Below are 115,343 nucleotides of genomic sequence, written 5' to 3'. Positions count from 1 at the left end.
ATCGGTCGGGTAACGGTGAGTCTTACCCGGGCGGCCTTTCCGGAAGCCAGTGTACCCCTCACCCAGCGAGCAGACGAATGGGTAGATTTTTATCCCTGCGCCAACCAGCCGGGTGCCGGTACCAGCCCCGACGAGCGAATGCACTGGATTCAGCTTATGGTGCAGGACACCGGAATTGGTATTCAGCCGCAGAAGCTGCCTTATATCTTTGACCGGTTCTACGAACTCAGCCCCGCCCTGCTACGGCCGGGTGTGGCGCTGGTACCGCCCAGTACCGGCATTGGCCTTTCACTGGTAAAGGAACTTGTGGAACTGATGAGGGGTACTATTAGCGTTAGCAGCGCCGTTGGGCAGGGCACCCGGTTCACCGTAGAACTGCCCCTGCTGCCAATCGGGAGCGATGAACCACCGGTAACGTATATACCAGCTCCGTCGCTATCGGTGCCGGTCTGGACAGATCCTCCAGCCAAAACCCGACGGATTCCTATTCAACAGGTCTCCTCCCTGAGCCCAACGCCCGCGAACGAGGCCGACCAGCTACCACTTGTGCTGGTTTTAGAAGACAATGCCGAGCTTTGCCAGTTCCTGGCCGAAGAACTGGCCGAACAGTACCGGGTACTAACCGCAGCCGACGGACGCGAAGGATGGGCTATTACCGAACGTGAACTGCCGGATGTGGTCATCTCCGATGTTATGATGCCCAATATGAATGGATACCAGTTCACGCACCAGCTCAAGACCACCCCGGCCACTGATCATATAGCCGTTATTCTGCTGACCGCCCGGGCGACCCAGCCCGGACTTATTGAGGGTTTACAGCAGGGAGCCGATGAGTACATTGCCAAGCCATTCCACCTCGACGAGCTTCACCTGCGGCTCCGTAATCTGCTGACTCGCCGGCAAAAACTCCGCGAATGTTACCAGCAGCAGCTAGCCCGGCCCGGCAGTCCGCTGGCGTCTGAAACCCTGCAGGATCGCTGGCTGAAATTGCTTTACGACGTTATGGAGCAGCACCTGGACGATTCAACATTCGGCGTTGAGCAGTTGGCCGATCACCTGGCCGTCAGCCGCCGAACGCTGCACCGCAAAGTACAAAGCCTGACCCATCTTTCACCCAACGAGCTCATTCGCCAGTACCGCCTGCGCCGGGCCGCGGAATTGCTCCGAACCGGGCTCAGCGTGTCCGACACCGCCTACCAGGTTGGTTTTGAGGCTCCTTCCTACTTCAGCCAGTGTTTTAAAGAAGTGTTTCAGGTGACGCCCAGCGAGTACCCCGGAATTGCATTCCGGGAGTCCTGACCCAGCCCCAGGCGTACCCCGGAATTGCATTCCGGAAGTTGTACACCGAAATTCCATTACGGTTCGGCTTCAGCCGGCGCCAGTGCTGTCGGCTCAACGCCCGGAGTGGAACTCCGGGGTACATAAACCGGAATTACATTCCGGGATACGCCTGGGTCAGCAACCAGCCGGCGAGTTCCTTGCCGGCATTGAAATTTTCGTAAACGGCCGGTATTTTGCGGCCGTCGGTGTACTCGTTGTAGAGCCAGGGGTCACCCACGGCGAAGACAGTGCCCTTGCCGACTTTGGCTACGGCCATAATAACGTCATTGCCGTTTGCTACCGTCGCCTTTGCGGGCGATTTGACCTCCAGTGCGGCTAACTCTTTGATATAAACGGTTTTGGTGGTTTTAAAAATGGGATTATTTGCCGGAATAAGCACTTTTCCCTGCTCATAGTGATTACCCTGTACCATGTTCACGTTCTTATCGGTAAACCGGATGCCGAACGCCTGCGCCAGCTGGTTGAAGTGTTTAATTTCGCAGTTGGCGGTATCGTTCGCCATCAGCACCAGTACGCCACCGGCTTTCACCCAATCGGTGATGGCCTGAATGTCGGCGGTCTGAATATAGTTTGGTTTAGCGGAGGGCCGCCCCGCGGTTTCCTTGGGGGTATCGGGATCTACGATGATGTATACGTCGACACCTTTCAGTGATTCGGCGGTTGGAGCGGTCGGAATGGCTTTGGTGGTAGCGCCGAGTTCGCGGAAGGTGTTGCCCCACAACCAGAAACCGGAGTGCATCCGATCCTCCCAGGTGTAGTGGAACCGCTCCGTCTCACCGGTCGGGCCTTTGCGGTACTCGTTGTTGAAGTAGTAGTCCAGCCCCACGCGTTTCCCTTTTCCCAGGCCCAGTTCCGGAGCCATTTCAATCTCGATGCTGGCCATAATAAAAGGCCCTACGCCCTTCAGGTCGTTTTTGCGGATGGGTTCGCTCAGGTAGTACTCGTAGCTGCCGTCGCGGTACGGGGTGCCACCCAGGCCACCCACGCTTACCGTTTTGTTGAGGCTGATGGTGCCGTCAGACTCTTCCTGAATGAAGTTCTTCAGAATGCCCTGGTAGCCTTTCTGCGCGGCCGCCCCGTACGACTGATCGACATACCCCATGCGGGCCGCTTTAGCCAAACCATAAACAAACATGCTGGAAGCCGACGCTTCGAGGTAGTTGCCCTGGCGGCCACCCTGGTCGACCATCTGCCACCACGCCCCCGACTTCGGGTCCTGGTATGTCACCAGCACCGGGGCCAGTCGCTGCACGTATTTCACCAGATTGGCCCGCTCCGGATGCGATTGGGGAAAATAGTCCAGCACATCCACCAGCGCCATGATGTACCAACCCAGCGCCCGGCCCCAGAAATGCGGAGACTGGCCGGTTTTCGGATTGGCCCATTTCTGCTCCCGGCTTTCGTCGTAGCCGTGGTAAAGCAGGCCCGTCTTCGGGTCAATCAGGTGTTTTTCGATCAGGGCAAACTGTTTGGCAATGTCGTTGAAGTTCTGCGGCTCGTTGAAAACGGCACTGTATTCGGTATAGAACGGCTGGGCCATGTACAGGCCATCGAGCCACATCTGGTAGGGGTATCGTTTTTTGTGCCAGAACCCGCCCTCTTTCGTGCGCGGGTGTTCGGCCAGTTGCTTTCGCAGGAGTTGGGCCGCTTTCTGGTATTTTTCCCGGCCCGGCTGCGACTGCTGCGCCAGCATCAGCAGCACCCGACCGGTGGTCACGTTGTCGATGTTGAAGTCCTCCAGTTTGTAGGTACGGATGCTGCCGTCTGCGTTGACAAACTGGTTAATGTCTTTGACGATATAATCGAAGTATCGGGCATTGCCGGTGCGGTACCATACCCGTTCCAGCGCTTTCAGCATCAGGCCCTGCTCGTAATCCCAGCGCGAGGTCTTGTTGTTACCAACCAGAATAGAGTCCTTATGCCAGGTCATGAACGAATCGGCCATGCGCTGCGACCAGGGCACTTGCTGAGCAAGCATATTGCCACTGACCAGCAGCAGAAAAAGCAGAACGCGGATTATCATATTACTTCTTGGTTAGTACGTTGGAAAGAACTTTTTCGCCAAACTCCACCTCCTTCTTTGCCTTTGTACCATCGGTGTTCACCAGCCGGATGGCTTTGGAGCGGTCGCCGGAGATCTTCAGCAGCACATCGGCACCGGGCTTGTAGGTAATGCCGTCCAGCGTGATGTTTTTGCTGTTCTGCACCTTCATCACCGTGTTCTCCTTCGTCAGCAGCGTTACGTTTTTCAGCCGGATGTTATCGGCTTCGACACAGACCAGACCGGCGTTGGCTACCAGCGTCGCGTTTTCAATCTCAATATTCTTGATGGCCATCTCCGGCAGGCCCCGGATCAGGATACCCGTTTCGGCGCCCTGACAAACCACGTTGCGGATGTGGAAATCGCGGAACTGCGGAGTACCTTCGTTCAGAGGCTGCGCAGCAATAGTCGGCAGTTCGTTGCTTTCACCGGCCTGCGGTACCGGATCTTTGGCGGCATAGTACATGTCGAACAGGATAGCCTCGCCCGGAATGTTGGTCATGTTGATGTCCGAGACGTAGATCTTCTCGACCACACCACCCCGGCCCCGCGCCGTTTTGAAACGCAGGCCCACGTCGGTGCCCAGGAAATTACAGTTGGAGACGAACAGGTTGCGCACCCCGCCCGACATCTCGCTGCCGATGACAAAACCGCCATGGGCGTGAAATACGGTATTGTTGCGCACAATGAAGTTTTCGGTGGGCACCCCGCGCTTACGGCCTTCTTCGTCGCGACCGGATTTGATGCAGATGCCGTCGTCGCCCACATCCAGCGTGCAGCCTTCAATCAGCCCGTTGCGGCAGGACTCGACGTCGACGCCGTCGCCATTCTGGGCGTACCAGGGGTTGCGGACGGTCAGGTTACGGAGCGTAATATGCTCGCACAGCAGCGGATGCAGACACCAGGCCGGGGAGTTCTGGAAGGTAGCTTCTTCCAGTAACACCCGCTTACACCGGGTCAGCACCACCATATTCGGACGCAGGAATTCTTTGATGTCTGCCGTATTTTGCAGGGTGTACCCTTCAGCCACTACGCCTGGGCGTTTCGCGGTGGCGCCTTTCAGCGCCCGCTCGTTGGGGTACCAGGTATTCTTCTCGGCATCCAGCACACCCCCTGCTTTTACGAGCGTGGTCCACTGCGAAGCCGTCAGTTTGCTTTTCTTCACCGGCCGCCAAACCTCCCCGGCACCGTCAAATACCCCTTTACCGGTGATGGCAATGTTTTCCAGATCGGTACCCGAAATCGGCGACTGCGCCCGGATGGCATCAACGCCCTCCCAATTGGTCTGCACCAGCGGGTAATCGGCCGTGTTGCGGCTGAACTGCACCAGCGCTCCCTCCTGCACGTGCAGATTAACGTTGCTTTTCAGCACAATGGGGCCGGTCAGCCAGAAGCCTTTCGGCACCAGCACGGTACCGCCACCGGCGCGGCTGCACTGCTCAATTGCCTGGTTAATGGCCTGCGTGTTCAGCGTGACGCCATCGGCCACGGCACCATAACGAACAATATTAAAGGTATCTTTCCGGAAAGCCGGAGCCATCACGTTCGGGAGTTCGTAGGCGTATTTGCCGGGGTAGGGCGACTGCTTCAGGAAATTGGACAAGGGGCTAATAGTCCGCAGGTCTTCGGCCACCAGACCGGCCATCAGGGCAGCGCCGTAGGGTGAGAAATGGGTATTATCTTCTTTGGCGTCCGGGAATTTCGAATAAATCTTGCCCGGAAAATTCATGAACAGGTACTTTGAGCCATCGATGCCATGCTGCACAATCACCTCCCGGCTCCGGGCGTGCAGGTCGATCAGAGGGATTCGGTACTGCTTCGCTACCGCTTTAACCACGCTGGGGTACTCGCCGTGCTGGTCGACAAACTGCCCGCTCTCGTCGAACTTCCGGCGCATCACCGGCGTCAGCAGCAGCGGGTTAGCCCCTTTGGCCCGGATCTCTTCGATATACCGCACCAGATTTTTGCGGTAGTCGGTTTGCGGAGCCGCGTAGCGGGTGGTATCATCCTGCTTCTGGTCGTTGTGGCCGAACTGGATAAACACCCAGTCACCTGGCCGAAGCTGGTCGTATACTTTCTTCCAGTGGCCCAGCGTCCGGAAGCTTTTGGTGCTGCGACCATTGACGGCATGGTTCTGGACCTCCACCGCTTCGTTGACGAACTGCGGGAACACCATGCCCCAGCCGGTTTCGGGCGCGTCGAACGGCAGCTTATTAGCCATGGTGGAATCGCCAATGAGGAAGATACGCAGTTTGGTTTCTGCCGGCCGGAAGGCCATCAGCACCAATAGAAGACTAAGTCGGAGGATAGGTTTCATGCCTGTCAGAAGGGTTTGCCAGGGTAAAGTTGGCCCTAAAACAGCACGAAACGGAGGAAGGCTTTGACTATTTTTACGCAATCGTTACCGGGAACGTTGCCGGAAACAACCTTTTGGCACAACGTATCTGCCTGCATTTGTAAAAATGGGCAAATTCGCTTATCCGTCGAAATATTGTAGATTCGGCCCCACCAAATGAAAAAGATGTGGCGTGAGCATGACGTATGAAAGTTGGTTCCTGCTGTTTATGGGCATGATGACGGCCATGTGGCTGTTCAACATGGTGCAGTGGTTTTTCTACCGGGACCGAATCCATAGTTTATACAGTATCTACATGCTGATCTGGATCGGCTATTTCAGCCTGCGCCGGCCATCCGGCGAGACGGCCGGTCTTTCGGAAGCCGCCTTTTATTTCTTCCGGGTTGTCACGTCAATGGTGGCCTTTTTTGTCTACTACGATTTTGCCAATGTTTTTCTGAACATGCGGGAAAACCACCCGAAGTTGCTGAGACTATTTCGTATTGTTCAGGGTATATACATTGTGTACTGGTTGGGTGAGGTGGTGATCTGCTTCATGACGGATTACTGGCAACGGCCAATCCATGTCATCATTAATTCTGTAGTTCGGGTAGCGAGCATCATCATTGCCGGGTACGTGATAGCGGTCATTTTTAAGCGTCGGGATACGGTAGCCCGCCTGTTCATCACCGGTACGCTCCTGCTCTTGATTGGCGGCATTTTAGCATTGGTGCTCGGCTTTATGTTTACAACCACAGCTCAGGTGAGTATGTGGCGGGCGTCGCAGACCTATTTGCAGATAGGTATTGTGCTGGAGCTGATTTTTTTCTCCTTTGGATTAACCTACCGGCACCGGCAGGAAGCCGTCAATAAAGCCCTGGTCGAACAGACGCTGGAACGCGAGCGGGAGCAGCATCAGCGGGAGCAACTGGAATCCGAACTAGCCGTTCAAAAACTCCGGCAGGAAATGAATGAAGTCCGGATGCGGGCCCTGCAATCGCAGATCAGTCCGCACTTTCTGTTCAACAGTCTCAACTCCCTGTCGTCGCTGATTGCCGATGAGCCCCGGAAAGCCGAGCAGTTCGTCGATGAGATGTCGACTGTTTACCGGTACCTGCTCCAGACCAGCGAACGCGAACTGACCACGCTGGCGACGGAGATCAAGTTTATCACCTCGTATTACCACCTGCTCAAAACGCGCTACGGACAGGGCTTCGATCTGACTATTAACATTCTGAACCGGTGTACAGATTACCTGCTGCCCCCGCTGACCCTGCAATTGCTGGTCGAAAACGCCGTGAAGCACAATGTGGTATCGGCCGATCACCCGCTGCACATCTGTATTTATACCAACAGCGACAATTATACGCTGATCGTCAGCAATAACCTGCAACGGCGGTCCAGAAGTGGCGTAGCCTCTACCCAGAAAGGATTGCTCAACATTACGGCAAAATACAAACTTCTGAATCAACCCGACATTCAGATTATAGAGACCGATGAAGCCTTTACAGTTGTAGTGCCACTGATTACGCCCGAAACCATACCCAGACAACCGCTACCGGAATAGATAACTCACTTAATCCCTGAATGTCTTATGAAACGTCTTTTTGCCTTATCCATATTGTTTCTGGCTGCGGCCGCCCCAGGGTATGCAACCGCTACTCCACCCATCAAAGCCGTGAAAGTGGCGCTTAAAAAAAATAACGGCAGCTATCAGCTCTTCCGCGACGGCAAGCCGTACTACATCAAAGGCGCCGGCGGCAGCCGCTACCTGGACCGGCTGGCAGCCTACGGCGGAAACTCCATACGCACCTGGAGCACACAGAACGGACAGGCGGTTCTGGATGAAGCGCATCAGTACGGGCTCACCGTTACCATGGGTCTGAACGTGGCCCGCGAACGGCACGGTTTTGATTACAACAACGCCGAAGCGGTCGCGAAACAACTTCAGTCGTTACGGCAGGAGGTACTCAAATACAAAGATCACCCGGCCCTGCTGATCTGGGGGATCGGCAACGAATTAAACCTCCAGTATACTAACCCAAAGGTCTGGGATGCCGTAAACGCCATCGCCAACATGATTCATGAGGTAGACCCGAACCATCCGGTCACCACCATGCTGGCGGGCATCAACCAGAAAGAAGTCGACTACATCAAGGCCAGATGTCCCGACCTGGATTTGTTATCCATTAATACCTACGGCGGCTTACCCCAACTGCCGAAGCGGGTGCGCGACCTGGGCTGGAATGGCGCGTATATGGTCACGGAATGGGGACCGACCGGCCATTGGGAAGGGCCACAAACGGCCTGGAAAGCCTCCATCGAAGAAACCAGCAGTGCCAAAGCAGCCGTGTACAAGAGCCGCTACGAAGCCTCGATGGGCAAGGATACCGAGCACTGCCTCGGCTCATACGTGTTTCTGTGGGGGCAGAAGCAGGAACGCACCCCCACCTGGTATGGCGTGTTTACCGAAGCCGGGGAAGAGTCGGAGGTGGTGGATGTGATGCAGTACCTCTGGACCGGCCAATGGCCGAAAAACCGCGCTCCGCACCTGGAATCGATGCTGGTCGACGGCAAAAATGCCCTGTCCAACATTTACCTGCAACCCGGCACGACCTACACCGCTCTGGCGACCGTCACCGACCCCGATAACGACCAGCTCACCTACCGCTGGGAACTGCTGCCCGAAAGCACCGACCTGAAAGAAGGGGGTGACCGCGAAAACAGGCCGGAAACCATGCAGGGGCTGCTCGCCACCGCAAACGGCGGCCAGATTACACTGAAGACACCGGACCAAGAGGGAGCCTACCGGCTGTTTGTGTACGTCACCGACGGCCACAACAACGTAGCCACCGCCAACACGCCTTTTTACGTAAAGAAATAAACCATCGTATAGCGGTACCGTTTAGGTTTTAGGGACAAAGCCCAAACGGTACCGCTATGGAAACAATCTCCGCCAAAACCGATCAAAACCGGGAACAGTCTTACGCCTTAACGAGTGCCAAAGACCTCGACCCGCTGCTGGAACGCATCGGCGACGCCCGTTGTGTGCTGCTGGGCGAGGCTTCGCAAGGTACCCACGAATACTAGATGGAGACGCTGAACCGGCTGCTTTAGTTTCACGACCCCAAAACAAAAGCCATCGTCTGGGAACACAACACCCATACGCCCGCTACACCGATATGAAGCAGAGCAGCATGATCAACATCGGCCAGCCGGCGCGGGAGCAGTATTCCGGTTTACTACTCCTTCGCCCGCTCGTACTGAACGGGCCATTTGATGTCATCGCCTAACGTTTTGGCGGCATGCAGCGGGAAATAAGGGTCGCGGAGGAACTCGCGGGCCAGCAAGACCAGATCGGCCTGACCGCCGGCGATGATGGCTTCGGCCTGTTCGGCGGTGCGGATGAGGCCCACGGCACCGGTCAGGATACCCGCTTCGTTTTTGATGCGTTCGGCAAAGGGTACCTGGTAGCCTGGCTCCACCGGAATCTTTACGCGGGGTACGTTGCCGCCCGTGGAGCAGTCGATCAGGTCGACGCCTTTGGTTTTCAGGATGGCGGAGAGCGCAACGGAATCGTCGGCGGTCCAGCCGCCCTCGGTCCAGTCGGTGGCGGAAATGCGCACGAACAGGGGGTAGCCTTGGGGTATAATGGAGCGAATAGCTTCGGTAATCTCCAGCACCAGTCGGATGCGGTTTTCAAAGGTGCCGCCGTACTCATCCGTCCGCTGGTTGCTCATCGGCGACAAAAACTGATGCAGCAGGTAACCATGCGCTGCGTGCAGTTCGATCACCTTAAAACCGGCCTCCAGCGCCCGATGCGTAGCGGCCATAAAGTCAGCCTTTATTTTTTGGATACCGGCCTGGTCCAGCGCCAGGGGCGGTGTGTCGGTTTCCCAAAAAGGGATGGCGCTGGGGCCAACGGTTTGCCAGCCACGCGGTTCGGTGGGCGGTATCTGACGGCCTCCTTCCCACGGCCGGTGTACACTGGCTTTGCGTCCGGCATGGGCGAGTTGAACACCCGGCACACTCCCGTTAGCCTCAATAAACGAGGTGATGCGTTTCAGCATGGGCAGGTGCTCATCTTTCCAGATACCGAGGTCATCGGGCGAGATGCGTCCCTCCGGCGATACGGCCATAGCTTCGGTAAAAACAAGACCGGCACCGCCCACGGCGCGGCTGCCCAGATGCACCAGGTGCCAGTCGTTGGCAAAGCCATCGTTGCTGGAATACTGGCACATGGGCGAAACGGTAATTCTGTTTTTTAGCTGGATGTCACGGATAGTGAGCGTACTGAACAAATAACTCATACGTAGTTAGTGAATGGATAACTCCCCATCTAACCGCTAAAATGAGCATACGGTTCAGCAGGTATCCGGTCTATTTCACCCGCTCCGCCCAGGCATCCATCTTGCGCTCCAGCACATCCAGCGGCATACAGCCATCTTTCAGGAACTCATCGTGAAAAGCAGCCAGACTGAACTTATTGCCGAGTTGCTGCTCATATTTGCTCCGTAACTCCCGGATTTTCAAGGCACCAATCTTGTACGACAATGCCTGACCGGGAATGGCCATGTAGCGCTCAATCTCGGCCGTGGCACCGTCTTCCGAAATGGGCTCGTTGTCCATCATGTATTTAATGGCCTGCTCCCGCGTCATTTTTTTAGCATGGAGCCCCACATCTACCACCAGCCGCACGGCCCGGTGCATTTCGTCGCCCAGCGCGCCCATGTACTGGTAGGGATCGGTGTAGAGGCCCAGTTCTATACCCAGTGATTCGCAGTACAGCGCCCAGCCTTCGCCGTAGGCACCGTACCAGCTAAAGCGCTGGAACTTGGGCAGATTGGTATTTTCCTGTTGTAGGGAGATCTGATAGTGGTGACCCGGAATGGCCTCGTGCAGAAACAGCGATTCCATGCCGGAAGTAATGTTGAACTTGGCAGCATCCGGAATGGGGACGTAAAAGATGCCCGGCCGGCTGCCATCCGCCGAGCCCTGGTTGTACTCTGCACTGGCCGAAGCCTCCCGGAATTTCTCCGTCTGCCGGATTTCAAACGGTGTCTTCGGCGTTTTGGTAAACATTGTCTTCAGGTTCGGCTCGATCTTCGCCTGAATCGACCGGAAGGCGTCCAGCACATCCTCCGGGGTTTTGTACGGGTAAAATTTCGGATCGTTCTTAAGGTGGGTAAAGAATTCGTCCAGCGTGCCGGTAAAGCCAACCTGCTGCTTTACCTTCTCCATTTCGCTGCGGATACGCGCCACTTCCGTTAAACCGGTCTGGTAAATTTCCTCCGGTGTTTTGTCGGTGGTGGTCCAGGTCTTCACCAGGTAGGTATACAAGGCCGATCCCTGCGGCACCATGTCGATACCCGATGAGGCACGGGCTTTGGGCAGGTACTCATTCTTCAGGAAATCACTGAGTTTGCGGTACGTGGGTACAATGTCTTCCTGAATGGCCTTTTTGTAAGCGGCCGTCAGCCTGTTCTTCTCTTCGGGGCTAAAATCGGCCGGCATCGTTTTAATAGGTCCGTAGAACAGACTTTGGACGGGTTCGTTGACGACCAGTTCATTCATCTGCGGAATCATCTTAACCACCAGGCTGGCCGGCAGCACCAGGTTGGTCGCCAGGCCCTGCCGCATGTTGGCAATAGCGGTATCACCCCAGGCCTTGAACGCCGACACCCGCTTCAGCCAGTCCTCATAGTCCTTCACGGTTTTAAACGGCTGCGCCCCCGCTCCGCTGCCCAACTGCCCGAACGTGAGCGGCAGACCCCAGAACTGCTGAAACGGAATATACTCCTGGTGGAACTTAAGCCCCTCCAGTTGCACCTCCATCTCCCGCTTGAAAATGTCGTAGGAAACCTTGTCCTCGTCCGATAGCCTCTCCCGGTCGAACGTCTGCAACTGCTGTAGGTTATTGGTAAAGAACTGCCGGGTATTGGCGATAAACTCCGCCGAAATATCATTCGGCAACTGGTCGTTGTAGCGGTTATCGCCCTGGGTAGTAGCCTCCAGGGGAAAAAGCTTCAGGCGCTCCTCGAAATAGGTATCGAAGAATGCAGCCAGCTCAGGATTGCGTTCGGTGGGTTGGTTGGTGCAGGAGGTATACATCATCAGCGATACCAGTAAAGAAATGGCCAGAATCAATCGGTGCATAAACAGAGCGGTGTCGGTTGGTAAACGTGCCTTAAAATTACGGGAAAGAGCAATACAACAAAAGAGCAATACAACAAGTGACAGTACCCCGGATTGTAAATCCGGCTGGCGGGAGTAGTACAACCGGATTTACAATCCGGGATACATACAATAACTATGCCTATAAAAAAGCCCTGCCGGCGGATGCCGGCAGGGCTTTTTACGGTGGAGACGGAGAGATTCGAACTCTCGTCCAGTCAAGGAAACCGACGTGCTTTCTACATGCGTAGACCCGCTTGTGATTGTCGGGAATCGGCCAGGTGTGGGTCATACCGTGCCTCATCCGTAGGTGTTAGGGTCTCGCCCGGTATCAACACCATTAACCGAGCCAGCGCTGCGTGTCTGTGCCTCCTGATCCGGCCGGCAGCACGTAGGCCGGGGAGACAATGGCTATGCTATCCTATCAGGATTAGGCAGCCATGGCGTAGTTATACTCGCCAGTTATGGTTCGACGGTTTGTTATACAGGAAATACCATCAACTCCCGGCATGCTTACACGCAATCTCAACAAGCTGTCAATTCCGGTCGTCCCCAGATTTGGTGCCGATTGGGCGTATACGAACGGCAAAGGTATTAATTCTTTGCCGTTAAATAACAGTAAAACGAGGCATTTTTGTTCCCTGCTCTGTTACATTACCTCGGCGCGGTCCAGATTGCGGATGTCTTTCAGGTATTCGGTCGGCAGCAGAGCCCGCTGCACTACCGAGCGCAGCCCCAGCCGGTTCAATCCCTTATACAACCACATGGTAGAGGCCAGTAGCGGCTTGGGCGGCAGGTCGAGCAGACGATGTACCCGCTCCGGCACCAGCAGCGATTGGGCCTGTATCAGTAAGCCAAACCGCCAGGCTCCCAATTCTTCGCGATAGCGCTCAAAAAGCCGTTTGGTGTAAATGCTATAGGCCAGGTCGCGCCGGATGTGGTTCCGACGGTCAGTTAACCAGTCAGCATACGTCGGGGGCAGGTCAGGAATTTGCAGCCCTTCGCCCACCTGCCGGAATACCTGAAAAATCTCTTCCTTCTCCGCCGGCGTCAGCGGCCGGTGCAGCAGTTGATAGGCTCGCTCCGAATAATCGATCAGCATATACAGCACGTCGCGGTAGGCCCAGTCGGGAATTCGCTGCCCCCGGTTCTTCTCGACACCCCCGTGGATGGCATGAATCCGCCGGATAGCCCGTTCGGCTCCCTCTTTATCCGAGAAAACAATTTCCTGGGCGTACTGAACGGTTGAGAACAAACGACCGATGGGGTCGGCCGGTAGTTTCCCCGTAAAAAACAACCAGTCTACCGCCCGGTTCAGCGCAAACTCACCGGCCGAACCGGCAAAAATCAGCAGAATAACGTCGGCATCTCCCCATATGCTCTTGACGATGGATTCGGGTCGAACAAAGTGCTGCATAGTTTAGGTGTGGATAATATTACTTCTATAAACCAAATCGATAAAACAGCAGATGAAGCGGGGAAATTCCGGCCGGAGGGTCGGATTGCCGCCTGCAGAAATAATAAATTTTTGAGGAGTCAGTGTGCATTTCGTGAGGAATGGTCTTTCGGAATGACCGTTGGTTTAAAATTGATACCGAAATTCAGGATACATTTTGGTTAGAACGGATTTTGCATTATTTTCATATGACTCCAACTTGAAAATTATGCAAAAACTTGTCTTGATTGCCTTCTGTTTTGTAGCCGTATCCACCTACGCCCAGCAGGTCATTACCGGCCGCGTAACCGACCGGCAGGGTGAACTACTGGTGGGCGCTACCGTGGTCGAAAAAGAGACCAACAACGGCACAACTACCAATGCCGCCGGTCAGTACCAGATTACAACCCGCTCGACCAATCCGGTGCTGGTCTTTTCCTACGTTGGATTCCAGCGTCTCGAAATTCCGGTGAACGGACAGACCACCCTGAATGCTACCCTGGAGGAAGCCAATACGCTGACGCAGGTAAACGTGGTAGGTTCGCGCAACCTGAACCGCTCCGTAACGGATTCGCCCTCTCCTATCGACCTCATCGATATTCGGGAGGTAACGGCCAAGACCGGGCAACTGGATCTGAACCAGCTCCTCCAGTTTGTCGCGCCCTCGTTCAACTCCAACCGCCAGACGGGTTCCGACGGTGCCGACCACGTGGACCCCGCTACGCTGCGCGGCCTTGGTCCTGACCAGACCCTGGTGCTGATCAACGGCAAACGGCGGCACCAGTCGTCGCTGGTCAACCTGTTCGGTAGCCGGGGCCGGGGCAATACGGGCACCGACCTCAATGCTATTCCGGCAGCCGCCATCGAGCGCATCGAAATCCTGCGCGACGGTGCGTCGGCGCAGTACGGCTCCGACGCCATTGCCGGCGTTATCAACATCGTGCTGAAACAAACCGTCAATGAGTTTACCGGCAACGTTAACTACGGTATGTTCCAGGCCAAATACCGGTTCGACGATAAGGCGTTCGATGGGGCCAATGTAAATGTGAATGCCAACTACGGGCTGCGCATCGGTCAGGACGGTTTCGTAAACCTCACCGCCGATTACAACTTCCGGGACCACACGCAGCGGGCCAACGTAGCCAGTGATATTGCCCGCCGGCAGTACGGTGATCCCAAAATTCAGAACACCTCGCTCTACGCTAATTCTGCCATTCCGCTGAGCACCAACGCCCAGATTTACGCCTTTGGGGGCCTTAATTTCCGAAAAGGTGACGCCTACGCCTGGACCCGCTTCGCCGACAGCGAGCGGAACATACCGGTCATTTACCCCAACGGCTTCGACCCGATTATTGCCAGTAACATCGTTGACGGTTCGTTTGCCGCCGGTATTCGCAGTACCTGGAAGGGCTGGAACGTAGACCTGGGTAATGTGTTCGGCAGCAACCGCTTTCAGTATACGGTCAACAACACGCTGAACACCTCGCTGGGCGTAAACTCCCCGAGGTCGTTTGACGCGGGCGGGTTTCAGTTGCAGCAGAATGTAACGGGCCTGCATTTTACCCGCAACTTCCAGCAAACGCTACAGGGCCTCAATATTGCTTTTGGCAGCGAATTCCGGGCGGAGCGGTACCTGATCTTTGCCGGTGAAGAAGGCTCTTACCGGAATTACGACCCCACGAAGCCGGGCGGCTCCCAGGGCTTTCCGGGTTTTCAGCCGGCGGATGTCATCAACAAAGGCCGCACCAACCTGGGTATTTATCTGGATACCGAAGCCGATATTACCCGGGCGTTTATGCTGGGAGCCGCCGTACGGTTTGAAAACTACAGCGACTTTGGCAGCACGCTGAACGGCAAACTCTCGACCCGGCTCCGGCTGAACAACAATTTCACGGTACGGGCTACGGCCAGCACCGGATTTCGGGCTCCCTCGCTGGCCCAGATCTATTTTAACTCTACATTCACCAACTTCGTGAATGGGCAGCCGGTAGAGGTGCTGCTGGCGCGGAACAACAGCGCCGTGACGCAGAAACTCGGTATACCGGCCCTGAAACAGGAAACCTCGCAAAACCTCAGCCTGGGTTTCACCGGTCGGCTGGCGTCCAACTTTACCCTTACGGTGGATGGCTACCTGGTGAAAATAAAAGACCGGGTGGTGCTGACGGGAGCCTTCACCAACGACGACCCCGATATTGGAGCCGATCTTCGGGCCCTGCGCGTTGGTCAGGCTCAGTTTTTCACCAACGCCATCTCAACCACCACGCGGGGTCTGGATGTGATACTGGCGCATAGTGCCGCCCTCGGCCGGGGCCGGCTCAACACCACACTGGCGGCTAATTTTAACCGGCTGACTGTGGATGCCGTAACGACCAATAACCGGCTGCGCGGCAAGGAAGATACGTATTTTGACGAGCGTGAACGTAGGTTTGTCCAAGCCTCCGCCCCACCCTCCAAGATCAACCTGACGCTTGATTACGGTATCGACCGGTGGACGATCGTCGCCCGTGCCATTCGCTTTGGCCAGGTAGAGCTGGCCAATTACAACGTATATGAGGGCGATCCGTCGCTCTCATACCTGGATGTGTACGCACCCCGCATCACCACCGATCTGTCGGTCGGCTACCGGCTAACCAACCAGGTGCGGCTCACGCTGGGCGGCACCAACATCTTCAACGCCTACCCGAACCTCCACGACCCCACCCTCACCGAATCAGGCGGAGCCTGGGACCCGGTGCAGATGGGCAGCAACGGGGCGTTCTGGTACGCCCGGCTGAATCTGCGGTTTTAAATTATACCCGACCGTCTCTCCGGCGCATTGGCCCGGCTGAATGATTTACTACTGGTCGCCACCGCTCCGACAGATTGGAGCGGTGGCGACCGGATAAGTCGCTTTTTTACAATCAAACCTCCCTTCGCTTTCCCTCCTTTGTACCTAAACCCCCGGGGTTGATCCGGTAATAAACTAACCCTTGTCTGGTGTATATGCGACTGCTACCTGTAAATATGTTTCTGAAAGTCGTTGCCGTACAGGTTACGGCAGCTTTCACCAACTGCTTCGGTCAACAGAATGGACCCTATACTGCATCCTTTATTGGAACAATGGGCGTAGATACAGTTCTGGTAGAGACGTATACGATGATTCACAACCACTTATACGGCAAAGCCTTTGTGCGGGTGCCGGAAGACTACATTGCTCAGTTTAGTGTTCACTTTTATCCGGACGGAAGCATCCGCGAGTTCAATGTGGCAGCCATGGACCCGCTGAATAGCTCTGTTCCGTTTCGGGCGGCTTCCGGGGCCTTTGAATACCGGCTGACCATGAACTGCCAGCACGATACCTGTACCTATTTTAATGCCGAAAAGGGTCAACCTGCCGAGACCATCTTCAAACATGCCGCTCCCGGAATGAACTTTGTTGGCGGATGGGTACCCTTTATATCACTGATGGAGTGGAACTGCGTGCAACTGGCCCGGTCAGGTAAACAAGCCTTACCCCTACACATGATCAACCACCGCTTCAGAGCCTATGAAATCAGTGCCCGCTATGGTGGAAAAGACTCGGTCTTGTTTGGCGGTCCGTTTATTGAGTATACCAGAATAAAGGTGGATGAGCAAGGTAGAATCCTCCGCACCAACGGTTTAGGTACACCCTGGAACTACATTGTTACCAAACATGAACCCATCGACATTGAACAGATCGCCAAACGAATGACCAAAACCAGGGGCATTGGCTTTCCGTCGCCCGAGGAGCGGGTACAATTTGTGGTGCAAAACACTACCCTGGACGTGCAATACGGAAGACCTTATAAGCGGGGAAGACAAATTTTCGGTGGGGTAGTACCGTATGACTCTGTCTGGCGAACCGGTGCCGGTGGGGCCACGATCCTGACGTTGGAGAACCCCATCCGGATTGGAAAAACACATATCCCCAAAGGGCAGTACAGTCTCTACACCATACCCAGGCAAAACCAGTGGATACTGATCTTCAACAAGGACGTGCTGCGGTGGCCTACCGATCCCAATCGGGCAGCGGATTATGTGTCAGTAGTCATACCGGTTCAAAAAGTAAAAGAAGTGGCCGAACAGTTCACCATCAACATTGAGCCAACGCAAACCGGTGGTGTGCTGCAATTCCGATGGGACGATGTAATGGCCTACACAGAATTTAGCCTGGTTAAGCACTAAGGGTACTGCCGGAAGGGGAACAGGAGCTATTTACAGGTTTTACAGCTACAGGTGTTCAATCGGCAAAACATTACAAGTTGACTTAAGCATCGCTTCAGCCAACAGAGCGAAGAGTAAACAGAACAGCCTCCCATCGATGGGAGGCTGTTCTGTTTACTGGTAAAGACGGTCTTCCCTATTTAGCCGTAAACGGGTCCAGGAACAGGTACCGGCTGCGGTTCTGCTCAGGCTGGGCACCAGTATTCACATCAATGTGCATTACCTGCACCGTGTTACCGGCGTTGGCAGCCGGCCAGTTAGGTAAGCCGGCACCATTGGGGTTGCCCGTTTTGATAAAATTGGCGAAATAGTTCTGCATCACCTCCGACACCTTGTAGTCTTCCGGCGTCCAGGCATATACCTTGTTGCTTCCCAGATTACCCATGGCATATTCAATCTCGGCCGAATGCACTGCCCCGCGAGCCGGTGGTGCTTTAGGAGCCGACGGATCAGCATTTCGCACAACACCACCCGCCAGACCGGGCGTAGCATTGCCCATTTCGGGAACCATCGCCGGGCGCGGCCGCGTGTAGAAGTAACGGTAAACCGGCTTACCACTGGTCTGGCCGTGCAGATCCGCCCACTTCCAGGTGCTGAAGCCGATGAAGCGGTCGCCGGCCAGCGCCGTTGCCGATTGCAGAACCTCTTCCGGCGTATTACCGGGGTACAACCTCAGCACCTCGGCTGCTTTGTCACCATACAGTTTTTGCACGGCTTTTGCGTAGTTCTCCGGCGTTGGCGGGTCCTGTCCAAGAATAGCCCGGCCATTCATCTCTTCGGAGTTCCAGCCGACCAGCAGCGGAACGCGGGCCTGCTCGCCGTTGGCAAAAATAGTAACGCCCGGTTTGGGCAGGAAATAACCATCCACGTTGATACCAAAACGCGGAGTTCCCTGTTGGGCAGTGGCTTCCAGCAGTTTCTCAGCCGGTATAGCCCGTAACTCGGTCAATGCTTTGGCACCCACCTGATTGGCAAACTTCACGCCTGACTCCTCGGCTTCGGCCAGCGTAACGGGGGTTAGCGTACCCAGGATAGAGCCACTCTCGCCGATAGCGCCGGCAATCAGGTTTTTCGACAAGGGAGACGCCATCTGCGCACTCACCGAGGTGGACCCGGCTGACTCACCAGCAATTGTTACGCGCTTAGGATCACCCCCAAAAGCGGCAATGTTCTGCTGTACCCAGCGCAGCGCGGCACTCTGATCCAGCAGGCCGTAGTTACCCGACGCTTTGTTCGGCGATTCTTTGGTCAGCTCGGGATGCGCCATAAAGCCAAATACGTTGAGCCGGTAATTGACCGTTACGGCCACCACGCCTTTGCGGGCCATGCTTTCGCCATCGTAACGCGGTTCGGAACCGTCGCCGGCGATGTAGCCACCGCCGTAGAAGTACACTAATACCGGCAGCTTTTCGCCGGCAGCGTTAGCGGGCGTCCAGACGTTCAGGTACAGGCAATCCTCACTCATGCCGTTGGAGCGGAAGTTCATGTCGCCGAAAACGGCCCGTTGCATCGCCCGAGGCCCAAATTGCTTCGCCGGCCGCACACCAGTCCAGTTTTTAACCGGCTGCGGTTCGCGCCAGCGCAGCTCACCCACCGGCGGCTGGCCAAACGGGATGCCTTTGAAGGAACGAACGCCACTGGTTTCCAGCGTTCCTTCTACCTCACCGTTAACGGTTTTGGCCCGAGGGGCAGACTGGGCCATGAGAGCCGGCGGAGCCTGAACGGCCGCCACCAGCAGGAGACTAAACAGAATTTTCATGGGTTAGGGATAAACTATTGATTATTGTCTCATTTTGTTACAATAATAACTATTTACCGGCTGACAGCCAAAATAATGCCCGGGTTAAAGCCTTCTAGCCTTACAGTATAACCCTACAAATTTTCAATCACATGGCGGTAGCCCCGGCCAACGGGGATTGACACACCATTTACCTCCACATAATCGGCAGTGTACGAATCAATCCTGCTGATGGATACGATAAACGACCGGTGAATCCGTCTGAAGCCATTAACCGGCAACAACGCTTCAATTTCGTGCGTACTCAATTTAGGCAGGTATGTGGCTTTGGTCGTAACAACCTTAATGTATTCCCGCTGGCTTTCGATATACAGGATATCGGAGAATAGCACCTTCACCTTTTTCTTCTGCACCGTCAGAAACAGATAGTCCTTTGCCCCCTGACTGGTGGCTGTTTTTGGGGACTCCTGCTCGGCTTTTCTAACCTTATTGACGGCAATCAGAAAGCGCTCAAATTCAAAAGGTTTTAACAGGTAATCGGTTACATTCAGATCGAAGCCTTCTACGGCGTATTGGTGGTAAGCCGTGGTAATGATAACGCCTGGCGGGTGGGTCAGCGTTTTCAGAAACGCCATCCCTTTCAGTTTGGGCAGGTGAATATCCAGAAACATCAGATCCACCGCGTGATTCCGAAGGTAATCGGTGGCCAGAATCGCGTCCTTAAACGTTCCCTGAAGCTCCAGAAAGGGCACCTGCGCGATATAGTCTACCAACACCTTTACGGCTAAGGGCTCGTCTTCAATGATAATGCAGGTTAATTTAGACATGGCTCGCCAGATTGATTTTTAACGTAGCGCTAAACACCGATTCGCCCTGCTGCACCCACAGACTGTAGTCGGTATAGAGTAATTCCAGTTGTCGTCTGAGGTTCGACAGGCCAATATTCTCTTTTACCTCCCGTTCCTCCGGAAAAGCATCCGTCGAGTTCTTTACGATGAACGTCAGTTTCCGCTGGTTAACAGACAAATGAATATCGACAAATGGCTGATAGCGCGTTTCCGACACGCCATGTTTAAAGGCATTTTCTACCAGGGGAATCAGCAGCAGGGGCGGTAAGGCCTGTTTCATATCCTCAACATCGTAGTTAAAGTTAACGCGCAACGATTCATCGTATCGCAACTGCTCCAGGGCAATATAGTCGCCGATGATCTTTAGTTCCTGCTCAATGGCTACATACGCCCCGCTGGTTTCGTACAGCATGTAGCGTAATATCTTCGACAGCCGTAGAATGGATTCTGGTGCCAGATCAGACTTGATTCTGGCCAGTGAATAGATGTTGTTTAAGGTGTTAAATAAGAAGTGAGGATTGGTCTGGGACTTAAGGTAGTTTAATTCGGCCGCCTGTTTTTCGATTCGCAGTTGCTGCGCCGTCTGTTTGAGCTTAGTATAGCCGAAAATAAGCCGGAAAGCACCGAAAAAGAAAATAGAGCCCGCACTATAGCTCATCTGGGACTCTACCCCTGTATCTGTAGAATGAAACGTTACCAGTGGCGTATAGATATGTAACGCAATGCCAATAAGCCGCCAGGCGTATAAGCCAAACGAGTACAACATCAGGTGCACCCAGAGCAGGAAAAGGCCCAGCAAAAGGCGTTTCCAGGTAAACCGGATAAACGGCAGGGTGTATTCAAACAGTATGAAATTAAGCACCAGCACATACGCCCACCGCCAGATGTTGTTCCAGACTCTGGGGTAGAACGTATCGGGATGACTGACCAGATCGCCAAACAGCCACAGCAGTAGAAAAGCGGCTCCGACCCGGCTGTAGAAGGTAAACTGTTCTTTTGTTACGGATACGTTCATGCTGCTAATTACGAGATAATCGGCAGAAAAGTAGTTTACCAGTCTTTGCCGTCTACAAAAGAACCTTTTGGGTCAATGAACGGCTCTTATCACCTTAAATCCGTCGTTTGTTTACCCTAACCTGCTGTCTGTTGGCGACAGCTTTTCTGGCTTTTTTGATAGGGATACCTTCAGCAAAAAATCGCAGTGTATTATGAAAAAGAGCTTACTGACCCTCACAACTGTCTTGTGCATGGCCGCTCACCTGGTGGCTCAGGTGGAACCAACGGCCGGTACCTGGAAAACCTGGTTCATCCCATCGGGCAAAGCCTACCGCTTACCCCAGCCAGCCTCCTATAAGCAGGAAGTTGCGCAGGTACTGGCGGCCCAGCAGAACCTGGACGCAGCCGCCCGGCAGCAGATTCAGTTCTGGAACGCCGGTGCCCCCGTCTACCGCTGGAACGACATGATTGGTAAATTATGGATGACCGACACTAGTACCAACGGCGTGCTGTCGAACATGCTGCTGAACGTTGCTACCTACGATGCCACTATTGCTGCCTGGGATACCAAGTATGCGTATAACCGCCCCCGTCCGTATGTGGCCGATAGCCGGATCAAGGTACTGGGTCCGAAACCGGATAGCCCATCGTATCCCTGTGAAGTCTCCGTAGCGGCTGGTGTGGCGTCTACCATTATCGCTCATTTCTACCCGCACCTGGCCGATTCGGTCAATCGAATGGCGCAGCGAGCCATGGCCTCACGGGTTGCCGCCGGCATGGCTTTTCCGAGTGATACCCTCGCTGGTTTTGAGCTGGGCAGGCGCATTGCCGAAGCTGAACTGGCACATACCAGCAACTACGTATACAAAAAGCCCTGGGATGGTAAGCGGCCCGCCGGCCCCGGCATCTGGACCGGTAAAAAGCCGATGTTCCCAACGGGTGGGCAGAACAAAACCGTCGTGCTTACCAGCGCCAGCCAGTTTCGGCCCGGCCCACCGCCCGATTTCGCCAAAGACATGGCAGATTTAAAAGCATTTAAGCAGACATTCCGCTCAAAAGCCAATGCGTTTTATTATGCCAGCCAGTTCTCGTCGGATGACCTGCTGCATAAGAAACTATTTGAGCAGAACCTGCACCTGAACGCTCCGCGTGCCGCCCGGATCTATGCAGCCGTGGCGGTTGCCTATTACGATACGTTTGTCGCCTGCTGGGATGCCAAGTACGCGTACTGGGGTATCCGCCCGGATCAATACGACCCCACCTACCAGCCGCTTGTACCCACGCCACCCTTCCCCGGCTACCCCTCGGGTCATGCGGCCCTGAGTGGTATGGTGGGTGAGCTGTTCTCCTATTTCTTTCCGGCCGACCGGGCTCAGTTCCAGAAAATAGCCAGGGATGGGGCCGAATCACGCTTTCAGGCTGGTATTCACTTCCGCACCGATAACGAAGTTGGGCTGGATTTGGGTCGAAAAGTTGCAGGCGCGGTTATTCAGCGCCTGATGGCCGACGGTACTGGTGAAGATTTAACCATAGCCAGACGCAAATAAATACCGGTAATTACTAAACGCTACATTTCTTCCCGATAACGAACGCTCACCAATCTGGCCAAAGAAGCTTGCCCCCGGCGATGTCTAAGGAAGTCGTATGGATGAACTCGTACACTGGATACAAAGTAACCGGTTCAGCGCTCACCAGAAGATTTTATTGACTAACAGTAGCATCGAATCCAATTTTTACGCACCTTTGCGCAGTCTATAATTAGTCTAAATAAGAACGCTTGTTAGCCGGTTAAAAACGATTAGTAGTTACTACCATGCAACAAATCCGATCCCTGTCCTGCTCATCGGCAATTTTCAGCCTTGTCATCATACTCTCGCTGACCTTTTTCACCTTATCCGGCTACGCCAAACCTGTGTTTTCGGATACCACCCGCACCTTTGCCGTACCCACGCTGAGCCGCACCCCGGCCGGTAACGTTGCCTTGTCGTGGACCGAAAAAGATAAGCAGGGCACGGTCTATTTTTACTGGGCGGAGTCGGCCGATAACGGTGCCACGTTCGGCGACAAGAAACTGATTTTTGCCTCGCCGGGCCTTGGCAGCTCGCGGCTGATGCGCCCGAAACTGCTGTTCCGAAAAGGGGGCCAGCCGGTGGCGGTATTTGCCCTGCAGGGTTCGGAGGTAGCAAAGGCGGCCATGAACAGCCAGGCCGATGCCGGTCATCACCACCACGAGGGAGCCGCCACGGCCCCGTCGAAAGAAGGCAACCGGGGTGGCCGTCCGTCCGATCTGCAGATTGTTTACTGCACCTCTACTGATGGTGGTACAACCTGGAGCATTCCCGCACCGGTACACCAAGATAAAACCGCTCAGCTGGTGCGGGGCTTCTTCGACGCCATTGTGCTGGCCAACGGTGAGGTGGGCGTAGCGTACCTGAACGATATTCCGGGCAAGCCGCACGAGCGCGACCTGCGTTTTGTAACCACCACCAGCGGAAAATTCGGGGCCGAAAAAGTGCTTGACCCTTTTGTGTGCGACTGCTGCAACATAAGCCTGCTGGTCGATGCTTCGGGAACGCTGCACATGTACTACCGCGAAAACCAGGACAATATCCGCGATATTGCCCACCTGCACTCAACCGACAACGGACAGACCTTTTCGAAAGCGGCCATCCTCTCGCCCGACAACTGGAAAGTCAACGGTTGCCCGCATTCCGGGCCAACGTCTGCCATCGGAGCCGGCACGAATCTGGTTGCCTGGTATTCCGGCACCACCGATGCGCCGGGCATCCGGGTAGCCAATCAGCAGGGGAAGCGCCTGTTTGTGGTTGATGCCCCAACGGCCCGTAATCCTTACCTGAGCCCGGCCCCGAACGCAGCCGTGCTGGTTTGGGAGCAAAGCCAGGTGGCCGAATCCGGAACATCGTCGGTTATTGCCTACCGCACCATTCGGTCCGACAAGCCCGCGCCGGTTCAGTTTGTAAAAAACGCCCGCAATGCGACCAACGCCACCAGCCTGGTGAGCCAGGGTAAGTTGCTGGTGGCCTATGAAGTGCGGAACCCGAATAACCGGAACGGCATTGAAGTTGCCCTGGCAGAGCTGTAAAACAGACCGCCTGCGAGGCAAAAGCGCCCGACAGCCTGGAGCTATCGGGCGCTTTTGTTTTCTACCCGATTACAGAAAACCGGGCGTTGCGCTGTAGCGGATCAATTGTCGGCAACCGGAAAATAAAGCGAAAACGTAGCGCCTTCGCCTTCCCGGCTATGGGCGGTAACCGCCCCCTGGTGGTTGTCCATCACCCGGCGCACGATGGCCAGGCCAATACCCGATCCGCTGTACGAACTGCTGCGGCCGTGCAGCCGTTCAAACGCTTCAAAGATCTTTTCGGCATATTCTTCATTAAAGCCGATGCCGTTATCCACAACCGAGATCTGCCAGTACTGCCGGCCGGGCCGACCGGGTACAGTCACCCGCGCCGGCATCTGTTGCCGGCTGATGCGTTCGCTCAACACCCGAATGTAAGGCTTTCGGGCCGGGCTGGTAAACTTCAGCGCGTTGGACAACAGGTTCTGAAACACCTGCCGCAGTTGCGCCGGATCACCCGACAGAATCGGCATGGTGCCTATGTCTATCTCGGCCTCCCGCTCCTGAACGGCCATTTCCAGATCCACCAGTACGTCACCGATCAGGCGGCCCACATCGACCGGCTGCCAGGTTAGGGTACCCACGTTCGACAGGCGCGAGTACACCAGTATATCACGAATCAAGGTCTGCATCCGTCCCGCAGCCGTTTGCATCCGGCGCAGCAGTTCGGTTCCCGGACCAATTTGTGCGCTGTACTGCGTAAGCAGTATATCGCTGAACGACTGTATCTTTCGGAGTGGCTCCTGCAGGTCATGCGAGGCTACATAGGCAAACTGGTTCAGGCTGGCGTTTGATTCGCGAAGCTGCCGTTCGAGCTGCTTGCTCTCGGTAACGTTCATAAAGGTAATCACCACCTTATCCGGCGACTGCTGCACGGCGGAAACCTCAAACCAGCCTTCAAACCCATTCACGTCGGTGTAGTGCAACGTACCCTGCTGCGGAACACCGGTATCGGTGGCCGTGGCGTAGAGTTCAAAAAAACCATTGTCCAGATTTCCGGGAAACACCGCCAGCAGAGTGCGGCCTTCGAGCTGATCGGGCGTTGTAAACAAACTGCGTTCTACCGACCGGTTGGCTTTGTCCATCATAAAATCAATGATCCGCCCCGATTCGTCCCGAACGGCGGTCATTGCCAGAATGCTGCTGATGGATGCATCCAGAATTGCCTGCAACTGCTCGGCCTGCCGGCTAAACGCCAACTGGTTTTCTTTGATTGCGGTTATATCGTGGAAGGAGATAATAACGCCGTCCCGGTACTTTACCACGCGCAGGTCAAACCAGCCGTTCACGCGGTCGGAATGATACGCCAGTTCGGGCAGGCGTACCGGTTCGCCGGTGTCCAGCACATGCCGGAGCTGATTCAGCAGATCGGTGCTTTCGGCCGGGGAGAATACGGCCCCAAAGTCGGCACCTTCGATCTCCGCCTGCTTCCGGCTCAGCAGCCGGGCACAGGCCGGGTTAACCATTGCAAAGCGGAACCCCTGAAACTGACCCTGTTTGTCGCGCACGGCTTCCAGAAGTGCCACGCCCGACTGGGTTTCGTTGGTAATCGTCGTGAGCAGATTGGTTGATTCCTGGGCACGGGCTTCGGCCCGTTTGCGGTCGCTGATGTCCAGGAAGGTGAACACAAAGCCGTCCTGCTGCCGAACGCCGGTGACGTCGAACCAGCTATCCAGGCCATCAGCCTGGTAGTGGGTTTCAAAATGCTGGGGCTGCCCGGTTTCTGCCAGTTCCACATAGCGGTCGAACAGGCCCATCTCCCGGTTGGCGGGGAAGAGGGTCAGGATCCGTTGCCCTATGAGTTGGTTCTCCGACCGGCCGATTAGCCGGCAAGCTACCTGATTGGCGGATAAAAACTCAAAATCAATGATTTGCCCGTCGCTGTTCCGGACAGAGCGGTACGAAACAATGCCGGCCTGGGCTCCGTTCAGCACGGCGAGCAGGGTGCTGTTGGCCTGCTGCAACGCCTGTTCACTCCGCTTTTGCTGCGTAATGTCGATAAAGGAACTGATAAACCCATCTTCGTGCCGGGTAGCGGTCACCGAAAAGTAGCGATCATTAAAAAACTGTTCGGAGGTAACGGGAGCGCCCCCCTGCTCAACCAGCCGGACATACTGCTCAAATAGACCGGGTTCGCGGAACGATGGATTAAGCGCTGACAGGGTATGCTGAAAGTCATCGGGCGTCAGGCCGGTGATAGCCAGCGCCATGCTATTATAGTACCTGAATCGAAAATCGATAATCGCCCCGTCGGCTGCGCTCCGAATCGCTTCGGTGACAACGACGCCATACGGAGCATTGTCCAGAATGACCCCCATCAGTGTGGGCGAAACGGGTTGAAGCGGAGAAAATGTTGAATCCATACGATAAAGCGTTCCGGACGCGGCCGGCGCTTATATACTAAGCGAGTTCGCCAATTTACACAGGAATGAGTCCAGGGGCAATCGAGCATTCGTTTTCCTATTCTGAGGCCCGCCTGAGGCAGTATATAACGGCTGTATTACGTTTTTTTTCATTTCCTTTTCCGAAACTGGGCGATTGAATAACTTGCCGGCCGATCATTCATTCTGCATGACAAAGCACTTAATCATTCTCAGTATGCTGCTTACGGGCCTGGCCACCGGAGAATCTCAGGCTCAGGAGGCCCTTTTACTAACCAATTACACCTTTACCGACCAGAGCCCGGCCATCGGGAAGGTTGTACCGGCCAAGCCGGCTGCGCAACCAGGCAAACTAAAGCTCACCGGGCCGTCGGCCAAACTGTTTACCCTGGACGCTCAGCACCAACTGCAGTTCCGAAAGGTGCCTGCCCGTCCCGAAATCTGGTACGACCTGAGTCTGGAATGGCAGACACCGGCCGGCAAACAAAGCCAGACGTTCCGGGTGGTGAAGGATCAGTTTATTCGCAACAAAGTGATTGCCCACCGGGGAGCCTGGAAGCATACCGACGCTCCGCAAAACTCCCTTGCCTCGCTCCGGCAGGCCATTCAACTGGGCTGTATGGGGAGCGAGTTCGACGTGCATATGTCGGCCGACTCAGTGCTGTTTGTCAACCATGATCCGGCTTACCAGGGAACATTCATCGAGAAAACGAACGCGAACGAATTATCGCGGCTCACCCTTACGAACGGCGAGAACCTGCCTACCCTGGAGGCCTACCTGCAGGAAGGCATGAAGCAAAACCGGACCCGGCTGATTCTGGAGATCAAGACCTCGGTGATCAGCAAAGAGCGGTCGCTGGCTTTGACCTGACGTGTAATAGAGCTGGTGCGCCGGCAGAAAGCCCAGGCCTGGGTCGAGTACATCGCCTTCGACTACGATGTCTGCAAGCAGGTGAAAGCCCTGGACCCGTACGCCAAAGTTGCCTACCTGAGCAGCGACAAAGCACCCGAGGTACTCGCCCAGGATGGGCTGGACGGGCTGGATTACCACGTCTCGGTGCTGAAAAAGAACGAGGCCTGGCTGACGGAAGCCCGGCAAAAGCAGCTCTCCGTCAACGTCTGGACGGTAAACGACCCGGTCGCCATGGACTGGTTCCTGAGCCACAACGTCGACTTTATCACCACCGACGAGCCGGAAGTACTGCTGGGCAAGGTGGCCAACTAAAGCTGACCACCTTCGGAAGCCCTTTACTCAGACCATCTCCGCCGGTACTGATTTATGCCGGCGGAGGGTTTTATACACGCCATCCCAAAGCGTAATGCGTTTCTGGAGCGAGGTCACCACAGCCTGTTCGGCCTCCTGCCAGCGCGCGTCGTCGGTGCCGCAGAGATCGGCGGTCATTTGCAGCGCCAGGTGACTGTGGTGGTCGCCATCCACCTCAATATGCCGCTCCAGGTAATACTTAAACACAGAGATCTGCGCCGGCAGCCGCTGATCGACATCGTTGATGATGGACAGAAACATACCCGGAATCAGGTCTTCGCGCCCGAAGGTGAAGATAGCCGCCTGAACATAGTCCTTCTGACTGCCAATCACCTCAAACGTAAAATCGACAAACTGCCGGGCTTCGGCAGGCACGCCGGCCTCGACAAACGCCTGTTGCCGGTCGACGCCCCGTTGCAGAGCCATAATAAACCGGTCGATCTGGGTTGTGTCGGCTCCACTCTGCTGCATGGCATCGAGATACAGTTCAAAATGGCTTTTCCGGTTGCCGTTCTGGTCTATATCCGACTCTTCGCCAATAACAATTTCGTTGATCAGGTAGCGGGTATCGGCCGAACCCTTCGGAAACCAGGGAATTGAGGTACACGTCAGGTTGTTCTGCAAGGCCTTCAGCAGCGACATAAAGTCCCAAACGGCAAATACATGATACTGCATAAACACCTTCAGGTCGTCGAGGTTATTGATGACCGAGTAAACATTGTGGTGAATAATAGCCTGCCGCAGGGGTTCAATCGTCTGCCTGATTTTTTCAATCCGTTCGTTCATGGGGATAAAGCAATCGTGATGGTTTACGTACGGGTAACGGACTGTTCCGGTTTTCTGTTTAGCGGCATTACGGGCCTAGTGGACTACTGCACCACAAACGTATAACCATCTTCGAAGCCGGAGAGGTCGGTCTTGAGCCGGTGCGAGGTAACCTGTAGTTGCTCGCCACTGCGCCGGACGGTCAGGTAATGAAAATGAGGCTTGTATTCGGTGGCTTCATCGGCGAGCCGGCCCGGCGACGTACTCAGGGGCTGCGTGAGTCCTCCTCCGCCCCCAATCACCAGAAAATCCTTGCCGTCTACTTTAAACCGCTCAAAGGCGTGGGCGTGGCCGGTGATAAACAGCTTTGCTTTTCTGGACTTCAGGTATAAGGGTACAAAGCGCTGCTGCACGTTTTTCGACGAACTCACAATGCGGCTGTTGGTATACGGCGCGTGATGGCAGGTCACGATGATGGATTTGATGGCGGGGTCATTGTCCAGCGTGGTCAGCGCCGTGCCGTACCAGACCTGCTGCTGCGCCTGATCGGTAGGTGACAGCACATTGAAATTCGAGTTCAGCATAATTACCGCTACCGAATCGGTTACGTGCGTGTAGCCCGTCGGCGTATGCTCGGGAAAACGGCGCTGAAAATTACGCATACCCCGATTGGGGCGACCCATTACATCATGGTTTCCCAGCAGGGCATGTACATCAATGCTTTCTTTGCGGCATTCGGCCAGAAACTGATCGATCATCAGCCAGGTACCTGCCTTATAGCCCAGGGCCACAATATCGCCGAGCCAATACAGGGTTTTGGGTTTTCGGGCCACCAGGTCCGTAAATATAGCCGCCGTCGCTCTGGCGTTGTTATTTCTGCGTAAAAAAACCGCTTCAATCCACATGGGTGCCTGGGTATCAGCAATAAATGCCATCTCCGCACCCGTACTGTCTGTCTGCATAGTCAATCCATATAGCGGCATCAGACTGGTTTGAAAGGCAACCAGCAAACAGCTTATCCATAGGTTTTTCAACGTTCAGTAAGATGTTGGTTGTCCTTTTTATAACCAATGCCACCGGTAAAGTGATTTGAGTTTTCATCAGTTTAACTGCTTTTCGGCTCGTTGGTCTTTCCGGAATCCCACTTTTCGAGCGAGTTACCGCCACCGGTACGCTCGCCAGACCAGTTGCAGTTCCAGCGCAAAGTTGGTGTCGTTGGTCTGGGTGGCATCATGCCATTTCAGTTCGACGGCTACGCCCAGGCTCCGGCTGATGGGCTGCGTAAACTGGCCGGCCACCATCCAGCCCAGACTCACCGCATTGGTCCGCACCGCGTCGCCGTACCGCAGTGTGGAGTTGAGCACATAAGCCCCGGTGCCGCCAAACAGGGCAATGCGCCGGGTAACAGGCATCGAATACACCAGCAGCACCGGTATGGCCGAAACATACACCCTGGCGGGCCGGGCATCGGCCAGTGCCGAGTAGGCGTACATGGTTGTCCAGCCGCTTTCGATGCCTATCCGCAGCCGGTGGTCGGGATGCCACATCAGCCGGACGGTGGCCGGTACACCCAGCCGGCTGGTACGTACCTGCTGAAGGCCGTCGGCCACCTGGATTGGTGCCGAATAAACCGACAGCCCGGAACCGGCATACACCACCAGGGCAAAACGCTCCGTCTGCGGACTGTCTGACCGAATGGTATCGGGTTTGGGCAACACCTGTGCCCAGGCACCCGTGACGGCAGTCAGGCCGATCAGCAAGGCCCCCGTCAGCCACCCTGTTTTGATTTTCCGTATACGCATACAATTACTGACCTGCATAGTGATAGAAAGCTATTACCGACGGATAGTTGCTCAGGATCCCGTCGAAGCGGCCCTGGTTCATGTATTGTTCAATATAGACGGGGTCGTCCAGCGTCCAGGTAAACACCCGCCGACCTTCGGCCTGTAGGGCCTGTATGGTCTCGGTTTGCTGCCCCAGCGTCCAGCGGGGTGCCCAGACGCTGGCGTCGACGCGCCGGACGGTTTCCACCGTCAGTTCACATAGCGCGGGGGCAGAGGGGTCGGCCAGTTGCTCATACTGCTGAACCGACTGCTCATCGGGCAGGCCAATCAGAATATCCAGTTTACGGCCCATAGCAGCCGCTTTTTGCCGGTAGGCCTGTTGTATATCACGCACTGTTTCCATGCCGCCCTGGTATTTGGTATCCAGCCAAACCAGCTGAAGGGGCGTTTGGGTCAGCACCGTTTCCAGCACCTCGGTCAGGGTCGGAATGCGCTCGCCGTGCATGAGCTGCACCATGGTTGTCAGTTGCTGATAGGTGTAATCGCCGACGGTACCGACGAGGCCGCTCTTTTTGAGCAGCCGGAGATTCAACTGCTCGTCATGGTACAGCACCGGCACACCATCTTTGGTAAACCGGATGTCAATTTCGATACCGGTAGCGCCCAGCCGTGATGCCAGCCGGATCATCTCTACCGAATTTTCGGAAGCGGGCAGCAGGTCGGATGTCCGCCCCCCACCCCGGTGCGCCAGGATAGCAAAGGGCCTGGTATTCAGCGGTCGCTGGTAGGTAAACGTAACCGAAAAGACAGGCTCGGCATCGCCGTAGCTGTAGGTACCCTGCAGGGTAATGGGCAGCAGACCGGTAACCGGCTCACCGGATACTAACCGGCTGCCCCCCTGTTCGGCCGGAATGGTAAAGCGGGCGGTACCGGTATCGGTATTCAGCAGTTTCCGCCAGTAGCCTTCAAATAGCAGCGTGTTGCCTACCCGCCGGCCTTCCAGCACAAAAAAGACCGCTTCCCGGCCGGTGAACACCGACAGATAGTGCGTTGTGTCGCGCCCCTGAATCAGGTACGTCCATTTCAGGGCCACCTGCCCGCCAACGAGGTTTGCGCCATCGCTGACCGCGTACACGCCCTCAACGGCCCTTAACAGCGGAGCCGGGAGCGGTCTGGCTTCGGGGCTGCTAAATGCCGGGCTCCGGAGCGCGGGCACCGGCACCATCTTCTCGTAATCAGTCTGGCAGCCCAGCAGCCAGCCGGTCAGCAGGATATAGCCGGTCAGCAGGGTATATCGGCGTACGCTCATAGATAAAAACCGATAAACAGTTCCGGATAAAAAAGCCGCCGGTCGAACGTGGGAAACAGCGCCCAGAACTGCCAGTTGAAGTTGGTATACAGCGCCCGGAAGCCCAGCAGCACATGTTTGCGGCCGTAAAACGGCTGCTCCATAGCCATGGTTACGCCGGCTCCCTCAAGTTGCATTGCATTGGTTTTGGTAGCCACCTGACCCACCTTCGAGAAGTTGTAAAGGTTCAGAATGACCTCGGCTTTGAGGGTGAGCAGCAGTTGGGGATCGACCTGATACCCGAGCGAGACGGTAGGATAATTGAGCAGTCCAAAACCCTGGCTGTTGAACTGACTCGACCGAAGTATCCCCCCCCATAGCCCGAAGTCATCTCCGATAGACAGGCTGATTCGCTCACTAACGGGTCGGGCGTACCGGGGCCCGATACTCAGGTGATTCTGGAGGCCCTGTGCCGTGAGCCGGGCAGAGAGGTAGATGTGTTTCGACAGGCCCCGTAGTACGGTCAGGTCTGAGCGGGGAACGGTCACCTGGAATTCTTCGGTAACGGCGCGGGGCGGCACGGTAAAGGCCAGGCCTAAGGAACCCATCCACCGCTTTTTGCCGAGCGGGTACGGGAAATACACAAAGGGCATATCGGGTCGGGCCATGATGGTGCGGGGTAGCCGGGGCCGGTGGCGCTGGGCCTGAACCGATACACCGGTGGCTACCATCAGCAAAAAGACCAGGAAGACAGACAGCCTAAAAAACAGACGATACAGTGGCATGGGGGTTAGTTCATAACGTGAGTTTGCCTTGGCTACCGTAGAACCACCTGACTGCCTTAAATGTTAATACGTTCCGGTAAACCTTATCGAAGGCCTGGAAAAACAAAGCCTCCAAACGGCCGGTTTGTCTGTTAATCATTCAGGTTTACCCATGCGCCAACCGACACTATTCTTTCTGATCCTGCTAATGCTCCTAAACGCGGCCTGTCTGCGGAACCGGCCGGAGGGCGCCCCCACCACCGTAGAAACGGCCAATGGCACCCTTACCCTACCACCGGCCAGCGAAACCAAATTCTCGTTCCGGTTCAGCAAAGCCATCGGCTGGCCCGACAACCAGCACCCTACTACCCTAGCCGGTTTTGAGGTGACCGAATACGCCCGCGACCTCCGCAGCCCCCGCTGGATCTACGTGGCCCCCAACGGCGACGTATTTGTGGCGGAGGCTAATACCGAGCCAACGGGTTTTAAGAAAATTCTTTATTCGATTGTGGGCCAGACGCGGTCGCAACCGTCGGGCGAGAGCGCCAATCGCATCACCCTGTTCCGGGACACTAACGGAGACGGGCAACCCGACCTGCGGGAAGTCTTTCTGAATGGGCTGAACCAGCCCTTTGGCATGGCGGTACTGGGTAATTCGTTTTACGTGGCCAATACCGACGGTCTGCTCCAGTTTCCCTACCAGCCGGGTCAGACCAGGATCACCGCTCCGGGCAAAAAGATACTGGAGCTACCCGCCGGCGGCTACAACAACCACTGGACACGTAACCTGCTGGCACACCCCGACGGCACAAAGCTCTACATCTCCGTCGGCTCGGCCAGTAACGTCGGTGAGCACGGCATGGACTATGAGGTCCGGCGGGCCGCCATTCTGGAAATCAACCCCGACGGCTCCGGCGAACGCATCTACGCCGGCGGCCTGCGCAACCCGGTCGGTATGGCCTGGCAACCGGGCACCCATGAACTATGGACGGCGGTGAATGAACGGGACGAACTGGGCGATGACCTGGTGCCGGACTACCTGACGAGCGTGAAAGAGGGGGCCTTCTACGGCTGGCCTTATGCCTATTTTGGGCAACACGAAGACCCCCGACGTAAGGGCGAACGCCCGGACCTGGTGGCCAAAGCGGTGGTACCCGATGTTCCGCTGGGTGCACATACAGCGTCGCTGGGCCTGACGTTTTACGACAAAACGGCTTTCCCGGCCAACTACCACAACGGCGCATTTGTGGGCCAGCACGGCTCCTGGAATCGCTCGTCGTTTGCGGGGTATAAGGTAGTGTTTGTTCCGTTTCAGAACGGCAAACCCGCTGGGCGCCCCGAAGACTTCCTGACCGGCTTTATAGCCGACCCTGGGGGTGAGAGCCGGGAGGTTTACGGCAGGCCGGTGGGTGTAGCCGTGTTGCCGGATGGCTCGCTATTGGTGGCCGACGATGCCGGGCAGCGTATCTGGCGGGTCCGGGCAAAATAAAACCCACCAGCAACGCTTTCTGCGCCGGCTGGTGGGTCACTCCATCTATCCCTGCCTCTACGCGGCCGTGGTAGCCTGCTGCATACCGGTCACCGCCGAGATATACAGCCACTTGAATTTCACGCTGAAGTTGACAATGTCGCTGGTTGCCTGGAGCATCAGGTAATTCTGCTTGTCGTCTATTTTGATATTGATGCGCTCAGAAGGGCCAAAAACGGTCAGCCCGGTGCTTAACACGCCCACCAGCCGCAGGGTAACCTGTACGGTATTATACTCCCGGTCGGCCCATTTGCCGGGCGGGTTCCGGGGATAGTTCGGCAGGTTTACCGTCAGCAATACGTCGGTGTATTCATTGAATACGTAAGCCACCTTCTGCAGGGTAACGCCCTCCAGCGACGGAGTCTCTTCCCTGAACACATCTCGCACGGCTTCCGGATTCTTCGCTAATTGGTGCCACATAGCTTCGCTACTTTATTGTTACAAACTTGTATTGTCTTGTTTATTAATCGCTTACAACAGAAAATGTTGCAGCCGGGTCCTGCCCGAAAAAATAGCAGCAGTTTGATTGACAAGCTGTTTTCCGAAAAACGAAGGCCTTTCGGCAGAAATCAGCTATCCGGTTAAAGGTCAAATCCGGTGTAGAGGATCTGATTTTGCCAACGATAACTGTAGTTTCCCATGAAATTTTTTTTCGTTTTTTTACTGATTTTTGCCGTAGCTTACTAGTCGGGAAGTACAGAATCACGAATACACCCTCGTGCCCGGCTGCCCCTGACCGCTCACCGCCTTGGAACCTGCCCCCCTCCTCGAAGCCCTGCAACAGGGCGACAACGCTGCCTTTGGCCTGCTGTACGAGCAAACCAACCGACGGGTGTATAATACCGCCCTGGGCTACGTGCGCAACCGCGAAGATGCCGAAGACATTACGCAGGAGGTCTACGTAGAGGTCTTCCGGTCGGTGCGGAGTTTTACCGGCGAATCCAGCCTGACCACCTGGCTGTACCGCATTACGGTAAACAAATCACTCGATTTTCTGAAACGGCGGCAACGAAAAAAGCGCTTTGCGGTGCTGACCAGCCTGTTTACGGCCAGTCCTGGCGGGGAACAGCTCCAGCCGGCCACTTTTTTCCACCCCGGTATTGCCCTCGAACAGCAGGAAAACGCCGACATCCTGTTCCGGGCTATCGACAAACTGCCCGACAAACAAAAAACGGCCTACCTGCTGACCCGCGTAGAAGGATTGAGCCATATCGAAACGGCCGGGGTGCTGAACACGAGCGTAGGGGCGGTGGAGTCGCTGCTGAGCCGGGCGACCGATAATTTAAGGAAACACCTGGCCGGCTATTACAAAAAATTCATTGAGCCGTAGGAATGACCGACGGCCGTCGTCTAAGCCGATATGAAACCCGATCAGGAAACGTGGATCAACACCGTATTGAGCAGCCTGGACGACCTGGAGCGCACCAGCCCCAATCCGTTTTTGCTCGCTAAAATTCGCCACAAACTGGCGGCAGATAACGGTATGGTACTGGTGCCGAAGCGCACGGTATGGCTGGCGGCTGCCACCTTTGCGTTGCTGACTTTATTGAACTGGAGCCTGCTCAACCGGCCTGCCACCGCTTCGGCTACAACTACGCAAGCATCCATAAAGGCTTTTGTCGAGGATATGCAGCTCTACCCGACTGTACCCCAGCTCTACGATACATGGAACGGACCAAACTACTGACCTTTGCCGTTATCGGGCTGCTGCTGCTGAACCTGTTTACGGTAGGATATCTGGTTCTGCGGCCGGGTCCACCTCCGCACCCCGATCGACCACCGGGTCCACCGGACGAAGGACCCGGACCCGCCAACCTGATTATCGACCGTTTGAGGCTGAACCCGGAGCAGACGCGGCACTACCGCCAATTGGTCGACCAGCATCGCCGGCAAACCCACCGGCTGAACAACGACCTGATTCAGACCTACGGAGCATATTACCAGTTACTGGCAGCACCGCAGCCCGACACCCTGCAGGCGGCCGCCCTCCTCCGGCAGCTTGCCGATCAGAACCGGGCGCTGGCTCAACTCAACTACAGCCATTTTGCCCAGATCAAAGCCCTCTGCCGGCCCGATCAACAAGCTGCTTTTGATTCGTTGCTCCGCCACATTACCGCCTTTTTCGGGCGCGGGCCACGCCCACCCGAACCACCACCTGAAGGCTTTTAGGCCATAGCTGGGCTTTTTTCATACGTGGCCGTAGGAATTCCTTCTCAACCGCGTCTAACCACCAAAATCACCTATGTATGAACCGAATTCCTTTTTTTCACGTCCTTAGTCCCCTCACACTTTTGCTGGGGCTTACGTTTATCATCGCCTGCCGGAATTCAACCGATCCGGTATCGCCCACGACCAACACAACCGCCGGCACCACCGCTACCGTTGGCGCGGGCGTACCGGATGTGTACCGGAAGCTCTACGGAGTCTCGGAGATTTACCTGGAAGGCACCAATGTGGTGATTAAAGCCAAAGGCCTGCCCGACCATAAAAGCCCGTATTATAAAGGCACCAGTTGGGAAAGCACGCTGTACGTAAATGATACGCGCTCCGGTTTCAGCGCCAACCCGCACCGCATTGCCGGCCAGAACTACACCTTCAAAATTCCGCTGAACCCGCAGGAAGATGCCGCCCACGCCGAAACACCCCTGGGCCCTATCGGTATTTCGCTCAATGGCGTTCCGTTTTTCAACCAGTACGCGGCCGGCCGCGCTCCGCTGACTATGGAAATTTATGGGTTCGATCTGTACGGCGGCCACCCGGCACCGATGAACAACTACCATTACCATGTGGAGCCTGCCTACCTCACCGAGAAGAAAGGCCAGGAGGCCCTGCTGGGTTTTCTGCTGGATGGCTTTCCGGTATACGGCCCCGTTGAAAACGGGAAGCTGGTGACCAACAAAGACCTGGACAAATACCACGGCCACATGGGTAAAACCGCCGATTACCCCAACGGCATTTACCACTACCACGTCACGGCCGAAGACCCATACATCAACGGCAGCGGATTTTATGGCAAAGCAGGCACCCTTTCGCAGTAAGACCTGGCTGCTGCTTGCTGCGCTGGCCGTGGGGCAAACCGCTTGCCGGCAAGCGACCGGCGAAACCGATACAACGATCCCAAACCGGTTGGTATCGGCCGAACAGCCCGGCTGGCAGCGGCAAAACGGGCTGGTATGGTTCAACAATGAGCCCTTCAGCGGCCGGCAGTATGCGCTTTATGCCAATGGTGATACGGTCTTTGTGGGCGCCTTCCGGCAGGGTAAGGCGGAGGGCATTCACCGGCAGTGGTACGAAAACCGGCAACCGAGAGAGGTTCGGCGGTACGTCAACGGCGCTCAGGAAGGTGAGCAGCGCGGCTGGTACGAAGACGGAAAACCAGCCTTTGTGTATCACTTCCGCCACGATGTGTACGAGGGTACCGCCACCCAATGGTTTCCCAACGGCCACCTGGCGCAAATCTTCACCTACCGCGACGGCCGGGAAGACGGCCGGCAGCAACTATGGTACGAAGACGGTACACTTCGGGCCAATTATGTGGCCCGCAACGGCCGTCACTACGGATTAACCGGGGTAAAAAACTGCGTCAATGTCTGGGATTCGATTCAGGTGGCTCACTAAGCCGGTTTTGGTTGTTTGGCTAACAGGTGGGCTGGTGGGCTGCGGCACCACCACAAGCCCAACCCAAACCGCGTTACGGTCGGCAGAAACAGGCACGGCCGGCGCGGAAACGGTGCCGTACTACAACACGCCCGATTTTACGCCCATCTGGCTCACCGACTCCGCCGAGGTCAATCACCAAATCACCCACCGCATCGCCGATTTTTCGTTTCGTGACCAGACCAATGCGCCGGTTACGCCGGAGACCTTGCGGGGTAAAATTTACGTGGCTAACTTTTTCTTCACCAGTTGCCCCAGCATCTGCCCTAAAATGACCAGCCTGCTGAAAGCCGTGCAGGACACCTTCCGCCAGGAGCCGGCGGTGGCCCTGGTATCCTTCAGCGTCACGCCCTGGATTGATTCGGTGCCGAGGCTGCGGCAATACGCCGACCGAAACGGCATGATCGACCAAAAATGGCACCTGCTCACGGGCGACAAAAGCGCGATCTACACCCTGGCCCGGCGCTCGTACTTTGCCGAAGAAGCCCTGGGTTTTACCAAAGACTCCACCGAGTTTCTGCATACCGAACACCTGATCCTCGTCGACCCGAACCGCCGAATCCGGGGCATCTATAACGGCACCATACTGCTGGAGATCGACAAGCTCATCGCCGACATCCGTACCCTCCTGCACCAGGCAAACTGACGGTCACAGAAAAGCCGCCGGTCCAGCACTACGGCTGACCCGGCGGCTCCCCTAATGAACCAATTAACTAATCAACCCCTCAACCAACTACACATTCGACTCTTCCACTGGGCGCTCCTCCGTACGGGGCGCCTGCCCGTTGGCCGGAACGATGGTGGGTTGTACCTCTTCTTCGTACATCGTATCCGGCTTGCGGTAGCGCGACATAAACGAGTACATAGCCGGAATGACGTAAAGCGTCAGGATCAGCGAGAACATGATACCGCCCACGATCACGATACCCAGCGGAATCCGGCTTTTGGCGGCTGCTCCTAAACCCAGCGCAATCGGCAGGGCACCGAAGGCCGTAACCAGGCTGGTCATCAGGATCGGGCGCAGCCGCAGGGCCGAAGCCTCCACCACCGCTTCGATCTTGTTTAGCCCTTCTTTCCGCTTCTCGTTGGCAAACTCCACGATCAGGATACCGTTCTTGGTTACCAGACCGATAAGCATGATGATACCGATCTGCGAGAAAATGTTCAGCGTCTGGTTAAAAAGCCACAGCGAGAACACCGCCCCGGCAATGGCCAGCGGCACCGTCAGCATGATGATCAGCGGATCGGTGAAGCTCTCGAACTGAGCCGCCAGAATCAGGTAGATCAGCACCAGCGCCAGCACAAAGGCAAAGAGCGTATTGGACGAACTCTCGGCATAGTCACGCGAGGGCCCCGACAGAGCGGTCTGGAAGGTATCGTCCAGCGTCCGGGCGGCAATGGCCCGCATAGCCTCTACCCCGTCGCCGATGGTCTTGCCCGGTGCCAGACCAGCCGATACCGTAGCCGACTTAAACCGGTTGAAGTGGTAGACCTGCGGTGGCCCCGATACCTCCTGCATATTCACCAGGTTGTCGAGCTGCACCAGACGGCCGGTGTTGCTGCGGACATAGAACGACTGGAGGTCGAGGGGTTCGTCGCGGCTTTCGCGGTCGACCTGCCCGATGACCTGGTACTGTTTTCCGTTCATCAGGAAGTACGCCAGCCGGCGGTTACTGAGGGCCATTTGCAGCGTCTGCGCCACATCCTGCACCGATACGCCGAGGTTGGTCGCCTTTTCGCGGTCAATGGTGATGTTCAGCTCCGGTTTGTTGAACTTCAGGTCTGTGTCGACGCCCTGGAAGGTAGGATCTTTCTGGGCTTCTTCCATAAACTTGGGCAGGCGCTCCTGCAGTTTCTGGAAGTTCAGGTTCTGGATCACAAACTGCACCGGCAAACCGCCACCCCTGCCCACCTGAATGGTCTGCTCCTGCGTCGGCAGCATCCGGGCTTCGCTGAACTTCTTCAGGTTTTTGTTCAGGTAATCGACAATATCCTGCTGCGAGCGGGTGCGGTCTTTGGCGTCTTTCAGGTTTATAAATACAAAACCGCTGTTGACGGCTCCCCCACCGCCACCGCCACCGCCAATTACATTGAACGTCAGCGTTGCTTCGGGTATCGAATCGAGAATAAACTGGTTTACCCGGCTCGAAATGCGGCTCATGGCTTCAAAACTGGTGCCTTCCGGGGCTGTGATCGGAATCCGGATGCGCCCCCGGTCTTCCAGCGGTGCCAGCTCCGACTTCAGGTTGGTACCGATGAAGTAGATCAAGGCCAGACAGGCCGCAATAATACCGAACGCCCACCGGCGCTGCCGCATAAAGCCGCTCAGCGACGAGCGGTATGCGTTGTCCATCCACTGGAAGAACGGCTCGGTTTTCTCGTAGAACCAGGAATGCTGATGATGGTGTACTCCGTCTTTCCGCTTGCGGGTCAGCTTAACACTCAATACCGGCGTCAGCGTCAGCGATACGAAGGCTGAAATTAATACGGCACCGGCTACCACAATCCCGAATTCCCGGAACAACCGGCCCACAAAACCTTCGAGGAAGATGATCGGCAGGAATACGATGGCCAGCGTGACCGAGGTAGCAATCACCGCAAAGAAAATCTCTTCAGAGCCTTCTTTAGCCGCCTTGCGCGGGTCCATACCGTCTTCGATGCGTTTGTAGATGTTTTCGGTCACCACAATACCGTCATCGACCACCAGACCCGTCGCCAGAACAATCCCCAGGAGGGTAAGGACGTTGATACTAAAGTCGGCGACATACATAATAAAGAACGCCCCGATCAGCGATACCGGAATATCGATCAGCGGGCGTACCGAGATCAGCCAGTCGCGGAAGAACAGGTAAATCACCAGCACCACCAGCACAAAGGCGATAATCAGGGTCTCGACCACCTCCTCAATGGACATCCGGATAAACTTACTGCGGTCGGTACCCACGTCCAGCACGATATCCGGCGGCAGTTCCCGCTTGATGTCTTCGAGCCGCTTGTAAAACTCATCGGCAATATCGACGTAATTGGCACCGGGCTGCGGCACCAGTACCATGATGACCCCCTGTGCGTTGTTCTGCCGGGCCGAGGTTTCTTCGTTCTCCGGCCCCAGCACGGCATAGCCCACATCGCGGAAGCGGATGATCTGGTTGTTGGTCTGCTGGATAATCAGGTTGCTGAAATCTTCTTCGGTTTTGAGCCGGCCGATGGCTTTTACGGTCAGCTCCGTACTGTTGCCGTAGATCTTACCCCCCGGCAGCTCCACGTTCTGGCGACTCAGGGCATTCTGGATATCCTGGGCCGTCAGCTTGTAGGCCGACAGTTTCAGCGGGTCGATCCAGAGCCGCATGGCGTAGCGCTTCAGACCGAAGATATTCACCTGGCTTACGCCGGGAATGGTCTGCAGCCGCTCCTGAAGGACGTTTTCGGCATAGTCCGACAACTGCATCGGGTTGCGGGTGGTACTCTGCACCGGCATAAAGATGATGGGGTCCGAGTTGGCATCGGCCTTGGTCACCACCGGCGGGGCATCAATATCCTGCGGGAGTTGCCGCTGCGCCTGCGACACTTTGTCGCGCACATCATTGGCGGCCCGTTCCAGGTCAGCACCGAGTTCAAACTCAACGGTGATGTTACTCGACCCCAGCGAGCTCTGGGACGAAATATTACGAATCCCCTCGATGCTGTTCAGCGACTTTTCGAGCGGTTCGGTAATCTGCGATTCGATAATATCGGGATTGGCCCCCGCATACGATGTCCGCACCGAGATAATCGGCGGGTCGATGGCCGGGTATTCACGCACTCCCAGGAAGGTGTAGCCGATGACACCGAACAAGACGATGACGATCGACATCACCATGGCCATCACCGGCCGGCGTAAACTAAGCGATGGTAGACTCATAGAGTTATCGGTCGTTAAGGGCTGTAGTAGCGGCTGTACTGGTCTTCATACTCTCTCCGCCCGGCGTAGTACCCGGCGCACCGGAGCCCTGCGTTGCCTCGGGCAGTTTATCGATCCTGGCCACTTTAACCGGTGCTTCGGGGCGCAGGAAGTTCAGCCCCGTAATGGCTACGGTATCGCCCTGCTGCAGGCCCGACAGGATCTGGATGGTGTTGGTGGTCCGGATACCCGTTACCACCTCCCGGTAATCGGCCTTGCCGTCGCGGACAACCACCACCTGCTTACCCCGCGCCTGCGGAATCACGGCCTGTGTAGGCACTACCAGCGTGCGGTCGGTGGCAATAACCAGGTTAACTTTGGCAAAAGTGCCGGGCCGCAGCGCCGTAGAGGTATTGCTGACCCGTGCGCGGACACGCAGGTTGCGGGTTTCTTCTTCCACCCCCGGTTCTACGGCGTATACCTGCCCTCTGAACGTATCCAGCGACCCATCGACGGTAAAGCTGACGGAGCTACCCATTTTTACATTGGGGCCGTATTTTTCCGGAACGGAGAAATCCAGTTTCAGGGAGCTGGTCTGCTGTAGCCGGGCAATCAGCGTATTGGGGGTTACATACGCACCGGGGCTGACATTCCGCAGGCCGATATAGCCCGAAAAAGGAGCCCGGATCTCGGTCCGGCGCAGTTGCGCTTTTACCAGTTCAATATCAGCCAGGGCGCTCTTCAGGTTGGTTGTCACAATATCATACTCCTGCTGACTGATACCGCCCCGCTGCAGCAACTGGCGGTTGCGGTCTTCGGTGCGCCGGGCGTTCTCTTCCTGCACCTGTAGCTTCTGGAGTTGGGCCCGCAGGTCGGCATCGTAGAGTTTAATCAGCAGGGCCCCTTTGGCCACGGGTTTCCCTTCCTGAATATTGAGTTGGGTAATCCGACCGGATACTTCGGGGTAGATATCGACCTGCTCGGCAGCCAGCAGGCTACCGCTGGCGACTACTTCTTCCGAAATAGTGCGGGGCACCACAATAAAGGCGTTGATGTTGACGGGACCGCCACCGGCACCGCCTAACCCGCCCCGGCCACCACCGGGCCCGCCCCCACCTCCGCGACCGCCACCCTGGGCCGCTGGTTCTTTTTGTCCGGGTTTAAGCACTTTGTTGTACACGATAAGGCTGCCAAGTACCAGCACCACCAAACCGATCGCTATCCATCTTTTCACAGGTATGGGAAAATCTAAATGAAGCACTATTGCACTATCCTGATAAGGACAGGCATAAGCAATAACTACTGATTTTGTCCAATTATTGCAACAAACTATTTTCAGCAAATGTTCGGTAAGCACCGGCGGCCCTTACCGGCCACAGATGGTTTTGTAATCACAATACTCACAGGTTTTCAAATTCTGGGTCTTTTCGAAGGCTTTTGTGCCGTCGAGCATATCCGTAATTAATTTGCGCAGCATCTCCTCCGACTCGGCAATGTACTGCTCCGGCGTTTCGTCCCGGCCAAACTGCACCGTATTGGTAATCAACCCGTCTTTAATTCGCCGGAACGAGTAAAAGCCGGCTTCGACGGGCTTGCCGGAGACTTCTTTTCTACGACCTTCGTTTTTCAGCAACAGGTATTTGTACAGCCAGAGCTGCCGCATCTTCTCCCAGTTGGAATCGGTCTCCACCAGCAGCCTATCTTTTAAGTCCGTAATCGCCTTTCCGTTTTCGGACGGTAACTTCACGCTACCGGTTTTATAATCAATAATCTGTATTTTATCCGGGTACTCTTCAATCCGGTCAATTTTTCCGGCCAGTTTCACCCGGAGCGTCTCACCATCTACGGGTACATCCAGGTAGGTATGGTACATCTCTTCGGTTGCCAGTACCTTCAGGCCGTGCAGTTCGCTCTGCTTGCGCTGAAAGTCGAGCATCAGCCGCCGGGCCGTCTGGTACAGCAGCAGGTTCATGCCCGATTCGGCCAGGCGTCCCTTCATTACTTTGGAAAACTGCTGGTCCAGCACCTCCAGTATAACGGCTTCCGTAACCGGCCGGTCTTTCATCCGGTATTCCTGGTCCAGGGTTTCCAGCGTTTCGTGCAGCCAGCTACCGAATTCGGCCGCGCCCATGCGCTCCTCCACATCTTCTTCCTCGCTGATTTCGACCAGGCGGCTGAAATAAAACCGCATGGAGCAACTGATGTACTGGTTCAGCGCCGTCGGGAACAACCCTTTATCGTCGTCGGACAGCATCTTTTTGAGCTGTGCCCGGATGGTGTCGGTCTTCGGCACCATCAGGTCGGCTACCTTCAGCGATTGGCCGGTTTTGCCGAAACGCACCGCCGGTTTTGTGAGGGTAATGCGTCCCTGCGCGGCCGGCACCAGTTCGTACTCCAGTTGCCGCACAAACCGGCTGGGTTCGCCCTTGCTGTTGCCGTAGGCATCGGTGGAGGTGGTGTACAGCAGCACCACCTCTTTGGCCCGCTGCAGCAGCCGGTAAAAATGGTAGGCCATTACGGCTTCCTGCTCGCGGTAGGTCGGCAGATTCAGGTCTTTGCTGATGTCGAACGGAATGAGCGAGTTCAGCCGCCGGGGCTGGGGAAATACGCCCTCATTGACCGACAGCACAATAACCCGCTCGAAATCCAGGGCGCGGGTTTCGAGCATACCCATCACCTGCAGGTTGCTGTTGCCCTCGCTGGTAAACGGGATGCTGGTTTGCCGGATGAGTTCGTTCAGGAACTGCCGGAAGCTGCGCACCGTCACGGGGGTGGCTCCCTCCCGCCCGGCCTGCCGGTCCAGCGTAGTTTCGAGTTGCTGCAGCAAGGTGTAAAACAGGTACAGGTATTCGATTTCGATGGCGTCCTGACTATCCCGGTACACGTCGCGCAGCAAATCGATCAGTTCGTACATGGCCCGGATGGCAACCTGCGGCTTATCGGCCGGCCAGCGGGTAAACAGCGCCTTGAACAACGGATCGCCCTGCCCCAGCTCCAGCATCTCTTTCTCGTTGAGATACACCCACTGGCGCTTGATGATCGCTTCGTTCACCCAGCTCAGCAACGGCTTGGGCAGTTCGTTTTCCACATCGGGCGACATCAGTTGGTGAATGCGCTCGTACTGCCGGATAAAGGGGTGGTTGAGCAGCTTGACAATATGGCGGTGGTGGAAACGCGGCACCCGGATGTCCCGGCCGTCGCGGGTGCGGAACTCGGCCACCGTCCGCTGCAGCTCAAACCAGGCATCGATCAGGGTAAAGAGCAGCGAATTCCGCAGCGACAGGCCCATGGTCACGTTCAGGTTTTTGACCGAAGTATCCAGCGAATACAGCACCGGCACCAGCAGCGTTTCGTCGGCGAGGACGATGGCCGTGCGGAGGGCAGGGGTGGCGGGGAATGGCAGGGATTGTTTTTTGCTGCTGCCATCCATGCCCCCCATGCCATCCCCGCCACCCATGCCACCCCTAGTCCAGTCTGCATACACCTGCCCGGCCACTTTGGCCTGCATACTGGCGTTGGGAACGCCCACCACCCGGATGTGTTTAGGGGTTCCGGTGAGGTCGTTGCCGGTCCAGTTCCAGGGGCCGCTCCAGCCTTCGTTCCGGTATTTACGCAGGAAGTAACCAGCCTCCTGGCCTATGTCGCGAAGGTAATAGTCGTCGGCATCCCAGAGCACCTCCGCTTTTTTGGCCTCGGTCAGCACCTTCATGATGCGCTCCTCCGACTGGCTCAGGGCGTTAAACCCGACAAAATAAACTTTCTCGTACAGCAGATTATCCCGCACCAGCGTATCTACGCCTTCGGCCAGTTTGCGGTACGCCATGCCCCGGTAGGCCAGCCCCTGCTCGGTAAGTCGCCTGCGCAGGGCATAATACGCGGTTTGGAGATTTTCGAACAGCTTAAAGTACCGTTGCGTACCGGGGGTTTCGGTCAGGGGTTTGGCACCGGCCGGCAGCTCCAGGTTCCAGCGTTCCAGGGCCTGGGCCGCCGTGAGGTAGCTGAACAGGGCGCTGGGTTTGACCAGGTACTGATCCATGCGGTCGAAATCGGCGAGCAGCACGGAGGCCCAGCCGATAAACTGCTCAAACTCCAGTTTCTCGTCTATTTCCTGAAAAACGGTGTAGAGCTCAAACACCAGACTCACCGGGTCGATGAGTTGCACGCCGGCCGCCTGGGTAATAAAGTCATCGACGGCCAGCGTATGCGGAGCCAGAAAAGGCAGATCAGTTTGTTCGGCGAGGTGTTGCTGAAAAACGCTTACGGCCCGGCGCGTGGGCAGAATCACCCAGATGTCGTCCTGCCGGGGGCCGTGTTGTTCATAAATGTGTTGAGCCGCTTTTTCGAGGAAAGTCATACGACAAAAGTCGGCAAGCCGGCGTCGATAAGCAATAGACAGCAGGGATTTAAAATGTAAGGCGGCTGTCTGTTTCGTTCCTGTAAATAGTCTTAAAAAACAGGATCTCAGCGCAGACCATTTGCCCGAACAATGGGTGCTACCGGGTTTAATGATGACGAAGGCGAGATTGAAATGAATTTAACGGCCAGTAGTCACCAATGATCTTTTGACCGCTCTTTTTAGTCCGCATTTTTGGCGCAGAAAAGCGAATGCGCCATCACAAACAGTACAGCCGGCTAAAGACCGTTACGAAACCATTGTTGGCCAGGCAAAAGCCTTAAAAGGAGCATCGGGGCTTGCCCAAATGTTCTTTCACAACCTCCTCAACAAAGTAGCGGCCGGCGAATGAACAGCAGATCGGCAATATCCCGGTACTCGTAGCCTGACCACCAACCGTACTCAACGCGCGGCTGTAGATCACCACCCGGCCACGACCGTCCGGATGAAGCAAGCCCTGTTGGGATCAGCGGTACGAAGCCCTGCTGCAAAACCGGCCGGAGTTGTTCCGGCGGGTGCAGCTCTCCCACATTGCTTCTTTTCCGGGCATGACGGCTCAGGCCATGAGTATGGCGCGGGCCAGGCGCCGGTAAACCTGGAGGAAAAACGTAAAGGAGCGGGATCAATCAACCCCTGAAAAAATGATGCGCTGACCTCTTGCGCGGTATGTAAGTTGGGGTTATATTGCCGCTATAATGCCGGCTTTTTAGTGGGCCCTCGTTCTTTTCCATGCTGTTTATGTTCCGAAAACGACATAAAATTTCCAAGCGATCATGGTACTTTTCTACTATTTTTCATCAATTGGCACCTGATTATCAGCGCTTTACAAAATTAGCCCTCAGAGTACCACTTCCAGCAGAACAAGGATTAAGACACGTCTTGCCGATTTTATCCGTACCGTTGATGTTACTCAGAGTACCACTTCCAGCAGAACAAGGATTAAGACTGTCACGGTGTTGGCATCAGTCACCGTGGTGAGTGGTTCATCTCAGAGTACCACTTCCAGCAGAACAAGGATTAAGACGTCTGTGCCGTCGATTGCATAGACGAACATACGCTTCTCAGAGTACCACTTCCAGCAGAACAAGGATTAAGACCGGAAATACTTGCGCAAATAAAATGCCTTAGCCATCTCAGAGTACCACTTCCAGCAGAACAAGGATTAAGACCAATGGCCAAGTGCCTCGACAAATCCACAAAGCTGTCTCAGAGTACCACTTCCAGCAGAACAAGGATTAAGACCCGCTGGTTAATTCGCCAAAGACAGTGTTTTTGGTCTCAGAGTACCACTTCCAGCAGAACAAGGATTAAGACCAAAAAACGAACGAATTCCTGAACTTTTTGTTAAACTCAGAGTACCACTTCCAGCAGAACAAGGATTAAGACACCTTCCAACCAGCCGCCTTACTGCGTTGTGTTGCAGCACTCAGAGTACCACTTCCAGCAGAACAAGGATTAAGACAACTGGCCAAATACTGTATCCTTCGTGGTCTTATTTCTCAGAGTACCACTTCCAGCAGAACAAGGATTAAGACTTACCTTTCTGCGTAGGAGTGCTGTTTTTAGCTACTGCTCAGAGTACCACTTCCAGCAGAACAAGGATTAAGACATCGAGGTCAAACTCGATGAGTTGATTTGCCTCCACTCAGAGTACCACTTCCAGCAGAACAAGGATTAAGACGATAACTTGATTCTCCGCCAACTTCTTCTCAGCACTCTCAGAGTACCACTTCCAGCAGAACAAGGATTAAGACGAGTACAAATACTCCATTAACGAATACATAAGTCGGTCTCAGAGTACCACTTCCAGCAGAACAAGGATTAAGACAGTACTAAGAGTTTTCCGAGGAACTCAAATTCCTCGTCTCAGAGTACCACTTCCAGCAGAACAAGGATTAAGACCGGACACCCGTCATGGGTGTCTCCCTGACCTCCCACCTCAGAGTACCACTTCCAGCAGAACAAGGATTAAGACCTCTGCCGAATTCCCTTTCGGCAAAGACATATAATACCTCAGAGTACCACTTCCAGCAGAACAAGGATTAAGACAATATTTCCGTTTCGCTACTATTGAAAATTTGCATAACTCTCAGAGTACCACTTCCAGCAGAACAAGGATTAAGACCAATCATCGATTGACAACTCATCGTCCTGCAACGCTCAGAGTACCACTTCCAGCAGAACAAGGATTAAGACTCGTCCTGCAACGCCGTTTGCACGGCATCGCTAAACTCAGAGTACCACTTCCAGCAGAACAAGGATTAAGACAATTGATTATTTCTTTAAAAGCTTGAAAATAATACTCAGAGTACCACTTCCAGCAGAACAAGGATTAAGACCAGAGTCCCGGCGACGCAGGAGCCGCTGTTTATTTCTCAGAGTACCACTTCCAGCAGAACAAGGATTAAGACCTGAATTAATACCGGCAGAAACAAGAGCGAAAGCGCTCAGAGTACCACTTCCAGCAGAACAAGGATTAAGACCTTCACTGTATCGATCCCTTGTTCCAGAGATCAGCACTCAGAGTACCACTTCCAGCAGAACAAGGATTAAGACCAAACCGAACCCTTATTTTGTCGGGAGTACCGGTATACTCAGAGTACCACTTCCAGCAGAACAAGGATTAAGACCCTTTAATATAGCGGCCTCAGTCGCGTTGAATCTCAGAGTACCACTTCCAGCAGAACAAGGATTAAGACAACTATACTGGTTGTTTAACCGTACCACTACGGTTAACTCAGAGTACCACTTCCAGCAGAACAAGGATTAAGACTGCTTCTGCAAGCTTAGAGCTTACAGGATACCGAGATTTCTCAGAGTACCACTTCCAGCAGAACAAGGATTAAGACTTTCTGTGAGAACGTCTTAATCGTTATGTTGTACCCCTCAGAGTACCACTTCCAGCAGAACAAGGATTAAGACCCACGTTTTTTTGAAATACCAAGCTAAACGGGTAACACTCAGAGTACCACTTCCAGCAGAACAAGGATTAAGACAGTGTCATAATAGAACTGGTAGGCAAGGACAAGTCTCTCAGAGTACCACTTCCAGCAGAACAAGGATTAAGACCGTAATAACAAGCCTGTAAAACAATCTCACTAAACAATCTCAGAGTACCACTTCCAGCAGAACAAGGATTAAGACGTTTAAAAATAAAATACCCTACTAGCGCAATAATCAATACTCAGAGTACCACTTCCAGCAGAACAAGGATTAAGACGCTTTTACGTGCTACTGTGAATTTCATGAGTTCGTAAACTCAGAGTACCACTTCCAGCAGAACAAGGATTAAGACAAACCATAGGTTTGCAGATAGTATAAAGACCATTCCTCAGAGTACCACTTCCAGCAGAACAAGGATTAAGACCCAACAACCTTTGTCGTTCTGGCATCTACCCAAGCCTCAGAGTACCACTTCCAGCAGAACAAGGATTAAGACAATACAATCGCGGTTTCTCCACACGTAGATATTAATCCTCAGAGTACCACTTCCAGCAGAACAAGGATTAAGACCCACTGCTGTGGGTTCAACGGTACAACCGTACCTTTAGCTCAGAGTACCACTTCCAGCAGAACAAGGATTAAGACCACCTTTGGCAATTAGATCGGTTACCTTAAGAAAGGCTCAGAGTACCACTTCCAGCAGAACAAGGATTAAGACTTTTATACTTCTGGTATTATAGTCTAATACTATGGTCTCAGAGTACCACTTCCAGCAGAACAAGGATTAAGACCGGCTAAGTACTGGCGGTAGGTGTTGTATTGATTAGACCTCAGAGTACCACTTCCAGCAGAACAAGGATTAAGACCTTGTTCGCTTAATCCGTATGACTGGCAAAGGAAAGTCTCAGAGTACCACTTCCAGCAGAACAAGGATTAAGACTATAATTTATTTTATTGATTTATTAAAAATATCAATTCTCAGAGTACCACTTCCAGCAGAACAAGGATTAAGACCTGCGGCATGGAGAGGTAGTACGTGCTGGTCGAAGTTCTCAGAGTACCACTTCCAGCAGAACAAGGATTAAGACTTCCGGCAGCTTTTCGGAAGGAGCATTTTTCAACTAGCCTCAGAGTACCACTTCCAGCAGAACAAGGATTAAGACGGATTTACGGGCTACCTTAAATTTCATGTTCTACACTCAGAGTACCACTTCCAGCAGAACAAGGATTAAGACTTTTTGGCTCTCTTAGGGCTAAATAAGGGTTTTACCCTTTCTCAGAGTACCACTTCCAGCAGAACAAGGATTAAGACTACGTCACGCCTGCCGTCAAGTTGCCGAATACGGTCTCAGAGTACCACTTCCAGCAGAACAAGGATTAAGACTCTGATAGTCGGGGTTTTGATAGGCTCCTGTCTGGCCTCAGAGTACCACTTCCAGCAGAACAAGGATTAAGACTTAAATACATGAGTAAACATATAGCCGTTAATCAAAAAATAATCTCAGAGTACCACTTCCAGCAGAACAAGGATTAAGACAACGGCCGGGCACACACCCGACGACAGCAGGGACTCAGAGTACCACTTCCAGCAGAACAAGGATTAAGACCGAAACGAAAAGGCCACTTGCTAGCGATGTAGCAAGTGGCCTTTTTCATTTACGGTATCTATAGCCTACCTGACAATCAAAGCCCCAATCGGTACCGGTTGAGAAACCGAAGGGAATGATTCTCCGGAGCTTATTCGCCAGACAGCTTCCGCATTCCGGCCCGCCGGATTGCGGAAAACAGCTCGTCAATCATAGGTAATCAGCCTTTTACGTAGGCCAGTTTCTCCGACACTTTTCCATCCCGAACTTTGAAAATATCTACTCCTCTTAAATGCCAGGGTTTTCCTTCTTTTGTCTTGCGATAGGTCCACCTGACAACGCAACGATCACCCGTAGCAACAATCTCCTCTGCCTCAAAAAATGCGTCAGGATTAGCGGCAAAGAATTTTTCCCAATAGGCTCTGACCGCCAGCGCACCCACCAAACGGGTACCATCTGGTGCTGGATTCGTATTTTCAAAAATACAGTCTTCGGTCATAGCATTCATTACCGCATCTACATCATGCTTGTTGAATGCCGCATTGAACCGATCAACGGCAGCACGTGTACGGTTTGTCGTACTATTTTCTGCTTCAGTTATCATACTTGATTGTTTTTCCTTTTTGCGGAGATTCGTTGTACATGACGTCAACAGGACTGACACCAATAGCAGAGGCAGGAGCGTTTGCTTCATCGTATGTACCGGTTAATGTTCCAAACGGCATTCTTATCCTGATTGCAATACTATAGCGAACGGCCCGCAACCGCCGGCTCGCCGGAGCGGTAGCCTGCCGGAGCGGCCTGGACGTAGTCACCTGTCAAATATAACGTTAATACGCTGATAAACAAGAATAAAGATACTTATTTCGGCACCGCAGCTTCTGCCCGCCGGGGTTTGGCCTCGCTGCCGGCCAGGAGGCCGCCATCAATGGTTAGTTCAATGCCGGTGACGTACTTGCTCTCGTCGCCGGCCAGGTAGAGGGCGGCCCAGGCTACGTCCATCGGTTCGCCAAAATGGCCCAGGGGAATACCCGCTTCAATGTCGGCAATCAGGGTCTGCCGTTCGGCACCGGTACCCAGCATGGCATCCCACATGGGGGTTATGATGGCTGCGGGGTGGATGCTGTTGCACCGGATTCGGCACACACCACCGTCCGGAAATCGGTACTGTCGATATAGGGTTTATTGAACCAGATGCCCAGTTCCAGCGCCACCGGTGCGGTAAAGGCCACCACCAGCCCAATAGTAGTTGCAGCGCACCGGAGGAGCCGGTTTGTAGGGGTAATTGTTGCTGTCGAATGAGCCGGCATACAGATTCTCATGCGGCTGCATGGCCGGGAAGACCTCGTATATAGCCAGTTCCTGCATGTAGGCTGTGAGGAAAGAAATTTAAAACAGGCTAGGGCAGGTAGTGCTGCACCAGTTCGGTCCACTCGTCGGCCAGACTGCCGTCGAACACCGGGGCACCGGCGCGTCGGTACCAGTAGCCGGCATTCCACTGGTCGCCTTCTTTCCGATGCAGATAGGCATGAAGCCGGTCATACTCCCGAACGCCCTCCCGGCTCTGGGCGGTTTCGTGGGCGCGGTCCCAGTCGCCCCGGCCATCATACCAAAGGGCGTTCAGGATTGGGTGCAGACCGGCCGGCGGCTGAGCGTCTGCCAGCGAGGCCGTAAATTGATCGAGTGTCATAGGGTTTACGCGGCTATTGATTCAGACAAACATAGGTCTTTTCGGTCACCCTGCTCTTCATCGGCGTGCTGATCGGGAAAGCCCGGCACAGCTTTTCACCCCGGGGTATTCAGGCCGGAAAATGGGCGGTTGGTCTGGCCATTGTGGTTATCTTTATCGCCATTCTCACCATGATCCTCATCAACGCCCACGAAGAGTTACCGGGCGCACAGCGCCGGTTCGAGTAGGCCCGGCTTACTTCAGAAACACTTCGTCATTGTCCGTCAGAAACATCCGCGTGCTCTGGATGTACGTGCCGCCATTGGGTGCCTTATACTTCAGGTCGACGTAAAACGCCTTATACCCCGATTTGGGGAAAGGCTCTACCAGCTCAACCGCCGGCTGGTTTTTAGCGCCGAGACTGCGACTTTCCCATTTCTCATCCTGAAATATCCGGTCGTCGGAATCCGCCGACCAGACAACAGCCTCTTCCAGCAGTTCGGGGGTGGTTTTCACCGTAAGCTTTACGCCCTCGCGGGTCTGGCTGACCGTCCACTGGCAAACCGGATAGGTCTGCTTCAGCAGGGTGGTTCCGAAGAATGCGCTCAGCCCTTCGAGAGCCTGCCGCTTATCGCCCAGACCGTGGCCGGCATTGGGTACGTAGTGAATCAGGTTCCGGCCCGGTATATCGTCGTAATAGTGCTTGATAGCGTCGACGGTCCAGTACTCGTCGTTGGTGCCCATGAAAATCATTTTGGGCTGGGTCAGCTTTTTCCGGTACGAGTACGGGTCGATCATCTGGGTGATGGCCCGGCCACCCGGTGAGGTCATGGCTTCCGTCAGGCCCAGGTCTACATAATCCTGAATCTGCTCGCTGTATTTGTTCCAGGAGTCGATCTGGTATTTCAGGTTTTTGGGCATGTTCAGAATATCGATCACCATGGGCGCAATAGCCACCGCCCGGTTGTCTACGGCACCCGTCAGCCAGGTGGTCCAGCCGCGCTTGGAGGCTCCGGACACCACAAAGCGGTTGACGGTATGGTTCAGATTCTGCCGGGCAAAGGCCTGCACGGCATCCATGCCGCGCATGGCGCTTTTCACCATCGGAAACAGCAGCGGCCAGGTATAGTCGTTGTCTTTCTGAAAATTGTGCAGGGTGTACGAAATCAGAGCGTCTTCGGTCAGGTTGTTAAAGAAGGGCTGGTTGGGGGTCTGCCGCAGCACGGCTACAATGGCTTTGTTTCTGGCGGCTACCAGGCCAAATGCAAGGGCATCGCCCTTGTTAGTGCTCCAGTTGGGCTGTTCGTCTTTGTTAGACCCGCCGGTGATAAACAGCAGGGCACCGTCGTGGTTGTTTTCTTTCGGGACCAGCACCGTCAACTGGTGACGCCAGGTAAAGTCCCGCCATTTCTGCGAGGTCAGCAGCAGGTTATACGCCGTTACCTCGCCCACCTCGAAGGAGTCTTTCAGCTCCCACCGGAACGACTTATCCCCGTTGTTGAGGTAGCTTTCCAGCGCATTGGCCGGGTTTATATCATCCCGGTGTGGCTTGTCAAATCCGAAAAAGAACAATGTCGTACAGACGACGGTCAATAGCAATGCGTTTCTGGTCATGGGTTTCAGGAATTAGGGTTAGAGAACGGAGAACAGGCAGCCGCTCCGTTATTTAGCGGCCTGTACCGGTTTAGGACGCTCAGCCAGCCACTTCAGCACGGCATCGATATAGATCTCACCGGTCATTTCGCCGAGGCTGGTCTGGCTGATGTAATCATACCGTTTGAAGCTGTTAAAATCAACTTTTGTCAGCATATAACCAAAAGCATCGTTGGTCAGGCCGAACAGGAAGGGGTATTTTGTCGGCATGTGCCGCTTCACGTAGTACCCGATATTAGGCAGGGCCTCGCCCGGAATGGTCAGCACCTGCGCCGGACCGATGGTCAGCAGATTGAGCTGCGCGGCCACCTTACCGGAAGGGCTCAGCTTGTAGTTCAGGGGCGATTTTTTGATGATATACCGCATCATCTCCGAATCAACAGGAAATTCAACGGTGCGGGCCGCACAGGAGAGCGCCGGATTTTCCAGTACGTCGGCGGTACTGACAATACGCAGCGCTTCATCGGCCAGCAGTTCACCAATCCGGATGCACTCTTCCCAGGTATTAGCCTCCTTACCGTTGTCGCGCCGGACGTCGGCCGTGACCATGCCGCCCTGCGCACCGTTCATGAACATGGCCATGCCCCCGGCTTTAGCTTCGATGCGGTCGTACAGGGGGCCGCACAGGTCCGGGCTCAATATACCCTTATCGGCCCCCAGCACTTCCGGATGAATGGCGTAGTTGACAAGGGTTGCAATGGGTTTCCCCTTGTTTTTGCCGCTGGTTCCAATGGCCTGAATAACCCCGCAGCGGGGATCATAAAGCTGTTCTGCATAGTAGTTGTAGGCAATTCTGCCGTTGGCCTCCCCAACGGCAATCTTCAGCGAGGCCGGTTCCAGTTTGCTCACAGCCTCATTCACCGCATCGGCAATCAGTTTGACGCAGTTGTCCAGATAGTTCAGATCAGCCAGCGAGTTACCGTTCCGGTCGGGAAAGCCATAGGCATCCGGCGCACTATGGGTGTGGGTAGCGCCGATCAGGATGTTTTCCGGCGGGATGCCTTTGATGAGCGCCCGCGACTTGTTGCCCAGTGCAGACGGCCAGCCAATATTGTCTATGCTGACGATAGCCAGGCGCGTCGACCCCTGTTCCAGCACCAGTGCCCGGGCAAACAGATCGCCTTTCTTTTCGGTCGTTTTTCGGGGGGCACCTATACCGCCCGATACCGGCAGCAGCGGGTCTGGTGTAATCACACGCATGGCCGCCCCCACCCGGAGTGCCTGGGCAAAGCCGCTGCCCATTACAACCAGCAGTATCAGGAGTTGGAGGATAAGTATCTTTTTCAGCTTCATATCGGTTTTGTTCGGGAGGAAAGGAATAGCGCGTAAAGGAAGAAAGGGCGACAGGAAAAAGCAAGCCGGCACTCCCCTATTTTCGCCCTACTGCTCCCCAACCCTTTCACCTTTTTCCCAGCCATTATATCCTGACGACCCGGTTACGTGACGTACCGAATAAGGCTTACCGATTGAAAAACAGACAAACCGACGAACAGCAGACCCATGAACCGGTCGAACCGGTGCTGCTGCGTGATCAGGAGGTAGCGGAGGGGCCGGCCGGCTCTGACAAAGACCCACAAACCGGCCATTGTTCCGATAGAAATGCCGATGACATAGACGAGAATGGGCGTCTGACCGGCCAGGCTCACCCAGCCTTTCTGCGACAGCAGCGTGGTGTATACGATCCAGAACGGGAACGCAACCACATTGAGCAAGCTCAGAACCGTGCCCAGGTAAAAGCTATTGAGGTGCCGGTCGTTGCCGTACCTCGCCTGCGTAGGTAGTAAACGCCCATGCCGAGCAGCACGGCAACCGACACAAAATCGGTGGCTATTTTAAGCGCCATAAACGCCAGCAGGGCCTGCGAAAGCAGTACGGCCAGGTAGCTGTACACCCATTCCACCAGTGCGCAGGCCAGCGCAAACCAAAACGCCGACCGGATGCCCTGCCGGATACTGACCCGGACAATGGTCAGGTTGAGCACACCCAGCGGCAGCGTACCCAGAAAGCTGACCAGCAGACCAACCCCGAAATTAAGCCAGAGTAGATGCATATGCCGGTTCGGATTTTTTATGGGTTTGCGCCTTCCGGTACAGCCGAATGGCTTCTTTCAACCCTGGGTACGGGGTGCCGAGCCGGTGATTTTCCCGGCTGATTTCATACAATACCCGCCAGTGGTGAAACAGCACCCGGTAGGCTTCCAGCAGCGAAAAGCCGGGCTGGTAAATATGGGCGGGCTCGGCCCCGGCCCCGTTCAGCTCCAGAATCCGGATGCCGCGCCCTGCGTATAAATCGGCCAGGCTGCGGCACCGCAGATCGTACCGGCCGTAGTAAAAGCCGTCGATGGATTGGCTGATGCGGGCGAAAACGGCCGTCAGTTGCTCATTGATGAGGTGGTTGCCGTTCAGGAATTTGGTACCCCGGCTGTGGTTGCCAATCGGCACCAGCTCCCGTTTCTGCCCCGCCGGAATTAGCTGGTGCAGGTCGGCCCGGTATTGCGCCTGCAACCGGGGCAGTTGCAGCCGCGCCCGCTCGTTTTGCAGAATCAGGTCCAGCAGCGTAGACCGCCCGTCGCCGGTAACCGACAAAAACTCTTTGCGGACAATGGAAGAAATGACGCCGGTGGCCTGACCAGGGTAGCGGTAATAGAATACGCCCAGTTCGAGCGGGCTGTCGACATACTCCTGTACCAGGCAATCGGCCTGATTACGTTGCCAATAGGCCTGTAGGTCATGCGGTGAGGTAATTTTCTCGACACCCCTCCCCCGTTCGCCTACATTGGGTTTGATGATGATGGGGAAGGTAATGCCGGCCAGCAGCATTGTATCCTGAATATCCTGCAAAGACGCTGACTGCTGGATGAAGCCCGTCAGGGGTTTGTAGGCGTCATCAATTTTGTTCAGAATATCAATCTTCGATTCGCCCAGCATACCGCCGGTTTCGATGGCCGGGTTAGACGCGGTGAAGAAGAACAGCGACCGGGCTTTGAGCGACAGCCACAGCCAGTAAAACACAATGGGGAAGTACACCACCCAAAACGGCCAGTATTCCCAGTGCCGGAGCCGGATGAAGAACGGACTGGAGAACCACGACAACCCCTTCGAGGTAGGCACTCCTGCATTCAGGTCCGGCAGCGGCAGCCCCTTCTGCTCAGTTGTCATGGATACGTTCATGGTAATAGTTGGCAATGAGTTGGTGGGTGAAGGAAGGGGCCGAAAAGTCTTCGTAGAACAGCTCGGTACCGTACGACAGGTTGAGGACGCTGGTCAGGCTGACGGTCCGGATGCGGTTGTCGCGGTTCATGAACAGTCCATTTTCCGGATCGCCCGCCCCGGCCGTTTTGTGGAAATTGCGGATGGCTCCGAGGGAATAGGTCGTCCGGGTCTGGAGCCACGCCCGGAACCAGGCTTCGCGCCGGGCGACCACGTCGGCGGAGTATAGCGTCGCCGACGACCAGATATGGGCCTGCGCCGGGTCGGGTTCGGTATAGTGCAGCCTGGCTCCATCCCAGCGCAGTTCAACCAGTAGCCCGGCCTCCACAACCAGCAGCGTAAAGGGCTCGATGCCGGTGAAAGCGTAATCTTCCAGAAACTCGTACAGCGAGGTATACTGAAAGAAATCCAGCACCACCAGCCCCCGGCTGTGCCGGTACGGCGGCTGGGGCACATGCGCCCGAAACGCGCCGTTGAGCAGGCAGAGCGTACTCCGGCCCGACGCGGCAATCCAGGTACCCCGCCCCTGCGGGTCCTGGGGGAAGCACACCTCCCGGCCCCCGATTCGTTCCGTACGGGGCGAAGCAGCCGAAGGCCGGCTTACCTGTTCGTCCCGGCTGGAGGTCAGCATAAAGCCATTATCAGACAGAGGCAGATACGTGACGGTACACATAGGGCAGCAGTTTATCAGGGATGACCAGTTCAAATTGGGTGCCAGGGGATGATTGAGTGGATGGGTGAATGGGTGATTGAGCGAAAATGGCGTTTTCAAGCATTTTAACCTGTTTTCACTCATTCACTCAATCACCCATTCACTCAATGCTCTGTCCCGACATATCCGGAAAGCACCGAAATCTCCGGAATCAGTTCGGCCGGCGGATGCCGAGTTTTTTCATGCGGGATTCGAGGGTGGTGGGGATGATGTCCAGGATGCGGGCGGCTCCGTTGTCACCACTGACTTTCCAGTGCGTCATTTCCAGGACAGACAGGATGTGGTTGCGTTCGCATTCTTCGAGCGTCAGCGGACTTACTTTTTTGGTCAGCAGACTCCGACGGTTCAGCGATGCACTGCCGGGCCAGTCGCCGAGTTCCAGTTTGCGGCCGGTCGAAATAATCAGCGAGCGCTCGATGATGTTTTCGAGTTCGCGGATGTTGCCGGGCCAGTTATACGCCATCAGGGCGTTGATGACCTCCTGCGGAATGAGGTCTATTTTCCGGCCGATGCTGGGGCCGTGCTTGTCGCAGAAATGGCGCACCAGTACCGGAATGTCTTCCTTCCGTTCGCGCAGCGGAGGGCTCTGGATGGGGAATACGTTCAGCCGGTAATACAAATCTTCGCGGAATTTTCCGTCTGCTATTTCCTGCTCCAGGTCGCGGTTGGTAGCGGCAATGATGCGGACGTTTACCTTCAGCGTTTTGGTGCTGCCCAGCCGTTCAAATTCGCCTTCCTGCAATACCCGCAGCAGTTTGGCCTGTAACTCCAGCGGCATCTCGCCGATTTCGTCCAGGAACAGCGTACCGCCATCTGCCAGCTCGAACCGACCTATCTTCTGCCCCGCAGCGCCGGTAAACGCGCCCTTCTCGTGGCCGAACAGTTCGCTTTCAATCAGCGTGGCCGGCAGGGCCGCGCAGTTGATTTTGACCAGCGGCCGGTTTTTGCGGCTGCTCAGGTTATGCACCGCCCGCGCCAGCAGCTCCTTGCCGGTACCCGACTCGCCCAGGATGAGTACCGAGGTCTGGGTCGGTGCTACCTGCTCCACCTTGCTCAGCACTTTCCGGAACAACTTGCTCTGCGTCACAATCTCCTCAAAGTTGCTGGTCTGCCGGATTTCCTCACGCAGGTAGTGGTTCTCGGCCTGGAGCTTGTTTTTCAACTCCTCCACCTCTTTCAGCGCTTTGGACAGGGCTTCGGTCCGTTCGGCTACGCGCTGCTCCAGCAGTTGATTGGCCTGTTGCAGCTCCTGCCGCAGGTTGCGCAGGGTCAGGTGCGTATTGATGCGCGACAGCACCTCCTGCAACTGAAACGGCTTGGTGATGTAATCCACCGCGCCCATGTTGAAGCCGTTGACCTTATCAATCGTCTCCGCCAGCGCCGTCATGAAAATAACGGGAATTTCTTTGGTGACGGGGTCGTGTTTCAGTCGGCGACAAGTCTCGAAACCATCCATGCCCGGCATCATCACATCGAGCAGCACCAGGTCCGGACGGGCGTATTTGATTTGTTCGATGGCGCTCTTGCCGTCGCGCTCCACCAGCACCTTGTAGCCGCTGTGGCTTAACGTTTCGAATAATATGCCAATGTTGTTCGGCGTGTCATCCACAATCAGAATGCTGGCCAGCGCCGGTTCGGTTTTCGTACTCATGGGGTTTCCAGACAGGATTTAAGGTACTCCCTGATTTTTTTCGTGTTAAATTCTTCCGACAGTTTTCGCAACTCCCGGACAAATTTCCGGTAGGCCGGTCCCTCCCGTTCCAATGCGTTGAGGGTATCCAGAATGCCCCGGATATCGCCAATCATGGCCAGGTCGTTCAGGGCTTCGATGGCACTGGCCGGGGGCAGGGTATCTTCCTGGACCGAATGCCCGTACCCGTCTCCGTCAAGGGCCGGTACCGTTGCCCGGCTAACCGGCGGGGCATAGCACCAGGTCAGATTCAGGTGTTCCCCAATTTTGTGCAGCAGTTCGCTCACCTCCACCGGTTTGGACACAAAGTCGTCGAAACCCGCCCGGAAGCTGCGTCGCTGGTTCTGCTCAAACACATTGGCCGACAGCGCGATGATTTTTACCGGGGCCAGCGCCGGGTCTTTGCGCATCTGCCGAATGGCCTCAAACCCGTTGACATGGGGCATCACCAAATCCATCAGCACCAGGTCGGGAGCCGATTGCCGGATTTGCTGCAGGGCCTCCTGTCCGTCGGCGGCTTCGGCCAGTGTAAAGCCCACCGACGCCAGCAAATCGGCCAGAACCAGGCGGTTTTCGGCTTTATCGTCCACAATGAGAATCGACCGGCGGTCGCCGGCATAGCCGGTAATGGTCTGTTCAGTTTTGCCGTTGGGCAGTGCCTGGATGGCCGTCATGGGCAGGCTAATCGAGAATGTACTGCCGGTTCCGGGCTTGCTGTCGACGGTAAGTGTGCCGCCCATCAGGGTCACCAGTTTGTCGGCAATGGCGAGGCCCAGCCCGATGCCTTCGACAAACTGCTTGGGTTGCCGAATCTGGTGGAACGGCAGAAAGATTTCGGCCAGCCGTTCGGGTGGAATGCCGATGCCCGTATCCGCTACCCGAAACTCCACCTGGTACAGTTCGGTACTGGTTTCGTGGCTGGTTACGGTGAACGAAATCTGCCCCTGTTCCGTGAATTTAACGGCATTGTTCAGCAGGTTGTTTAGTACCTGGATTAGTCGTTTTTCGTCGCCCAGCGCCATCGCCGGCAGGGTACCCTGCCGGCGGTAGGTGAACGCCAGCCCTTTTTCATCGGCCCTGGCCCGGAATACGTTGGCGATATTGGCCAGCGTGTCGGGCAGGCTGAACGCCGTTACCTGAATATCGAGCTTCTGCGCTTCGATTTTAGAAATATCCAGCACCTCGTTGATGAGCGTCAGCAGGTGTTCGCCACTTTTGCGGATGACATTCACTCCTTTTTGCTGGCTTTCGGTCAGCGACGGGTCGCGCTGCAAAATTTGCGCGAAGCCGAGAATGCCGTTCAGCGGGGTGCGCAGCTCATGGCTCATGCTGGCCAGAAACTCGCTTTTGGCCTGGTTGGCGGCCTCGGCAGCTTCTTTGGCGGCATTCAGCTTCACGGCCTGCTCCATCAGTTCTTCTTTCTGCCGCACCACCTGCGTGGTGCGGGCCCGCACCAGGTTTTCCAGCTTCTCCTTTTCGTCGACCAGCCGGCGGGTGTAGTATGTCACCAGGCCGTAGATGCCAAACCCCGCCAGCAGCACATACAGCCCGTAGGCCCAGCCGGTGCGGTACCAGGGCGGCAGGATGGTAAACGTAAAAGTACTCTCGCGGCTAAGCTGGCGGTACGGGTCGCGGGCCCGCACGTGAAAGGTATACTGACCGGGTGGCAGGTTGGTGTACTCCTTTTTGGTTTCACGCGTCCACTTCGACCAAACCGAATCATCGGGCATCAGGCCGTTGCCGTCCAGTTTGTACTGAAACTCATTGCCGCCCTCGCCCACATAACTCGTAGCGGCAAACCGAAACGCCAGCGTCCGGTAGCGGAAGGGCAGCTCGTACCGGCGGCTCTGACCAGCCGACGACTCACCCCCCACGTAGAGCAGCGAATCGACGGCGGGCAGGCGCACCTCCCGCACCAGCGCCGAAAACGCCGGGGGAGTGGCCATCCGGGTGCCGTCGTACCGGTACAACCCCTCGTCGTTCCCAATCCAGACAATGCCGTTATCTTCGGGGTACACGGCAAAGCCCCCGCGCTGAATAGGCATCAGGCTCAGCGTATCCCACTGCACCCGCCCGTTACGCAGGGGGCGGACAATGCCCAGCGGATTAGAAAACCAGAACGTATGCCGGCGGTCTTCTGCAAAATACGGGGAGCTGCGGTCAGGTGCGCGAAAGTCAAAGCCAGGGCGCACCGTTTCCACAAAGCGGTCGGCGGCCGGTTCGTAGCGGTACAGATGATTTTTAGACACGAAGAACGGGCCTTCGGAGGCTGGAAAAACATAATTCCAGTCGAGCTGCCGAACGCCCTGCGTCGGGCCATATTTCCGAACGGGGGCCGTGGTGCGCACGCCGTCAGAAAAATCAATGCGGTAATACCCCTCCAGGTGCGTACCGACCCAGACGGTATTCGTCGGGTATTCGACAATCGACCAGCACTCTCCCGTGATGGCCGGTATGCGGCCTATACTGCGCCAGCGGCCCTGCCTTTGCCGGAGCAACTCAAAGCCGTCGAACATGGCCACCATCAGCGCCGTCGAGTCAGCCTGAGGCCGGGTCAGGGCGTAGGCATTGCCGCCGGAAACGGGGATTACCTCCTGCACCTGCTGGTTCCCGACGCGGAAAATAACGCCCATGCCGCCCACCAGCAGGGCATCGCCCCAGGGCAACAGATCCCAGCAGGGGCGGTCGATGCCGGGTATCATCACAAAACTCCCCCGGCGTTTATCGAGGTAGTATAAGCCGATATTTGTAGCGATGTATAACAGCCCCTGGTGGCGGATTATTTTCCAGACGGTAGCTTTGACGTTCAGGCTGGCGTCGAACCGCGTTACCGGAATATTCACCTCCACTTTCGCCAGACCACTGCCCAGCCCTGCCCATAGCGTGTGCTGCCGGTCGACAAACAGGCAGTGAACCGTATTTTTCCGCAGCCCGGTCTGCTCGTCGATACGGTGCAGCAACTGCCCGTCGGCATTAACCAGGCACATTCCCCCGCGCAGGGTTGCGAGTGCGTAGCGGTACTGTCGCGAAATGGGGTCAGGCACTACAATGGCCGTATACACTTTGTTCTGCCGTAACCAGTCGTTCAGGCCGGTGGGAAACACGGTTATCCGTGCCGAACTCGTGCCCCCCCGCCGGCCCGGCAAAAACGGAGCATCGTAGAGGTAAAGTCCATCCTGAAACGTTACGACAAGCAGCCGCCCATCCGGATACGGCAGCATAGACTGAATGCGCAGATCGGCAAAGCGCTCTCCCTGCGGAACAAGAGCCAGGGCTTCCGTTTCGGGGGTGTTCCCGCTCAGCCGCAGCAGGCCCACGCCCTCTTCCCGCACAAACAGCGTATTATGTGCATAATGCGCCAGGTGGAAGGTTCCGCCGGTTTTCCAGACCCGCAGCGGCTCCCCCGGCCGGTAGCGGTAAATAGCCTTGAACGTGCAGAAATACACGCCGGTCGGGGTGCAGTACAACCGCCAGACCGTGGCAATGGGCCGCTCATCGGCGGGCAGTTGAGCGGCCAGCGACACAAACTCTTTCTGCCCCGCCTTCCCATTCTGTAGATACCCGAAATCGTTATGCGTACCGGCGTAAATAGTGCCGATGGAGTCGACCCCCAGCGACCGGACGGTAATACCGGGCACGGCAATCAGCCGCCAGTCGCTGCCGTCGTATTCCAGAATGCCGTTGTGGTTGCCGATGTACAGGATACCCCGGTGGTCCTGCGTCATGGCCCAGTTCTCGGGATGCGATTTATATTCCTTGGGGCTGTAGTTCTGGATGAACGGAATGCCGGTTTCCTGCCCATATGCCGGCCGGGCTACCCAAACACTCAGGAAGAGGAAGACGAGTACCCGGTTGTAGTGCTTCTTCATGTTAGTTGGCTCCGGAAGGGGACTGGCTGGACAGGCAGTTCTTGAGGTACTCGCGCATGGTTTTCATATCAAACTGCCCCGCCAGGCCCCGAACGGTCGACACAAACGTCGGGAAGCGCTCCGGATCCAAGGAGTTCAGCCGGTTAAGTACTCCCTGAATATCGCCGAGCAGCGCCGTCGAATACAATTCCTCGACCTGAGCGGCCGGTGGGCAAAGCACGTCCGTACCCGGTGACCCGGGTGCGGGTTTCCAGAGGGTATTTTCCGGGGATGCATACCCGTTGCCGGGCCGGGAGGTATACGTCCAGGTCAGCCCGAGGTGCTGCCGGATGCCGTCGAGCAGATGGTCGAGATGAACGGGTTTCGACAGAAAGGCATCGCAGCCCGCGTCGAGGCTCAGTTGTTCGCTGTTGTCGAGGATACTGGCCGACACGGCGATGATTTTGACATTGGTGGAGCGACGCAGCTTTTTGAGCTTCCGCACGGCTTCAAACCCGTTCAGGTAGGGCATCACCAGGTCCATCAGAATCAAATCCGGCCGGGTCTCCTGCGCCTTCGTGACCGCTTCGGCCCCGTTGCCGGCCTCGACGGTAGAGAACCCCAGCGAGTTGAGCAGGCTGGTCAGCACCGACCGGTTTTCCCAATGGTCGTCGGCAATCAGAATGGTACGCCGGAGGCCTTCGTAGCCGATGACGGTCCGGTGCAGCGCGGGAACCGACACAGACGGCACCAGTGACCGGACCGCCGGCAACGCCAGCCGCAGGGTAAACCGGCTGCCTTTGCCGGGCGTACTGGTTACGGTTAGCTCTCCGCCCAGCAGCCGGACCAGTTTGTCGGTGATAGTCAGGCCCAGGCCGGTGCCTTCCGCAAAATAGCCGGGGTCACGCACCTGCTGAAACGGCAGGAAAATAGCGTCCAGCTTATCGGCCGGAATGCCGATACCGGTATCGTCAATCTGAAACGAAATCCACTCCGGGGTATCGGCTTCGTACCCCACTTTCAACGTAATGCCTCCTTTTTCGGTAAACTTCACGGCATTGCCCAGCAGATTGAGCAGGATTTGCCGGAGCTTCCGCTCGTCGCCGAGCACCAGCGGGGGCAGTTCGGCCAAATGCTGGCAGAAGAAGCTCAGGTTCTTCTGCTCGGCCTTCACCCGAATCAGGTTCGAGATGTTCTGGAGCAGATCGGCCAGGCTGAACGGCTTCCGGTCTACCTCCAGTTTGCGGGCTTCAATCTTGGCTAAATCCAGCACATCGTTGATGAGCACCAGCAGGTTTTCGGCGCAGTTATGAATGATGTTGATGCCCTTTACCTGCTGCCCGGTCAGGGACTCATCCCGGCGGAACAACTGCGTGTACCCCAGAATGCCGTTCAGCGGGGTGCGCAGCTCATGGCTCATGTTGGCCAGAAACTCGCTCTTGGCCCGGTTGGCAGCTTCTGCGGCTTCTTTCGCCTGCTGCAACTCCTGCGTCCGCTCCACCACGGTCGTTTCCAGTTGCTCCTGCGTCTGACGGAGCCGATCTTCGGCCACCTTCCGCTGGATTTCGGCCCCGGACCGGGCGGCAAAAATCTTGAGGATGCAGGTATACTTCTGCTGGTTCAGCATGGGCCGCCGGTCGCAGATGGCGATGTGGCCAATCACCTCCCCGGCTTTGTCGTAAATGGGCACCCCCAGGTACGATTCAATACCGACATCCCTGGCAAAGTTCAGTTCGACATCGTAGGGATAATAGAAATCGCGGCCCTGCATCACAATACTACACGGCGTACCTTCCAAATCATACTCCACATTCTCCAGGATGGTGGTTGCTTCGGCGTAGGCCAGTGTGCGGACCCGCGTTTTCTCCACGTTGGCGCACTCGGTGACCAGCGCAAAGCGGACGTTCAGCGTGACGGTGATGTTACGAACCAGCGACTGAAAGAAGTCCATACCCGTGTCGCCGGCGGTGGCTTCGGAAATGAGCCGCAGCGTTTCGTCGAGCTGACTGCGTTCGGTAATGTCGCGGACAAAGCAGCAGAGGTATTCGTCACCCTCAAAAGCAATGAAATTCAGGCCGATTTCGCCCGGCAGTTCGGTGCCGTCCGGCCGGCGCAGATGGGATTCAAACCGGATGGTGCTGGTCTGCCTCAGTTCCTGCCACAGGTGGGTGTAACGTGCCGGTGTACAGTCGACGCAGAAGTCGGAAAAATGCAGCGTCGCGAATGCAGCCAGGGGATAGTCCAGCAGGTGCGCGGCTGCCCGGTTGGCACGGTACACCCGGCCGTTGCGGTCCAGCAGCAAAATAGCTTCCTGGGCGTTCTCGACGGTGAAATGCGACAACCGGAGTATTCGTGCGTGCGTGTTCTGTTCAGATAGCATACCGGAACCGGTAAAAGGGATTGCAACAGATATATCAAGATTCATTCCTGTTTTACGAACAGGCGCAGGAGCAGCTAAAAACGGCCTGTAGACAGTGATAACCCTTATTTTCGGACGGGTTACGCCGACGGCCGCCGACAAAAGACCGGCACAGGTCACGACATTTCGTGAGCACTACGAAATATCGTAATTTTTTCGGTTCACCACACGGGGTTTCAATCAGGAAAAAACCACGGTTTTGCCACTGGTAAGGCGTTTTTGGGAAAGATGGGCCGGCATGGCACAACGTTTGGCTTGTTGTGGGCAACAACCAAAACGGAATCAATCATGACCTTTCTTCATCGCCCCGCCGGAAAACTGACCGCAGGCGTCGCCGTAGTCATCCTGATTAACATCCTGATTGCGGTAAGCTGCCAGGCTCAGTCCGACGTACCTACGCGGCAAAAGCATTTCAACGTCGAGAAAGGCCTGGCCATTCAGGGCTACGACCCGGTGGCGTACTTCGTCAGCAACAAAGCCGTGAAGGGGCTGCCGCAGCACGCGCTGACCTACAAAAACATTACCTACCGCTTTGCCAGCCAGGCCAACCTGGACGCTTTTCAGAAATCACCCGACAAGTACGAACCCACCTACGGCGGCTGGTGTGCCTACGCCATGGGCGCTACCGGCGAGAAGGTGGAGATTGACCCGGAAACGTTTAAGATTAAAGACGGCAAACTCTACCTGTTCTACCACTCGACGTTCAACAACACGCTCCCAAAGTGGAACCGCGACGAAGCCAATCTGCAAAAGAAAGCCGACGTAAACTGGAGCAAAGCCGTTGCCAGCAAATAATTCAATTTCGGATTGGGGATTTGGGACGGTTCGCCGTTGGGATTGCGGATTTTGAGAGGGCATCACTTCGTTGGTTCTTCGTTGCGACTGACCAACCGGAAGTTTGCAAGTCTGAATACGACATCTAAATTACTGACTTAGAATAATCTTACAGGCGGATATTTTCCGCATAAACAACCTTCACCATGAAACTACAGGACGTATCGGCCGAGATTTTCGGGCAGTTAATCGGCATGACGGAGAAACTCACCAACGAGGAGTACACCCGGCCGCTGGAGTTGCTGTTTCACAATTCCATAGGCAAGCACATGCGGCACATCATCGAGTTTTACGACCTGGTGCTGAGCGGCCTGCACACCGGCCAGTTGAACTACGACCGGCGCAACCGCGATCTGGCGCTGGAAACCGACACCCAATCGGCCATTGCCAAACTCCGGGCGATGTCGGTGCTGGTAGAAGCCACTCCGCACGACCAGGTATTGACCATGGAAGCCTCGTACTCCCCCGATGCCGAAACGGACGTGTCGCTGTCGACCACCTTCTACCGGGAGTTGCTGTACAACATTGAGCACGCCATTCACCACATGGCCATTATCCGGATTGGCCTGGAAGCCGAGTTCTCACACCTCACGCTGCCGCCCAATTTCGGCGTCGCCTACTCAACCGTCCAGTACCAGAACCGCAAGGGGTAAGACAAAAATGATATAACCGCACCATTCACAACTGTTAACGTGATAGCAGCTTCTGGTGGGGAGCTGCTTTTTTGTTAGTCTCCTACCTGCCTTACTGCTCCACTGTATGGAACTCCACCTTACTCTACCGGTTCCTTATATATATACAGCACTTCGTTTAGAATTTTAGGTCTGATGTGTTTACTCAATCCGTTTTTAGTTACAATTTCAATTTTTTCATCCTCAAAAAGGCCTTCAACTATATCGTATACAGCCATAAAGTTTTCAAAGTTTTCCTTGTCAGGCTCAAAATCTATCAATATATCAATATCGCTTTTTCTCGACTGATTGTCATACAAATACGAGCCGAAAAGACCAATAGTAGAAACGCCAAATTTGGACAGTTCTGGTTTATACGCTCGCAGTGTTGATAATATATTTTCCTTTGTCGTCATTTGGCCGAAAAACACAAATAAATATTTTGAGAGTTTGTGTGAGAAAATTTACCTTCAACGGAGCAGGTATTGCCGATGGTGGGGAATTAGAATTCCGTCCGCCGGAACTGCTGCCCGGCATTTTGATAAAGTTAAATATTAAGAACTGAAGCTGGGCTTTATTCGTCGAGCCGCGAACCACAGCACAGCAGAATTACCGCTGCTGATTGTTATTCCGTCAAGCCCTGCTTGCACAAAACCCCATGTTGGTGGCAGCCCTTCACGTTTAAAGCTGCTCGGCAACGCAGTTTACCTTTTCAAGAACTGTTTTGCTTTAGTCAATTCAGACCTGTTTGAAGTTCCTTTGCCTGCAACATTCAACAATTGTTGGAAATAGAATTTACTTTTTTGCGTGTTACCGCTTTTTTGTGCTGCCAAACCTGCTCCATAAATTGCATTAAACCGGTTTGGATGTTTTTTTAAATCTGCCTCATAAGCTTCTAAAGCTTTCATTGGCATATTCAGTTGCAACAACATATCTCCAAATAATTCTCTTGCCGGAATAACTTCACCTGGTGTTACAGGATGTTTTTCGGTTTTATCTTCCATGTCTGCAGCAAGTTGCATAAGCTTTAGTGCTTTACTACTCTTTCCTTCTTTCAACCGTATCCATGCTTCAGAAGTTTTTATTTGTATGGCTACCTGATTGGCTTTATAAATGTCTTTTTGAGTCATTAAAGTATCATGAATACGGTTAAGGGCTTTTAGTTCATCATTTGCCGAAATGAGATTATTAGTATGAACAGAACCTACTAAACGGGTAAAGTGAACAATGGCTTCCTGCCATGGAAATTTCTTCCATGGAACAGCTGAAGTTACTTCAAGATTTGCAGCTTCCTGCCACATTTTATTTTCCAACACAAAACGGGATGGTATTGCAGCGAAAGCATAGGCAACCTTAAAATTCAATGGAGAAACTTCCTTTATTGTTTTTAAGTAATCCCATTGTTGTTTTGCAGAATCATTTTCACCTTTTTGCAGGTAGGCATAACTAAGATAATCCAATCCATGGAGTTCTTCATCCCAATGACCTTTGATACCTGCTGCCTGGGCATAGCATTGCGCAGATGATACAGAAACGCTATTTGAATGAATGCATTCATCCCATAGTCCTAGCCTTGTAAAAATATGTGATGGCATATGCAAAGCATGCGCTGATGAAGGAGCAACAGAAGCATATTTTCTTGCAGCAGGCAAACCAAGTTCCGCAAGTTCAGGATAATCGTAAGTATGTATGAGATAATGTGCAATTCCGGGATGATTGGGTTGTCCCGGATAAAGCGCATTTAAAATGTCGCCTGCTTTTTTTTGTTTTCTGAACGATTTATCCATTGGGTCAGCAGCGGCATTAAGTGATAAAGCATAAAAAACAGAAGCCTCTTTATCGTCAGGATAATTTTTGTAAACGGTTTCCATGCCTTTTTCAAAATTGAGGCAACGGGTTTTATGGTCAGTCTTTCCCCAATTTTTATAAAAAGCAGCAATCGCATTAATATAGGCAGCTTCTCTTTTTGATTTTTTTAGTGATTGGGCTATTTGGATTGCTTTCGCACCCTTTTGCAGTTCACTTTCTGTAGGCGGTGTCCAAAGCGGATGGAAATTAGACATGGCTACTCCCCAATAGGCAATTGCACAAGCGGGTTCTTTGTCAATCACTTTTGCGAAAGCTTTTTCTGCTTCATCATATTCAAACGAATGAAGCAACTTTACAGCAAGAGTAAAATCTTCCTTTACATTTTCGCCTGACGAAGTTTCAAATTCCATCGTTCCGAATTGCTTATCCAGAGCACCACATGAAATAACTTCTCCTCTTTTAAGTTTTATTTCATTGATTAACTCTTTTGAAGGACTTGCATCTTTTTGCTTGCAAGAATGAAGCAAAAGCAGCAAAATGAAAATTGGAAATAAGAATATCTTTTTCATTGAAAAGAGTTTAAGTACTTCTCGACACTTTAGTAAGTTTGCGTCTGGGTTGCCACCAACGGTTCTCAGCTATACGCAGGCAGGGATTTTTACCACTAAACTACCTACGAAGAACTGAACTTTAATTTTACTACTTTCCTGTCCAACGAAGCACAAAACCCCTGCTTGCGTATAGGTGATGTTACCGCCTAGTGCTTTTTTATTCAGGTTTATATGGTCCGAGAAATTTGTCTCCATTGAAATGCACTAAATGGTCAGGATTGTCGGCTATCCATACTTCTGTTTCCCAAGCAATATCTGTCATAAATTGCCTAAACTTTGGTCTATTCAAAAATGCTGTCACATAAACAATGTCAGCTTTGCAGTCCTTAGTAAGTTTTTGAAGTTGGATTAACCTAAGTTCACTTATCGGACCCGAGGAGTGAACTGCTTCAATCAAATAGAGCCAATTCTTTTTCTTTGAATAGGCAATTACATCTGGCAATTCTTCGTGTGAAATCTCAAAGAAATTCAGTTCTTCAAGTTTATCTTTTTCAAGATAAAGATATTTGTCAGATGTGTCTCCTACATAAAGCACTTCCGCACCGTGTCCATATCTTGGCAAAAAGTCTTCTATAATTGCTTTTTGTAAGTCGTTATGTTCTCCTGCCGAAAAAGTCAGTTCACCACCTGATGGAAGTGTAACATTAACTTTTGCGATTTCTCTTTCTCTTTTCAGTTTTTTTCTTAACGGCTCAATATTCTTTAATTTTTCAGACACCATTTTCTCCCAATCTTTTGAGCCATAATTTCTTATAAGTTCAGCGTAAGTTGGATTGATTGAGTAGCCACGTGTTGAATCGTTAGTCGCTGAATTTGGGCTTGATTGCAAGACTACTTCTGCAACTGTTAGTAGTTTTAGGTCTTTTCTCCGAATATCATCATAAGAGCCTGAACTAATATTTTCTCCAAAATGGTTGTTCACGTAAATGATAATATCTCTTGTTTTGAGAGCGTAACCACTATTCAAGTCTTTTGCCTTTTTGAAGTCTGCAATCTTTTTAATGTCGCCACTTGCTAAAAATGCAATTACCATTCTTTCCAATCTTCTTGGCGTGGCATCTAAAGGAATCCCAAAAGTGTCAAGGATGTAAAGCGTGGTATTTATCAGTTCCTGAACCTGTGGTGCTTTTTCGCTAAATGTTTTTGAATTATCGGGACTGATATACTGCTTCATTCTCAAATAATTTTAATTGTTCGTTTTCTGTGATTACATAATGATTTTCTACTTCGTCCATCAAGTATCTTTTGATATTTAAAGCCAAATGATAGGCAAAATTTGGTGCAACAGCGTTGCCAATTTGATTGTATTGATGAGTTTCTGTACCTGAAAACTCAAACCAATCGGGAAAACTTTGAAGTCTTGCAGCTTCACGAACCGTAATTCTGCGTCTGCGTCCGTCTTTTAATCTCACTCGGTGCATATCTCCCGTTGCACCTGCTAAATTCCTGCAAGTCAAAGTTCTTGCTGGTCTGTCTAAGTATAAATCTCTTGGGTTGATACATTTTGAGGCTTTTTCATAATTAGCAACGTATCTGTCCATAGATTCTGTGAAAAACTTAGAGTCTTCATTATATTGAAATGCAAGTTCTCCTAATGCTTGACCTGCTGTTACCTTTCGGTTTACCTTTCTTGGAAGATTGATTTTTTGCTTTGAGCCTATAACAATAACTCGTTCTCTGTTTTGTGGAACTTCATAGTTTACTGCGTTTAAAAGGGCATAATTTATGTAATAACCTAAACTTTCAAGTTCTTCAATCACTTCTTTTAAATACCATTTATTTTTGTAAAGCATTCCCCGAACATTTTCAAAAAGCAACACTTCTGGGTCAAGCTGTCTTATTGCTGACAGAAAAATCGGAAATCCGTCTCTTGAATCTTTTAAGCCAAGTTGTTTTCCGCCAACACTAAATGGTTGGCAAGGTGGGCCACCAATCACAATATCAGCTTTCGGGTAAATTGTTTCAACTGTTAACTTTTCATTGAAGCACTCTCCAATTAAGTTTTTGTTGTATGTATTGGTTGCTTGTTCGTCCATTTCATAGCCAATAGTTTTAAATCCATTAGCTTCAAAACCAAGGGAAAGTCCACCGCAACCTGCAAAAAGGTCAACCACTGTTTTATTCAAATCAGTGTCAATCCAAGGTTTCAGTTTTTTATTTATTTCTTCCCAATATTCCATTCTTCAAAGTTACGAATTTTTGTTGTGTTTACGGTTTCTTAGCATTGGCGGTAACTCGTAAATATGCGAAAGTTTTGTCGTACTTTTTGTATTTATTTGCACTTTGCCAAGAAAGCATAGTACTTCTGATGTCGTATTTATCCAAAAAGCCTACTCTGCCGAAAAATTATTTCAGAGGGTAAGTTACTCCTATTTCAGGTTCAACGAGTCAAAGAGGGCCTTAGCTCTGTGTAATTTTAGGTCGCTCATTTACGGATTACCACCTCAGTTTTGATGCTGTCCGTCCCTACGGTCGTTGTAGCCAAGTAACTACTGAACGAGCTTAATGTCTGTGTATCAGCCTGTTTAACACAAAATTGTATTAGCTGCTGTTTTCTTGTGTTATTCATTTGAAGTATCGTTTGACGCTATGTCAGCAACTAAATACAAACCAGCATAGGTGATTCCTTAATCTTTGGTCATCAAGAACAAGTTCACGAATAGCATCCGGAAGCTGGTCCCGCTGCCGTTGACATTCTGATCGTCCCATGCTCTCCTGCTCATGTTCGTCAACGGACGCCCGTACCGCTCTGATGGCGTAGGCAGCCGCACCCAGTTCATGAGCCGCCACGTGAGCTACCGCCACGGCTTGTCCCGCTGCCAGGGCGGCAAACCGGGCAGCATCAGGCATTCCCCTGGCCGCAGCATTGGCCGCAAAAGCTCCCTGGTGGGCTCTGGCATAGGAGCAAACCGCCTGTCACCGACTGGTTTTAGTCACCGCCACCTCAAAATCTGCAGGTGTCACGATTTGGGTTTTCTTGAAAGGGTTCAATACCAGCAAATCTTTGTCTCCCGTAACCAAATAGTCTGCTTTAGCCGTTTCAGCCAAATCAAGCAGGAAATTGTCTTTAGGGTCTCTGCTCAATTGATTTTTGTTGGCCGGTTGATAAATTTGCCCAACTGTCCGTAGAAACGTAAAGAGCTCCTCCACCTTTTGTGCGGGAAAATGCTTCCTAAGTTTTGGCCTCTCTGCCACTAGTTGCAGTTCCAGTAAGAGTTGCTCAGATAGTACAATGACAATTTGTTGAGCAGCAATCAGGTCTTTGATGGTTTGCAGCCGTTTACCAATCAGAAAGCTAATCCAGATGTTTTTGTCGAAAATGACCTTACTGCTTTTTCGACCGCTCATAAAGTTCTTGTCGTACAGCCTCCACTTCCTCGTCGATGAGTTCTTGGGAGAGTTCGTCGGTCCTAAACGATTGAAGAATTTGGGAAAGCCTGGTTCCAATCGCTTCTTTTTCCAACTCCCTGGTTAGCCGGATTTTTTGCGCGGTTGGGAGTTGCCTTACCAACTCCATAATCTGCCGGAATGTGAGTGATATGTTAAGGTCTGCTTTCATGATTGTTTACTTGCCCCAATATACAAAAACCAATGTAAGATTCAGTTGGTTTGACGCCGGCCAACAGGGCAGCGAGCCAAACCTCTTTCGTGAATATCCCGCCATTTCAGGATTGACAACGTATCACTCACCTACCCTACAACCCATTAACTAATCACTAATCAACCAATTAACCACTCAGCCATCCCCGGCATTGGATTTGAAAACAGCTTGGCACACCAAAAACAAAACGTCAACACCATATTTTCTACACTGCACAATGCCCATGCTTTGGCAGGGACCGGCACCGCGCAGGCTTGGCTACGGACCATCCTGCACGTGTACCTGCTGAGCCTCGCTGCGCTGCTGACGGGCTCTCACGCCTACGCCCAGCCGGACAATTTTCTCAACCTGAACGCCGATGGCGTGATTCTGGACGGCTACGACCCGGTTGCGTTCTTTACGGACAACAAACCGGTGAAAGGCAGCGCCGATATTCAAACCAAACACAAGGGCGCTATCTACTACTTTGCCTCCGCCGACCATAAAAAACTGTTCGAGAGTAACCCGGACAAGTACGAGCCGCAGTTCGGCGGGTACTGCGCCTACGCCGTGTCGCTGGGCCGCACGGCACCCATTGATGTGAACACGTTCAGCATCGTGAACGATCGGCTGGTGATTCAGCATAATCAGAAGGCGGTTAACGGCTGGAACAAAGACGTACAGGGCAACCTGGTGAAAGCCGATAAATACTGGCCGCTGGTGGTGAAGAACCACGGCAAACAGATTCGCACCGACGAAGAGGCCCAGTACCTGGAGAACGTCAACGGCGACGGTGTTATCCTGAGCGGCTATGACCCGGTGGCGTATTTCACCGACAACAAGCCGGTGATGGGCAGCCCCGACTACCAGTCGCGCTACGACGGCGCTACCTACTACTTTGCCTCCGCCGAGCACAAGAACCTGTTCGACGCCGAGCCGGCCAAATACCAGCCGCAATACGGCGGCTACTGCGCCTATGCCGTGAGCGTGAACAAGCTGCGGCCCATCGACCCGACCATCTTCCAGTTTGTCGACGGCCGTCTGCTGCTGCAACACACCAAAGAAGCCTACGACCTCTTCAACAAAGACACCGACGGCAACACCCGCAAAGCCGATACCAACTGGCCGGGTCTGGTCAAAAAGCGGGCCGGTAAGCAGAAAGGCTACGATGCCCCCGCCAAATAATCGTCACCACGAGCAGGGATTCCCGTGGATGTCCCTGCCCATAACCTTCCTCTTTTTAAACCATATCATACCATGAATGCATTCATCAAACTTGTTACGATTTCACTCATCGCCGGACTGTCGTTTTCGGCGCAGGCCCAGGTAGCAACCACCAAAGTGCTGACGCTGGATGCCGCCAAAAAGATTGCCGCTACCGCCCGTCAGTTCGCCGTTACCGCCAAAGCACCCGGCGGCTCCATCGCCATCGTAGATGCCGGCGGAGAACTGATTTACCTCGAACGGCTGGATAACACCTTTGCCGCATCGGCCCTGATTGCTTACGATAAGGCACATACGTCGGCGATGTTCAAAACGCCCTCGCGCAAACTGGAAGAGTCTATCGTCGGCGGCCGGACGCCCCTGATTACGGTGGGTTATACCATGCTCATTGGTGGCGTACCCATTACCCTCGACGGTGTGGTGGTGGGAGCCATCGGCGTCAGTGGCTCGGCCAGTGCGCAGCAGGATGAAGAAATTGCGCTGGCGGGTGCAAAGACCACGTTTAACCAGTAACCACCGGCGATGATGATGACCTTTTCTACACTACGAGACGTCCTCGTCCTGGTCAGCCTGGTGGCGACTTTTCGACCGGTGCTGTACGCGCAGGAATCGGTAGAGCTGGCGGTGGGTAAGCCGGATGCGGTGGTCAATCTGGCCACGCACGAGGGCACGAAGCTGGTCAACGGTACCTGGCGCTACAGCGATGTAAGGCTGACCGAGGTTGATTTCCGCGCACCCGGTGCCGACCTGAAGCCGTCGGGGCCTTCCATCAAAACGAACGACTACCTGCCGAAAGCGGGTGGCCTCCACTTCGATGATTCGCAATGGGAAGTGCTGGACCCCACCACCCTCGACCATCGGCGGTCGACCGGGCGGCTGGCGTTCAACTGGTACCGGATTAATGTGACCATTCCCGCCAGAATCGGTAGCTTCGACCCGACGGGTTCCACCGTTGTATTCGAGATTGTGCTGGACGATTACGCCGAGGTTTGGGTGAACGGGACACTGCCGAAAACCTACGGGCAGTCGGGCGGTACGGTCGTGAAGGGCTATAACGCCCGCAATCGGGTGGTAATTGGCCGTAACGTGCAGCCCGGTCAGCAGATTCAGTTGGCGGTGTTTGGGGTAAACGGGCCGTTGTCGGACCTGCCGGACAACTTTATCTGGATTCGCTCGGCCACGCTCGACTTCTACAAAACGCCACCCAAAAATCCGGCCTGGCAGAATCTGGGCGAAGTCGTGAGAGTGGACCCCGCGCTGGACCGGATTATCGCACCCGGCACCAAAGTGGAGAAGCTGGCCGGTGGCTTTCAGTTTCTGGAAGGGCCGGCCTGGAATCCGGAAGGCTTTCTGAACTTTAGTGACCCGAACGCCAACGTCATCTACGGCTACTCGCCCGACGGGAACGTCTTCATCTACCGCACCAAGAGCGGCTACACCGGTTTCGACATCGGGCAGTACTCACAACCCGGCTCCAACGGCCTGGCCTTCGACAAAGAAGGCCGGCTGACCATCTGTGAACACGGCAACCGGCGCGTCACCCGCATCGAGAAGAACGGTGTACTTACGGTGCTAGCCGACAATCACCAGGGCAAGCGGTTCAACAGCCCCAACGACCTGACCTACCGCTCCGACGGTGCGCTCTACTTCACCGACCCACCCTACGGCCTGCCGAAGTTCTTCGACGACCCGCGCAAAGAGCTGTCGTTCTCCGGTGTGTACTGCGTCATCAACGGACAGGTCAAGCTCGTCAGCACTGACCTGAAAGGCCCGAACGGACTGGCCTTCTCGCCGGACGAAAAATACCTGTACGTCGACAACTGGGACATTACCGACATCCGCACCACCAAAGTCATTATGCGGTATGAGGTAAAGTCGGATGGTTCACTGGTCAACGGCAAGGTTTTTTTCAACATGAACCAGGCTCCCGAAGAAGAAGCCCTCGACGGCCTGAAAGTCGATAATCAAGGCAACCTGTTTGTCTCCGGCCCCGGTGGCGTCTGGATTATTTCGCCCGCCGGCAAGCACCTGGGTACGCTGAAAAGCCCGGAGTTGCCTGCCAACTTCGCCTTCGGCGATGCCGACGGAAAAACGCTGTACCTGGCCGCCCGCACCGGTCTCTACCGAATTCGGCTAAGTAGTGGGGGAAAAACGGCGTTGTGAGCCGGCTTGAAGTTTGTCTGCGAATCATCCTAAAACCGCTCAAGTTTTCTGAACTGAGCGGTTTTTATGTTAGCGGGTTATGGGGTTGCTACATTACATTTGCAGCTGGGAGCAATCCCCAACCCATACGTATTACCCCTTTACCTGCTATGGCCCTCGACCCCGTCAAAACCCTTGACATCATTGAACTGATGGAGAATTACATTGAGCGCATTCGCCCGTCGCAATCAATCCGGGATCAACTCGACATTGGGTACCGGATCGACAATCAGAGCATTATTCTGTTCGAGATTCGCCCCAGTTTTATGAATCCTGCGGTAAAGCTGGAGCTGGACTACGCAAAGACAACGTTCGTGAAGAGCGAAAACAAATGGAAAGTATACTGGATGCGGGGCAATCTAAAGTGGACCCTCTATGAGCCTAAACCGAAAGTCAGCAACCTGAAGCGGTTTCTGGAGCTGGTCGACGAAGACAAATACCACTGCTTTAAAGGGTAGTTACGGCACCGTCACCACAACCTTCCCAACCGTCTTCCCCTGCTGAAACTGGCGGATGGCCTGGTGCATCTGGTCGAAGGGATAGACTTGGCCAACGTGCTGGGGCCTGAGTTGTAAGGCCTGTAACTCGCGTAACATACTGTGCAACAGATCCGTCTGCTCGTAGAGGTAGATGAGGTTGAACCCCATCAGCGATTTGTTCTGGGTGGGCAGCCGCAGCGGGTCTATCTGGGGGCGTTTCAGGTAGCGCCAGTACAATTGCAGGTAATTGGGTTTGTCGCCGTGGGTGGTAAAACTGGCATTGCCGTAAACTACCATGCGGCCCGTAGAGGCCATTGCCTTCCAGCCCTGCATCAGGATTTTGCCGCCGATGCACTCCATAATCAGCAGCAGCGGGCGCTCGCCCAGGGCCTGTTTCAGCTTGCCGTAGAAATCCTTATCCCGCACAATCACAGCATCATAGGCTTCTTCCTGCTGCAAAAACGCAACCTTACCGGCGCTGCCTACGGTCCCGATAGTGTAGGCATCGTATTTTTTGCAGATGCGGTTGGCCAGAATGCCCACCCCCCCGGCTGCGCTGTGAATCAGCACCGTCATGCCGCGTTGCAGATTGCCCAGTTCCGTGAGGGCATAATAGGCGGTGAGCCCCTGCACCAGAAAACCGGCCCCTTCTTCAAAACTCCAGTCGGCCGGCAGCGGCACCACGTAGCGATGGTGGATGTTAAGGTGCGACACATACCCGCCAAAGCGGGTCGCCCCCATTACGCGGTCGCCGGGCTTAAGGTCCTGCACGGCTTCGCCCACAGCCAGCACCTCGCCCGCAAACTCCAGCCCCGGTATAAATGCCCCTTTCGGGGTGGCGCTGTACAGGCCCTGCATAGCAAAGATGTCGGCAAAATTCAGGCCGATGGCTTTTACCTGCACACATACTTCGTCGGCTCCGGGCTGGGGCAAGGTGTCGGGCTGGCGGGTTAAGTCGTTGATGGAGCCCGCTTTGGGCATTCGGTATACCTGTCGTTCTACCATAGGCTGTCTGATGTCGGCTCGTTCCTGTTACGCCGGCCGGTGTTGACCCGGTCTACCGATCAGGGGGCGGCAATGCAACCGGCCTGCGCTCTTCAGGATTTTAGTTTCTCCCGGAAAAAGTCGACGGTCCGTTTCCAGGCCAGTTCGGCAGCCGCCTTGTCGTACCGGGGCGTGGTATCGTTATGGAAGCCGTGGTTGGTATCCGGATACATATGCATCGTGTATTCTTTGTTGCTGGCCTTCAGGGCGGCTTCGTACGCCGGCCAGCCTTCGTTCACCCGCGTATCCAGGGCGGCATAGTGCACCAGCAGCGGGGCCTTTATGCTGGGCACATCCCCCGCAGCGGGCTGACCGCCGTAGAACGGCACCGAAGCCGCTAAGCCCGGCAGGCGTACGGCCATCATGTTGGCAATCCACCCGCCAAAGCAGAACCCGACCACCCCAATTTTGCCGTTAACGGCCTTACTGGCCTTCAGATAGTCGTAGGCGGCAATAAAGTCTTCCAGCATTTCATCGCGGTTCCGTTTGCTTTGCAGTTCCCGTCCGGCATCGTCCGTACCCGGATACCCGCCCAGGGGACTCAAGGCATCCGGCGCAATCGACACAAAGCCGGCCAGGGCTGCCCGGCGGGCCACATCGGCAATGTGGGGGTTCAGACCCCGGTTTTCGTGGACGACGACAATGCCGCCCAGGGGCTTTTGGGCGTCGGCGGGCATCGACAGCAGGGCTTTGATGGTGCCGCCCCCCTTGGGCGAGGGATATGTAACGTAGTCTGATTTTAAACGCGGATCATCAGCCTTCACCTGAATGGCACCCTGGTAATCCGGCATCAAAAAACTCATCAGCGACGCTACCGTAATACCGCCGGCGGCATAGGCCGACAGGCGCTGCGCAAACTCCCGCCGGTCGATGCGGTTGTGGGCATAATCGTCGTACAGGTCAAACACTTCCTGTTTAATATCTTCTTTTCTGATTTCGCTCATGGCTGTGTGTTTATGGTTGTTCCGGGGTTCGGTAATCATACGCTATTGCAAAGGCATTGCTTGCCCTGAATATACTGATTTGTTGCTGACGCCGGTTTTGCTGTTGCGGTTCGTAGTCGCAGAGACTACTGAAGTTACCGGAAAGAAAGGTTTATACGTTGCCAGATAAATTGCATAGGACTGAGCCAGGTACACAAACTGGATTTTCCGCCTGAATTTATTGATTTTCAACGGAGAAAACCGATACATTCGGCATAACAACTCCGCCATTCTTCGATGAAAGCAGCCTTTCGCTCAACCTACGGTTCTCCCGATGTGTTACAGATCAGGGAGACAGACAAACCGATACCCGGCGACAACGATGTACTGATCCGGGTTGTTGCCGCCACCGTCAACCGCACCGATTGTGGCATTCTGTGGGGAAAGCCATTCATTATCCGGTTTTTTACCGGCCTCTTCACCCCTGCATTGTCGATTACCGGCACCGACTTTGCCGGTCAGATTGAAGCCGTCGGCAAGAACGTAACGGCATTCAAGGTGGGGGACCGGGTGTGGGGTTTCCAGGATAACGGCTTAGCGTCTCATGCCCAATACATGACGCTGGCCGCCGATAAGGCAATAACCACCATACCCGACCAGTTTACGTATGAGCAGGCGGCCGCCAGTCCGGAAGGTGCCCACTATGCCTATAACTTTATCAATAAAGTGGATCTCAAACCCGGACAACGCGTACTGGTCAATGGGGCGACGGGTGCCATTGGTTCGGCGGCTGTTCAACTCTTGAAATATTTCGGGGCGGAGGTCACGGCCGTCTGTAACACCAAAAACCTTGCGCTGGTAAAATCATTGGGTGCTGATCGGGTGATCGATTATATGACGGAGGATTTCACCAAAGACAGGCAGCAGTATCATTTTGTTTTCGATACCGTCGGTAAAAGTTCCTTTGGGCAGTGTAAGCCCTTGTTGCTGCCCGGTGGCATTTACAGTTCATCGGAACTCGGCCCCAACTGGGAGAATATTTATTTACCCCTCACTACGGCTCTGGCGGGGCAGCTACCCGGCCGGCAAGGCACCAAAAAAGTGCTGTTCCCAATCCCGTCCGATATAAAGCGGAGTCTTACGCTGCTCAACCGGTTGATGGAACAGAAACAGTTCAAACCAGTAATTGATCGAACCTATCCGCTGGAGGACATAGCCGAGGCCTACCGCTTTGTAGCGAGTGGCCAAAAGACGGGTAATGTCGTCATCCGCATGTAGGTGCTTGTGCCCGCACCAAAAACGCGCTGAATCAGTAATCTATCTATCCGGAAAACCTATTGGATGCCGATATGTTATATACGTCAGAAAAATGCATCTGCATCTATTAACGTAAACAGGTAAAGTCATGCCAAGAGGAGACAAATCGGCGTATACCGACAAACAGAAGCGGCAGGCCGAACACATTGAAGAGGGCTACGAGAAGCAGGGCGTAGCCGAAGAGGAAGCGGAGCGCCGGGCCTGGGCTACGGTGAACAAAACATCGGGTGGTGGCAAAAAGAGCGGTTCCGGGCGAGGTAAAGCCGAAAACCGGGAACCGGCGAAGGCCGGAGGTAAAAAAGGCGGGGCGGCTTCAGCCGCCCGTACACCAGAACAACGCTCGGCATCGGCTAAGAAAGCCGCCGAAACACGCAAGCGCAACGCAGCGTCTAAGGCAAAATAACGAACGGGGTCGGAAACGAAACGTACCGATGTTTTGTCGCACCCCCGCTCGTCCGCATTTGCAATGCGAGACGGGCGGGGGTGCGAGCATCCGCCTTCTTTTTAATAAAACGTCGGAATAGGGTTCAGCTTCGTGTTGTTGCGCTGGTGCCAGTAGGGATAGATGGGCGGTTCTTCGCTGGCGGCATCCAGTTTTTTGATCTGGTCGGTGGTCAGGTTCCAGCCGACAGCCTCCAGGTTCTGCTGAAGCTGCTCTTCGTTGCGGGCGCCAATGATGATGCTGGAGACCGTGGGCCGCTGCAATACCCAGTTGAGGGCGACCTGCGCGATGGACTTACCCGTTTCGGCGGCAATCTCCTCCAGGGCATCGGTAATCTGGTAAAACGTCTCTTCGGCAACCACCTTCTGCGGCACCGGACTGCCGCCTTCCACCACCCGGCCTTCCGTCGGAGCGGGCTTGTTGCGGCCATATTTGCCGCCTAACCGGCCACCGGCCAGCGGGCTCCAGACGAGTGCACCTACACCCTGGTCGATACCCAGCGGCATCAGTTCCCATTCGTAATCCCGATTCACCAGCGAATAGTACACCTGATGCGCCACGTACCGGTGCCAGCCATACCGCTCCGAAACCGCCAGCGACTTCATCAGGTGCCAGCCCGAAAAGTTGGAGCAGGCAATGTAGCGCACTTTGCCGCTCTGCACCAGATCATCCAGCGCCCGCAGGGTTTCTTCTACGGGCGTAACCCCATCGAAGCCGTGCATGTGGTAGATGTCGATGTAATCGGTGTTGAGCCGTTTCAGACTGCTTTCGCATTGCCGGAAGAGCCGGTAGCGCGAGGAGCCCATGCTGTTTGGGCCGTGGCCAAACGGGAAGGTAGCTTTGGTGGAGATCAGTACCCGATCGCGCAGACCGGTAAGGGCTTTCCCCAGAATCTCCTCCGACAGGCCCTGTGAGTACACATCGGCCGTGTCGAACAGGTTGACGCCGGCATCCAGGCATTGGTTAACCAGCCGGGTGGCCTCTTCTACCTGGGTGCTGCCCCAGGCTTTAAAAAAATCGTTGCCGCCCCCGAACGTGGCGGTTCCAAAACTAAGCACCGGCACCTGCAGGCCCGATGCTCCCAGTTGTCTGTATTCCATAGCGGCCGCAAGCTACGCAGCCGGCCATCCATAATCAACTGCCCTGAGCATACGGTATTGTCCGCTACAAACTTACTTTAGCTGGTGCAGGCTGTATTGCCGCCCCCGGTTGCTTTACCGCCACCACCGTAATAATCGCCGACAACAGCAGCGAGCCGGCCATGAACATGTACGACGCGCCGAAGCCGCCGGTGGTGCCGTTCAGGTAGCCCACAATGTACGCACCTACAAATGAACCTAACGCCCCGAAACTGTTGATTAGCGCCATCGCGCCACCGGCTACATTCTTCGGCAGGATCTCCGGGATGATGGCGAAGAAGGGGCCGTAGGGTGCGTACATGGCGCCACCGGCAATGATCAGCAGCACAAAAGACAACCAGAAATTCTGGGTACCCAGCAGATAGGAGCCGTAGAAGGCGACGGCCCCGATCAGCAGAAACGGCCAGACAAAGGCTTTGCGGTTCAGGGTCTTGTCGGAGAAATACGAGGCACTCAGCATGCCGATGATCGCCAGCACATAGGGCACCGCCGAGAGCCAGCCGGTTTTGACGATATTCATGTTCGGCGCGGCATTCAGGATGGACGGCAGCCACATCACAAAGCCGTAGACGCCAATGCTCCAGAGGGCGTATTGCAGGCTGAGCAGCATCACAATGCGGGATTTAAACGCTTCGGCATAATTCTTCACCGGCTTTATGCCCTGCTGCTCCTGCTGGAGTCTGGCTTCCAGCGCCTGCTTTTCCGAATTGCTCAGCCAGGGGGCGTCTTTGGGTTTGTCCTGCACCAGCCGCCACCAGAAAAACGCCCAGATAATGGCCGGTAGCCCTTCCCAGATAAACATCCACCGCCAGCCTACGGCATTGATCAGGTAGCCCGACAGCACCGACATCCACAGGATGGTGGCCGGATTGCCCAGAATCAGAAATGTATTGGCCCGCGAGCGCTCGGCTTTAGTGAACCACCGGCTCAGAAACAGCAGCATGGCCGGCATGACGGCACTCTCCACCACCCCCAGCATAAACCGAATGACGATCAGGGCGTTGATGTTACTGATAATACCGGTGGCCATCGCCAGACCACCCCACAGGATCAGCGACCAGAAAATAAGCGTTCGGGCGCTGCGCTTCTCGGCGTAGATGGCACCGGGCACCTGAAAAAAGAAGTAGCCCAGAAAAAACAGGGAGCCCAGCAGCGACGACATGGACGGGGTAATGCCCAGGTCTTCGGCCATGCCGCCGGCGGCACCAAAGCCAAAATTGGCCCGGTCCAGATAAGCCAGGCTATAGGTAATAAACGCAATCGGGATCAGGCGGTACCAGCGGGCTCTGGCCAGGGTTGTTTCCGGATTTGTTGGCATCAGGGTAGGGAGTTACACTGCTGCTAAAACCAACAATCATGGCTCTTTTACTCTGTGCGGGTCAGATTATAAGCCGTTTGGCTTTGTCTGTAGTTACTGACATATGCAAACATCCCTGCTCTATTCACTACTTGCTTTACTGCCCCTGCTGGTGCTGATTGTGCTCTCCCTCTGGCGCAGCCTGACGCTGGCGGTGAGCGTCAGCTTTATCGTCACCGCAGTCCTGTTCTTTGTGTGGCAGGCCCCGGTGGCTTATTTTCTGGCCTCGCTGATTACCGCCCTGCTCTCGTCGCTGACGATTCTGATGATTGTGTTCGGCGCCATGTTTTTGTACCGCGTGATGGATGGTACCGGGTATATCCGCGACATCAGCGCGTCGATGCAGCAGATTCACCCGGCCAAAGAGATCAGCTTTTTCCTGGTGGCTATTGGCCTGACCGCCTTTTTTGAGGGTGTAGCGGGCTTTGGTACCCCCGGCACCATTGTGCCGCTGCTGCTGATGGCTCTGGGGTTCGATGCAGTGCTGGCCCTGTCGGCCGTGCTGCTGCTGAACAGCCTGGTGGGTATAGCCGGCGCGGTGGGTACGCCCGTACTGACCGGCTTTCAGTTGCCGCTCGACTTGCCGCCGGCTATGGTATCAGCCATTTACCGCTACGCATCCATCATTATTTCCGTAGCCGGCCTGGTGCTGCTGCTGTTCATTCTCCGGCTCTTCCGGCAACAAACCGGCGATCTCGGGTACCCGAAACAGATTTTTCTGATGTACGCCTTCTTTGTGGGTCCGCTGATCCTGTTTTCGTTCTTCGCCGGGGAGTTCAGCATTATTCTGGCGGCCGTTTCCATGCTGATCCTGTCGGCCCTGGTTCTGAAACAGGGCAAACAGCCAATTCCTGTAAAACCCTGGATACCCTACCTGGCGCTTATTGCCCTGCTGTTGCTGCCGAAACTGCTCCCCCCCCTGGATGAACTCATCAACTGGGAGTGGGAACTGCATAACCTGCTGTCGACCAGCATCGACGCTACCTTTAAGCCGCTGGTGGTGCCGCTGATTCCGTTTGTGGTGGTCGGGCTGGGCGTGATGTGGTCCAGGCGCAGCCGCGAGTTTTACCTGAACACCATCCTGAAGAAAACAGGCTCGGTCTTTATCATCCTCTACCCGGCCATTGCCATCTCCCAGCTTATGGTCAACTCCGGCACCGACCGGCCTTCGATGGTCGACTACCTGTCGGGGATGTTACAGCAAACCGGTTCCCTGTATGTGTTGTTTGCGCCCCTGCTGGGCATTGTTGGGGCCTTTATCACCGGCAGTACCACCGTCTCCAACCTGGTTTTCGGGGCAGCCCAGCTCCAGACCGCCCAAAACCTGGGGCTGGATGCGTCGCTGATCCTGTCGCTGCAACTCTGCGGGGGCTCGCTGGGCAACGGCATCTGCCTGTTCAACATCATTGCCGCAGCCACGGTCGCCAACGTCAGCGACTATAAGCAGATCCTGAAAAACAACCTGTTCCCGGCGGTTGCGGCCGGCCTGGTTGCCGGTCTGTGCGGCTGGCTGTGGCTGCAGACCTGACGGATACCGCCAAAGTAGGGTTCTGTAACAAAGTCAGGCACCCGGAGTTAACCGCTTAGCATTTATACAAGAGTCTTTATGGCAGTTATTGGCGAATTAATAAAACGGGCAATTGATGTATATGGCCTGCTCACCTCCGATCCTGATCCGGCCACGGCCCAGCGTGAGGTGTTACAGCAGCTACTAACCAAAGCGAAACTAACCGCTTTCGGCAAAAAACATACGTTCGGCAAAATCCTGGACAGCGCTGATCCAGTGCAGGCCTTTCAGCAGGAAGTGCCGGTACACGATTACGATACCCTCTACAAAAACTGGTGGCACTACCTGCTGGAAGGGCATCAGAACGTAACCTGGCCGGGTGGTCAGAACTACTTTGCCCTCAGCAGCGGCACCACCAGCCATAGCAAATACATCCCCGTCACGGATGATATGCTGGACGCCATCCGCCGGTCGGGTATCCAGCAGGTGATGAGTCTGAAAAACTTCGACCTGCCATCCGATTTCTTCACCAAACAGATCATGATGCTGGGCAGCAGCGTGAGCCTGATCGAAAAAGATGACCACCAGGAAGGCGAGATCAGCGGTATCAGCGCGGCCAACCTGCCGGCCTGGTTCCGGGGGTTCTATAAACCGGGGGTTGAGATTGCTTCCATTCAGGACTGGGATGAGCGGGTTCACCGCATTGCGCAGGAGGCCCCCACCTGGGACATCGGCAGCCTCAGCGGCATTCCGTCGTGGATTGAAATGATGCTGAAAGAAGTCATCGCCTACAACAAGCTGGATACCATTCACGACATCTGGCCGAACCTGCAGGTGTACACCTCCGGCGGGGTGGCGTTTGAGCCTTACCGCAAAAGCTTCGAAAAGCTGCTGGCCCGGCCGCTGACGTACATTGACACCTACCTGACCTCCGAAGGTTACCTGGCGACGCAGAAACGACCGGATACTACGTCGATGGCGCTGATCGTCGACAACGGCATTTTCTTTGAGTTTGTGCCATTTACCGAGGAGAACATGGATGAGGAAGGCCGGGTGAAGCCGGCTGCTAAAGTCCTCTCGCTACAGGATGCGGAAGAGAATGTCGACTATGTCCTGCTGATCTCTACCGTATCGGGTGCCTGGCGGTACATGATCGGCGATACGGTTATGCTTACCGACAAAACCCGCGCCGAAATAAAGATCACCGGCCGCACCAAACACTTCCTGAACGTGGTGGGCGAGCAGTTGCCGGTGCATCAGATGAATAAAGCGATGGAGACCATGCAGCGGCAGTTCGATATGGAAATCAAAGAGTTTGTGGTGGCGGCTATCCGCAAAAACGGCGAGTATATCAACAAATGGGTGATCGGCTCCGACAAGGCCGTTAACAACGAACAGTTTGCGGCCGCGCTGGATGCTGAGTTGTGTGAAAACAATAAGAACTACAAAGTAGCCCGGACCAAATCGCTCCAGGGAGTAGAAGCCGCGGTAATTCCGGTAGAGAAATTCTACCGCTGGAGCGAGGAATACAAAAAGCTGGGCGGTCAGACCAAGATACCCCGCGTCATGAAGGAAGAGGACTTCCTGGAGTTTGAGGGTTTTGTGGCAACGGTAGCCGGATAAGGCTGTAGCTAAATCTGACACAACACCCACAGGCAATAGATTAGTCGATTTTGGTGTCGTGCGGAACGTCTTCACCACTCCAGACCCGCTGAGCGCTCCACTTTACCGGCGCAGCGGTCCAGAACGGGTCGGAGGGCGGCAGGCCCAGCGGCAGAAAAATGACCGTAGCCAGGTACATACTGCCCTGGTTGTTATATACGTCGGCAATATCGGGCTGTTCTCCGTACAGCCCGATGGTGAGCCAGCCGTTGCGGTAGGTAGTTGGGCTTTCCAGGGTTTTTCGGAGAACGGCCGTTAGGGCTCCGCGTACCTGCACCGGCTGGAGTTGCTCCGGCAGCGCTTTCCGCCAGGCCATATCGGCCAGGTGGTGGAAAGCCGCGCCCCGGTATACCAGCGACCGGCCCGTGGCCGGAAACGACCCATCGGCCCCAATCAGCCGCTCCTGAATGATGGCGTACCGCTGGTTGCGTTTCCGGATGTCGGCAATCATGCGGGTATAGGCGTTGGTCTTTTTGCCGATTACGTCGACAATAGCCGCCAGGTACGGGTGAATGACGTAGCTGTTGTAGTAATCGAAGGCGTAATGCACACCGTCGGTATACATGCCGTCGCCGACATACCACTGCTCCAGTTGCTGAAGGGCATAATCGATCCGCATAGGATCCCATTCGAAGCCGTATTTGGCAAAGAACGCTTCGATCATGGCCGGAAACAGCAGCCAGTTGGAAAAGGCCGGTCTGACCCGCCGGGTCTGTTTCAGCGCGTTAATAAACCGCGTCTGATCTGTTGGGCTCAGGTGTTCCCACAGCCAGGGAGCCCGTACCATAGCCAGTGCCAGAAACGACGCATCAACAAGCTGCTGCCCACCCAGGTCGAAGCGCATATAATCGTTTTTGGTCGAGTCAAGTGCATTCGCTACCCCTTGTAACGCCCATTGCCGGTACTGATTCCGCAAGGCAACTTCGTCGGCATCGCCCCCGTCCAGTTGCAGCCAGGGGGCAATGCCGCTGAGTACCCGGCCCAACACTTCCAGGTATTGCACCTGTAGCCGTTGCTCCCGGTTATCAGTCCGGATAGAAACCACCTTCGGCATGACAATTCGCAGGCTGTCGTGGGCCAGACTGGAAAGGACCGGCCGGCTCATTTTATCCATTTCACGCAACCAGAACCGGCGATCACCCACCGTTGTACCGGCAGGATGCGCCGTTCTGGTTGCTTTTCGTTGGGCCAAACAGCCATTCGCTCCAAAGACAACGAACAGACTGAACCATACTACCAGATTACCGGGAAACTTCATGGCTGATTACGGGCTTATTGTCGGACGTACCAATGTCACCGCTTTCTGCCTGCCAGGGCTGGTGCAGCGCTGACGGCAGAAAGCGGTGCCGGTAAATGTAACCAAAAATCAGCGTTCCCCGACACGCCACCTCCGGCGTATCCGGCCCGGCCGGTTTATACGGCATTGACCGGCAATACATCGTTCAGACAGATACACAGGCAAACGTCTTTCGGTGTAATCTTAAACTGATTGTCTACCTCATTGGCTATCAGCTCACAAAGCCGGTCAATAGAGCCGGATACCAGGTGCTTTGTGCCGATCTCAACCCTGAAGCCATTTTCCGTGTAGGTAATGTAAAGGTTATATCGCTGTTCCATATACGAAGGGTTTATGGTAAGGGTTCATAAATTTACCTTTTCGTATAAAAGTAAACAACAAGTTAAAAAAATATTTTAACAATAACACGGCTGGATGCGATCAGCCAATTACTCGTGCCTCAGAACATGCTCGGGTTTTCGCTGTCGGCAAAGCGCGGCCTAAGGGCACCCGCCTGGATTCTTCGTAGGCGGTCCGCTTATCGATCAGGCCGTGCTCGCCGAACCAGCGTCGTTACCTATATGCCATTTACCGATGAAGGCTGTCTGATCCCCCGCCTGCTTGAGGTATTGCGGAAAGTAGGTAAGCGTGGGCGGCTCCGGCGCTACGTTATCTACCACGGTGTGCTGGTGCGAGTACAGCCCCGTCAGGATGCTGGCCCGACTGGGCGAGCAGAGGGCCGTAGTCAAAATGGCTTCGGGACAATGCGCACCCCCGCGCCGGATGCGCGGGGGGCACGGTGGGTTTCATGCAGCTCATGACATCGTACCGGTGGTTTTCGGACAGAATAAAAATAACGTTGCGGGGTTTTGCCGCCCCGGAATTTTGGGCAGGGGTTTCGGTGCCGACGGGTTCGATTGCGCCCGGAGCATGGCCGGCAGCAGCAGAAAACAAAGTAAGCAATAATAATGAATCATAAACGGGTAAACAGGTTAGAGGCAATCATCTTTACTTGCCGTTATATGCCGCTCCACTACCTCCTTCAGGATAGGTATGGCCTTGTCAATGGTTAATCCGTACTGTGCGCTGAGGGCCTGTAGCAGCGACTCCGTTAAGTGATACCTTGCTATTGACGCCCAGCTTGCCAGCGTAAACACTTTTGCCGATTCAGTCATTACATCATCATACGTCACAAAATCATACGTGGTCTGCGTCACCGGAACAGGGTTTCCCAGAATAGGCTGCATGGCTTTTTTCTTCTCATGTTCAAGTTTGGCTAAGCGCAGCAAGTCGTCCTGGAGGTCGGGATTGTGGTATATATCCTCCACCAACAGTTGGTGGGTGGTGAGCAGGTTCTCGACGATTTCCGGCTTCGACAAATCCCAGTGTCGCCAGTTGTCGGGCGCTTCCAGGTGCATGGCGTGACGCCGTTGGTAATAGGCTTTGAATAAATGCAGCAGCAACAAATACGGCTTGTCGTACGAACCCTCAGGCAGTTCATCAGGTAGTTCAGGAACTATGGTTTCCCAGCGGAAATCAGGTTCCGACCAGCGGTTTTTTAGAAGCATACAAAAGGGGTCCGTTCCTGCTAATGAGCAGTCGGCAATGGCCTGCTCCACAGCGCCGGCATCCTGTTTGGTTTGAATCACCACAAGATACAGCTCATAAAACAGATCCCTTTTTTCTTCTTCCTGTAGTCGATGTAAACGCCCAAGCAGGTCGTCTGCCGGGAGCACTCCCTGCCCAAACTGGCAGAGTGCTATTTCCTCCTCTAGTTTCATGGCTGCTGTTGGTTACCAGGAGCGTAGTACCGCACAGGGGCCGCGGCATTACTTTCCGGATTTGTGTTCGATCAACGCTACGATGTCCCGGCGATTTTTGGCTACGGCAAAATCCAGGGGCGTTTTACCCTCGTTCGACCGAAGGCTTAGATCCGCATTGGCCTCCAGCAATACCCTGGCTACGTCAACATTATTCTGCCAGATGGCATCGTGCAGGGCGGTATACCCATTATACGGCCCCTGCTTGTTGATGTCGATATTGTACTGGATCAGGAGTTTAGCCGCTTCGGTCCGCCCGGCATAGGCAGCCGCGTGCAAGGCGGTAGCTTTCATGCCCGGATCAACAGCCCGGACATCGGCACCCGCTTCCAGCAGGAGCCTGACAATGTCGGTATAGCCTTTATAAGCGGCCATGACCAGCGGGGCATCCTGGTTGGCATCCAGTTCGTTTACATCGGCCCCGTCCTGAATCAGTTGCCGGACGAGCGCAGGATTATTTTTATTGATAGCATTCATCAAGGCGGTCATAGTGGTCTATGGGTTGTGTGACGCCCTAAATTACAACCTAATTACAATTTATAGGCAACCAGTCAGCGGCAAGGTATCAGCCGGCTACCGGTTTCACGACAACGGCTGCGGGGGTGGCGCTCCCGCCGGCCGGGAGTTGTCCTGCGGCAGGGGAACAAACTGGGTATTATCGTGGGGCGGCAACTGAATACGGCCGGCCTGCCAGTCGGCTTTGGCCTGCTCAATGCGCTCCGGACGGGACGAGACAAAGTTCCACCAGATATAGCGTTCGCCCAGCGGCTCTCCGCCCAGCAGCATCAGCGTACTGGGTTCGCGGGCCAGAATAAGCGGGTCGGTGCCGGTGGTGAATACCAGCAACTGCCCTGCCGTGTACGTACGTCCGCTGACGTCTACACTACCTTTGGCGACGTAAATACCCCGCTCCGGATAGCCCGGCGGCAGGCCAAAACGGGCGCCGGGCTGCAACACCACATGCAGGTAGAACAGGGGCGAATGGGTTTTGACCTCGTTGCGCAGGCCAAAGGCGCTACCGGCAATCAGCCGCATCCAGACGCCGGGTTCGGTAACGATCGGCAGCTCCTGGGGCTGGTAGTTGTCAAACGCCGGGGCGCTTTCTTCGTCGGCTTCGGGCAGGGCCACCCAGGTCTGGATCATCTCCAGCGTACCGCCCGCCAGCGCGGCCGGGTCTTCAAACCGTTCGGAGTGGGCAATGCCGCGCCCGGCGGTCATCCAATTGACCTCACCGGGCCGGATAACCTGCTCCACGCCCAGGCTATCGCGGTGCGTCACCTGCCCACCGAAAAGGTAGCTTACCGTCGACAAGCCGATGTGCGGATGCGGCAGCACGTCCATGGCCGGCAGCTGCTCCGGGACAACGGTAACCGGGCCGGCATGATCCATGAAGATAAACGGCCCCACCATGCGCCGTAACCGGAACGGCAAAATGCGCCGTACACTAAACCCGTTGCTGATGGATGCCTGACGGGCTTCAATAACAATATCCAGCATGTGTAGAAGTTGACTTACCGGGCGGAAAGATAAAGATTTTACCGATCTATGCAGCCGTTGATGGATTCCCCCTACAGAGCATCCCCACAAACCAACGGTATACCGGAGCTACAAACCGCTGGATCCTTCCGGAGCAACAAGTATCACGCTTGCTGTGCATACGCGTTTTTGCTCCGGAAGGATCCAGCGGTTTGTAGAACAGCCTTCGCCCCACTATCCACTGCCCCGGAGGGGCCAGCCTACCACCAGGTACTTTAATGCACTTCGGCCAGCTCCGTTTTGCTGAATTCTTCGCTGATGCGCTTCTGCAACTCAGACGGCACCGGCGAGTATTCGGCAAACTGGCTGCGGACTTTAGCTTTTCCCTGACTCAGGTTGCGCAGCGCCGGCAGCAGTACATCCAGTTCGGCCAGGGGGGTTCTGGCCCGAATCACCTGATTGTTCCCCTCACTGTCGATGTTGAGTATCATGCTGCGATGCGTCTGGAGTTCGGTCATCGCATCGCCCATCAGGCCGGCCGGCACCAGTACTTCAATATCATGCACCGGCTCCAGCAACTGGGGTTCGGCCTGGAGAAAGGCCTCCCGGAACGCCATCATGCCCGCAATCTTGAAGGAAATATCGTTGCTGTCGACGGGGTGCATCTTGCCGTCGTATACACTCACCCGTACGTCGCGTACGTAGGAGCCCGTCAGCGGTCCCTGGGCCATTTTTTCCATGATGCCTTTCATGATGGACGGCAGAAACCGGGCGTCGATGACCCCACCCACAATGCAGTTGTTAAACACCAGTTTGCCGCCCCAGGGCAAATCCACCGTTTCGGTTTCGCGCACGGGGTAGTCTTTCAAGGGCGGCATACCCTCATAATATGGTTCCACTTTAATGAAGACCTCACCAAACTGCCCGGCCCCCCCCGACTGTTTTTTATGGCGGTACGACGACAGCGCCGGCCGCTGAATGGTTTCGCGGTACGGAATCCGGACCTTCTGGTACTCCACGGGTATTTTATACAGGTTTTCCAGCTTCCATTTGGTTACGGTGAGGTGCAAATCGCCCTGCCCTTCCAGAATTACCTGTTTCACCTCCTGGTTGTATTCGACGTTCAGCGTGGGGTCTTCCAGGTGAATTTCGTTCAGCACCTCGCTGAGTTTTTCATCATCCTGCTTGTTTCTGGCTACAATGGCGGTGCGCGTTTTGGCCGGCGGGAACTGAATGGGCCGGATGTTGCCGGTAGCCCCTTTGCCGTTCAGGGTATGGCCGGTCGCCGTATTCTTTAGTTTCACGGTGCAGCCGATATCGCCCGCCTTGAGCCGGTCAATGGGGTTGCGGTTTCTGCCGTCGACGATAAATAGCTGGCTGATGCGTTCGGCCGTAGCCGTTTTTTCGTTCTGCAGGTCCATGCCAACGGACACTTCACCCGATATGACCTTAAAGAACGACAATCGCCCGAGCCGGGGTTCAACCAGCGTTTTGAAGATAAACAGGCGGGTGGGGCCGGCGGGGTCGTACGGCACTTCCTGACCCTCTTCGGTGAGTTCGCCCGCCGTATCCACGGCCGAGGGGGCCACGTTGTCGATAAAGCCCATCATGCGGCCGGTTCCTATATCTTTTTTGGCCGACAGGCAAAATACCGGAAAGACCTGGTGTTTCATCATGCCTATTTTCAAGCCCTCCCGCAGCTCGTCTTCGTCCAGGCTGCCTTTCTCGAAATACTGCTCCATCAGGGCTTCGTCGTTCTCGGCGGCTTTCTCCACGAGTTCGTTATGGAGCTGGTCGGCGCGTTCTTTTTCGCTGTCGGGAATGGGGAGCTTCTGGGGTTTGCCCCCCGTCTCCGGAAATTTGTACATTACCATTTTCAGGAGGTCAATGATGCAGTTGAAGCCCGTGCCGGCGTTGAGCGGATACTGCATGATGGTCACCGCCGGCCCGAAAAAGGCTTTGGCCTCGTCGATGGTCTGGGTATAGTTTGCTTTGTCGTGGTCGAGCTGGTTGACGGCCAGAATGGTGGGTTTATTGTACCGGTCTACGTAATCCCAAAGCAGTTCGGTACCGACCTCTACACCGTTCTGGGCGTTGAGCAGAATGACGGCGGTATCGCAGACGGTGATGGAGGTAATCACCTCACCAATGAAATCGTCCAGGCCGGGGGTATCAATAATGTTGATTTTGTAGTCGCGCCATTCCGTATGCAGGGAAGTTGCGTATACGGAGCTGCCGCGTTCGTGTTCTACTTCGTGGTAGTCGGAGATGGTGTTTCGTTCTTCTACCGTGCCGCGTCTGGTAAGGAGACCTGCTTCGTAAAGCATGGTCTCAGCAAGGGTGGTTTTGCCGCTTTTGGCGGGGCCGATCAGGACCACGTTTTTGATGTGTTTTTCGTCGTACGCTTTCATAAGATCCCGTGTGCTGAAAATGACAAATTGCTTAACCAACAGGGCGGGAGCAGACCGACTACCGATACCACCACCCGGCTGTCACTTCAGTAAGGTAGATCATTTTTAAAAAATTGCGAAGCGGAAAGGTGCAATTTTATCTAATGAAAGTTCAAAGGATTGAAGAGAAAAAGGGGAAGGGAGTGGTAATGATTATTTACGAAAACTTCGGGGTGCCCGAATCCGTTTAGTAACACAACAACAGATTAATACAGGTTCAGCAATCAGTTATCGCACCATCTCCGGTTATTTATCGTAAACAAGCAGGTTGGTCAGACTGACATCCTACATCCAAAACTGTATATCAATGGAAAGAGAGCCTATAATTACCTCGCCGGCCCGGCTAAAGCAACTGGAGTATCTGGCCCGGCTGATGGACGCTCAGTTTCGGATTCCGGGTACCAACATCCGGTTCGGACTGGATGCCCTGATTGGTCTGATCCCCGGTGCCGGTGACCTGTCGACCTTTGCCGTGTCGGGTTTTATGGTATCCATCATGGCCCGCAACGGAGCCAGCGGCTTTGTGCTGGCCCGGATGGTGCTGAATATTGTAATCGATGCCCTGCTGGGATCGGTCCCCATCATCGGCGATATTTTTGATGTTGCCTTTAAGGCAAACCTGCGGAACATGCGCCTGATGCGGGAGCATTATGTTGAAGGCCGGCACCGGGGTGGTGCCTGGAAGATTATTGTCCCGGTCTTGCTGCTGTTGCTGCTGTTTATCGGTCTGCTGATCTGGGGCATTTACAGCCTGATCATAGCGGCCTGGCCGTCGTAAACGCCCGTTCCGGCAGAAAACCCAAAGCCGCTTTCGGTGGACAGACGCGCTACAAACCGTTCAGCTCGGCCACAGTGAAGGCTTTCTGCCTGTCTTTCAGCCGCTGGCGTACGGCAGCTACTTCCTCCGTGCTGATCCGGTCGGCATTGTTCCGCCAGGATCGCCGGATAAAGCTGAGCAATTGGGCAATGTCTTCGTTGGCTAGTTCTTTGTTGTAGCCGATGCCGGGCATATCGCCGTTGATCTCCGGCGCTTTATACACATGGCCGTTTACGTCGACGGGACCGGTGAGGCCAAACAGCACAATCGCAATCAGTTTATCTTTATCGCCGGTTACCCACTGCGACTGGTTCAGCGGGGGTGCCAGCGCTTTAATGCCGTTGCCGTCGGCCCCATGGCAGGTCTGGCAGGAGGAGCTGAACAGAGCCGCGCCTTTCGGGAAGGCACGGGTCAGCGCCTGCGGGTCGCGGTTGCCTCTGGCGTTACGCGAGCCGGTAATGACCCGGTTCAACTGGCTATGGATGGCCATTGTGGTGTTGGGCAGTTCGGCCGTCAGTTTCTGCTGAAAAGCCTCTTCCCGCCCTTCCAGCGTACTCACGATAGCCCCGGCCACAAACCGGTTGTCGGCGTAGGTCCGGGCCAGGTTCAGGACCAGCCTATCGGCAGTTGCCGGCTGAACCGCACGGAGGGCCTGAGCGGCAAAAGCCGCGTAGGGGGCGGCCAGGGTATCCGACTGCGCCACCAGCTGCTCCAGTACCGGCAGGTAAGCGGCATAGGTAGTCTGGTTCAGCAGAGCCGGCAGCAGACTCAGGGCCTGCATCCGTAGCGGCCAGGCCGGCTGCCGGGCAAAGACCACTACATCGTCGGTGGTCAGCGCACCCAGCCCTTCCAGCGTCCAGAATGCATGGAGGGCCGGCAGCAGGTTATGGGTTTCGTTCGTTAACCGCCGTAATGCCGGGATGACCTGGGTGAATTTGCCGTCGACGAGTTGCTGCTGGGCCATATCGCGTACCCAGCCGTTCGGATGGCTGAGCAGGCTGACCAGGGCTTCGGGCTGGTCGGGCAGCGTCACCCGGCGGAGGGTTTTGTTTTTCGGCACTACCTTGTAGATCCGGCCGCAGGCTAACGGCAGTGTCAGGTCCCGGCGGGCAATTTCGCCTTTCAGATACGTGGTCAGGTAGGTCTTGTGCTGGATGATGCCCCGGTACATATCAACTACGTACAGCGCCCCGTCGGGACCATTGTACAAACTGACCGGCCGGAACCGTTCATCCCGGCTGCTCAGAAACTCGCGGCCTTGGTAGGCCTGCTTTCCCTGGGTGACATAGCCCCGCTCGTCCAGGATGTTGCGCTTGATAAGATTGGCCGAAGGCTCTGCCACAAAAACATTACCGGTATAGCTGCTGCCGAACAGCTCACCCCGGTACACCACCGGACCGCAGGCGGCCGTAAAGGTGGTCAGGCGAAGGCTGTCGTCGAGTACACCCTGCATATACCCCCGGTTGACGCCCGGCGTCGGCCGGGCCGGGTACACCCGGTTATCGGTAACAATGCGTTCGCTGAAGCCAGGTACACCCCGCTGGTTTTTGTTGGTAGCCCCTACGCCCGGCATAAAATAGTCGCCGAGCAGATTGATGGAGTTGTCGTTGTAATACAGCCGGCCGACGTTATCCTGGCTGATACCCCACTGGCCCCGGTTGTGCGTTTTCTCAATTAGCCAGGTATCGCCTTTCCGGCGGTAGCGTTTGGTGGCGTTGGCGCTGTAAATCCAGTTGTCCATCGCCCGCAGCAGTCCGTTCGGCTGGTGCTCTACATTACCGCCTTCGGTGTATTTCGGGTCGACAAGGGTGCGTCGGCCGGGTTTATCGTTCCGGATTTCATAATACCACAGGTTGGGTGGTTCCGCCACCAGAATACCGTCTTCGATCAGGCAGATGGCCCGAGGCAGCACCAGCGAGTCCAGAAAGACAGTCCGGTTGTCGGCCACCCCATCGCCGTTTGTATCCGTCAGGATTACTATTTTGCCGGTCGGGCGTTCTTCGCCGGTAGCCAGTGTATCGGGCATATAGCCCTGCATCTCGACTACCCACAGGCGGCCTTTGCTGTCGAAGGAGAGTGCGACGGGAGTATTCACCAGGGGTTCGGCGGCCACGAGTTGTACGGCAAACCCGTCTTCCACCTGCATGTAACGCATTGATTCGGCAGCCGGAATAACAGGCGAATGATCCCGATCCATGCGGACATCGACAGGCTGCCCCGCTCCTTCCTGAGCCGTTACTTTCGGGAAACTCCCCTTTGGTTTGTTGGTTTGGCAGTGAAAGAGAACCGCCGTCAGCAATACAGTGATAACCGGATAAAGCAATTTCTTCATAGGTGGCGTTGGCACGTATCAAAACCGGAACAGTTGGTCAGGCCCGTTTATCAAAAAAGTACAACGTCCGGAAAATATAACTGTCCTTCGCCATGAATAGTTAAAATTAACCATAAAATCTGCCGGTGAATCCATAACCTACCATCTTACATAAATACCGGCATTGCAGGACCGCGCAAAGGGAACGTTTTCGGCGGCTGCGGCTCCCAGTATGCTGGCCTTTTTGCCGGGCCGTTCGGGAAATAGTTCCAGGGAAGCCTTGGCGCCCACGCCCAGATACATCTGTTCGTCAAGGTAGGTAGCGGAGTAGCGATACGGTTCGGGATCGGTAACCCCACCCTTGCGGACAGGTACCCGAAAGTCCAGCCGATAAGTTGACAATACGAGTTGATAAGCCGTCAGGCCGCTGACAACGGCACGGACAACGAGTTGGACAACAGGATGGAGCGACGGGAGTAATCGAGTAGCCCTTCCTGCTTTAGTTCGCCGAACAGTTGGGTCACGGTCTGACGGGTGCTGCGAATCAGCAGGGCAATGTCCTGGTGGGTCAGGTAGTTCTTCAGCACAACGGCTTCGTTTTCCGATTTGCCCTCGCGCTTGGCCCACTCGCGCAGGAAGAGAATAAACCGGTTCCGAACGTCCTTGCCCATCAGGTTGGCATAGCGGTTTTCCAGTCGCCGGAAGCGCTGCCCCACCAGCTTCGTATATTGCAGCGCCAGCAGAGGGTTCTGCCGGATAACCCGCTCAAAATCGGCGGTCCGAAAACTACAGCAGGTAACATAGTCGGTGAGGACGACCGCGTATTCATTCGGGTTCTGGTAGTCCAGCGTTACCTGCCCGAATGCATCGCCCTGGTGCAGCAGTTCTTTGACGGTTTCGGTGCCGTCTTCGTCGAGGTCCACGATTTTGATGGTGCCGTGAATCAGAAAAAAGATGCGGTCTTCTTCTTCCGAAAAATAAAGCATTTCGTTCCTCCTGGCCGTCCGGAACGACGTGATGGCACAAATGGTCCGCAGTTCTTCCGGCGTCAGAACGGCAAATAAGGGATGGTTGCGCAGGTACCAGTATTTTGCTTCCGCTGTCATGGTTGTGGTCTTTAAGGGGTTTCTGTTAGCGGGCGTATGACTTGCCCCGTCGTCAAGCTGTAGTCAAATAGTCTGCCAGTCCAGCCATACCTGCTGGTTACTTTGGCGCTGAAACGCCGTTTCTGGGCCGAATTCGGCATAAACGGCGTTGATCAACAGAAAGCCAGGGCGCCGACCCGCATCCGGAGCCGGAGATTGGCTCCTGAAATAGCGAGACGGTCACGACATTTCGTGATACCCGACTGGGCGTCCCGTATACCTATAAACGTCGAGAGTTGTGCAAATCCCTGCTTAGCAGCCTGTTTTGCGGGATTTGAACAACCATTCCCTACATTGGCATCACTTTCGCAAACACCCAGTCAAAACCATTCTCTTTTTACACGCTGCCATGAAAGATTCAGCCAGACAACGATTAAAAAATCAGGTTGCCATCGTCACCGGGGCCAGTTCGGGCATCGGCGCGGGCGTGGCCAAAGCCTTAGCCGCCGACGGGGCTGCCGTGGTCGTCAACTACTCCAGCAGTTCGGCCGGGGCCGAAAAAGTAGTCCAGGAAATTAAGGATGATGGCGGCTGCGCCATGGCCATCAAAGCCGACGTCAGCCAGGAAGACCAGGTACAGCGTATGTTTAGCCAGGTGAAGGACCAGTTTGGTACCTTTCACATTCTGGTGAATAATGCCGGCCTGCAAAAAGACGCTGCGTTTGTCGACATGACGCTGGACCAGTGGCAGTACGTATTGGGCGTCAACCTGACGGGGCAGTTTCTCTGCGCCCGCGAAGCCGCCCGCGAATTCATCCGCCGGGGTGTGCAACCTGAAATCTCCACCGCGGCCGGGAAGATTATCTGCATGAGTTCGGTGCATGAGCTAATTCCCTGGGCGGGTCACGCCAACTATGCGGCCTCGAAAGGCGGGGTGATGCTCCTGATGAAAACCATTGCCCAGGAACTGGCCGGCTACAAAATCCGGGTCAACAGCATCGGTCCCGGTGCCATCAAAACCCCCATCAACCACGAAGCCTGGGAAACCGAAGAAGCCGCGAACCAGCTGCTGACCCTGATTCCCTACAACCGCATCGGCGAACCCCGCGACATCGGCGAAGCAGCCGCCTGGCTGGCTTCCGACGAATCCGATTACGTCCACGGCATCACGCTTTTTGTCGATGGTGGCATGACGCTGTTTCCCGGTTTCAGAGCGAACGGCTAATGGTTCCGTTTGAGGTTTAAGGTTTAACGTTTAACGTTTTTCCTTTCTAACCTCAAACGTCAAACCTTAAACCTCAAACGACCAAATGACAACAGAACATACCCGTTTACAGGAGACGAAGGAAGGCAAGGCGCACTGGCGCTACATTGGGCCTTACCTGACCGACCGGCAGTGGGGCACGGTGCGCGAAGATTACAGCCCCTACGGCAATGCCTGGGAGTTTGTCTCGCACGATATGGCCCGCAGCAAAGCCTACCGCTGGGGTGAAGAAGGCATAGCCGGCATTAGCGACGACCAGCAGCGGCTCTGTTTCGCCCTGGCGTTCTGGAACGGCCACGACCCCATTCTGAAAGAGCGGCTGTTTGGCCTGACCGGTAACGAAGGCAACCATGCCGAGGATGTGAAGGAGCATTACTACTACCTGGATAGTACGCCGACGCATTCGTACATGAAGATGCTCTACAAATACCCGCAGGCCGCTTTTCCGTATGCCTGGCTGGTGGACGAAAACCGGCGACGCAGCAAGCAGGACCCGGAGTTTGAACTCATCGATACGGGCGTTTTCGACGAGAACCGCTACTTCGACATCTTCATCGAATACGCTAAAGTCAATACGCACGACATCCTGATTCAGGTGACGGCGCATAACCGGGGTTCCGAAGATGCTCCGCTGCATATTCTCCCGCAAGTCTGGTTCCGTAACACCTGGGCGTGGGGCTACAATGCCTACCGCCCCAGCCTGAACGCCGGCGACGATGGTTCCGTTGATATTCACCACCGCGACATGGGCACCTTTACCCTGTACGCCGGCCAGCAGCCTACGTTCCTGTTCTGCGATAACGAAACCAACAGCCGGCGACTGTACGGTGTTCCCGGAACGTCACCGTACCCGAAAGATGCCATCAACGACTACCTGGTGCAGGGAAACAAACAAGCCCCTAATCCAACGCATACCGGTACGAAGGCCGCGGCCCATTATCCGGTAACGGTACCGGCCGGGCAGTCGGTGACGGTTAAGCTGCGACTGGCTAAACCCGGATTGATCGCCCCCTTCGACCAGTTTGATGCGGTATTCCGGCAGCGGGCTCACGAGGCCGACGAGTTCTACCGCAATCTTCAGCAGGACATTCCGTCTGAGGATGCCCGGCGGGTGCAGCGGCAGGCGTTTGCCGGTATGCTGTGGAGCAAGCAGTTCTACTATTTCGATATTCCGCAATGGCTCAACGGGGACCCGGCGCAGCCCGCACCACCCCCGGAACGGAAGCACGGCCGCAACAATGCCTGGTTCCACCTCAACAATGCCGATGTTATCTCGATGCCCGATAAGTGGGAATACCCCTGGTACGCGGCCTGGGACCTGGCGTTCCACTGCCTCCCGCTGGCGCTGGTGGATGCCGAATTTGCCAAGCATCAGTTGCTGCTGCTCACCAAAGAATGGTACATGCACCCCAACGGCCAGTTACCGGCCTACGAATGGCAGTTTAGCGACGTCAATCCGCCGGTACACGCCTGGGCAACCTGGCGGGTCTACAAAATAGACCAGAAGCAGAACGGTGGTCAGGGCGACGTGCGGTTCCTCGAAGAAGTGTACCACAAACTGCTGCTCAACTTTACCTGGTGGGTCAATCAGAAAGACAAAAACGGCCTGAATATCTTCCAGGGCGGTTTTCTGGGTCTCGATAACATTGGCGTGTTCGACCGGAGCGCCGAACTGCCGACGGGCGGTTTTATCGAACAGGCCGACGGCACCAGTTGGATGGCCATGTACTCACTCAACCTGATGCGGATTGCGCTGGAGCTGTCCAAAACCAATCCGACGTATCAGGGCATTGCCACCAAGTTCTTCGAGCACTTCCTGTACATCGCCGGGGCCATGTCCAATGTCGGTAACCAGGGTATCAATCTCTGGGACGATGAAGATGAATTTTTCTACGACGTGCTGCATACGCCCAACAACGAGCGCATCAAGCTGAAAGTCCGCTCGATGGTTGGTCTGATTCCGCTGTTTGCTGTGGAGGTGCTGGACGACGAAATCCTGCAGGCGCAGCCCGAGTTTGCCAACCGGCTGCGGTGGTTCCTGGAGAACCGGCCCGAACTGGCGAGTCTGGTCTCGCGCTGGCAGGAGCCGGGCAAAGGCGAGCGCCACCTGCTCTCGCTGCTGCGCGGCCACCGCATGAAGAAACTGCTCAAACGCATGCTCGACGAAACCGAGTTTCTGTCGGCGTACGGCATCCGGGCGCTCTCACGCTACCACCACGACCATCCGTACGAGTTCTGGGCCAACGGCAACAAGTTTACCGTTACCTATCAGCCGGGCGAATCGGATTCGGGGCTGTTCGGGGGCAACTCCAACTGGCGCGGCCCCATCTGGTTCCCGGTCAATTACCTGCTCATCGAATCCCTGCAGCGGTTCCACCATTACTACGGGGACGATTTCAAGGTAGAGTACCCCACCGGCTCCGGCCAGTACGCTACGCTCAACGAGATTGCGCAGGCCCTGGCGAATCGGCTGGCGGGTATCTTCCTGACCAGCGAAGACGGTCGGCGACCCGTGTTCGGACACAACGAAAAGCTCCAGAACGACCCGCACTTCCGCGATTACCTCTGGTTTTACGAATACTTCCACGGCGACAACGGCCGCGGAGTAGGCGCATCGCACCAGACGGGCTGGACCGGCCTCATTGCGAAACTGATTCACCCGCGCCGAACCCAGGCTATTCCGCAGGAAGTTCCGGTCAACGGGTCTGCCAAAGCCACTCAGCCTGTATTGTCATGAAACTATCGTTCGACCAAACCATCACCCGGCAATCTGGTGAGGCATCCCGGCGCGAATGGCTGGAGACCAACGGCCTCGGCGGCTGGGCCGGCTCGACCCTGAGCGGGACGCATACCCGCCGGTACCACGGCCTGCTGGTGGCGGCTACCAATCCGCCCGTGGGGCGGCAGGTGCTGCTGTCCAAGCTGGACGAAACCCTGCGCATCAACGGCGAGACTTACGAACTGGGCACCAACCAGTATCCCGGCGCCGTGTACCCGCAGGGCTACCTGCATCTCATGCAGTTCCGCAAAACGCTGTTCCCGGAGTTCGTGTACCAGGCCGGTGGCGTAACCCTGCGCAAAACCATCGCGGCCGTCAACGGCGAAAATACCACCCTGGTCACCTACGAAGTTTTGGAAGCGCCGTCACCGTTCTCCCTCGAATGGCTGCCGCTGGTGGCGGGCCGGGATTACCACAGTATGATGCACGTCAACGGCGATGTACAGATGGGTAACCTGATTGGCGACGGGGTGCTGCACATCCAGCCCTACGCAGATTCGGCCAACCTGTTTATCTCGATACCGGGCGCGGCTTTCCACGAACAGGCCGACTGGTACTATAACCTGGAGTATGCGATAGAGCAGTATCGCGGACTGGATTTTAGGGAAGATTTGTTCTCGCCCGGCCGGTTCTCGCTGGAACTGCGCGAAGGAGATAAGGTGGGTATCATCGTCTCGACCGAATCTCCGCTGGGCCGCAACGCCTTTGCGTTGCTGGACAAGGAACGCCGTCGCCGGGAGATGCTGCTCGACAATCAGCCGGTGAAAAACGACTGGATAACGACGCTCACACTAGCCGCCGACCAGTTTGTGGTGAAGCGGGGCGATAACCTCAAGACCATCATTGCCGGTTACCACTGGTTTTCGGACTGGGGTCGCGATACGATGATTGCGCTGCCGGGTATCTGCCTGACCACGGGCCGGTTCGATGATGCAAAGAATATTCTGAGAGCCTTTGCGCAATCGGTGAGTGAGGGCATGCTCCCCAACCGATTTCCCGACTACGGCGAAGCACCGGAATACAACACCATCGACGCAACGCTCTGGTTTTTTGTGGCCATATACCAGTACCGGCAGTTTACGCACGATGGGGTGTTTGTCCGCGACGAAATGCTGCCCGTGCTGCACGATATGCTGGACTGGCACTTCCGGGGTACCCGCTACCAGATTCACGTCGACACCGACGGGTTGCTCTACGGGGGCGTACCGGGTCAGCAGCTTACCTGGATGGATGCCCGCGTTGGTGATTGGGTGGTGACACCCCGCCAGGGCAAGGCCGTGGAGGTAAACGCGCTCTGGTATAATGCGCTCCGCATTTTCGCCGAACTGGCCCGCGACTTCGGGCAGGGCGAACTGGCCCTGCAAATGGCGCTGAAAGCCGACCTGGCAATAGAATCTTTCAACCGGCAGTTCTGGAATCCGGAGAAAAGCTGTTTGTATGATTACATCGACGGTGACTACCGCAACGACAACATCCGGCCGAACCAGTTACTGGCTATCAGTCTGCCGTTCCCGCTGCTGACGATGGATAAGGCCCGGAAGGTGCTGCAAGTCGTAGAGAAAACGCTGTACACGCCCGTTGGCCTGCGTAGCCTCTCGCCCGACCATGTGGAGTACAAGCCGGTGTACGGGGGCGACCAATGGCACCGCGACGGCGCGTACCACCAGGGTACCGTCTGGAGCTGGTGGCTGGGACCCTACATCGATGCGCTGGTTAACGTCAAAGGTCGTCAGATGGGCACCAGGCAGGCTCGTCAGGTACTCGATAACCTGGCGTATCATCTGAACGAAGCAGGCATTGGCACCATCTCCGAAATCTTCGACGGTGCCGCTCCGCATAGCCCACGCGGCTGTATTGCCCAGGCCTGGGGGGTGGGTGAACTGCTGCGGGTGATTCGGGTGCATCAGTTGTTTGATAGTCCGGTAGCCGAAACGCTACAACCGGTACAGCCATGAATACGCTGAGGTCGCTGCACTGGCCCGAATACCTGATGGAGGCCGCCGGACTGGGCATCTTTATGGTGTCGGCGGGCACGTTCGGCACCCTGCTCGAATACCCGCCCTCGCCGGTGCGTCAGGCGTTGCCGAACGGCTTTCTGCGGCTGGTGCTGATGGGCATGTTCATGGGGCTGACGGCGATCGGCATCTTCTATTCGCCCTGGGGCAAACGGTCGGGGGCACACATCAACCCGGCCGTTACCCTGACGTTCTACCGGCTGGGGAAAGTGAAACGAACCGATGCGGTCTTCTACATGATTTTCCAATGCTTCGGTGGTTTGGCGGGTGTGCTGCTGGTGAAAGTCCTGCTGGGCCATGCCTTTACGGATATGCCGGTACGCTACGTGGTGACGGTGCCGCAACAGGGAAATATCCGGGCGTTTGGGGTAGAGATACTCATTGCCTTCTGCATGATGACGATGGTGCTGCACACCACCAATCGGCCTCGCTGGGCACGGTACACCAGCATTATTGCCGGCAGTATGGTCTGGCTGTACGTCGTCACCACCGGCCCTGTCTCCGGCTTCGGCATGAACCCGGCCCGGACGCTGGCTTCGGCCGTGCCGGCAAACGTCTGGACCGCCTTCTGGATTTACCTGCTGGCCCCGGTAACGGGGATGCTGACGGCGGCCGACGTGTACCGGCGCATGAACCGGGTGCCAACCGTGAAGTGCGCCAAGATGCACCACCACAACAATCAGCCCTGTATTTTCAACTGCGGCTACGCCCAGCACGAGCCGACCGCTGTTCAGGATTTGCAATAGCCGGGCGCCCCCGTCTGAACAGCAGTATAGCCTTATGCAAAACTGAACCATAGCTGAACAGCCAAGCGCCCCAAGCCTGAAAGGCTTGACTATGGATAACCCCGACTGTAGGTCGGGGCCAGCGGAACCCGGATACTGTCTGCCAACCCTGAAAGGGTTGAACCAACCAGTCCAAAGTCAACCCTTTCAGGGTTGGGGATTCTGGCACAGGTGTCCATCCCCGGCTACAAGCCAGGGTTATCCACAGTCAAGCCCTTCGGGCTTAGTAGGAACTGATAGAGGGTCGATACATGCTGGCTAAGTGCTTAAGACCAAGTACAAGTAGAAGCTAACGCCAATTAATCGGTGAACATAACCCTGCCTTACAATACCCCTGCAAAACCGGGGTAAGGGAGGGCCTTGCCCAAAACGAACGGCATTACCACGAACCAAAAACGATTCTGTTATGAAAGTTACAACGCCCAATCATTTCGACGTCATCATCATCGGCACCGGAGCCGGTGGCGGCACGCTGGCCTACAAACTGGCACCTTCCGGCCTGCGCATCCTCATTCTGGAGCGGGGCGATTTTATCCCCAAAGAAAAAGAGAACTGGGACCCCATCGAGGTCTTCACCAAAGGCCGCTACCGGACCACCGAGCAGTGGTACGACCAGAACGACAAACCCTTCAGCCCCTTCACGCACTACTGCGTCGGCGGCAACACCAAGCTGTACGGCTCGGCCCTGTTCCGGCTGCGGGAGACCGATTTTCAGGAGACCAGACATTATGGCGGTATCTCGCCGGCCTGGCCCATCCGCTATCAGGACCTGGAGCCGTATTATACCGAAGCTGAAAAGCTATACAGCGTTCACGGCCAGCGGGGCGTTGACCCGACCGAACCGTCTGCGAGTGCGCCGTATCCCTACGGCCCCATCGTTCACGAACCCCGCATGAAGGAGCTGTACGAGGACATTCAGCGCCTGGGCTTTCGGCCGTTCCCGCTGCCTATTGGCGTGCGGCTGGCCGACAACAAACCGTACCCGCAGGCTCCCGTTCACCTGAGCAACTTCGACGGCTTTCCGGACCTGACGGAAGCCAAAGCCGATGCACACGTGGTGGCCCTGAACCCCGCGCTGGCCTATCCGAACGTGACGCTGCTGACCAACGCCCTGGTCGAAAAACTCGAAACCGATGTGTCGGGTAAGCGGGTGAACCGAGTGGTGGCTAAGCGCAACGGGCAGTTGGAAAGCTATTCGGCTAATGTGGTGGTGGTGGCCTGTGGGGCAGTCAATTCCGCGGCCCTGCTGCTGAAGTCGGCCAACGAAAAGCACCCGAACGGTCTGGCCAACAGCTCCGACCAGGTCGGCCGCAACTACATGAAGCACCTCAACGGGACCATTGTCGCCATTTCCGACACGCCCAACAATTCAGTGTTTCAGAAGTCTTTTGGTATCGCCGATTTTTATCACAACGCCCCCGACTCCCCGTATCCGCTGGGTGCCATTCAACTGATGGGCAAAACCGACCCGGATACACTGCTTGACGAAGCCAAAGATGCCTTGCCAAATGTGCCATTGGAGTATCTCTCGACGCATTCCATCGATTTCTGGCTGACATCGGAAGACCTGCCCTCGCCGGATAACCGGGTAACGGTTCGCCCGGACGGAAGTATACGCACCAGCTACACACCGAATAATACGGAGGCTTACGACCGGCTGAAGGATAAACTGCTGACCATTCTGCGGCAGGTGGGCATGACCCACTACATGGTCAAAGACGATGTGTACGTCGGCTACGACCTGGGTATTTCGGGTGTGTCGCACCAGGCGGGTACCTGCCGGTTCGGCATCGACCCAAAAACATCCGTGCTGGACATCAACTGCAAAGCCCACGACCTCGATAACCTGTACGTGGTCGACAGCAGCTTCTTTGTCTCATCAGGCGCGTTCAATCCGTCGCTGACGATTATTGCCAACGCCCTGCGGGTCGGTGACCACCTGCTCGGTCAATTGAAAGCCGAGGAGGCTGTGCCGGAGCCAACCGAAGTTATCGCGTAAGCTGGTTATGGAAGAGCTTGTAAAACTGATTACCATGTACCTGGCCTGGTTTATTGAGGCCGTGGCCGCTGTCATTATCGGCACGGCGGCTGTCCGGGCGGTGGTCAGCTACAGCCGTCAGCAACTGACCCGCGAAGCCATCCGGCTGGCGTTCGGTAGCTCACTGGCCCTGGCGCTGGAGTTTCTGCTGGCCGCCGATATTCTGGAAACGGCCGTGGCACCCACCTGGAACGACATCGGTCAACTGGCGGCCATCGCCGTACTGCGAACCGCGCTGAACTACTTCCTCGAACGCGAACTGCGGCATGTCGACAAACGCGATGCTGCCGTGGCCGAACTATCCTGACACGATACCATCATGAAAAGCAAGATTTACAACCGTTACGGTATGCTGGGGCTGGAGGCTTTTCTGGCCGTGCTGATTAGCCTGTCGCTGGCTGCGCAGCCCGTCCGGAAAGTAGGACCGGTGGGCATTATCGTCTCCGACATGAACCAGGCCCTGGCGTTTTACACCAGTGTGCTGCCCTTCGAGAAAGTCTCCGATACTGAAATGTACGGGACGGAGTACGAAAAGCTGACCGGGGTATTTGGCGTACGACTGCGGGTGGTCCGGCTGAAACTGGGTGAGGAGCAAATCGACCTGGTCGATTACCTGACACCGGGCGGACGGCCCAACCCGCCGGATACCCGCAGCAACGACCTGTGGTTTCAGCACCTGGCGCTGGTCGTCAGCGATATGGACAAAGCCTATGCTCATCTGCGGCAGCATAACGTCCAGCACGTATCGACCGGGCCGCAGACCATTCCGGCTTCCAACCAGGCAGCAGCGGGCGTACGGGCCTTTTACTTCCGCGATCCCGATGGCCATAACCTGGAGCTGATTTACTTCCCGCCCGGCAAAGGAGACCCCCGCTGGCAGCAGGTACACAACCGCTTATTCCTCGGCATCGACCATACCGCCATCGCCGTGTCGAATACCGCCAACAGCCTGAAATTTTACCAGGATTTGCTGGGATTCGCCGTAAAAGGCGAAAGCCATAACGTGGGTACCGAGCAGGCGCACCTCAACAACGTGCCGGATGCCGAACTCCACATCTCCGGACTGCGCTCCGGTGCGGGACCGGGCATAGAGTTTCTGAAATACATCCAGCCCCGCACCGGCCGGCCGTACCCCGCCGATGCCCGCGCCGACGACCTCTTCCACTGGTACACGACCGTGGTAGTCGATAATGCCGGACAGGCGCTGAGCCGACTTCGCAACGCTGGTTATGCCGTGCTGTCGGCCGAACCGGTGGCCATTCCGAACCGAGCGCTGGGAGTTACCAAGGGCTTTCTGGCCCGTGACCCCGACGGACACGCGCTGCTGATTACCGAACAGGACCAACCACTTACTACACAAAAGACCTATTAACACATCCGTTTCAACCATGAAAAAGATTGTCATTATCACCGGAGCTGCAGGAAATCTGGGCCGGGCTGCGGTAGAGAAATTTATTGACGCAGGGTATTACGTCATCGCTACCGTTGAGCCCAACAGCAAGGCGGCTCCGCTGGAAAACCGGCTGCGGCTGGAAACCCATACCGTAGACGTAACCAGTGAGGCCGACGTGGAGCAGTTTGTCCGGAAAATAGCGGCATACACCGACAGCACCATCGAAGCCTCGGTGATGCTGGTGGGTGGATTTGCCGCCGGGAGTATTGAGCAGACCGGGCAGGAGCAATTGCAGAAGATGATTCAACTAAATTTTGAATCGGCCTATTTTATGGCCCGGCAGGTGTACCAGCAGATGCTGAAGCAGGACAATGGCGGGCAGCTAATCTTCATCGGTGCCCGTCCGGCACTGGAATCGCAGGAAGGAAAGGATTATATGGCGTATGCCTTGTCGAAGTCGCTGCTGTTCAAACTGGCCGAACTGCTGAACGCCGAGGGTAAAAAAAAGCACATTTTCTCGTCGGTGCTGGTGCCCAGCACGATTGATACGCCCCGCAACCGGCAGTCGAATCCGGACGCTGATTTCCGCACCTGGGTCAGGCCCGAAGAGGTGGCCGAATCCATGGCGTTTGTCTGCTCACCGGCCGGCCGCAAAATTCAGGATGTGGTGCTGAAAGTCTACGGGGCCGCCTAAACCATTAAACCACCAACACCATGTACCCGGTTATTCTCACCGCCGTGTCCCGCGCCACCGTCGAAACGGTCGCAACGGCGGGTCTATCCCTGGCGGGTATCTATCTGCTGCTGGGGCTGCTGTTCTACGTCGCGTTTGTGACGCGGGGTGTGGCCCGCGTCGATGATGCGGTGGCGGGTTCGCCCAAAGCGTTTTACCTGCTGATTCTGCCCGGCACCCTGGCGTTCTGGCCGGTATTGCTGCGGAGGTGGTTACAGGCAAATTCATCCGAACGCCATGATTAGTCAGCTACGCAAACGACACGTCGCCGTCTGGACCACGCTGGCCATTGCGCTGCCCGTTGGCTTTCTGACCGCCTACCAGCGTATACCGGCAACCGTCAGCGACCAATCACTCCCCGACAGCCAGCCGTCAGCCCTGCCCGAAGTAGTGGCTATGGCCGAGACGCCGGCATTACAACTGGTACGCAGAGCTAACGCTTCCGACGGTCAGCAACTGGAGGTCATTGTCCGGCAACCGCTGACGACGGCCTCGGCGCTGGTGTACTGGTCGGATGGGCCGATAGGCAATGAAGCGGCCGGGAAGACCCTGCTGGGTAGGCTCGGACCGCGGGGTACCTACCGCTTTGCCGTACCCGATGCGTCTGCCGATGAGCCGGCCTGGACCATTTCCCTGTACGATGGCATTAAAAGCAGACCCATTGACACCATACTCCTGAAACCATGAGCGTAAATTATCAACCCGTTCTCTGGAACGTCCAGAAAAAGCGCTACGATGGGGCCATGCTGGTTTTCATGGGCCTGTATGTCCTGCTGTTCAGCGTCCTGACGGTACTGGTCAACCCTGATTTTACGGCCGAAACGCTTATCATCCGGATGGCGGGCAGCCTGGCGCTGGTGCTGCTGCATATCATTCTGGCCATTGGTCCGCTGGCCCGGCTCAACAGGCGGTTTCTGCTGCTGCTCTACAACCGGCGGCACCTGGGCGTTACCATGTTTGTGCTGGCGGCTATACACGGCGTCTTTGCCATCGTGCAGTTCCATTCCAACAGTGATACCAATCCCCTGGTGTCGGTGTTTACGTCGAATGTGCATTACGATTCGTTCGTGCGCTTTCCGTTTCAGGTGCTGGGTTTCTTTTCGCTCATTATCCTGTTTCTGATGGCCGCGTCGAGCCACGACTTCTGGCTGCATAACCTGAGGCCGAAAGTTTGGAAAACCCTGCACATGGGCGTGTATGCCGTTTACACCATGATTGTGCTGCACGTGATGCTGGGCGTGATTCAGTTGGAGTCGTCGCCCTGGCTGGTGAGTCTGCTGGGCGTGGGCATGGTGACGCTGATTGCCCTCCACCTGGCGGCCGGCTGGAAAGAGGTAGGCACCGATGTACGCAAACGCCGGGCCAGTGCCGATGGCTATGTATTTGTCGCGGAGATCGACGACATCCGGAACAACCGCGCCAAAGTAATTACGGTTGATGGAGAAAGCATCGCCGTGTTTAAGTACGACAACAAATTATCGGCGGTATCCAATGTCTGCAAGCACCAGAACGGGCCGCTGGGCGAAGGTAAAATCATCGACGGCTGCATTACCTGCCCCTGGCATGGCTACCAGTACCGCCCCGAAGATGGCTGCTCACCCCCGCCGTTCAAGGAGAAAGTGGCGACCTACGACCTCAAACTGGTTGGCCGGCAGGTATGGGTCAACCCCGCGCCCTACCCCGACGGTACCGCCCGGCTGCCGGTGTCGATAACCGAAAAGGCCGCTACCCGATAAACCACCCGTTCAACATCATTGATCCTCATGAATAAATCATCCATGGAGCCCGACGACGAGTTCTACGTCGGCTATTTTCCGATTGCGCCCGGGCGTTACCTGCGATTCAGCAAACGGCTGGCCGGGCTGCTGCTGGTTGGGGTGCTCTTTCTGCCGGCGGTGCTGGTGCTGGAGCAAAAACGCTTCGCCACCTCTACGTACGAATACGGCAACCTGACCGAACTGGAAGGCATCATTACGCCCCTGCCCGTGCCGACGCTGAAATGGGTTGCGGGTAATGATGCAAACGGCAAGCCCATATACCAGTCGGCCCTGCTGGTCAATAACCTGAAATTTGGTGCCGACCCGGTGGTAGCCTCCTTTGCCGAAAAGCTGGGCCGGCCGCTGGCGCAAACCGTGGTGAAAATACGCGGCACGCTCATTTACCACGACGGCATTACGGTGCTGGAACTAACAGAAGGAGAAAAGGCCCTGCTGGGCGTGAACGAAGCGAAAACCAGCGATAATGCCAGAACCGTTCAGCCCGTGCCGGCTGATTTTGGCGAAGTGACCCTGCGCGGGGAGATTGTCGACCCGAAATGTTATTTCGGTGCCATGAAGCCCGGCCAGTCCAAGCCGCACCGTTCCTGCGCCATCCGGTGTATTTCGGGCGGCATTCCGCCGGTACTGGCCGAGCAGACCGCCGAAGGCTCTACCCGCTATTACCTGCTGACGGACGAGAACGGCAACGCCATCCACCGCGAGGTGCTGGATTATGTTGCCGAGCCCGTTCAGCTCAAAGGCCGGCTTACCCGGCGCGACGACTGGTATGTGCTAAGCTTCAACCCCGCCACCGGCATCGAACGACTGTCAGAATAGACCATGCAATTGGGTTTAGGTTAGTTAAGGAGTGTGATCTGATATTGTCATGCCGCCGGCTGGTGGCATGACATATTGTTTTTGGCTGAGCTCCGATTTAAGTTCGGTCAGTTCGCCCAGCAACTGCGTTCTGGTGACCCGATACGCCGGTTGCAGCCTACGGGCAATCCGGACAATTTCCTGATTGAAGGTGTCGATTTCGGTTTTTCGCCCCTGCCGGATGTCCTGTAACGTCGAGATAAGCTGACCGTCGGACGCCCGGCTAATCTGTAGCAGGTTATCGACCACCGCCCGGCTTTCCAGCCGGATGCCGGATGCCTGGGCAACCGCCACGCACTCGTCAATAATTTCTGTCGCCAGCGCCAGCGCACGCTCTTCCCGGTGAAACACACCATTATCCGTCTCCAGCAAGGGGCAAACAGAATTGAACACACTGTTGATGATGGTTTTCTGCCAGACAACCGGCTGAATATCCGCCACCGCCCGAAACGGAAACGTGGCGGTATGTAGCTGCTCCACTACGGTGTGAAGCCCCCCCGCCTGCCCCTGCACCAGGCCGATGGGCGAAGCAGCCACGGGCCGGAATCGCACCTGCTCGTCAGACACCGGCTGGCTGGTCGCGAAAAGAACGCACCGATAGATGTCGGCATTATGTGCTTCCATAAAGGCCCGCTCGACACCCAGGCCATTTTGCAGGATGACAATGGGTGAGTCGTTGCCCTTTTCGTTAAGCGCCAGCGCTACCGTCGGATTGGCGTATGATTTGGTGGCGATGACGATAAGCCCATCCAACCGCCCGACCGCCCGCAGGCTGGTGACGGGCAACGTGGCCTCCAGCCGTGTTTCTTCGGCGGTTTCCAGCCGGATGGTTTCCGGGCGGGCCGGCAGATCGTCCCGGCTGCCGCGCAGCATAACGACCTGTCTGCCTGCTGTAATCAGGGATACGGCCAGTGCCCGGCCAATGGCTCCGTTGCCTACGATATAGACGGTGTTCATCGGCCAGGCAGTTCATCCGTAAAATGTTCGGTACGCTTCGGTTGCGCAAACTTTTCCGCATTGTAGGCGCTGGAACGGCCCTTCGGTATGGACAGGCTGTTCCAGTTTTCACCACAGACCATTTTGCCGATAAAAACGATCTGCCCAACGTGGTACGGATAATGCGCTAATTGCCGGTTAATGGCTTCCAGGACGGAGTGCCCCATATTCCGGATAAATATTTCCCGTTGCAGGTCGTCATCCTGCAGCGAGTCCAGCGCCTGGCACAAGCAGGCCCAGCCCTCGTTCCAGCGGGCCATCAGGTCAGTTCGGGTGTGAATGTCGTTTTCAAATTCAGCATCCCGGTTTCGCCATTCCTTCTCGCCATCGGTTGTCAGGAACTCTGTCCAGCGAGACAGCATATTGCCCCAAAGGTGTTTCACGATGGTGGCAATACTGTTACTCTCGGCGCTGGCCTGCCAGAACAGGGCCTCATCCGGCACCTGGCTCATGGTCTGTTCGCCCAGCAATTTGTAATAGGCAAACTGCTTTCTGGCACTGGAGAGGTAACCGGTGGTCGGGGCTTCGTTCGGAGATGGAGACATGGTTTTGTTTAGACGTTGGATTTTAGACGTTGGACGTTAGACATAAAATATCAGAATAAAACTGTAAAGCCATATACAATTTAATGTCTATAGTCTAACGTCCAGCATCCAACGTCTTCTAAACGTCCAGCACTGTATTCCAGCCATACATATCGGCTTCGTAGCCGGTCCGGATCTGGGTCAGGCGCTGTTTTAACCGGAACCACAGGCTGTTGTCGGAGTAGGGCGGCAACGGATAATCCTGCCCGTGAACCTGGATGAGTTCGATGGGGCTGACCACGGCAGCAGTACCCACGCCGAACGCTTCCTGCAACAGACCCTGCTCCGCGCCGGCAATCAGTTCTTTGTAGCTGATCTTCCGCTGCTGTACTTTCACGCCCATATCCCTGGCCAACCGAATAAGCGAATCGCGGGTGATACCATCCAGAATGGTGCCGGTCAGCGAAGGGGTAATCAGCACCTCATCAATGACAAACATGGCGTTCATGGTACCGGATTCTTCGATGAACTCATGCTGCCGGCTGTCGGTCCACAATAAATTATCGAAGCCTTCCCGGTTTGCTTTCTGGGTGGGATAGAAGGCAGCGGCATAGTTGCCCGCACACTTGGCAAAACCCGGACCACCTTCGGCCGCCCGGATGAATTCGGTCTCTACTTTCACCCGCACCGGTTTCTGGTAATAATCGCCGACCGGCCCTGTAAAAATAACGAACTGATACGTATCCGATACCCGCACGCGGAACCCTTCGCCCGTGGCAAACACAAACGGCCGGATGTACAGGGAACCTTCATTCAGGTCGGGTACGTAGTCGGCGTCGACCGCTACCAGTTCCCGAATGGCCTGGTCGAAGTACGAAAACGGCATCTGGGGCATGCTCATTCGCTCCAGCGTCTTATTGAGCCGTTCGTGGTGTTTGTCAATCCGGAAGACCGAGATGTTTCCGTCTTTCATCCGAAAGGCTTTCATGCCCTCAAAAATGCTTTGCCCATAATGCAGCGCCAGGTTCGTGGGGGATAGCATCAGTGGGCCAAACGGTACAATTGCCTGCTCCTGCCATTGGCCATCCCGGTATACTCCCATAAGCATATGGGCCGACACCTCGCTGCCGAAAGCCGCACCGGTGTTGGTTGGTTTGTGGTCTATTACCTTAGTTGGAGTCTGTTCTGTCGTCGTCATGGCCTTGTTGGTTGGTATACCGCAAAGCAAACCATTTACCACCGACAAATACAGCAGCAGTTTTGTGAATTTGGAGCAATACAGTTTTGCCGCTCTGCCGCCCGTCTCGCGATGCAGTCGCGGACGAGCGGAGATAGGCGATTCCGACAACAAAACTAGTTGCTTACTTTTAGCAGTCTCAGTTGTTTTCGCTGATTGCTTTGTTGGGCCTCAATGACGTATACACCGGGGCTGTAGCTCTCCCCAAGGGTCAGCGTCTGATTGGGTGACACGTTCGGGTGTTGTTCGATCAGTCGTCCCTGCAAATCGCTCATCCGTACATAAACCGGCTCCGTAGTTCCGCCCTCTATCCGGATGGTAAACGCGCCGGCAGTGGGGTTGGGCAGTGCGGTCAGATTGAGTTCGATGGCCTCTTCAGACAAGGTAGCCACCCGGGCCTTGGACTTGCCTTTGCCCTTAGCCTCCAGCGGACAGACCAGATTGTTGTACTTGTCCAGGGTGGTGGCCAGCTTCAGCATGGTGTCCCTGTTCCCGCTGCTGAGGGCAGCATTCACAAGCGTTATGATTTGCGCCTGGGTTATGGGGTAATCAACGTCGCCATGGTAGGCATTGAGCAGGGCCGTTGTGCCTGCCCGGAGTAAGATGAGGGCTGCGTCGGCGAGGCTGGAACCACCATTGCCCTGTAGGGCCTGTAAAAGCGTTGTGTTGTCAAGTCCAAAGGCATCAGGGACATCAAACACACTTTCCAATGTTTGTGCAGGGGAGTAGTTCGTGGTTGCCCAGGCAGTTGGGTTGTTCTTCCAGTACCCAGGACTACAACCTTCGTTCCCGATAACTTCACAACGCAGATAGACGGCGATGCTACCGCTGCAGGTGCCGCCTTTCGCAATGAGCAGCTTGTAATTCCCCTCCGACAACCCTATAAAGGTGGGATTACCGGCAATGAGGGTGCCGTTCTCCTGCAAGACAAAGCTGCCCCCGACGTCTTTCACCAGCGTGTACTGATAGGGTGCCGTAATACCGGTTGCGTTGATGGAGAAAGACCCGTCTTTGCCCCCGCAGGTGGGCTGCTTCAGGCTGCTTGTTGTCAAAGAAAGCTCCGCTTGCGTCAGTGTTACGGCGATGCTACCGCTGCAGGTGCCGCCTTTCGCAATGAGCAGCTTGTAATTCCCCTCCGACAACCCTATAAAGGTGGGATTACCGGCAATGAGGGTGCCGTTCTCCTGCAAGACAAAGCTGCCCCCG

Annotated in this window: 96 protein-coding genes, 1 other RNA gene, 2 pseudogenes and 1 CRISPR repeat array (1 of these 100 only partly in view); of the genes and pseudogenes, 40 read left to right on the top strand and 59 right to left on the bottom strand. The window is 55.2% G+C overall.

Going from position 1 to position 115,343, the window contains the following annotated elements:
- Positions 1-1,299 carry the 3' portion of a response regulator gene (locus tag ABD931_RS23695; RefSeq protein ID WP_345270498.1) on the top strand. It extends 852 nt beyond the left edge of the window, so the window shows 1,299 of its 2,151 coding nt (coding positions 853-2,151); its start codon lies off the left edge, out of view; its stop codon occupies positions 1,297-1,299.
- A 133-nt stretch (positions 1,300-1,432) separates the two neighbouring features.
- On the opposite strand, the gene ABD931_RS23690 is transcribed toward ABD931_RS23695, so the two are convergent.
- Positions 1,433-3,364, bottom strand: a complete 1,932-nt coding sequence (locus ABD931_RS23690) for a glycoside hydrolase family 88 protein (protein ID WP_345270497.1) — start codon at positions 3,362-3,364, stop codon at positions 1,433-1,435.
- Between the two features lies 1 nt (position 3,365).
- Entirely contained in the window at positions 3,366-5,699 is a 2,334-nt protein-coding gene (locus ABD931_RS23685) for a glycosyl hydrolase family 28 protein (protein WP_345270496.1), read from the bottom strand.
- Between the two features lie 217 nt (positions 5,700-5,916).
- Between ABD931_RS23685 and ABD931_RS23680 the strand changes: the two genes are divergently transcribed.
- Genes ABD931_RS23680 through ABD931_RS23670 form a run of 3 tightly spaced genes read left to right on the top strand, consistent with a single transcriptional unit; the run spans position 5,917 to position 8,807 of the window.
- Positions 5,917-7,284, top strand: coding sequence for a sensor histidine kinase (locus ABD931_RS23680; protein ID WP_345270495.1), 1,368 nt, complete (start codon positions 5,917-5,919; stop codon positions 7,282-7,284).
- A gap of 27 nt (positions 7,285-7,311) precedes the next feature.
- On the top strand, positions 7,312-8,601 hold the full coding sequence (locus ABD931_RS23675; RefSeq protein WP_345270494.1) for a glycoside hydrolase family 2 TIM barrel-domain containing protein: 1,290 nt from the start codon (positions 7,312-7,314) through the stop codon (positions 8,599-8,601).
- 56 nt (positions 8,602-8,657) lie between these two features.
- Positions 8,658-8,807, top strand: coding sequence for a hypothetical protein (locus tag ABD931_RS23670; RefSeq protein WP_345270493.1), 150 nt, complete (start codon positions 8,658-8,660; stop codon positions 8,805-8,807).
- Positions 8,808-8,959: 152 nt separating this feature from the next.
- Here ABD931_RS23670 and ABD931_RS23665 read toward each other — a convergent pair whose 3' ends face one another.
- The 4 genes from ABD931_RS23665 to ABD931_RS23650 all read right to left on the bottom strand — a co-directional run bounded on the left by ABD931_RS23665 (position 8,960) and on the right by ABD931_RS23650 (position 13,308).
- Positions 8,960-10,027, bottom strand: coding sequence for an NADH:flavin oxidoreductase/NADH oxidase (locus tag ABD931_RS23665; RefSeq protein ID WP_345270492.1), 1,068 nt, complete (start codon positions 10,025-10,027; stop codon positions 8,960-8,962).
- A gap of 70 nt (positions 10,028-10,097) precedes the next feature.
- Positions 10,098-11,873, bottom strand: coding sequence for a DUF885 domain-containing protein (locus tag ABD931_RS23660; protein WP_345270491.1), 1,776 nt, complete (start codon positions 11,871-11,873; stop codon positions 10,098-10,100).
- Between the two features lie 202 nt (positions 11,874-12,075).
- Positions 12,076-12,445: a transfer-messenger RNA gene (ssrA, locus tag ABD931_RS23655) on the bottom strand.
- A 95-nt stretch (positions 12,446-12,540) separates the two neighbouring features.
- Positions 12,541-13,308: an oxygenase MpaB family protein gene (locus tag ABD931_RS23650; RefSeq protein ID WP_345270490.1), complete on the bottom strand. Its 768-nt coding sequence runs from the start codon at positions 13,306-13,308 to the stop codon at positions 12,541-12,543.
- A gap of 247 nt (positions 13,309-13,555) precedes the next feature.
- On the opposite strand from ABD931_RS23650, the gene ABD931_RS23645 reads away from it, so the two are divergent.
- Both ABD931_RS23645 and ABD931_RS23640 read left to right on the top strand, forming a co-directional pair.
- Entirely contained in the window at positions 13,556-16,114 is a 2,559-nt protein-coding gene (locus ABD931_RS23645; RefSeq protein ID WP_345270489.1) for a TonB-dependent receptor, read from the top strand.
- A 194-nt stretch (positions 16,115-16,308) separates the two neighbouring features.
- Positions 16,309-17,511 (top strand): DUF2911 domain-containing protein, encoded by a 1,203-nt coding sequence (locus tag ABD931_RS23640; RefSeq protein WP_345270488.1) that lies wholly within the window; start codon positions 16,309-16,311, stop codon positions 17,509-17,511.
- A 175-nt stretch (positions 17,512-17,686) separates the two neighbouring features.
- Here ABD931_RS23640 and ABD931_RS23635 read toward each other — a convergent pair whose 3' ends face one another.
- From ABD931_RS23635 to ABD931_RS23625, 3 genes are all read right to left on the bottom strand, one after another.
- Positions 17,687-19,309: a carboxylesterase/lipase family protein gene (locus ABD931_RS23635; protein ID WP_345270487.1), complete on the bottom strand. Its 1,623-nt coding sequence runs from the start codon at positions 19,307-19,309 to the stop codon at positions 17,687-17,689.
- Positions 19,310-19,422: 113 nt separating this feature from the next.
- Positions 19,423-20,115, bottom strand: coding sequence for a LytR/AlgR family response regulator transcription factor (locus ABD931_RS23630; protein ID WP_345270486.1), 693 nt, complete (start codon positions 20,113-20,115; stop codon positions 19,423-19,425).
- Positions 20,108-21,151: a sensor histidine kinase gene (locus ABD931_RS23625; protein WP_345270485.1), complete on the bottom strand. Its 1,044-nt coding sequence runs from the start codon at positions 21,149-21,151 to the stop codon at positions 20,108-20,110. Before ABD931_RS23625 ends, ABD931_RS23630 begins: the two co-directional genes overlap by 8 nt.
- Positions 21,152-21,344: 193 nt before the next feature.
- Between ABD931_RS23625 and ABD931_RS23620 the strand changes: the two genes are divergently transcribed.
- Together ABD931_RS23620 and ABD931_RS23615 are read left to right on the top strand one after the other, a co-directional pair.
- Positions 21,345-22,679 (top strand): phosphatase PAP2 family protein, encoded by a 1,335-nt coding sequence (locus tag ABD931_RS23620; RefSeq protein WP_345270484.1) that lies wholly within the window; start codon positions 21,345-21,347, stop codon positions 22,677-22,679.
- A gap of 266 nt (positions 22,680-22,945) precedes the next feature.
- Positions 22,946-24,235 carry a sialidase family protein gene (locus tag ABD931_RS23615; RefSeq protein WP_345270483.1) on the top strand — a complete coding sequence of 430 codons (1,290 nt, stop codon included), beginning with the start codon at positions 22,946-22,948 and terminating at the stop codon, positions 24,233-24,235.
- Between the two features lie 101 nt (positions 24,236-24,336).
- Here ABD931_RS23615 and ABD931_RS23610 read toward each other — a convergent pair whose 3' ends face one another.
- Positions 24,337-26,637, bottom strand: coding sequence for a PAS domain-containing sensor histidine kinase (locus ABD931_RS23610; protein ID WP_345270482.1), 2,301 nt, complete (start codon positions 26,635-26,637; stop codon positions 24,337-24,339).
- 208 nt (positions 26,638-26,845) lie between these two features.
- Here ABD931_RS23610 and ABD931_RS23605 point away from each other — a divergent pair.
- Positions 26,846-27,880: pseudogene (locus ABD931_RS23605) on the top strand (glycerophosphodiester phosphodiesterase).
- 27 nt (positions 27,881-27,907) lie between these two features.
- Here the strand turns inward: ABD931_RS23605 and ABD931_RS23600 are convergent.
- The 5 genes from ABD931_RS23600 to ABD931_RS23580 all read right to left on the bottom strand — a co-directional run bounded on the left by ABD931_RS23600 (position 27,908) and on the right by ABD931_RS23580 (position 32,541).
- Positions 27,908-28,705 (bottom strand): DUF3050 domain-containing protein, encoded by a 798-nt coding sequence (locus tag ABD931_RS23600; protein WP_345270481.1) that lies wholly within the window; start codon positions 28,703-28,705, stop codon positions 27,908-27,910.
- Between the two features lie 83 nt (positions 28,706-28,788).
- On the bottom strand, positions 28,789-29,718 hold the full coding sequence (locus ABD931_RS23595; RefSeq protein WP_345270480.1) for a metallophosphoesterase family protein: 930 nt from the start codon (positions 29,716-29,718) through the stop codon (positions 28,789-28,791).
- 123 nt (positions 29,719-29,841) lie between these two features.
- The gene (locus ABD931_RS23590; RefSeq protein ID WP_345270479.1) at positions 29,842-30,486 is read right to left on the bottom strand and encodes a hypothetical protein; all 645 of its coding nucleotides are present in this window, start codon (positions 30,484-30,486) and stop codon (positions 29,842-29,844) included.
- Positions 30,487-30,490: 4 nt separating this feature from the next.
- On the bottom strand, positions 30,491-31,777 hold the full coding sequence (locus ABD931_RS23585; protein WP_345270478.1) for a glycerophosphodiester phosphodiesterase: 1,287 nt from the start codon (positions 31,775-31,777) through the stop codon (positions 30,491-30,493).
- Positions 31,774-32,541 carry a hypothetical protein gene (locus ABD931_RS23580; protein WP_345270477.1) on the bottom strand — a complete coding sequence of 256 codons (768 nt, stop codon included), beginning with the start codon at positions 32,539-32,541 and terminating at the stop codon, positions 31,774-31,776. The genes ABD931_RS23585 and ABD931_RS23580 overlap by 4 nt, the downstream gene beginning before the upstream one ends.
- Before the next feature lie 151 nt (positions 32,542-32,692).
- Here ABD931_RS23580 and ABD931_RS23575 point away from each other — a divergent pair, with 151 nt between their 5' ends.
- The gene (locus ABD931_RS23575; RefSeq protein WP_370469348.1) at positions 32,693-34,009 is read left to right on the top strand and encodes a PQQ-dependent sugar dehydrogenase; all 1,317 of its coding nucleotides are present in this window, start codon (positions 32,693-32,695) and stop codon (positions 34,007-34,009) included.
- A gap of 57 nt (positions 34,010-34,066) precedes the next feature.
- On the opposite strand, the gene ABD931_RS23570 is transcribed toward ABD931_RS23575, so the two are convergent.
- Positions 34,067-34,468, bottom strand: a complete 402-nt coding sequence (locus tag ABD931_RS23570) for an Imm50 family immunity protein (RefSeq protein ID WP_345270476.1) — start codon at positions 34,466-34,468, stop codon at positions 34,067-34,069.
- 328 nt (positions 34,469-34,796) lie between these two features.
- On the opposite strand from ABD931_RS23570, the gene ABD931_RS23565 reads away from it, so the two are divergent.
- From ABD931_RS23565 to ABD931_RS23540, 6 genes are all read left to right on the top strand, one after another.
- Positions 34,797-35,378: an RNA polymerase sigma factor gene (locus ABD931_RS23565; protein ID WP_345270475.1), complete on the top strand. Its 582-nt coding sequence runs from the start codon at positions 34,797-34,799 to the stop codon at positions 35,376-35,378.
- A 30-nt stretch (positions 35,379-35,408) separates the two neighbouring features.
- Entirely contained in the window at positions 35,409-35,735 is a 327-nt protein-coding gene (locus tag ABD931_RS23560) for a hypothetical protein (RefSeq protein WP_345270474.1), read from the top strand.
- Positions 35,714-36,217: a Spy/CpxP family protein refolding chaperone gene (locus tag ABD931_RS23555; protein ID WP_345270473.1), complete on the top strand. Its 504-nt coding sequence runs from the start codon at positions 35,714-35,716 to the stop codon at positions 36,215-36,217. Before ABD931_RS23560 ends, ABD931_RS23555 begins: the two co-directional genes overlap by 22 nt.
- Positions 36,218-36,294: 77 nt before the next feature.
- Positions 36,295-37,086, top strand: a complete 792-nt coding sequence (locus ABD931_RS23550) for a YHYH protein (RefSeq protein ID WP_345270472.1) — start codon at positions 36,295-36,297, stop codon at positions 37,084-37,086.
- Positions 37,058-37,666, top strand: coding sequence for a toxin-antitoxin system YwqK family antitoxin (locus ABD931_RS23545; protein ID WP_345270471.1), 609 nt, complete (start codon positions 37,058-37,060; stop codon positions 37,664-37,666). Before ABD931_RS23550 ends, ABD931_RS23545 begins: the two co-directional genes overlap by 29 nt.
- Positions 37,635-38,351, top strand: coding sequence for an SCO family protein (locus tag ABD931_RS23540; protein WP_345270470.1), 717 nt, complete (start codon positions 37,635-37,637; stop codon positions 38,349-38,351). The genes ABD931_RS23545 and ABD931_RS23540 overlap by 32 nt, the downstream gene beginning before the upstream one ends.
- An 87-nt stretch (positions 38,352-38,438) precedes the next feature.
- On the opposite strand, the gene ABD931_RS23535 is transcribed toward ABD931_RS23540, so the two are convergent.
- The 8 genes from ABD931_RS23535 to ABD931_RS23500 form a co-directional block, all read right to left on the bottom strand.
- Positions 38,439-41,603, bottom strand: a complete 3,165-nt coding sequence (locus tag ABD931_RS23535; protein ID WP_345270469.1) for an efflux RND transporter permease subunit — start codon at positions 41,601-41,603, stop codon at positions 38,439-38,441.
- A 4-nt stretch (positions 41,604-41,607) separates the two neighbouring features.
- Entirely contained in the window at positions 41,608-42,816 is a 1,209-nt protein-coding gene (locus ABD931_RS23530; protein WP_345270468.1) for an efflux RND transporter periplasmic adaptor subunit, read from the bottom strand.
- A 132-nt stretch (positions 42,817-42,948) separates the two neighbouring features.
- Positions 42,949-45,936: a PD-(D/E)XK nuclease family protein gene (locus ABD931_RS23525; RefSeq protein ID WP_345270467.1), complete on the bottom strand. Its 2,988-nt coding sequence runs from the start codon at positions 45,934-45,936 to the stop codon at positions 42,949-42,951.
- Between the two features lie 365 nt (positions 45,937-46,301).
- Positions 46,302-46,505 carry a hypothetical protein gene (locus ABD931_RS23520; RefSeq protein ID WP_345270466.1) on the bottom strand — a complete coding sequence of 68 codons (204 nt, stop codon included), beginning with the start codon at positions 46,503-46,505 and terminating at the stop codon, positions 46,302-46,304.
- Positions 46,506-46,812: 307 nt separating this feature from the next.
- Positions 46,813-50,525: a CRISPR direct-repeat array (repeat unit 37 nt; unit sequence CTCAGAGTACCACTTCCAGCAGAACAAGGATTAAGAC).
- A gap of 199 nt (positions 50,526-50,724) precedes the next feature.
- Positions 50,725-51,198 (bottom strand): nuclear transport factor 2 family protein, encoded by a 474-nt coding sequence (locus ABD931_RS23515; protein ID WP_345270465.1) that lies wholly within the window; start codon positions 51,196-51,198, stop codon positions 50,725-50,727.
- A gap of 167 nt (positions 51,199-51,365) precedes the next feature.
- Positions 51,366-51,599, bottom strand: a complete 234-nt coding sequence (locus tag ABD931_RS23510; RefSeq protein ID WP_345270464.1) for an SDR family oxidoreductase — start codon at positions 51,597-51,599, stop codon at positions 51,366-51,368.
- Between the two features lie 5 nt (positions 51,600-51,604).
- Positions 51,605-51,826 carry a hypothetical protein gene (locus ABD931_RS23505; protein WP_345270463.1) on the bottom strand — a complete coding sequence of 74 codons (222 nt, stop codon included), beginning with the start codon at positions 51,824-51,826 and terminating at the stop codon, positions 51,605-51,607.
- A 77-nt stretch (positions 51,827-51,903) separates the two neighbouring features.
- The gene (locus tag ABD931_RS23500; protein ID WP_345270462.1) at positions 51,904-52,194 is read right to left on the bottom strand and encodes a hypothetical protein; all 291 of its coding nucleotides are present in this window, start codon (positions 52,192-52,194) and stop codon (positions 51,904-51,906) included.
- A 65-nt stretch (positions 52,195-52,259) separates the two neighbouring features.
- On the opposite strand from ABD931_RS23500, the gene ABD931_RS23495 reads away from it, so the two are divergent.
- The gene (locus ABD931_RS23495) at positions 52,260-52,421 is read left to right on the top strand and encodes a hypothetical protein (protein WP_345270461.1); all 162 of its coding nucleotides are present in this window, start codon (positions 52,260-52,262) and stop codon (positions 52,419-52,421) included.
- 7 nt (positions 52,422-52,428) lie between these two features.
- On the opposite strand, the gene ABD931_RS23490 is transcribed toward ABD931_RS23495, so the two are convergent.
- The 9 genes from ABD931_RS23490 to ABD931_RS23450 all read right to left on the bottom strand — a co-directional run bounded on the left by ABD931_RS23490 (position 52,429) and on the right by ABD931_RS23450 (position 65,665).
- On the bottom strand, positions 52,429-53,787 hold the full coding sequence (locus ABD931_RS23490; protein ID WP_345270460.1) for a PhoPQ-activated pathogenicity-related family protein: 1,359 nt from the start codon (positions 53,785-53,787) through the stop codon (positions 52,429-52,431).
- A 48-nt stretch (positions 53,788-53,835) separates the two neighbouring features.
- A complete protein-coding gene (locus ABD931_RS23485; RefSeq protein WP_370469347.1) occupies positions 53,836-55,119 on the bottom strand; it encodes a hypothetical protein in 1,284 nt (427 codons plus the stop codon).
- Positions 55,120-55,262: 143 nt separating this feature from the next.
- Positions 55,263-55,538: a hypothetical protein gene (locus tag ABD931_RS23480; protein WP_345270459.1), complete on the bottom strand. Its 276-nt coding sequence runs from the start codon at positions 55,536-55,538 to the stop codon at positions 55,263-55,265.
- A 2-nt stretch (positions 55,539-55,540) separates the two neighbouring features.
- Complete coding sequence (locus ABD931_RS23475) at positions 55,541-55,876, bottom strand: LysE family transporter (RefSeq protein WP_345270458.1); 336 nt, start codon at positions 55,874-55,876, stop codon at positions 55,541-55,543.
- Positions 55,857-56,996, bottom strand: coding sequence for an ATP-grasp domain-containing protein (locus tag ABD931_RS23470; RefSeq protein ID WP_345270457.1), 1,140 nt, complete (start codon positions 56,994-56,996; stop codon positions 55,857-55,859). Before ABD931_RS23470 ends, ABD931_RS23475 begins: the two co-directional genes overlap by 20 nt.
- A complete protein-coding gene (locus ABD931_RS23465; RefSeq protein ID WP_345270456.1) occupies positions 56,974-57,708 on the bottom strand; it encodes an NRDE family protein in 735 nt (244 codons plus the stop codon). The genes ABD931_RS23470 and ABD931_RS23465 overlap by 23 nt, the downstream gene beginning before the upstream one ends.
- 190 nt (positions 57,709-57,898) lie before the next feature.
- Positions 57,899-59,398 (bottom strand): sigma 54-interacting transcriptional regulator, encoded by a 1,500-nt coding sequence (locus ABD931_RS23460; RefSeq protein WP_345270455.1) that lies wholly within the window; start codon positions 59,396-59,398, stop codon positions 57,899-57,901.
- A complete protein-coding gene (locus ABD931_RS23455; protein ID WP_345270454.1) occupies positions 59,395-63,306 on the bottom strand; it encodes a hybrid sensor histidine kinase/response regulator in 3,912 nt (1,303 codons plus the stop codon). The genes ABD931_RS23460 and ABD931_RS23455 overlap by 4 nt, the downstream gene beginning before the upstream one ends.
- Position 63,307: 1 nt before the next feature.
- Positions 63,308-65,665: an ATP-binding protein gene (locus ABD931_RS23450; protein WP_345270453.1), complete on the bottom strand. Its 2,358-nt coding sequence runs from the start codon at positions 65,663-65,665 to the stop codon at positions 63,308-63,310.
- Positions 65,666-65,992: 327 nt separating this feature from the next.
- Between ABD931_RS23450 and ABD931_RS23445 the strand changes: the two genes are divergently transcribed.
- A complete protein-coding gene (locus ABD931_RS23445; RefSeq protein WP_345270452.1) occupies positions 65,993-66,499 on the top strand; it encodes a YHS domain-containing (seleno)protein in 507 nt (168 codons plus the stop codon).
- Positions 66,500-66,684: 185 nt separating this feature from the next.
- Positions 66,685-67,191: a DinB family protein gene (locus ABD931_RS23440; RefSeq protein ID WP_345270451.1), complete on the top strand. Its 507-nt coding sequence runs from the start codon at positions 66,685-66,687 to the stop codon at positions 67,189-67,191.
- Between the two features lie 119 nt (positions 67,192-67,310).
- On the opposite strand, the gene ABD931_RS23435 is transcribed toward ABD931_RS23440, so the two are convergent.
- The 7 genes and pseudogenes from ABD931_RS23435 to vap15 all read right to left on the bottom strand — a co-directional run bounded on the left by ABD931_RS23435 (position 67,311) and on the right by vap15 (position 73,188).
- Positions 67,311-67,625: a nucleotidyltransferase family protein gene (locus ABD931_RS23435; RefSeq protein ID WP_345270450.1), complete on the bottom strand. Its 315-nt coding sequence runs from the start codon at positions 67,623-67,625 to the stop codon at positions 67,311-67,313.
- 288 nt (positions 67,626-67,913) lie between these two features.
- A complete protein-coding gene (locus tag ABD931_RS23430; RefSeq protein WP_345270449.1) occupies positions 67,914-69,587 on the bottom strand; it encodes a tetratricopeptide repeat protein in 1,674 nt (557 codons plus the stop codon).
- Between the two features lie 199 nt (positions 69,588-69,786).
- A complete protein-coding gene (locus ABD931_RS23425; protein WP_345270448.1) occupies positions 69,787-70,803 on the bottom strand; it encodes a BsuBI/PstI family type II restriction endonuclease in 1,017 nt (338 codons plus the stop codon).
- Positions 70,778-71,809, bottom strand: coding sequence for a DNA cytosine methyltransferase (locus tag ABD931_RS23420; RefSeq protein WP_345270447.1), 1,032 nt, complete (start codon positions 71,807-71,809; stop codon positions 70,778-70,780). Before ABD931_RS23420 ends, ABD931_RS23425 begins: the two co-directional genes overlap by 26 nt.
- 412 nt (positions 71,810-72,221) lie before the next feature.
- A pseudogene (locus ABD931_RS23415) lies at positions 72,222-72,524 on the bottom strand (putative immunity protein); the annotation flags it as partial.
- 21 nt (positions 72,525-72,545) lie between these two features.
- Positions 72,546-72,977, bottom strand: a complete 432-nt coding sequence (locus ABD931_RS23410; protein WP_345270446.1) for a putative toxin-antitoxin system toxin component, PIN family — start codon at positions 72,975-72,977, stop codon at positions 72,546-72,548.
- Positions 72,955-73,188, bottom strand: a complete 234-nt coding sequence (gene vap15 / locus ABD931_RS23405) for a type II toxin-antitoxin system VapB15 family antitoxin (RefSeq protein WP_345270445.1) — start codon at positions 73,186-73,188, stop codon at positions 72,955-72,957. Before vap15 ends, ABD931_RS23410 begins: the two co-directional genes overlap by 23 nt.
- A gap of 210 nt (positions 73,189-73,398) precedes the next feature.
- Between vap15 and ABD931_RS23400 the strand changes: the two genes are divergently transcribed.
- The 4 genes from ABD931_RS23400 (at position 73,399) to ABD931_RS23385 (ending at position 77,093) form a co-directional block, all read left to right on the top strand.
- Positions 73,399-74,394 carry a YHS domain-containing (seleno)protein gene (locus tag ABD931_RS23400; protein WP_345270444.1) on the top strand — a complete coding sequence of 332 codons (996 nt, stop codon included), beginning with the start codon at positions 73,399-73,401 and terminating at the stop codon, positions 74,392-74,394.
- Between the two features lie 72 nt (positions 74,395-74,466).
- On the top strand, positions 74,467-74,946 hold the full coding sequence (locus tag ABD931_RS23395; RefSeq protein WP_345270443.1) for a GlcG/HbpS family heme-binding protein: 480 nt from the start codon (positions 74,467-74,469) through the stop codon (positions 74,944-74,946).
- A gap of 12 nt (positions 74,947-74,958) precedes the next feature.
- Complete coding sequence (locus tag ABD931_RS23390; RefSeq protein ID WP_345270442.1) at positions 74,959-76,596, top strand: SMP-30/gluconolactonase/LRE family protein; 1,638 nt, start codon at positions 74,959-74,961, stop codon at positions 76,594-76,596.
- Between the two features lie 149 nt (positions 76,597-76,745).
- Complete coding sequence (locus ABD931_RS23385) at positions 76,746-77,093, top strand: DUF3024 domain-containing protein (protein ID WP_345270441.1); 348 nt, start codon at positions 76,746-76,748, stop codon at positions 77,091-77,093.
- Here ABD931_RS23385 and ABD931_RS23380 read toward each other — a convergent pair whose 3' ends face one another.
- Both ABD931_RS23380 and ABD931_RS23375 read right to left on the bottom strand, forming a co-directional pair.
- A complete protein-coding gene (locus ABD931_RS23380) occupies positions 77,094-78,119 on the bottom strand; it encodes an alcohol dehydrogenase catalytic domain-containing protein (RefSeq protein ID WP_345270440.1) in 1,026 nt (341 codons plus the stop codon).
- Positions 78,120-78,211: 92 nt separating this feature from the next.
- Entirely contained in the window at positions 78,212-79,102 is an 891-nt protein-coding gene (locus ABD931_RS23375) for a dienelactone hydrolase family protein (RefSeq protein WP_345270439.1), read from the bottom strand.
- Between the two features lie 276 nt (positions 79,103-79,378).
- Between ABD931_RS23375 and ABD931_RS23370 the strand changes: the two genes are divergently transcribed.
- Positions 79,379-80,359: an NAD(P)-dependent alcohol dehydrogenase gene (locus ABD931_RS23370; protein ID WP_345270438.1), complete on the top strand. Its 981-nt coding sequence runs from the start codon at positions 79,379-79,381 to the stop codon at positions 80,357-80,359.
- 127 nt (positions 80,360-80,486) lie between these two features.
- A complete protein-coding gene (locus ABD931_RS23365; RefSeq protein WP_345270437.1) occupies positions 80,487-80,801 on the top strand; it encodes a plasmid stabilization protein in 315 nt (104 codons plus the stop codon).
- 101 nt (positions 80,802-80,902) lie between these two features.
- Here the strand turns inward: ABD931_RS23365 and ABD931_RS23360 are convergent, their stop codons facing one another.
- Together ABD931_RS23360 and ABD931_RS23355 are read right to left on the bottom strand one after the other, a co-directional pair.
- The gene (locus tag ABD931_RS23360) at positions 80,903-81,940 is read right to left on the bottom strand and encodes an aldo/keto reductase (protein ID WP_345270436.1); all 1,038 of its coding nucleotides are present in this window, start codon (positions 81,938-81,940) and stop codon (positions 80,903-80,905) included.
- A 64-nt stretch (positions 81,941-82,004) separates the two neighbouring features.
- The gene (locus ABD931_RS23355; RefSeq protein ID WP_345270435.1) at positions 82,005-83,297 is read right to left on the bottom strand and encodes an MFS transporter; all 1,293 of its coding nucleotides are present in this window, start codon (positions 83,295-83,297) and stop codon (positions 82,005-82,007) included.
- Between the two features lie 103 nt (positions 83,298-83,400).
- On the opposite strand from ABD931_RS23355, the gene ABD931_RS23350 reads away from it, so the two are divergent.
- Together ABD931_RS23350 and ABD931_RS23345 are read left to right on the top strand one after the other, a co-directional pair.
- On the top strand, positions 83,401-84,864 hold the full coding sequence (locus ABD931_RS23350) for an L-lactate permease (protein ID WP_345270434.1): 1,464 nt from the start codon (positions 83,401-83,403) through the stop codon (positions 84,862-84,864).
- 78 nt (positions 84,865-84,942) lie between these two features.
- A complete protein-coding gene (locus ABD931_RS23345; protein ID WP_345270433.1) occupies positions 84,943-86,466 on the top strand; it encodes a GH3 family acyl-acid amido synthetase in 1,524 nt (507 codons plus the stop codon).
- Between the two features lie 40 nt (positions 86,467-86,506).
- On the opposite strand, the gene ABD931_RS23340 is transcribed toward ABD931_RS23345, so the two are convergent.
- The 8 genes from ABD931_RS23340 to ABD931_RS23305 form a co-directional block, all read right to left on the bottom strand.
- Positions 86,507-87,763, bottom strand: a complete 1,257-nt coding sequence (locus tag ABD931_RS23340; RefSeq protein WP_345270432.1) for a DUF2264 domain-containing protein — start codon at positions 87,761-87,763, stop codon at positions 86,507-86,509.
- Positions 87,747-87,929, bottom strand: coding sequence for a hypothetical protein (locus tag ABD931_RS23335; protein ID WP_345270431.1), 183 nt, complete (start codon positions 87,927-87,929; stop codon positions 87,747-87,749). The genes ABD931_RS23340 and ABD931_RS23335 overlap by 17 nt, the downstream gene beginning before the upstream one ends.
- Positions 87,919-88,122, bottom strand: coding sequence for a hypothetical protein (locus tag ABD931_RS23330; protein ID WP_345270430.1), 204 nt, complete (start codon positions 88,120-88,122; stop codon positions 87,919-87,921). The genes ABD931_RS23335 and ABD931_RS23330 overlap by 11 nt, the downstream gene beginning before the upstream one ends.
- 204 nt (positions 88,123-88,326) lie before the next feature.
- Positions 88,327-88,533, bottom strand: coding sequence for a sulfatase-like hydrolase/transferase (locus ABD931_RS23325; RefSeq protein WP_345270552.1), 207 nt, complete (start codon positions 88,531-88,533; stop codon positions 88,327-88,329).
- 240 nt (positions 88,534-88,773) lie between these two features.
- Positions 88,774-89,562: a DUF5958 family protein gene (locus ABD931_RS23320; RefSeq protein WP_345270429.1), complete on the bottom strand. Its 789-nt coding sequence runs from the start codon at positions 89,560-89,562 to the stop codon at positions 88,774-88,776.
- 48 nt (positions 89,563-89,610) lie between these two features.
- Positions 89,611-90,090, bottom strand: a complete 480-nt coding sequence (locus ABD931_RS23315) for an ankyrin repeat domain-containing protein (RefSeq protein WP_345270428.1) — start codon at positions 90,088-90,090, stop codon at positions 89,611-89,613.
- Positions 90,091-90,183: 93 nt separating this feature from the next.
- Entirely contained in the window at positions 90,184-91,098 is a 915-nt protein-coding gene (locus ABD931_RS23310) for a pirin family protein (RefSeq protein WP_345270426.1), read from the bottom strand.
- Between the two features lie 254 nt (positions 91,099-91,352).
- Positions 91,353-93,488 (bottom strand): elongation factor G, encoded by a 2,136-nt coding sequence (locus ABD931_RS23305; RefSeq protein ID WP_345270425.1) that lies wholly within the window; start codon positions 93,486-93,488, stop codon positions 91,353-91,355.
- Positions 93,489-93,834: 346 nt separating this feature from the next.
- On the opposite strand from ABD931_RS23305, the gene ABD931_RS23300 reads away from it, so the two are divergent.
- Positions 93,835-94,305, top strand: coding sequence for a DUF4112 domain-containing protein (locus tag ABD931_RS23300; RefSeq protein ID WP_345270424.1), 471 nt, complete (start codon positions 93,835-93,837; stop codon positions 94,303-94,305).
- 49 nt (positions 94,306-94,354) lie between these two features.
- On the opposite strand, the gene ABD931_RS23295 is transcribed toward ABD931_RS23300, so the two are convergent.
- The 3 genes from ABD931_RS23295 to ABD931_RS23285 form a co-directional block, all read right to left on the bottom strand.
- Positions 94,355-96,676, bottom strand: coding sequence for a DUF7133 domain-containing protein (locus tag ABD931_RS23295; RefSeq protein WP_345270423.1), 2,322 nt, complete (start codon positions 96,674-96,676; stop codon positions 94,355-94,357).
- Between the two features lie 138 nt (positions 96,677-96,814).
- Entirely contained in the window at positions 96,815-97,057 is a 243-nt protein-coding gene (locus ABD931_RS23290) for a hypothetical protein (protein ID WP_345270422.1), read from the bottom strand.
- 17 nt (positions 97,058-97,074) lie between these two features.
- Positions 97,075-97,761 carry a Crp/Fnr family transcriptional regulator gene (locus tag ABD931_RS23285; RefSeq protein ID WP_345270420.1) on the bottom strand — a complete coding sequence of 229 codons (687 nt, stop codon included), beginning with the start codon at positions 97,759-97,761 and terminating at the stop codon, positions 97,075-97,077.
- 388 nt (positions 97,762-98,149) lie between these two features.
- Here ABD931_RS23285 and ABD931_RS23280 point away from each other — a divergent pair, with 388 nt between their 5' ends.
- From ABD931_RS23280 to ABD931_RS23225, 12 genes are all read left to right on the top strand, one after another.
- Positions 98,150-98,965: an SDR family oxidoreductase gene (locus ABD931_RS23280; protein WP_345270419.1), complete on the top strand. Its 816-nt coding sequence runs from the start codon at positions 98,150-98,152 to the stop codon at positions 98,963-98,965.
- A gap of 85 nt (positions 98,966-99,050) precedes the next feature.
- The gene (locus ABD931_RS23275; RefSeq protein ID WP_345270418.1) at positions 99,051-101,741 is read left to right on the top strand and encodes an MGH1-like glycoside hydrolase domain-containing protein; all 2,691 of its coding nucleotides are present in this window, start codon (positions 99,051-99,053) and stop codon (positions 101,739-101,741) included.
- Positions 101,738-103,738: an amylo-alpha-1,6-glucosidase gene (locus ABD931_RS23270; RefSeq protein ID WP_345270417.1), complete on the top strand. Its 2,001-nt coding sequence runs from the start codon at positions 101,738-101,740 to the stop codon at positions 103,736-103,738. The genes ABD931_RS23275 and ABD931_RS23270 overlap by 4 nt, the downstream gene beginning before the upstream one ends.
- Positions 103,735-104,544 carry an MIP/aquaporin family protein gene (locus ABD931_RS23265; protein ID WP_345270416.1) on the top strand — a complete coding sequence of 270 codons (810 nt, stop codon included), beginning with the start codon at positions 103,735-103,737 and terminating at the stop codon, positions 104,542-104,544. Before ABD931_RS23270 ends, ABD931_RS23265 begins: the two co-directional genes overlap by 4 nt.
- Before the next feature lie 445 nt (positions 104,545-104,989).
- Positions 104,990-106,582: a GMC oxidoreductase gene (locus ABD931_RS23260; RefSeq protein WP_345270415.1), complete on the top strand. Its 1,593-nt coding sequence runs from the start codon at positions 104,990-104,992 to the stop codon at positions 106,580-106,582.
- Between the two features lie 7 nt (positions 106,583-106,589).
- Positions 106,590-106,928 carry a DUF1622 domain-containing protein gene (locus ABD931_RS23255; protein WP_345270414.1) on the top strand — a complete coding sequence of 113 codons (339 nt, stop codon included), beginning with the start codon at positions 106,590-106,592 and terminating at the stop codon, positions 106,926-106,928.
- A 12-nt stretch (positions 106,929-106,940) separates the two neighbouring features.
- Entirely contained in the window at positions 106,941-107,993 is a 1,053-nt protein-coding gene (locus tag ABD931_RS23250) for a VOC family protein (RefSeq protein ID WP_345270413.1), read from the top strand.
- Positions 107,994-108,009: 16 nt separating this feature from the next.
- Positions 108,010-108,708 carry an SDR family NAD(P)-dependent oxidoreductase gene (locus tag ABD931_RS23245; RefSeq protein WP_345270412.1) on the top strand — a complete coding sequence of 233 codons (699 nt, stop codon included), beginning with the start codon at positions 108,010-108,012 and terminating at the stop codon, positions 108,706-108,708.
- Positions 108,709-108,728: 20 nt separating this feature from the next.
- Entirely contained in the window at positions 108,729-108,992 is a 264-nt protein-coding gene (locus ABD931_RS23240; RefSeq protein ID WP_345270411.1) for a hypothetical protein, read from the top strand.
- Positions 108,985-109,434: a hypothetical protein gene (locus tag ABD931_RS23235; RefSeq protein WP_345270410.1), complete on the top strand. Its 450-nt coding sequence runs from the start codon at positions 108,985-108,987 to the stop codon at positions 109,432-109,434. Before ABD931_RS23240 ends, ABD931_RS23235 begins: the two co-directional genes overlap by 8 nt.
- Entirely contained in the window at positions 109,431-110,483 is a 1,053-nt protein-coding gene (locus tag ABD931_RS23230; RefSeq protein ID WP_345270409.1) for a Rieske 2Fe-2S domain-containing protein, read from the top strand. The genes ABD931_RS23235 and ABD931_RS23230 overlap by 4 nt, the downstream gene beginning before the upstream one ends.
- A 27-nt stretch (positions 110,484-110,510) precedes the next feature.
- Positions 110,511-111,341 (top strand): hypothetical protein, encoded by an 831-nt coding sequence (locus ABD931_RS23225; RefSeq protein WP_345270407.1) that lies wholly within the window; start codon positions 110,511-110,513, stop codon positions 111,339-111,341.
- Between the two features lie 24 nt (positions 111,342-111,365).
- Here the strand turns inward: ABD931_RS23225 and ABD931_RS23220 are convergent, their stop codons facing one another.
- The 4 genes from ABD931_RS23220 to ABD931_RS23205 form a co-directional block, all read right to left on the bottom strand.
- Positions 111,366-112,337 carry a ketopantoate reductase family protein gene (locus ABD931_RS23220; RefSeq protein ID WP_345270406.1) on the bottom strand — a complete coding sequence of 324 codons (972 nt, stop codon included), beginning with the start codon at positions 112,335-112,337 and terminating at the stop codon, positions 111,366-111,368.
- On the bottom strand, positions 112,334-112,921 hold the full coding sequence (locus ABD931_RS23215; protein WP_345270405.1) for a DUF1572 domain-containing protein: 588 nt from the start codon (positions 112,919-112,921) through the stop codon (positions 112,334-112,336). The genes ABD931_RS23220 and ABD931_RS23215 overlap by 4 nt, the downstream gene beginning before the upstream one ends.
- Before the next feature lie 118 nt (positions 112,922-113,039).
- Positions 113,040-114,098, bottom strand: coding sequence for a branched-chain amino acid aminotransferase (locus ABD931_RS23210; RefSeq protein ID WP_345270404.1), 1,059 nt, complete (start codon positions 114,096-114,098; stop codon positions 113,040-113,042).
- Positions 114,099-114,253: 155 nt separating this feature from the next.
- Positions 114,254-115,343: T9SS type A sorting domain-containing protein (locus tag ABD931_RS23205; RefSeq protein WP_345270403.1), on the bottom strand; the 1,090-nt coding region annotated here is incomplete at its 5' end.

This window comes from Nibrella viscosa (assembly GCF_039541875.1).
Classification (GTDB): Bacteria; Bacteroidota; Bacteroidia; order Cytophagales; family Spirosomataceae; genus Nibrella; species Nibrella viscosa.
This window is presented reverse-complemented; position numbering and strand designations above follow the sequence as displayed.

Coding starts and splice junctions, on each gene's coding strand:
- ABD931_RS23660 (WP_345270491.1), bottom strand. CDS start 11,873: ATGCACCGATTGATTCTGGCCATTTCTTTACTGGTATCGCTGATGATG.
- ABD931_RS23220 (WP_345270406.1), bottom strand. CDS start 112,337: ATGAACACCGTCTATATCGTAGGCAACGGAGCCATTGGCCGGGCACTG.
- ABD931_RS23285 (WP_345270420.1), bottom strand. CDS start 97,761: ATGACAGCGGAAGCAAAATACTGGTACCTGCGCAACCATCCCTTATTT.
- ABD931_RS23580 (WP_345270477.1), bottom strand. CDS start 32,541: ATGCCACTGTATCGTCTGTTTTTTAGGCTGTCTGTCTTCCTGGTCTTT.
- ABD931_RS23680 (WP_345270495.1), top strand. CDS start 5,917: ATGACGTATGAAAGTTGGTTCCTGCTGTTTATGGGCATGATGACGGCC.
- ABD931_RS23320 (WP_345270429.1), bottom strand. CDS start 89,562: ATGAAACTAGAGGAGGAAATAGCACTCTGCCAGTTTGGGCAGGGAGTG.
- ABD931_RS23425 (WP_345270448.1), bottom strand. CDS start 70,803: ATGAAGCAGTATATCAGTCCCGATAATTCAAAAACATTTAGCGAAAAA.
- ABD931_RS23335 (WP_345270431.1), bottom strand. CDS start 87,929: ATGCCGTATAAACCGGCCGGGCCGGATACGCCGGAGGTGGCGTGTCGG.
- ABD931_RS23485 (WP_370469347.1), bottom strand. CDS start 55,119: ATGAAGCTGAAAAAGATACTTATCCTCCAACTCCTGATACTGCTGGTT.
- ABD931_RS23500 (WP_345270462.1), bottom strand. CDS start 52,194: ATGACACTCGATCAATTTACGGCCTCGCTGGCAGACGCTCAGCCGCCG.
- ABD931_RS23550 (WP_345270472.1), top strand. CDS start 36,295: ATGAACCGAATTCCTTTTTTTCACGTCCTTAGTCCCCTCACACTTTTG.
- ABD931_RS23210 (WP_345270404.1), bottom strand. CDS start 114,098: ATGACGACGACAGAACAGACTCCAACTAAGGTAATAGACCACAAACCA.
- ABD931_RS23460 (WP_345270455.1), bottom strand. CDS start 59,398: ATGAGTACGAAAACCGAACCGGCGCTGGCCAGCATTCTGATTGTGGAT.
- ABD931_RS23355 (WP_345270435.1), bottom strand. CDS start 83,297: ATGCCAACAAATCCGGAAACAACCCTGGCCAGAGCCCGCTGGTACCGC.
- ABD931_RS23470 (WP_345270457.1), bottom strand. CDS start 56,996: ATGAACGTATCCATGACAACTGAGCAGAAGGGGCTGCCGCTGCCGGAC.
- ABD931_RS23385 (WP_345270441.1), top strand. CDS start 76,746: ATGGCCCTCGACCCCGTCAAAACCCTTGACATCATTGAACTGATGGAG.
- ABD931_RS23240 (WP_345270411.1), top strand. CDS start 108,729: ATGTACCCGGTTATTCTCACCGCCGTGTCCCGCGCCACCGTCGAAACG.
- ABD931_RS23610 (WP_345270482.1), bottom strand. CDS start 26,637: ATGGATTCAACATTTTCTCCGCTTCAACCCGTTTCGCCCACACTGATG.
- ABD931_RS23330 (WP_345270430.1), bottom strand. CDS start 88,122: ATGGAACAGCGATATAACCTTTACATTACCTACACGGAAAATGGCTTC.
- ABD931_RS23450 (WP_345270453.1), bottom strand. CDS start 65,665: ATGCTATCTGAACAGAACACGCACGCACGAATACTCCGGTTGTCGCAT.
- ABD931_RS23350 (WP_345270434.1), top strand. CDS start 83,401: ATGCAAACATCCCTGCTCTATTCACTACTTGCTTTACTGCCCCTGCTG.
- ABD931_RS23510 (WP_345270464.1), bottom strand. CDS start 51,599: ATGTGGGATGCCATGCTGGGTACCGGTGCCGAACGGCAGACCCTGATT.
- ABD931_RS23525 (WP_345270467.1), bottom strand. CDS start 45,936: ATGACTTTCCTCGAAAAAGCGGCTCAACACATTTATGAACAACACGGC.
- ABD931_RS23690 (WP_345270497.1), bottom strand. CDS start 3,364: ATGATAATCCGCGTTCTGCTTTTTCTGCTGCTGGTCAGTGGCAATATG.
- ABD931_RS23490 (WP_345270460.1), bottom strand. CDS start 53,787: ATGACCAGAAACGCATTGCTATTGACCGTCGTCTGTACGACATTGTTC.
- ABD931_RS23305 (WP_345270425.1), bottom strand. CDS start 93,488: ATGAAAGCGTACGACGAAAAACACATCAAAAACGTGGTCCTGATCGGC.
- ABD931_RS23265 (WP_345270416.1), top strand. CDS start 103,735: ATGAATACGCTGAGGTCGCTGCACTGGCCCGAATACCTGATGGAGGCC.
- ABD931_RS23650 (WP_345270490.1), bottom strand. CDS start 13,308: ATGCAGCACTTTGTTCGACCCGAATCCATCGTCAAGAGCATATGGGGA.
- ABD931_RS23380 (WP_345270440.1), bottom strand. CDS start 78,119: ATGGTAGAACGACAGGTATACCGAATGCCCAAAGCGGGCTCCATCAAC.
- ABD931_RS23585 (WP_345270478.1), bottom strand. CDS start 31,777: ATGAGCGTACGCCGATATACCCTGCTGACCGGCTATATCCTGCTGACC.
- ABD931_RS23365 (WP_345270437.1), top strand. CDS start 80,487: ATGCCAAGAGGAGACAAATCGGCGTATACCGACAAACAGAAGCGGCAG.
- ABD931_RS23535 (WP_345270469.1), bottom strand. CDS start 41,603: ATGAGTCTACCATCGCTTAGTTTACGCCGGCCGGTGATGGCCATGGTG.
- ABD931_RS23670 (WP_345270493.1), top strand. CDS start 8,658: ATGGAAACAATCTCCGCCAAAACCGATCAAAACCGGGAACAGTCTTAC.
- ABD931_RS23370 (WP_345270438.1), top strand. CDS start 79,379: ATGAAAGCAGCCTTTCGCTCAACCTACGGTTCTCCCGATGTGTTACAG.
- ABD931_RS23395 (WP_345270443.1), top strand. CDS start 74,467: ATGAATGCATTCATCAAACTTGTTACGATTTCACTCATCGCCGGACTG.
- ABD931_RS23340 (WP_345270432.1), bottom strand. CDS start 87,763: ATGAAGTTTCCCGGTAATCTGGTAGTATGGTTCAGTCTGTTCGTTGTC.
- ABD931_RS23475 (WP_345270458.1), bottom strand. CDS start 55,876: ATGCATCTACTCTGGCTTAATTTCGGGGTTGGTCTGCTGGTCAGCTTT.
- ABD931_RS23345 (WP_345270433.1), top strand. CDS start 84,943: ATGGCAGTTATTGGCGAATTAATAAAACGGGCAATTGATGTATATGGC.
- ABD931_RS23410 (WP_345270446.1), bottom strand. CDS start 72,977: ATGAGCGGTCGAAAAAGCAGTAAGGTCATTTTCGACAAAAACATCTGG.
- ABD931_RS23645 (WP_345270489.1), top strand. CDS start 13,556: ATGCAAAAACTTGTCTTGATTGCCTTCTGTTTTGTAGCCGTATCCACC.
- ABD931_RS23275 (WP_345270418.1), top strand. CDS start 99,051: ATGACAACAGAACATACCCGTTTACAGGAGACGAAGGAAGGCAAGGCG.
- ABD931_RS23665 (WP_345270492.1), bottom strand. CDS start 10,027: ATGAGTTATTTGTTCAGTACGCTCACTATCCGTGACATCCAGCTAAAA.
- ABD931_RS23295 (WP_345270423.1), bottom strand. CDS start 96,676: ATGAAGAAATTGCTTTATCCGGTTATCACTGTATTGCTGACGGCGGTT.
- ABD931_RS23675 (WP_345270494.1), top strand. CDS start 7,312: ATGAAACGTCTTTTTGCCTTATCCATATTGTTTCTGGCTGCGGCCGCC.
- ABD931_RS23270 (WP_345270417.1), top strand. CDS start 101,738: ATGAAACTATCGTTCGACCAAACCATCACCCGGCAATCTGGTGAGGCA.
- ABD931_RS23635 (WP_345270487.1), bottom strand. CDS start 19,309: ATGAAAATTCTGTTTAGTCTCCTGCTGGTGGCGGCCGTTCAGGCTCCG.
- ABD931_RS23555 (WP_345270473.1), top strand. CDS start 35,714: ATGGAACGGACCAAACTACTGACCTTTGCCGTTATCGGGCTGCTGCTG.
- ABD931_RS23230 (WP_345270409.1), top strand. CDS start 109,431: ATGAGCGTAAATTATCAACCCGTTCTCTGGAACGTCCAGAAAAAGCGC.
- ABD931_RS23685 (WP_345270496.1), bottom strand. CDS start 5,699: ATGAAACCTATCCTCCGACTTAGTCTTCTATTGGTGCTGATGGCCTTC.
- ABD931_RS23440 (WP_345270451.1), top strand. CDS start 66,685: ATGAAACTACAGGACGTATCGGCCGAGATTTTCGGGCAGTTAATCGGC.
- ABD931_RS23640 (WP_345270488.1), top strand. CDS start 16,309: ATGCGACTGCTACCTGTAAATATGTTTCTGAAAGTCGTTGCCGTACAG.
- ABD931_RS23560 (WP_345270474.1), top strand. CDS start 35,409: ATGAAACCCGATCAGGAAACGTGGATCAACACCGTATTGAGCAGCCTG.
- ABD931_RS23310 (WP_345270426.1), bottom strand. CDS start 91,098: ATGCTGGATATTGTTATTGAAGCCCGTCAGGCATCCATCAGCAACGGG.
- ABD931_RS23250 (WP_345270413.1), top strand. CDS start 106,941: ATGAAAAGCAAGATTTACAACCGTTACGGTATGCTGGGGCTGGAGGCT.
- ABD931_RS23245 (WP_345270412.1), top strand. CDS start 108,010: ATGAAAAAGATTGTCATTATCACCGGAGCTGCAGGAAATCTGGGCCGG.
- ABD931_RS23215 (WP_345270405.1), bottom strand. CDS start 112,921: ATGTCTCCATCTCCGAACGAAGCCCCGACCACCGGTTACCTCTCCAGT.
- ABD931_RS23360 (WP_345270436.1), bottom strand. CDS start 81,940: ATGGAATACAGACAACTGGGAGCATCGGGCCTGCAGGTGCCGGTGCTT.
- ABD931_RS23600 (WP_345270481.1), bottom strand. CDS start 28,705: ATGAACGAACGGATTGAAAAAATCAGGCAGACGATTGAACCCCTGCGG.
- ABD931_RS23430 (WP_345270449.1), bottom strand. CDS start 69,587: ATGAAAAAGATATTCTTATTTCCAATTTTCATTTTGCTGCTTTTGCTT.
- vap15 (WP_345270445.1), bottom strand. CDS start 73,188: ATGAAAGCAGACCTTAACATATCACTCACATTCCGGCAGATTATGGAG.
- ABD931_RS23620 (WP_345270484.1), top strand. CDS start 21,345: ATGAAAAAGAGCTTACTGACCCTCACAACTGTCTTGTGCATGGCCGCT.
- ABD931_RS23455 (WP_345270454.1), bottom strand. CDS start 63,306: ATGAAGAAGCACTACAACCGGGTACTCGTCTTCCTCTTCCTGAGTGTT.
- ABD931_RS23630 (WP_345270486.1), bottom strand. CDS start 20,115: ATGTCTAAATTAACCTGCATTATCATTGAAGACGAGCCCTTAGCCGTA.
- ABD931_RS23255 (WP_345270414.1), top strand. CDS start 106,590: ATGGAAGAGCTTGTAAAACTGATTACCATGTACCTGGCCTGGTTTATT.
- ABD931_RS23575 (WP_370469348.1), top strand. CDS start 32,693: ATGCGCCAACCGACACTATTCTTTCTGATCCTGCTAATGCTCCTAAAC.
- ABD931_RS23505 (WP_345270463.1), bottom strand. CDS start 51,826: ATGAGAATCTGTATGCCGGCTCATTCGACAGCAACAATTACCCCTACA.
- ABD931_RS23315 (WP_345270428.1), bottom strand. CDS start 90,090: ATGACCGCCTTGATGAATGCTATCAATAAAAATAATCCTGCGCTCGTC.
- ABD931_RS23625 (WP_345270485.1), bottom strand. CDS start 21,151: ATGAACGTATCCGTAACAAAAGAACAGTTTACCTTCTACAGCCGGGTC.
- ABD931_RS23545 (WP_345270471.1), top strand. CDS start 37,058: ATGGCAAAGCAGGCACCCTTTCGCAGTAAGACCTGGCTGCTGCTTGCT.
- ABD931_RS23435 (WP_345270450.1), bottom strand. CDS start 67,625: ATGACGACAAAGGAAAATATATTATCAACACTGCGAGCGTATAAACCA.
- ABD931_RS23465 (WP_345270456.1), bottom strand. CDS start 57,708: ATGTGTACCGTCACGTATCTGCCTCTGTCTGATAATGGCTTTATGCTG.
- ABD931_RS23260 (WP_345270415.1), top strand. CDS start 104,990: ATGAAAGTTACAACGCCCAATCATTTCGACGTCATCATCATCGGCACC.
- ABD931_RS23235 (WP_345270410.1), top strand. CDS start 108,985: ATGATTAGTCAGCTACGCAAACGACACGTCGCCGTCTGGACCACGCTG.
- ABD931_RS23280 (WP_345270419.1), top strand. CDS start 98,150: ATGAAAGATTCAGCCAGACAACGATTAAAAAATCAGGTTGCCATCGTC.
- ABD931_RS23515 (WP_345270465.1), bottom strand. CDS start 51,198: ATGAAGCAAACGCTCCTGCCTCTGCTATTGGTGTCAGTCCTGTTGACG.
- ABD931_RS23540 (WP_345270470.1), top strand. CDS start 37,635: ATGTCTGGGATTCGATTCAGGTGGCTCACTAAGCCGGTTTTGGTTGTT.
- ABD931_RS23390 (WP_345270442.1), top strand. CDS start 74,959: ATGATGACCTTTTCTACACTACGAGACGTCCTCGTCCTGGTCAGCCTG.
- ABD931_RS23445 (WP_345270452.1), top strand. CDS start 65,993: ATGACCTTTCTTCATCGCCCCGCCGGAAAACTGACCGCAGGCGTCGCC.
- ABD931_RS23590 (WP_345270479.1), bottom strand. CDS start 30,486: ATGCGTATACGGAAAATCAAAACAGGGTGGCTGACGGGGGCCTTGCTG.
- ABD931_RS23570 (WP_345270476.1), bottom strand. CDS start 34,468: ATGTGGCACCAATTAGCGAAGAATCCGGAAGCCGTGCGAGATGTGTTC.
- ABD931_RS23300 (WP_345270424.1), top strand. CDS start 93,835: ATGGAAAGAGAGCCTATAATTACCTCGCCGGCCCGGCTAAAGCAACTG.
- ABD931_RS23615 (WP_345270483.1), top strand. CDS start 22,946: ATGCAACAAATCCGATCCCTGTCCTGCTCATCGGCAATTTTCAGCCTT.
- ABD931_RS23225 (WP_345270407.1), top strand. CDS start 110,511: ATGAATAAATCATCCATGGAGCCCGACGACGAGTTCTACGTCGGCTAT.
- ABD931_RS23420 (WP_345270447.1), bottom strand. CDS start 71,809: ATGGAATATTGGGAAGAAATAAATAAAAAACTGAAACCTTGGATTGAC.
- ABD931_RS23375 (WP_345270439.1), bottom strand. CDS start 79,102: ATGAGCGAAATCAGAAAAGAAGATATTAAACAGGAAGTGTTTGACCTG.